106 protein-coding genes, 1 other RNA gene, 2 riboswitches and 1 other annotated feature (2 of these 110 running past the window's edge) are annotated in these 115,343 nt (G+C 39.2%); of the genes, 27 read left to right on the top strand and 80 right to left on the bottom strand.

Features of this window, described 5'->3' with window-relative positions; genetic code table 11:
• Positions 1–36 carry the 3' end of a tRNA (guanosine(37)-N1)-methyltransferase TrmD gene (gene trmD, locus ACSYTJ_RS03785; RefSeq protein WP_491719533.1) on the top strand. Its footprint begins 729 nt before the window's first position, so only the last 36 of its 765 coding nucleotides appear in the window; its start codon lies beyond the left edge, outside the window; it ends in the stop codon at positions 34–36.
• 121 nt (positions 37–157) lie between these two features.
• A complete protein-coding gene (rplS, locus tag ACSYTJ_RS03780; protein ID WP_491716296.1) occupies positions 158–517 on the top strand; it encodes a 50S ribosomal protein L19 in 360 nt (119 codons plus the stop codon).
• A gap of 56 nt (positions 518–573) precedes the next feature.
• Here rplS and ACSYTJ_RS03775 read toward each other — a convergent pair whose 3' ends face one another.
• On the bottom strand, positions 574–2,004 hold the full coding sequence (locus ACSYTJ_RS03775; RefSeq protein ID WP_491719532.1) for a C69 family dipeptidase: 1,431 nt from the start codon (positions 2,002–2,004) through the stop codon (positions 574–576).
• 167 nt (positions 2,005–2,171) lie between these two features.
• Between ACSYTJ_RS03775 and glpK the strand changes: the two genes are divergently transcribed.
• Positions 2,172–3,683, top strand: a complete 1,512-nt coding sequence (gene glpK / locus ACSYTJ_RS03770) for a glycerol kinase GlpK (RefSeq protein WP_491719531.1) — start codon at positions 2,172–2,174, stop codon at positions 3,681–3,683.
• On the opposite strand, the gene ACSYTJ_RS03765 is transcribed toward glpK, so the two are convergent.
• On the bottom strand, positions 3,676–4,494 hold the full coding sequence (locus ACSYTJ_RS03765) for a Cof-type HAD-IIB family hydrolase (RefSeq protein ID WP_491719530.1): 819 nt from the start codon (positions 4,492–4,494) through the stop codon (positions 3,676–3,678). The genes glpK and ACSYTJ_RS03765 overlap by 8 nt on opposite strands.
• An 89-nt stretch (positions 4,495–4,583) precedes the next feature.
• Here ACSYTJ_RS03765 and ACSYTJ_RS03760 point away from each other — a divergent pair, with 89 nt between their 5' ends.
• The gene (locus ACSYTJ_RS03760) at positions 4,584–5,936 is read left to right on the top strand and encodes an RsmB/NOP family class I SAM-dependent RNA methyltransferase (protein ID WP_491719529.1); all 1,353 of its coding nucleotides are present in this window, start codon (positions 4,584–4,586) and stop codon (positions 5,934–5,936) included.
• A gap of 74 nt (positions 5,937–6,010) precedes the next feature.
• Here the strand turns inward: ACSYTJ_RS03760 and fni are convergent, their stop codons facing one another.
• From fni to mvk, 4 genes are read right to left on the bottom strand one after another with little or no spacing between them, the layout of a single operon-like run.
• Positions 6,011–7,057 (bottom strand): type 2 isopentenyl-diphosphate Delta-isomerase, encoded by a 1,047-nt coding sequence (fni, locus tag ACSYTJ_RS03755; protein ID WP_491719528.1) that lies wholly within the window; start codon positions 7,055–7,057, stop codon positions 6,011–6,013.
• The gene (locus tag ACSYTJ_RS03750; protein WP_491719527.1) at positions 7,032–8,138 is read right to left on the bottom strand and encodes a phosphomevalonate kinase; all 1,107 of its coding nucleotides are present in this window, start codon (positions 8,136–8,138) and stop codon (positions 7,032–7,034) included. The genes fni and ACSYTJ_RS03750 overlap by 26 nt, the downstream gene beginning before the upstream one ends.
• A 17-nt stretch (positions 8,139–8,155) precedes the next feature.
• Entirely contained in the window at positions 8,156–9,139 is a 984-nt protein-coding gene (mvaD, locus tag ACSYTJ_RS03745; protein WP_491719526.1) for a diphosphomevalonate decarboxylase, read from the bottom strand.
• Between the two features lie 11 nt (positions 9,140–9,150).
• Positions 9,151–10,074, bottom strand: a complete 924-nt coding sequence (gene mvk / locus ACSYTJ_RS03740) for a mevalonate kinase (protein WP_491719525.1) — start codon at positions 10,072–10,074, stop codon at positions 9,151–9,153.
• 305 nt (positions 10,075–10,379) lie between these two features.
• On the opposite strand from mvk, the gene ACSYTJ_RS03735 reads away from it, so the two are divergent.
• From ACSYTJ_RS03735 to ACSYTJ_RS03720, 4 genes are all read left to right on the top strand, one after another.
• Positions 10,380–13,169, top strand: coding sequence for an exonuclease domain-containing protein (locus tag ACSYTJ_RS03735; RefSeq protein ID WP_491719524.1), 2,790 nt, complete (start codon positions 10,380–10,382; stop codon positions 13,167–13,169).
• A gap of 64 nt (positions 13,170–13,233) precedes the next feature.
• On the top strand, positions 13,234–13,734 hold the full coding sequence (locus ACSYTJ_RS03730; protein ID WP_491716286.1) for a cell wall elongation regulator TseB-like domain-containing protein: 501 nt from the start codon (positions 13,234–13,236) through the stop codon (positions 13,732–13,734).
• A 32-nt stretch (positions 13,735–13,766) separates the two neighbouring features.
• Positions 13,767–15,062: an asparagine--tRNA ligase gene (gene asnS / locus ACSYTJ_RS03725; protein ID WP_491719523.1), complete on the top strand. Its 1,296-nt coding sequence runs from the start codon at positions 13,767–13,769 to the stop codon at positions 15,060–15,062.
• Between the two features lie 69 nt (positions 15,063–15,131).
• Positions 15,132–15,869 (top strand): DnaD domain-containing protein, encoded by a 738-nt coding sequence (locus ACSYTJ_RS03720; RefSeq protein WP_491719522.1) that lies wholly within the window; start codon positions 15,132–15,134, stop codon positions 15,867–15,869.
• A 48-nt stretch (positions 15,870–15,917) separates the two neighbouring features.
• Here ACSYTJ_RS03720 and ACSYTJ_RS03715 read toward each other — a convergent pair whose 3' ends face one another.
• Together ACSYTJ_RS03715 and recU are read right to left on the bottom strand one after the other, a co-directional pair.
• Complete coding sequence (locus ACSYTJ_RS03715) at positions 15,918–18,221, bottom strand: PBP1A family penicillin-binding protein (RefSeq protein WP_491719521.1); 2,304 nt, start codon at positions 18,219–18,221, stop codon at positions 15,918–15,920.
• An 18-nt stretch (positions 18,222–18,239) separates the two neighbouring features.
• Complete coding sequence (gene recU / locus ACSYTJ_RS03710; RefSeq protein WP_491716282.1) at positions 18,240–18,839, bottom strand: Holliday junction resolvase RecU; 600 nt, start codon at positions 18,837–18,839, stop codon at positions 18,240–18,242.
• 123 nt (positions 18,840–18,962) lie between these two features.
• Between recU and ACSYTJ_RS03705 the strand changes: the two genes are divergently transcribed.
• The 5 genes from ACSYTJ_RS03705 (at position 18,963) to ACSYTJ_RS03685 (ending at position 22,718) form a co-directional block, all read left to right on the top strand.
• On the top strand, positions 18,963–19,529 hold the full coding sequence (locus ACSYTJ_RS03705) for an SLOG family protein (protein ID WP_491719520.1): 567 nt from the start codon (positions 18,963–18,965) through the stop codon (positions 19,527–19,529).
• A 58-nt stretch (positions 19,530–19,587) separates the two neighbouring features.
• Positions 19,588–19,992: a cell division regulator GpsB gene (gene gpsB / locus ACSYTJ_RS03700; RefSeq protein WP_491716280.1), complete on the top strand. Its 405-nt coding sequence runs from the start codon at positions 19,588–19,590 to the stop codon at positions 19,990–19,992.
• 16 nt (positions 19,993–20,008) lie between these two features.
• Positions 20,009–20,387, top strand: an RNA gene (gene rnpB, locus ACSYTJ_RS03695) — RNase P RNA component class B.
• A gap of 71 nt (positions 20,388–20,458) precedes the next feature.
• Positions 20,459–21,610, top strand: coding sequence for a THUMP domain-containing class I SAM-dependent RNA methyltransferase (locus ACSYTJ_RS03690; RefSeq protein WP_491719519.1), 1,152 nt, complete (start codon positions 20,459–20,461; stop codon positions 21,608–21,610).
• Complete coding sequence (locus ACSYTJ_RS03685; RefSeq protein WP_491719518.1) at positions 21,603–22,718, top strand: NAD(P)/FAD-dependent oxidoreductase; 1,116 nt, start codon at positions 21,603–21,605, stop codon at positions 22,716–22,718. Before ACSYTJ_RS03690 ends, ACSYTJ_RS03685 begins: the two co-directional genes overlap by 8 nt.
• Here ACSYTJ_RS03685 and ACSYTJ_RS03680 read toward each other — a convergent pair.
• Entirely contained in the window at positions 22,706–23,125 is a 420-nt protein-coding gene (locus ACSYTJ_RS03680; protein WP_491719517.1) for a ribonuclease HI family protein, read from the bottom strand. The two genes, ACSYTJ_RS03685 and ACSYTJ_RS03680, sit on opposite strands and share 13 nt — an antisense overlap.
• A gap of 34 nt (positions 23,126–23,159) precedes the next feature.
• On the opposite strand from ACSYTJ_RS03680, the gene ACSYTJ_RS03675 reads away from it, so the two are divergent.
• From ACSYTJ_RS03675 to ACSYTJ_RS03645, 7 genes are all read left to right on the top strand, one after another.
• Entirely contained in the window at positions 23,160–23,549 is a 390-nt protein-coding gene (locus ACSYTJ_RS03675; RefSeq protein ID WP_491719516.1) for an EbsA family protein, read from the top strand.
• 15 nt (positions 23,550–23,564) lie between these two features.
• Positions 23,565–25,226, top strand: coding sequence for a formate--tetrahydrofolate ligase (locus tag ACSYTJ_RS03670; RefSeq protein ID WP_491719515.1), 1,662 nt, complete (start codon positions 23,565–23,567; stop codon positions 25,224–25,226).
• 18 nt (positions 25,227–25,244) lie between these two features.
• Positions 25,245–25,718: a signal peptidase II gene (gene lspA / locus ACSYTJ_RS03665; RefSeq protein ID WP_491716274.1), complete on the top strand. Its 474-nt coding sequence runs from the start codon at positions 25,245–25,247 to the stop codon at positions 25,716–25,718.
• Entirely contained in the window at positions 25,718–26,617 is a 900-nt protein-coding gene (locus tag ACSYTJ_RS03660; RefSeq protein WP_491719514.1) for an RluA family pseudouridine synthase, read from the top strand. The genes lspA and ACSYTJ_RS03660 overlap by 1 nt, the downstream gene beginning before the upstream one ends.
• A 113-nt stretch (positions 26,618–26,730) precedes the next feature.
• Entirely contained in the window at positions 26,731–27,267 is a 537-nt protein-coding gene (pyrR, locus tag ACSYTJ_RS03655; RefSeq protein ID WP_491716272.1) for a bifunctional pyr operon transcriptional regulator/uracil phosphoribosyltransferase PyrR, read from the top strand.
• Positions 27,268–27,293: 26 nt separating this feature from the next.
• Positions 27,294–28,367 carry a carbamoyl phosphate synthase small subunit gene (locus tag ACSYTJ_RS03650; RefSeq protein ID WP_491719513.1) on the top strand — a complete coding sequence of 358 codons (1,074 nt, stop codon included), beginning with the start codon at positions 27,294–27,296 and terminating at the stop codon, positions 28,365–28,367.
• 7 nt (positions 28,368–28,374) lie between these two features.
• A complete protein-coding gene (locus tag ACSYTJ_RS03645; protein ID WP_491716270.1) occupies positions 28,375–30,876 on the top strand; it encodes a carbamoyl phosphate synthase preATP-grasp domain-containing protein in 2,502 nt (833 codons plus the stop codon).
• Between the two features lie 26 nt (positions 30,877–30,902).
• Here the strand turns inward: ACSYTJ_RS03645 and ACSYTJ_RS03640 are convergent, their stop codons facing one another.
• On the bottom strand, positions 30,903–32,618 hold the full coding sequence (locus ACSYTJ_RS03640; protein WP_491719512.1) for an NFACT RNA binding domain-containing protein: 1,716 nt from the start codon (positions 32,616–32,618) through the stop codon (positions 30,903–30,905).
• A gap of 107 nt (positions 32,619–32,725) precedes the next feature.
• On the opposite strand from ACSYTJ_RS03640, the gene ACSYTJ_RS03635 reads away from it, so the two are divergent.
• Positions 32,726–33,589 (top strand): DegV family protein, encoded by an 864-nt coding sequence (locus tag ACSYTJ_RS03635; protein ID WP_491719511.1) that lies wholly within the window; start codon positions 32,726–32,728, stop codon positions 33,587–33,589.
• A gap of 77 nt (positions 33,590–33,666) precedes the next feature.
• Positions 33,667–33,764, top strand: a riboswitch (THF riboswitch).
• A 35-nt stretch (positions 33,765–33,799) separates the two neighbouring features.
• Positions 33,800–34,342, top strand: a complete 543-nt coding sequence (locus ACSYTJ_RS03630; RefSeq protein WP_491719510.1) for a folate family ECF transporter S component — start codon at positions 33,800–33,802, stop codon at positions 34,340–34,342.
• A 364-nt stretch (positions 34,343–34,706) separates the two neighbouring features.
• On the opposite strand, the gene ACSYTJ_RS03625 is transcribed toward ACSYTJ_RS03630, so the two are convergent.
• From ACSYTJ_RS03625 to parE, 17 genes are all read right to left on the bottom strand, one after another.
• A complete protein-coding gene (locus tag ACSYTJ_RS03625; protein ID WP_491716266.1) occupies positions 34,707–35,930 on the bottom strand; it encodes an NRAMP family divalent metal transporter in 1,224 nt (407 codons plus the stop codon).
• A 33-nt stretch (positions 35,931–35,963) separates the two neighbouring features.
• Positions 35,964–36,713: a 5-oxoprolinase subunit PxpA gene (locus ACSYTJ_RS03620; RefSeq protein WP_491719509.1), complete on the bottom strand. Its 750-nt coding sequence runs from the start codon at positions 36,711–36,713 to the stop codon at positions 35,964–35,966.
• 17 nt (positions 36,714–36,730) lie between these two features.
• Entirely contained in the window at positions 36,731–37,537 is an 807-nt protein-coding gene (locus ACSYTJ_RS03615) for a putative hydro-lyase (protein ID WP_491716264.1), read from the bottom strand.
• Positions 37,538–37,549: 12 nt separating this feature from the next.
• Complete coding sequence (locus tag ACSYTJ_RS03610) at positions 37,550–38,917, bottom strand: acetyl-CoA carboxylase biotin carboxylase subunit (RefSeq protein WP_491719508.1); 1,368 nt, start codon at positions 38,915–38,917, stop codon at positions 37,550–37,552.
• Positions 38,892–39,317, bottom strand: coding sequence for an acetyl-CoA carboxylase biotin carboxyl carrier protein (locus ACSYTJ_RS03605; RefSeq protein WP_491719507.1), 426 nt, complete (start codon positions 39,315–39,317; stop codon positions 38,892–38,894). Before ACSYTJ_RS03605 ends, ACSYTJ_RS03610 begins: the two co-directional genes overlap by 26 nt.
• A gap of 11 nt (positions 39,318–39,328) precedes the next feature.
• Complete coding sequence (locus ACSYTJ_RS03600; RefSeq protein ID WP_491719506.1) at positions 39,329–40,342, bottom strand: 5-oxoprolinase subunit C family protein; 1,014 nt, start codon at positions 40,340–40,342, stop codon at positions 39,329–39,331.
• Entirely contained in the window at positions 40,335–41,060 is a 726-nt protein-coding gene (gene pxpB / locus ACSYTJ_RS03595) for a 5-oxoprolinase subunit PxpB (RefSeq protein ID WP_491719505.1), read from the bottom strand. The genes ACSYTJ_RS03600 and pxpB overlap by 8 nt, the downstream gene beginning before the upstream one ends.
• Before the next feature lie 308 nt (positions 41,061–41,368).
• Positions 41,369–42,139: an acetoin reductase gene (locus ACSYTJ_RS03590; protein ID WP_491719504.1), complete on the bottom strand. Its 771-nt coding sequence runs from the start codon at positions 42,137–42,139 to the stop codon at positions 41,369–41,371.
• A gap of 46 nt (positions 42,140–42,185) precedes the next feature.
• Positions 42,186–42,411 (bottom strand) — a binding site (T-box leader).
• A gap of 68 nt (positions 42,412–42,479) precedes the next feature.
• Complete coding sequence (locus tag ACSYTJ_RS03585; RefSeq protein ID WP_491719503.1) at positions 42,480–43,877, bottom strand: hypothetical protein; 1,398 nt, start codon at positions 43,875–43,877, stop codon at positions 42,480–42,482.
• Positions 43,878–44,227: 350 nt separating this feature from the next.
• Entirely contained in the window at positions 44,228–44,833 is a 606-nt protein-coding gene (locus ACSYTJ_RS03580) for a tyrosine-type recombinase/integrase (protein ID WP_491719502.1), read from the bottom strand.
• 317 nt (positions 44,834–45,150) lie between these two features.
• Positions 45,151–46,152 (bottom strand): DUF3324 domain-containing protein, encoded by a 1,002-nt coding sequence (locus tag ACSYTJ_RS03575; RefSeq protein WP_491719501.1) that lies wholly within the window; start codon positions 46,150–46,152, stop codon positions 45,151–45,153.
• 8 nt (positions 46,153–46,160) lie between these two features.
• The gene (locus ACSYTJ_RS03570; protein WP_491719500.1) at positions 46,161–46,754 is read right to left on the bottom strand and encodes a hypothetical protein; all 594 of its coding nucleotides are present in this window, start codon (positions 46,752–46,754) and stop codon (positions 46,161–46,163) included.
• A gap of 332 nt (positions 46,755–47,086) precedes the next feature.
• On the bottom strand, positions 47,087–47,605 hold the full coding sequence (gene msrA, locus ACSYTJ_RS03565) for a peptide-methionine (S)-S-oxide reductase MsrA (protein WP_491716253.1): 519 nt from the start codon (positions 47,603–47,605) through the stop codon (positions 47,087–47,089).
• 45 nt (positions 47,606–47,650) lie between these two features.
• A complete protein-coding gene (gene msrB / locus ACSYTJ_RS03560) occupies positions 47,651–48,076 on the bottom strand; it encodes a peptide-methionine (R)-S-oxide reductase MsrB (protein ID WP_491716252.1) in 426 nt (141 codons plus the stop codon).
• 182 nt (positions 48,077–48,258) lie between these two features.
• Positions 48,259–49,188 carry a manganese-dependent inorganic pyrophosphatase gene (locus ACSYTJ_RS03555; protein ID WP_491716251.1) on the bottom strand — a complete coding sequence of 310 codons (930 nt, stop codon included), beginning with the start codon at positions 49,186–49,188 and terminating at the stop codon, positions 48,259–48,261.
• A 71-nt stretch (positions 49,189–49,259) separates the two neighbouring features.
• Positions 49,260–51,656 carry a DNA topoisomerase IV subunit A gene (parC, locus tag ACSYTJ_RS03550; RefSeq protein ID WP_491720129.1) on the bottom strand — a complete coding sequence of 799 codons (2,397 nt, stop codon included), beginning with the start codon at positions 51,654–51,656 and terminating at the stop codon, positions 49,260–49,262.
• Positions 51,657–51,724: 68 nt separating this feature from the next.
• Positions 51,725–53,680, bottom strand: coding sequence for a DNA topoisomerase IV subunit B (gene parE / locus ACSYTJ_RS03545; RefSeq protein WP_491719499.1), 1,956 nt, complete (start codon positions 53,678–53,680; stop codon positions 51,725–51,727).
• A 189-nt stretch (positions 53,681–53,869) separates the two neighbouring features.
• On the opposite strand from parE, the gene plsY reads away from it, so the two are divergent.
• Complete coding sequence (plsY, locus tag ACSYTJ_RS03540) at positions 53,870–54,490, top strand: glycerol-3-phosphate 1-O-acyltransferase PlsY (protein WP_491719498.1); 621 nt, start codon at positions 53,870–53,872, stop codon at positions 54,488–54,490.
• 45 nt (positions 54,491–54,535) lie between these two features.
• Here plsY and ACSYTJ_RS03535 read toward each other — a convergent pair whose 3' ends face one another.
• The 13 genes from ACSYTJ_RS03535 to ACSYTJ_RS03475 form a co-directional block, all read right to left on the bottom strand.
• Positions 54,536–55,417, bottom strand: coding sequence for an aldose 1-epimerase family protein (locus ACSYTJ_RS03535; protein WP_491719497.1), 882 nt, complete (start codon positions 55,415–55,417; stop codon positions 54,536–54,538).
• A gap of 75 nt (positions 55,418–55,492) precedes the next feature.
• The gene (gene hslU, locus ACSYTJ_RS03530) at positions 55,493–56,911 is read right to left on the bottom strand and encodes an ATP-dependent protease ATPase subunit HslU (RefSeq protein ID WP_491719496.1); all 1,419 of its coding nucleotides are present in this window, start codon (positions 56,909–56,911) and stop codon (positions 55,493–55,495) included.
• Positions 56,912–56,944: 33 nt separating this feature from the next.
• A complete protein-coding gene (gene hslV / locus ACSYTJ_RS03525) occupies positions 56,945–57,487 on the bottom strand; it encodes an HslVU peptidase proteolytic subunit (RefSeq protein ID WP_491716246.1) in 543 nt (180 codons plus the stop codon).
• A gap of 13 nt (positions 57,488–57,500) precedes the next feature.
• Positions 57,501–58,412 carry a site-specific tyrosine recombinase/integron integrase gene (gene xerA / locus ACSYTJ_RS03520; RefSeq protein WP_491719495.1) on the bottom strand — a complete coding sequence of 304 codons (912 nt, stop codon included), beginning with the start codon at positions 58,410–58,412 and terminating at the stop codon, positions 57,501–57,503.
• Between the two features lie 81 nt (positions 58,413–58,493).
• Positions 58,494–60,599 carry a type I DNA topoisomerase gene (gene topA / locus ACSYTJ_RS03515; protein ID WP_491719494.1) on the bottom strand — a complete coding sequence of 702 codons (2,106 nt, stop codon included), beginning with the start codon at positions 60,597–60,599 and terminating at the stop codon, positions 58,494–58,496.
• An 80-nt stretch (positions 60,600–60,679) separates the two neighbouring features.
• Positions 60,680–61,546 carry a DNA-processing protein DprA gene (dprA, locus tag ACSYTJ_RS03510; protein ID WP_491716243.1) on the bottom strand — a complete coding sequence of 289 codons (867 nt, stop codon included), beginning with the start codon at positions 61,544–61,546 and terminating at the stop codon, positions 60,680–60,682.
• Between the two features lie 41 nt (positions 61,547–61,587).
• Positions 61,588–62,361, bottom strand: coding sequence for a ribonuclease HII (rnhB, locus tag ACSYTJ_RS03505; RefSeq protein WP_491719493.1), 774 nt, complete (start codon positions 62,359–62,361; stop codon positions 61,588–61,590).
• Positions 62,351–63,214: a ribosome biogenesis GTPase YlqF gene (ylqF, locus tag ACSYTJ_RS03500; RefSeq protein ID WP_491716241.1), complete on the bottom strand. Its 864-nt coding sequence runs from the start codon at positions 63,212–63,214 to the stop codon at positions 62,351–62,353. The genes rnhB and ylqF overlap by 11 nt, the downstream gene beginning before the upstream one ends.
• A 16-nt stretch (positions 63,215–63,230) precedes the next feature.
• Complete coding sequence (locus tag ACSYTJ_RS03495) at positions 63,231–63,452, bottom strand: YozE family protein (protein ID WP_491716240.1); 222 nt, start codon at positions 63,450–63,452, stop codon at positions 63,231–63,233.
• 17 nt (positions 63,453–63,469) lie between these two features.
• A complete protein-coding gene (locus ACSYTJ_RS03490; RefSeq protein WP_491719492.1) occupies positions 63,470–63,961 on the bottom strand; it encodes a dihydrofolate reductase in 492 nt (163 codons plus the stop codon).
• Positions 63,962–63,975: 14 nt separating this feature from the next.
• The gene (locus tag ACSYTJ_RS03485; RefSeq protein WP_491716238.1) at positions 63,976–64,926 is read right to left on the bottom strand and encodes a thymidylate synthase; all 951 of its coding nucleotides are present in this window, start codon (positions 64,924–64,926) and stop codon (positions 63,976–63,978) included.
• Between the two features lie 10 nt (positions 64,927–64,936).
• Positions 64,937–66,832, bottom strand: coding sequence for an ABC-F family ATP-binding cassette domain-containing protein (locus ACSYTJ_RS03480; RefSeq protein ID WP_491719491.1), 1,896 nt, complete (start codon positions 66,830–66,832; stop codon positions 64,937–64,939).
• Between the two features lie 18 nt (positions 66,833–66,850).
• Positions 66,851–68,059 carry a CCA tRNA nucleotidyltransferase gene (locus ACSYTJ_RS03475; protein ID WP_491719490.1) on the bottom strand — a complete coding sequence of 403 codons (1,209 nt, stop codon included), beginning with the start codon at positions 68,057–68,059 and terminating at the stop codon, positions 66,851–66,853.
• Positions 68,060–68,206: 147 nt separating this feature from the next.
• Here ACSYTJ_RS03475 and ACSYTJ_RS03470 point away from each other — a divergent pair, with 147 nt between their 5' ends.
• Entirely contained in the window at positions 68,207–69,034 is an 828-nt protein-coding gene (locus tag ACSYTJ_RS03470; RefSeq protein WP_491716236.1) for a phage integrase N-terminal SAM-like domain-containing protein, read from the top strand.
• Here ACSYTJ_RS03470 and ACSYTJ_RS03465 read toward each other — a convergent pair.
• The 17 genes from ACSYTJ_RS03465 to dnaE form a co-directional block, all read right to left on the bottom strand.
• Positions 69,031–70,290, bottom strand: a complete 1,260-nt coding sequence (locus ACSYTJ_RS03465; RefSeq protein ID WP_491719489.1) for a tetratricopeptide repeat protein — start codon at positions 70,288–70,290, stop codon at positions 69,031–69,033. The genes ACSYTJ_RS03470 and ACSYTJ_RS03465 overlap by 4 nt on opposite strands.
• 76 nt (positions 70,291–70,366) lie before the next feature.
• On the bottom strand, positions 70,367–70,642 hold the full coding sequence (locus tag ACSYTJ_RS03460; RefSeq protein WP_491716234.1) for an HU family DNA-binding protein: 276 nt from the start codon (positions 70,640–70,642) through the stop codon (positions 70,367–70,369).
• Between the two features lie 196 nt (positions 70,643–70,838).
• Entirely contained in the window at positions 70,839–72,149 is a 1,311-nt protein-coding gene (gene der / locus ACSYTJ_RS03455) for a ribosome biogenesis GTPase Der (RefSeq protein ID WP_491716233.1), read from the bottom strand.
• A 105-nt stretch (positions 72,150–72,254) separates the two neighbouring features.
• A complete protein-coding gene (rpsA, locus tag ACSYTJ_RS03450; protein WP_491716232.1) occupies positions 72,255–73,496 on the bottom strand; it encodes a 30S ribosomal protein S1 in 1,242 nt (413 codons plus the stop codon).
• A 68-nt stretch (positions 73,497–73,564) separates the two neighbouring features.
• The gene (cmk, locus tag ACSYTJ_RS03445; protein ID WP_491719488.1) at positions 73,565–74,248 is read right to left on the bottom strand and encodes a (d)CMP kinase; all 684 of its coding nucleotides are present in this window, start codon (positions 74,246–74,248) and stop codon (positions 73,565–73,567) included.
• 24 nt (positions 74,249–74,272) lie between these two features.
• A complete protein-coding gene (locus ACSYTJ_RS03440; RefSeq protein WP_491719487.1) occupies positions 74,273–74,851 on the bottom strand; it encodes an SAG1386/EF1546 family surface-associated protein in 579 nt (192 codons plus the stop codon).
• Positions 74,852–74,903: 52 nt separating this feature from the next.
• Entirely contained in the window at positions 74,904–76,355 is a 1,452-nt protein-coding gene (locus tag ACSYTJ_RS03435; RefSeq protein WP_491719486.1) for a RecQ family ATP-dependent DNA helicase, read from the bottom strand.
• The gene (locus tag ACSYTJ_RS03430; RefSeq protein ID WP_491719485.1) at positions 76,348–77,391 is read right to left on the bottom strand and encodes a helix-turn-helix domain-containing protein; all 1,044 of its coding nucleotides are present in this window, start codon (positions 77,389–77,391) and stop codon (positions 76,348–76,350) included. Before ACSYTJ_RS03430 ends, ACSYTJ_RS03435 begins: the two co-directional genes overlap by 8 nt.
• A 21-nt stretch (positions 77,392–77,412) precedes the next feature.
• Positions 77,413–77,988, bottom strand: a complete 576-nt coding sequence (locus ACSYTJ_RS03425) for an ECF transporter S component (protein WP_491716227.1) — start codon at positions 77,986–77,988, stop codon at positions 77,413–77,415.
• A 77-nt stretch (positions 77,989–78,065) separates the two neighbouring features.
• A riboswitch (FMN riboswitch) is annotated at positions 78,066–78,185 on the bottom strand.
• Positions 78,186–78,241: 56 nt separating this feature from the next.
• The gene (locus ACSYTJ_RS03420; RefSeq protein ID WP_491716226.1) at positions 78,242–78,970 is read right to left on the bottom strand and encodes a pseudouridine synthase; all 729 of its coding nucleotides are present in this window, start codon (positions 78,968–78,970) and stop codon (positions 78,242–78,244) included.
• A 2-nt stretch (positions 78,971–78,972) separates the two neighbouring features.
• Entirely contained in the window at positions 78,973–79,503 is a 531-nt protein-coding gene (gene scpB, locus ACSYTJ_RS03415; protein WP_491719484.1) for an SMC-Scp complex subunit ScpB, read from the bottom strand.
• 10 nt (positions 79,504–79,513) lie between these two features.
• Complete coding sequence (locus tag ACSYTJ_RS03410; protein WP_491719483.1) at positions 79,514–80,230, bottom strand: segregation and condensation protein A; 717 nt, start codon at positions 80,228–80,230, stop codon at positions 79,514–79,516.
• Positions 80,220–80,582, bottom strand: a complete 363-nt coding sequence (locus ACSYTJ_RS03405) for a hypothetical protein (protein WP_491716223.1) — start codon at positions 80,580–80,582, stop codon at positions 80,220–80,222. The genes ACSYTJ_RS03410 and ACSYTJ_RS03405 overlap by 11 nt, the downstream gene beginning before the upstream one ends.
• A 24-nt stretch (positions 80,583–80,606) precedes the next feature.
• A complete protein-coding gene (gene xerD / locus ACSYTJ_RS03400; protein ID WP_491716222.1) occupies positions 80,607–81,494 on the bottom strand; it encodes a site-specific tyrosine recombinase XerD in 888 nt (295 codons plus the stop codon).
• A 4-nt stretch (positions 81,495–81,498) separates the two neighbouring features.
• The gene (locus ACSYTJ_RS03395) at positions 81,499–82,383 is read right to left on the bottom strand and encodes a CvfB family protein (protein WP_491716221.1); all 885 of its coding nucleotides are present in this window, start codon (positions 82,381–82,383) and stop codon (positions 81,499–81,501) included.
• Between the two features lie 163 nt (positions 82,384–82,546).
• Complete coding sequence (gene pyk / locus ACSYTJ_RS03390; RefSeq protein WP_491716220.1) at positions 82,547–84,304, bottom strand: pyruvate kinase; 1,758 nt, start codon at positions 84,302–84,304, stop codon at positions 82,547–82,549.
• A 153-nt stretch (positions 84,305–84,457) separates the two neighbouring features.
• The gene (gene dnaE, locus ACSYTJ_RS03385) at positions 84,458–87,838 is read right to left on the bottom strand and encodes a DNA polymerase III subunit alpha (protein ID WP_491719482.1); all 3,381 of its coding nucleotides are present in this window, start codon (positions 87,836–87,838) and stop codon (positions 84,458–84,460) included.
• Between the two features lie 125 nt (positions 87,839–87,963).
• Here dnaE and ACSYTJ_RS03380 point away from each other — a divergent pair, with 125 nt between their 5' ends.
• Positions 87,964–88,149 (top strand): DUF2929 family protein, encoded by a 186-nt coding sequence (locus ACSYTJ_RS03380; protein ID WP_491716218.1) that lies wholly within the window; start codon positions 87,964–87,966, stop codon positions 88,147–88,149.
• A 41-nt stretch (positions 88,150–88,190) separates the two neighbouring features.
• Here ACSYTJ_RS03380 and clpB read toward each other — a convergent pair whose 3' ends face one another.
• The 15 genes from clpB to rpsU all read right to left on the bottom strand — a co-directional run bounded on the left by clpB (position 88,191) and on the right by rpsU (position 104,531).
• The gene (gene clpB, locus ACSYTJ_RS03375) at positions 88,191–90,782 is read right to left on the bottom strand and encodes an ATP-dependent chaperone ClpB (RefSeq protein WP_491720116.1); all 2,592 of its coding nucleotides are present in this window, start codon (positions 90,780–90,782) and stop codon (positions 88,191–88,193) included.
• 107 nt (positions 90,783–90,889) lie between these two features.
• A complete protein-coding gene (gene pepT, locus ACSYTJ_RS03370; RefSeq protein ID WP_491716217.1) occupies positions 90,890–92,134 on the bottom strand; it encodes a peptidase T in 1,245 nt (414 codons plus the stop codon).
• Positions 92,135–92,149: 15 nt separating this feature from the next.
• Positions 92,150–92,950, bottom strand: coding sequence for a Nif3-like dinuclear metal center hexameric protein (locus tag ACSYTJ_RS03365; RefSeq protein WP_491720115.1), 801 nt, complete (start codon positions 92,948–92,950; stop codon positions 92,150–92,152).
• Positions 92,937–93,644 carry a tRNA (adenine(22)-N(1))-methyltransferase gene (locus ACSYTJ_RS03360; protein WP_491716215.1) on the bottom strand — a complete coding sequence of 236 codons (708 nt, stop codon included), beginning with the start codon at positions 93,642–93,644 and terminating at the stop codon, positions 92,937–92,939. The genes ACSYTJ_RS03365 and ACSYTJ_RS03360 overlap by 14 nt, the downstream gene beginning before the upstream one ends.
• Before the next feature lie 99 nt (positions 93,645–93,743).
• Positions 93,744–94,850: an RNA polymerase sigma factor RpoD gene (rpoD, locus tag ACSYTJ_RS03355; protein ID WP_491716214.1), complete on the bottom strand. Its 1,107-nt coding sequence runs from the start codon at positions 94,848–94,850 to the stop codon at positions 93,744–93,746.
• Between the two features lie 17 nt (positions 94,851–94,867).
• Positions 94,868–96,721 (bottom strand): DNA primase, encoded by a 1,854-nt coding sequence (gene dnaG / locus ACSYTJ_RS03350; protein WP_491716213.1) that lies wholly within the window; start codon positions 96,719–96,721, stop codon positions 94,868–94,870.
• A 139-nt stretch (positions 96,722–96,860) separates the two neighbouring features.
• Entirely contained in the window at positions 96,861–98,939 is a 2,079-nt protein-coding gene (glyS, locus tag ACSYTJ_RS03345) for a glycine--tRNA ligase subunit beta (protein ID WP_491720114.1), read from the bottom strand.
• Between the two features lies 1 nt (position 98,940).
• Positions 98,941–99,867, bottom strand: a complete 927-nt coding sequence (gene glyQ, locus ACSYTJ_RS03340) for a glycine--tRNA ligase subunit alpha (RefSeq protein WP_491716211.1) — start codon at positions 99,865–99,867, stop codon at positions 98,941–98,943.
• 288 nt (positions 99,868–100,155) lie between these two features.
• Positions 100,156–100,917 carry a DNA repair protein RecO gene (recO, locus tag ACSYTJ_RS03335; protein ID WP_491720113.1) on the bottom strand — a complete coding sequence of 254 codons (762 nt, stop codon included), beginning with the start codon at positions 100,915–100,917 and terminating at the stop codon, positions 100,156–100,158.
• A gap of 18 nt (positions 100,918–100,935) precedes the next feature.
• Complete coding sequence (gene era / locus ACSYTJ_RS03330; protein ID WP_491716209.1) at positions 100,936–101,841, bottom strand: GTPase Era; 906 nt, start codon at positions 101,839–101,841, stop codon at positions 100,936–100,938.
• 6 nt (positions 101,842–101,847) lie between these two features.
• Positions 101,848–102,249, bottom strand: coding sequence for a diacylglycerol kinase family protein (locus ACSYTJ_RS03325; protein ID WP_491716208.1), 402 nt, complete (start codon positions 102,247–102,249; stop codon positions 101,848–101,850).
• The gene (ybeY, locus tag ACSYTJ_RS03320) at positions 102,233–102,706 is read right to left on the bottom strand and encodes an rRNA maturation RNase YbeY (RefSeq protein WP_491716207.1); all 474 of its coding nucleotides are present in this window, start codon (positions 102,704–102,706) and stop codon (positions 102,233–102,235) included. The genes ACSYTJ_RS03325 and ybeY overlap by 17 nt, the downstream gene beginning before the upstream one ends.
• A gap of 12 nt (positions 102,707–102,718) precedes the next feature.
• On the bottom strand, positions 102,719–103,696 hold the full coding sequence (locus tag ACSYTJ_RS03315) for a PhoH family protein (RefSeq protein WP_491716206.1): 978 nt from the start codon (positions 103,694–103,696) through the stop codon (positions 102,719–102,721).
• 126 nt (positions 103,697–103,822) lie between these two features.
• Complete coding sequence (locus ACSYTJ_RS03310; protein WP_491716205.1) at positions 103,823–104,266, bottom strand: GatB/YqeY domain-containing protein; 444 nt, start codon at positions 104,264–104,266, stop codon at positions 103,823–103,825.
• A 73-nt stretch (positions 104,267–104,339) separates the two neighbouring features.
• Positions 104,340–104,531 carry a 30S ribosomal protein S21 gene (rpsU, locus tag ACSYTJ_RS03305; protein WP_219054387.1) on the bottom strand — a complete coding sequence of 64 codons (192 nt, stop codon included), beginning with the start codon at positions 104,529–104,531 and terminating at the stop codon, positions 104,340–104,342.
• 167 nt (positions 104,532–104,698) lie between these two features.
• Here rpsU and ACSYTJ_RS03300 point away from each other — a divergent pair, with 167 nt between their 5' ends.
• A complete protein-coding gene (locus ACSYTJ_RS03300) occupies positions 104,699–105,517 on the top strand; it encodes a pyruvate, water dikinase regulatory protein (RefSeq protein WP_491716204.1) in 819 nt (272 codons plus the stop codon).
• 55 nt (positions 105,518–105,572) lie between these two features.
• Here ACSYTJ_RS03300 and ACSYTJ_RS03295 read toward each other — a convergent pair whose 3' ends face one another.
• From ACSYTJ_RS03295 to hisS, 7 genes are all read right to left on the bottom strand, one after another.
• A complete protein-coding gene (locus ACSYTJ_RS03295) occupies positions 105,573–106,487 on the bottom strand; it encodes a deoxyribonuclease IV (RefSeq protein ID WP_491720112.1) in 915 nt (304 codons plus the stop codon).
• Positions 106,480–107,703, bottom strand: a complete 1,224-nt coding sequence (locus ACSYTJ_RS03290) for a CDP-glycerol glycerophosphotransferase family protein (RefSeq protein ID WP_491720111.1) — start codon at positions 107,701–107,703, stop codon at positions 106,480–106,482. Before ACSYTJ_RS03290 ends, ACSYTJ_RS03295 begins: the two co-directional genes overlap by 8 nt.
• A gap of 16 nt (positions 107,704–107,719) precedes the next feature.
• Positions 107,720–108,529 (bottom strand): ABC transporter permease, encoded by an 810-nt coding sequence (locus tag ACSYTJ_RS03285; protein WP_491716201.1) that lies wholly within the window; start codon positions 108,527–108,529, stop codon positions 107,720–107,722.
• Positions 108,530–108,544: 15 nt separating this feature from the next.
• Positions 108,545–109,699: a CDP-glycerol glycerophosphotransferase family protein gene (locus ACSYTJ_RS03280; RefSeq protein WP_491716200.1), complete on the bottom strand. Its 1,155-nt coding sequence runs from the start codon at positions 109,697–109,699 to the stop codon at positions 108,545–108,547.
• Positions 109,700–109,826: 127 nt separating this feature from the next.
• On the bottom strand, positions 109,827–110,714 hold the full coding sequence (locus tag ACSYTJ_RS03275) for a YitT family protein (protein WP_491716199.1): 888 nt from the start codon (positions 110,712–110,714) through the stop codon (positions 109,827–109,829).
• Between the two features lie 111 nt (positions 110,715–110,825).
• Positions 110,826–112,622: an aspartate--tRNA ligase gene (gene aspS / locus ACSYTJ_RS03270; protein WP_491720110.1), complete on the bottom strand. Its 1,797-nt coding sequence runs from the start codon at positions 112,620–112,622 to the stop codon at positions 110,826–110,828.
• Between the two features lie 13 nt (positions 112,623–112,635).
• A complete protein-coding gene (hisS, locus tag ACSYTJ_RS03265; protein WP_491716197.1) occupies positions 112,636–113,937 on the bottom strand; it encodes a histidine--tRNA ligase in 1,302 nt (433 codons plus the stop codon).
• Positions 113,938–114,284: 347 nt separating this feature from the next.
• Here hisS and ACSYTJ_RS03260 point away from each other — a divergent pair, with 347 nt between their 5' ends.
• Positions 114,285–115,127 carry a fructosamine kinase family protein gene (locus tag ACSYTJ_RS03260; RefSeq protein ID WP_491720109.1) on the top strand — a complete coding sequence of 281 codons (843 nt, stop codon included), beginning with the start codon at positions 114,285–114,287 and terminating at the stop codon, positions 115,125–115,127.
• Here ACSYTJ_RS03260 and ACSYTJ_RS03255 read toward each other — a convergent pair.
• On the bottom strand, positions 115,113–115,343 hold the final stretch of the coding sequence (locus tag ACSYTJ_RS03255) for an HAD-IA family hydrolase (protein WP_491720108.1). Its footprint extends 408 nt past the window's final position; only the last 231 of its 639 coding nucleotides appear in the window; its start codon lies beyond the right edge, outside the window; its stop codon occupies positions 115,113–115,115. The genes ACSYTJ_RS03260 and ACSYTJ_RS03255 overlap by 15 nt on opposite strands.

The following is a 115,343-nucleotide window of genomic DNA, read 5'->3' as shown; positions in this document are numbered from 1 at the left end:
AAAATAGAAGAATATCCAGACCCAGATTATGATTAATCGCCTTTACAATCATTACGGTCTGTGATAATATTATTTTTGTTGTATTTAACACCAATTAAAACGGTATTCCGCTGTTAGAACCTTTGACATGAATGCTAGTTGAAAGGAAGATATATTTATGCGTCAAAATAGTTTAATCGAAAAGATCAATGCTGATCAATTAAAATCTGATGTACCAGATTTTCGTGCAGGGGACACTGTTCGTGTTCACGTTAAGGTTGTTGAAGGAGACCGTGAAAGAATCCAATTATTCACTGGTGTTGTAATCAAACGCCGTGGAGCAGGTATCCAAGCTACTTACACCGTTCGTAAGACTTCAAGTGGTGTGGGTGTGGAAAGAATTTTCCCACTTCACTCACCACGAGTTGAAAAGATCGAAGTGCTTAGATTAGGTCGGGTTCGTCGTGCTAAGCTTTACTACTTACGTGAACTTAGTGGTAAGTCTGCTAGAATCCCAGCAACTCGTCGCAAACGTTAATTTAAAAATTAAACAAAATAACCACCAACTCATTTTAGTTGGTGGTTATTTTTGTATTATAGATTTAAATCTTGTTTATAATTTAACGGTGAAAAATCAGTAGATGCTGAGATTAAGTGATTGTTCAATTCGCGATAAGCATCTAAAGCAAGGTTAGCAGCCTGGTTACTAATATCGGTAGCCACTGTTCTCGCTTCTAAATCAGAAAGGTTCACAGCTTGGCTATCCGCTTGATTAATTAATTGGCGATATTTAATTGAGAGCGATTCTTGGGTGGCTTGTAATAGATCGTTTAATTCTAGGTAATGTGGATCGACTAATACGCCCGCCAATTTAAATATCCAGTATGCTGATTTAGCATCATAATCTTGCGCCCCCACTAGGTATTCATCGGGGACCTTCGTAATCCCACTCATAAATGGGACGTACGTACTTTGGGCAGCAACCCCCATTGCTAACCAGTGAATGTTACCAATCGCATTTGGGAGGTTAGGTCGTAATTGAAGGATGTGCGACTCTTGCGTCTTAGCTAAACTGATTGGGCGGTAACGGGTTTTATCCTCTTTAGAGCCACTCCCAATTGGATCGAATGGGGTTTCTTGGAAATGCGAACTTAAATAGGCTTTGGCATCGTCAACCGATAACTTTTTGGCAGGTTTGCGTAACAATGGCATTGTTTGGCTTTCTGGAGATTGTTCAATTTCTGGATTAAACATCTTTTGGCCATACCAAACACGTGGGGTATTGTAGTGGGCATCGGATTGACTATGGGTACCGAAGATGTTTCTAAAATTGAATTGGCCATTTATATCTGGATTGAGGTGGTTATTATCAACAAATTGTTGAATGCCCTTTGACCACATGAAGTTTTCAGAATCAGCAAAGTTAATCGTCTGAATAGCCATTTGATTTGAGATCACTGCGTAACAATCATCTGGAATTTTAATTGCGACCCAGTGATGCCCAGAGCCTGTTTCCATATACCATGCTTCATCACTATCTGCAAATAAGATTCCATTGCTTTCACTAGTCCCATACTTTTCAACGATCGTTCCTAATCGATTAACCCCTTGGCGTGCAGTCTTCACATATGGTAAAACCACGGTAATCATTGCCTCTTCACTGATACCATCTTTTTCAAGCGGGTCATAGCCAAGGACGGTAGCGTTGGCGTAGGTACTTTCGGTCGCACTCATCGCAACGCCATATTCATTGAAACCGTCTTCTTCAAACAGTCCGTACTTATCCGTCCATTCGGGAGTGGATTCATATTGGTAACGGGTGGTTGGGAGTGGCATCTTAAAACCATTATCACCGGATTCAAATTGTTGAGGGGTGGAGAAATGCTTCCGTTCAAAAATTTTTAAATGTTTAGGCCAAGATGATTTGGCATCTTCATTGCGACCAATCATGATCGAACCATCAATACTAGCTTTTTTACCGATTAAAATACTGGTACATGCTGAATAATATGGAATTGAATTCATGCTACAAGATCCTTTCTATTTGTCAATTTCATTTGGTTAATAATTATAGCACATTTAAATTGATTCTTATTTTTTATAAATTTTAATGATTGCTCAATATCAAAGAACCGTAATGAAATCATGGTATAATATGACATATTAAAGATTTTACGAATGGAGTAATTGGATTGAAGAATCAACAATATATCATGTCGATTGATGCTGGGACCACTAGCGTACGGGCAATCATTTTTGATCACCATGGTCATATTTTACAAAAGGCCCAGCGAGAATTTAAACAGTATTTTCCAAAGCCAGGATGGGTCGAACACAATGCCAATGAAATCTGGAGTGCTGTTCAGACCGTTATCTCAGAGGCCTTGATTTCAGCGGAAATCCCGCCCTATAAAATTCAAGGGATTGGCATTACGAACCAACGCGAAACAACTGTGATTTGGGATCGGCGGACTGGCAAACCAGTTTATAATGCAATCGTTTGGCAATCAAAACAAACCAGTCAAATTGCGGATGAATTAAAAAAGGCGGGTTACACGGACTTAATTCACCAGAAAACGGGATTAGTGATCGATTCCTACTTCTCAGCTACGAAAATTAAGTGGATCTTGGATAACGTTGCAGGAGTTCGAAAACGGGCTGAAAATGGGGATTTATACTTTGGAACCATTGATACTTGGTTGCTTTGGAAATTGACCAGTGGGCATGTTCATGCAACTGATTACTCCAATGCCAGTCGGACGATGCTATTCAATATCCATGATTTAAAATGGGATTCCGAAATTTTACGGTTACTTGACATCCCATCGTCATTGCTTCCAACGGTGCAACCATCTTCACACAATTTTGGATACACCTCTAATTTCACTTTTTCGGGGGTTCAAGTACCGATTACTGGAATTGCTGGTGACCAGCAAGCCGCATTATTTGGCCAATTAGCGTTAGAACCAGGAATGGTTAAGAATACATACGGGACGGGAGCGTTCATTGTTATGAATACGGGGCTTAAGCCCACCATTTCTGATAAAGGGTTGCTAACCACGATCGCCTATGGAGTTGACGGTAAGGTCAATTACGCCCTGGAGGGAAGTATTTTTGTGGCAGGTTCTGCGATTCAGTGGTTGCGAGATGGGATGCGCATCATTCAGCATGCTTCTGAAACCGAGCAAATGGCTGAATCAGCAGCGGACAATGGAGTGTACGTGGTCCCAGCCTTTACGGGGCTAGGTGCTCCATACTGGAACCAAAATACCCGTGGCGCAGTGTTTGGACTAACGCGGGGGACAAGTCGTGAGCAGTTTGTACGGGCCACGCTTGATTCATTAGCATATCAAACTAAGGATGTCATTAATACGATGGCTGCTGATACTCAGCTGAAGCTAAAGGCGTTGCGGGTCGATGGTGGGGCTGCCAATAATGATTACCTCATGCAATTTCAAGCTGACATTTTAGATATTCCGATTCAACGGTCCTCAATTTCTGAAACCACAGCACTCGGGGTGGCATATTTAGCTGGATTATGCGTTAATTACTGGCATGATATTGATGAAATTAAGATGACTGTTGGAAAGTTCACTGCTTTTCAGCCGAAAATGAATCAGATAACTCGTGATAAATGCTATCAAGGCTGGCAACGTGCTGTTCAAGCTGCCCAGTTATTCGGGGACACACCAAGGACTAATTAAATGTTGAGGAAAGGTATCTAGCGACACCATTTTGTTCGTTACTGTATTCTGTGATAATGTCAGAAATCGACTTGACGGAATCCACCGCGTTTTTCATGGCGACCTTAGTACCAGCAGCCCTGAGTAGTGGTAAGTCGTTTACTTGATCGCCAATTGCGATAATATCACGGCTATCAATGTTAAAGCATTTAGCAAGGTGGTTGATGCCATATCCCTTATCAACGCCACTGCGTTTGATTTCAAAGATGGAAAGTGGTCCGCCCCAGTGAGCGATTTCAACTTGGTTGCCGTAGTGATCGGCAATGAATGCTTCTAATTGAGGTAACTTTGTAACATCATAATCAATTGCCATGTCAACGGGATTAACAGTGAGATTATTTTTATTCAAGATCTGATCAGCCTCAACATGATTTGGAAAGAATCCACATGAGACCTTAAAGAGTTCATCGCTTGCGGGACGACTAGCTAACATCGAATTTTGATCTTCTGCAACGATAATATTGATGCCAAGTTCGTCTTTATGGGCTAATAGATCTAAAACGATATGACGATCAACGGAGAATTCGTATTCACCACTCCAGGCATAATCAGGAACGATGCCTAAACTCCCGTTAAAGTTAATCATAGGGGTCTTAAGGTTTAATTTGCGATATGCGGGCAAGGCTAATCTTGTTGAGCGGCCAGTGACAATACTTACAATGTGGCCCATTTTAATTACTTTTTGAACGGCCTGAACGGTGGAATCAGTAACTTCTGAATTATTATTTAATGTGGTGCCATCTAAATCAAGTGCAATTAGTTTTCGGTTCATCTTTTTCATCCTATACAATTATTTTTTAAACAAATTATCACTTATTATTCATTAGTTTGTCAATTATTAAGCAAGGAGGCGTTATTGTTTTGCAATTGCCTGAACAATTTAAATTAAAATATGAAAAATTATTAGGGGATCAGGCCAAGGCTTTTTTTCAAAGCTTTGAACAACCTGTCCACCATGCATTTCGAATCAATCCGCTTAAACAACATCGGCCTAAAGAAGAGGAATTAGTTGATCCAGTTCCGTATTGTAAATGGGGCTATTATGGGAAGGTCAATGGAAAATCCGTTGACCATCAAAGCGGAGCTGTTTATAGTCAAGAACCCAGTGCAATGTATGTAGGGGAAGTGGCCGCCCCAAAGCATGGGATGAAGGTATTGGATCTTTGTGCTGCTCCTGGTGGGAAATCAACGCATTTAGCTAGTTTTTTGGACAACACTGGTTTATTGGTTTCCAACGAAATTAATTATAAACGAGCTAAGATTTTAGTGGAAAATTTAGAGCGTTTTGGGGCGCAAAATACAATGATCTTAAATGAAGACCCACAAACGTTGCGGAAGCACTTTCCTGCTTATTTCGATCAAGTTGTAGTCGATGCTCCTTGTTCTGGGGAGGGGATGTTTCATAAGGATCCAGATGCCATTAATTATTGGAATCGCGATTATCCTAGTGAATGTGCAGTTCGGCAACGTGATATTTTAACCGATGCAATTCAGATGCTTAAGCCAGGTGGTGAGTTAATTTATTCTACCTGTACCTTTGCACCAGAAGAAGATGAGCAAATTATTGCTTGGCTCCTTGCTGAATATCCATTTGAAATGGTTGCAATTAAGAAATACGATGGAATGGTCGATGCAAAACCGCAATGGGCAGATGGCAATCCAGAAATTGCAAAGGCGGTCCGACTGTTCCCACATCTCTTTAAGGGTGAAGGCCACTTTATTGCTAAGTTGCGATTGACAAGGGGGCTGAAAGAACCTAGTAAGATCAAGTATGAACGGGGCAATCTAACTGCTGAACAAAAACAACTTTGGTCCGCATTTGTGAAATCCAATATCAAGACTTTTCCCAAAACAGATTTAATTTGTTTTGGCGATCAATTGTACACGTTAAATGCTGAAACGCCTATTTTAAAGGGGTTAAAGGTAATGCGGCCAGGCTTATTATTAGGAACGTTCAAAAAGAAACGGTTTGAACCTAGCTACGCGTTGGCCCTAGCGATTCAACCGCGGGACATGCAAAAAGCGGTAGTGATTGACCATGCAAAATGGGGGGATTATGTTCACGGCGACACGATCAAGGTTGCTAATGACGCTGTTATGACTAAGGGATGGTATCAATTGATCTGTGATGATCAAGCAGTCGCATTTGGTAAGAACGTTAATGGGACGATTAAGAACTTTTTCCCCAAGGGATTACGGTTTTTGGTTAAATAGTCAATTAACGATAATTATATAAGTATGATTAAATTAAAACGAGCTACTGTCCATAATGAACAGCAGCTCGTTTTTTAGTATTTAATTTGTCGTTGGGTGATATAACTCATTAATTCTGATGAAAGTAATAATTTTTTTGATTGTAAATCGGCAATCGTGCGACACCCTAGCATTGTCATAATCGTGATTAATCCTGTTTGCCATTCTTGAATCATAGTTACCGTTTTTTCAGGACCATTTTGAATCAACTGGTGTAAAATCGCACCGGCCACGCCAACAGCATCAGCGCCCAATGCAATCGCTTTAGCGATGTCTAATGGGTTACGAATCCCACCTGAGGCAATGATGTCTACTTGATGGATGTAAGCTTGGGCTTCCAGCAGCGATTCGACAGTTGTTTGGCCCCATTCAGATAAGAATGCCAAATCTTTGTGTTTACGCCGAAAATTTTCAATTAAAGCGAAGTTAGTTCCACCGCGTCCGCTAATGTTGATGGCCCGAGCGCCGACTTGCTCAACTAGGGTCTTGATCGTTTCTTGATCCATCCCAAAGCCCACTTCCTTTATGATGATCGGCTTGCTAGCGTTTTGAACGATGTTAGTCAGTTCTGCTTGCCAGTTAAAATCACGATCGCCTTCGGGCATAATCATCTCTTGGGTGACATTAAGGTGGACTTCTAAAGCATCCGCACCGAGTAATTGGATCACTTGATTGGCATCGGCTAGTGAATGACCAGCCCCAATGTTAGCAAATACGATGCCATTTGGCATGTTCTCACGAAGCGTAGTGAAGCTAGGATGGGTCTTTTTGTCCTTAAGGGCAACACTAGCAGAACCGCTAGCCATTGCCAGATCAGTCTGATTAGCGATTTGAGCTAGTTGTTGATTCAATTTGCCGGTCTCATCGCTGCCACCAGTCATTGCCTCAATGTAAAATGGCCACTTTAGTTGGATCTGGCCATTAAAAAGGGTGGTAGCGGGATCCACTTGATCAATACCGATCTCAGGAAGACTGTGATGAATGAAACGGACTTGATCAAACCCAGCGTTGGCATTTGTTTGAAAAAATTTTTCCGCTAGTGAAACGTGTTCGTTCTTACGATGTGAATGACGGCTGATCATTAGATTCCTCCTGTCGATGATAACTAACGTGCAGGTTTAATTTATCAATATGGCAGTGTTTCCATTGCTCAATGATTTTATGAATGTCAGTTGAACGATCAATGATGGCAATGCCACAGTCCCCACCTCCAGCTCCAGATGATTTAGCAGCACCACCGAATTGCTCTACAATATTGCATAATTGCGTCAGCTTAGAAGTTTCGATCATAACCCCAGTATGGGCGGTTAATGCGGCTAATAAACTACGGTTGACTTTGATCTGTTCTTTGATCAACGCTAAATCATTATTTTGAAATCCATTGATCATTTTATCAACGCATTTATGGCTAGCTGCTAAAAAGTGTTGATAAAAATCTGATTGATCAACCTTTTGGTGGGTCACTCGGCCTAATAGGTGGGCAGTAGAAGCAGGGGTGCCAGTCCAACCAATCATGATTTCTAGATCAGCAGGGGGCATTAGGCGTTCGATACTTAAGTGTGGCCAATGCATTTTCACGACTGCTGTAATGGAATGGGTTTCTAAAACGTTCAATAGCCACTTACGATCAAATGAATGATATGCGATCCAGCCTTGATAAACGCTAGCCGCAACGTCACCTAATGAACCATTGCCTTGTACTTTTAAATGGGCAATGGCTGCGAGTTTGAAGATGGTCATCGAACTCGCATTACAATTCGCTAGTTTACAGATTGCTTTTACAACTGCGACCGTGACCGCAGCAGAGGATCCCAATCCGTATTTACGGCCATTTTGACTATTCAATGCACTATGGATAGCAAGGTGATAATCTCTAATTACATAATGATTTTGCTGTAAATATTCTTCGGTTGTTTTAATTGCGGAAGCGACGTAGCTGAACCCTTGGTCGAATTCATTAAAACGAATCGCTGGATTTGCTCGGTGCCATTTTAATTCACTAGTGGGACTTTGGTCTGACCAAGCAGAACTAATTGATTCTTGAAAATTAGCTTGCACTTCAATAAATTGATCCACCGCAATTAAAATTGCAGGGTTGCCTGGCTCAACAATTGCGTATTCGCCTGCGATATATAATTTGCCGGGTGCTTTAACGGTTATCAAAAAATCATTTCCCTTCTTTAGCGTGGGTCCTTAATAATTGTAACACCAGGACCAGGGTTACATACGACGATATCATCCGCATTAAAAATGGTTCTGAGTTTATTAATGATCAACGCTTCATCTTTAGATTGACATAGGACCTTAACGTTAGGGCCGGCGTCCATTGTAAAATAACAATCAATACCGCTCGTTCGTAACGATTGAACTAAATCGATCGCACTTAAGCTATCTGCATTGAAATAATTGAAACTAGGGTCGGCGCTAAGTGTTAAGGCGTGCATGCGCATTGCATTGGTTTCTGCGATGTGGCCGAGGGTTGCAAAATCATTATTTTGAATTGCCACTTTGATGGCTTTCAAATCACTTGCGGCCTGTTTTTTCCAGGCGGGGTAGTATGGTGAGGTCTCAACTGATGCCTTCATCCCTGTACGGCTACTGATTTTTTTGGGCTGGCGGTTCAAGACGACGGTGATCATTTTAATGTCCATGGGAGATGGTGGGTTGACGTCGATGGCATACGATGTTTCATTCGAATTGCCACCATGCCATTCTACAAAGCCGCCAAAGATGGAACGCGTTGCTGATCCAGAGCCCCTTCTTGCGATCATTGACAGCTGTTTTTTTGATAATTTGAGTCCCGCCGCATGGTAAGCAGCAGTGGCAAGGGCCGCAAATGCCGATGCTGAAGATGCCAATCCAGCTGAGTTGGGTACGTGGTTATATGATCTAACGATGGCCCGCGTATCGATTTTAGCCATGGTCCTGATTACGTCTAGGCAGGTCTTGACCTTGGCATCGACTGGTTGTTTGACATCATCGATAAAGAGTTGATCATCGGTGATCTGATTCGTAAACCAGACTCCTGTATCGGTATAGAAATGATCCAGGGTCAACGAAAGACTGCTATTTTGGGGGATGATCAACTTCTCATCGAGCTTGCCCCAGTATTTAACTAATGCAATGTTGGTATGAGCCCGTGCCCATGTGAATTGCTCCTGCATAATGTTCACTCCTAAAAAGTTTCGATCCAGGTACTAACGGCGCCCGCGTTTGATAATGCATTGGCAATTTTTAAAGCGGAGGCATGGTTATCCGATAGGGCAATAATACAACCACCTAAGCCACTCCCGGTCAATTTGGTGCCCAAAGAACCACTTGCGGTGGCGACTTGAATCAAGCGTTCGGTCTTAGGGATGTTGATGCCTAAATAATCTAGTTGAGACTGAGCTTGATTGAGTAGATGGCCCAGTTGCTTGATATCATCGTGTTGGAGGGCGATTTTTGTCTGCTCGGTCAATTGACCAAGGTTGCCGATCGCTTCTTTAGCTTTTTGATCCTGATTGACGATTTGGCGGACCGAATTAACCGCTACGTCGGTTTGACCACGAATCCCACTGTCAGCAATTACCATATACCCATTCAAGTTCATTTCGATCGAGTCTGGTTGTTGTTTATGAATGAACCAGACCGGCGATTCCGAACTCACCGTGGCGGTATCAATGCCACTAGGGTTACCGTGGGTGATGGTTTCTTCGATGTCACTTAGTTCGAACATTTCTTGTTTGTTCAACGGCGCTTCAAAGTAATTGTAGAGGCTCTTAATCAGTGCAATTGAAACGGCAGCTGATGAACCCATCCCTCTTTCAGAAGGGATTTCACTCGTGAAATTGATTTGGATGTTAACTGGTTGTTTTGCTAATTTACGACAGATCGCTTCGATCAATCGTTTGATGCCCAAAAGATTAATGGGGGCTTCTTTTAAGCTCCCCTTATAAAATTCACTATTGATTCTAATTCCGTTCGGGATCGTTTTTGTCGTTACCGTCATTGGAATGCTATCAATGGGAAAGGCGATTGCAGGGTGGCCATAGACCACACTGTGTTCACCGATCAAAATAATTTTAGCATGACTTTTTCCGATCGCTTCATTTTTCAATTTTATCGCTCGCTTTCTAAAATCAGTATTTATAGTATCATAAAATTAATTTTAATGAAGCCTAGATATTTATAGTTACTGATTTTTTAAGATTTTCAATCTTAGGGAACGTGACTTTGACTATCGTTCAAGGCATTCTGAATTAGATTGGTCTAGATTATTTAATCGCAATATCGCGATGTCTGATACGATAGTGAACGAATTTTGGGCATGCTCGAATTGGTTCTTTAAATTTAGAATAAATCTCTTAAATGTAGTATCATGATATTAGTTTAAAATTTGAGCGAATAAGATTGGTGAATTTGATGAATTCTAACACTGTATTTTCGGTGGTTGATTTAGAGACTACTGGGAATAGTACCCATGAGGACAACCGTATTATTCAATTCAGTTGTACACTCGTGCAAAATAATAAAATCATTCGAGTATATTCTACGGATGTTAATTCAGAAACAAGGGTGCCAACCAGAATTACTAAACTGACTGGAATTACTAATTCTGAAATTAAATCTGCACCTACGTTTGCGGAATTAGCGGATAAGATTTATAAATTATTGTCTGGCACTGTTTTTGTGGCCCATAACGTTAATTTTGATTTTCCATTTTTAAATCATGAATTTGAAAGAGTCGGCCACGCTAAACTTAATATTAAAGCGGTGGATACAGTAACCTTAAGTCAGATCTTGTTGCCCATGGTTCCTAGTTATCGGCTTCGCGATCTGACCAGTTACTTTAATATCGTCCATGACCATCCCCACGCTGCCAGTAGTGATGCTATTGCAACTGCGCACCTTTTTTTAGTATTGGTTGAACGGTTGCGGACCTTGCCGATTCAAACGTTAAAGTCAATTTTAGGTTTGAATTTGCAATTACCGTTGCATACTGGAAATTTAATTCAATCGATTTATCAATCACAGGTGCATAGTAAACGGGTCCTCCCTGATTATTTAATGGAAAAACATGGCCTGGTCGTCCGTAAATTTAATCGTTATCATAAGCATAATGATAACCACCAATACACATTTCCCTTTAATGCGCATCAAAAATTAGGGGAATTTGATCATCAAATCAAATTCATTCCAGAGCAAGTTAAGTTGATGAACTTAATATATGATAACTATAGTAAAAGTCCTTCTGATAATCTGTTTGTGGCAACTAACAAGGGCATCGGCAAGAAGTTTGGGTATGGGTTACCATTGACTTATATTAGTCATAACCATAACCAAAAGATCATTATCAGTTTGGGAGGCCAGGAGAGTGAAATTGACTTTATAAATAAGACGATTCCTGTGATCAAGCAGTTAGCCCCGTTTGAGGTCAGTTATTCAATTTTAAAGTCGGCTAATAATTATATTGATCTGAATCGATTCTTTGTGAACTTAAGAGTCGCCGATCAATCGACTCAATTTCAGTTCATGAAGGCCCAGTTGCTAGTATGGCTAACGATGACCACGACTGGGGATTTAAATGAGTTGATTTCGATCAAGGATTCACCGTTCGTAAATGAGATCAATCATCAAGGCATCAAGTCGATTCGACCCAGTCAACCATTTTATCGGATTGACTTTTTGCGACGAGCAAGAAACCATAATAAATACTCGAACTTAATAATAACGACCCATGACTATTTATTGCGCCATGCCAAACAGATTAGCCAGCAAAATCAAAAACCTTTGTTAGTGATCGACAATGCTTTAGAGTTGAACAATAGCGTTTTAAACGCCAATAAAGTGACACTCAACTTAAATCATATCAACGTTTTGATCAGAAAGATGCAAGGGACGATCAATAATACCCACTCATTATGCATTAATGAAATCATTGGTGATCAAAAGCAGTTCAAAAAATCACTCAAACACATTAGTAGTGACTTGAATTTAATGAACGATACGCTAGCTGCAATTCAAAAACGACTCTCAACTCGTTTTTTAGGTCGTGAATTTGTTAATGGCAATGATAATCATTTACGGGGTATCTTGGACAGTGGAAAACTACGTGATGAATATAATTTTGAAAAGCAACGTTTGAACAACATTAAAACTGCTTGGAAGGCCTGTTTTGAAAATGCGAACCGAATTATTAATGGACCGAAACGCGGGTATTCGATCGCCCAACAGTCTGTAATCGATCATTTTCAAGCCCTTGTTTTAGAAATGACTCGTGAAATTAAAAAGTATCATGATTTTTGTCACCAGCTAAGGGAACGTAGTGAGCAACTATTGATATCGGTATATGCTAATCAAGTTCACGATATTAACAATGCTTTTTTTACTGAGGAACTATTATCACCTGAAAATGACCTAGCTGAACGATTATATAAGTACTTTCCGCCAGTATTGTTAGTTGATAATTTGAGTGTTGATGAACGAATCGTTGACTTCATGTTCAAGAAGCTGGGGATGGTTGTAAGGAATAAACGGTTAATTCAAATTAATAATTCAGTGCAGCCAAATCCGATAACGATTATCGAAGACTCACCACTATTAGCTAGTAATTATGAGTACGCAAACGTTGATTACTATGTCAAGATAGTTATGAAGTTACTTACCGATGGCCCCAAGAAGAACTATCTAATATTTAGCTCGCATCAATTGTTAAGACAGGTTTACTTTGCACTAACTGAACATCACGTTAATGAACGCTTTAACGTGATGGCGGAGCAAATTAGCGGCAATCAAGCTAAGTTGATTAAAAATATTTTAAATGATGGGCAATTAACGGTGCTTGGGACAATGGAGACCTTAAAAGTTAGCCAGTTAATCGTTGAGCAGTTCGATTCGATTTTAATTGCTGATTTACCATTGATTCAAGATGATTCGCAACGGAATCATTTTATATTAAATCAAATTGCCAAGAATCATAATGATCCTTTCAATCAATTCTTGCTGCCGAATGCGGTTTTACAATTAAATCGGATGCTTGCGTTAAGCGTCCCCAATCAATTCGTTGGCATCTTAGATTCGCGTATCGTTAAGAAACCATTTGGCAAAACGATTTTAAAAAGCATTAACGGGCAATTTAAAACCACGTTGATCTCGGCTGATCACTTAATATTTACGATTGCTAATTTCTTTAAAAATTTTATTAAAAAATAAATCAATTTTATTTTGGATTTGATATAATGTTATTGTTAATGTCAATGTAAAAAGGAAGTTCGCCATGCAAAGAGAATTTTTACGCCAGCAGCACCGTCGAAAGGTCAGAAAAATTACCTATGGTGTGGTTGCGCTATTGATTATCATCTTTTGTATCCTACTTTTTCGGGCTCAAAGACCACTTAGCCGAGCGAAGGGGCAGTCAATTACGATTGCTAAAAAAGCAGGAATTCAAAATGTGGATAAGTTTTACACGTCCGAGTTGAACCGGACTTATTATACAGTTCAAGGAACTAATAACCATAATTCAAATCTTTATGTTATTATTAGCAAGGATAACGGTAGTACAACGGTTTTAAATGCTAGTCAGGGGATCAATCAAACCGATGCAATTAATCAGGTCAAATCAGCTGATAAAGTTAAAAAAATCCTGAATGCTGCACCATCGCTATTTAATAATAAACCGGTTTGGATCGTTAGTTATTTAAACCAATCTAATAAGCTATGCTATTACACTTTGAATTATTCTAATGGTCGAGCAATTCAAACGATTACAAACGTATAGATTATTAATTACAAAGGACGGAGGAGTTTTAAATGCAACAGATTAATATTATCGACGCTCAAAACCACGTTGATGAAAAAGTTAAAATTGGGGTGTGGTTAACTAATAAGCGTTCTAGTGGGAAGATCGCTTTCCTACAATTACGGGATGGAACGGCATTTTTCCAAGGGGTCGTGCTCAAGAAAAACGTTTCCGAAGAATTGTTCGAAGAAGCCAAAAAGTTAAGACAAGAAACTAGTATGTACGTAATTGGAATCATTCATAAGGATGAACGTTCTAAATTTGGTTATGAAATGGAAATCGAAGACATTGAAGTGATTTCTGAGACCGAAGATTACCCAATTACGCCTAAGGAACATGGGATTGAATTCTTGTTAGACCATCGGCACTTATGGCTTCGCTCCAAGCGCCCATTTGCGGTCCTTAGAATTAGAGACCAAGTGATTCGGGCAACTTACGAATTCTTTGGGAAGGAAGGCTTCGTAAAGTTCGATGCACCGATCTTAACTGGTAGTGCTCCTGAGGGGACGACCGAATTGTTCCACATTGATTACTTTGATACCAACGCCTATCTGTCCCAAAGTGGCCAATTGTACGAAGAAGCAGGTGCCGAAGCATTTGGGAAAGTATATTCATTTGGACCTACTTTTCGTGCTGAAAAATCAAAGACGCGGCGTCATTTGACTGAGTTTTGGATGATCGAACCCGAAATGGCGTTCATGCATCAAGAAGAAAGCTTGGATATTCAAGAACGTTATATTGCATATCTAGTTCAAAGCGTAATTGATAATTGTCAATACGAATTATCGATTTTAGATCGGGATATTGAAACGCTTAAGCGTTACACAAAGGTGCCATACCCACGGATCAGTTACGATGAAGCAGTCGAACTCCTTCAAAAGGCTGATTTTGATACTAAGTGGGGGGATGACTTCGGATCTCCAGAAGAAACTTACTTAGCTGATCATTTTGACCGCCCAGTCTTTGTCTTGAACTATCCTAAGTCGCTTAAGCCATTCTACATGAAACCACACCCAACTCGTGATGACGTAGTTATTTGTGCAGATTTATTAGCACCAGAGGGGTATGGTGAAATTATTGGAGGTTCTGAAAGAGCTACTGATTACAAGTACTTGCTTGATCGAATTAAAGCAGCTGGTTTAGATCCAAATGAATATTCATGGTATCTGGACTTAAGAAAGTATGGTAGTGTTCCTCACTCTGGTTTCGGACTGGGGTTAGAAAGAATCTTAACTTGGTTGACCCTTGAGGATCATGTTCGTGAAACGATTCCGTTCCCAAGACTATTAAACCGTCTTAAGCCATAAGCGCATAAAAATAGAAGTAGCCGCGGGGCTACTTTTTTATTTTTAAAATCGTGAGGAGGAAGATTCAAAATGGATAAATTTGCACAAAGGTTAATTATCGGTGGCCAAACTGTGATCCCTAATTACTTATTAGATAACTATAATAAATTAGGGATGGATGCCAATGAATTAATTATCTATCTTCAATTTAAGCGCTTTTTTGATCGGGGAATCAACGCCCCTGATATTGATCAAATCAGTGCTGCTACTAATATTGATAGTAAAAATATTTATCAAATCCTGCATAATTTAATTCAAAAAAAGCTAATGACAATTGAAACTAAGCAAGACCAAAACGGTAAGGATTTCGATCAGTACGATTTTGATCTATTATATGAAAAATTGGCGGAATTAAGTGCTCAGGACAACGATTATCCAGTAACTACTAGTCAGACTCCAGAATATAGTGAAAATAATGTTACCGACAGTATGACGGTGAATAGCCGTCGACACGTTTTTGCTAGTATTGAACGTGAATTCGGTCGTGATTTATCACCGATTGAATTGGAAACCATTAGTGGTTGGATCGATCAAAGCCATTATTCACCAGAACTAATTGAACTAGCGTTACGTGAAGCAGTTCTAAATCAAGTTTATAATTTAAAGTATATTGATCATATTTTGATGAATTGGGAAAAGAAAAACATTCGAACGGCAGCTGATGTTGAAAAAGAATTAAATAATTACCGTAACAAGAAAAATTCAACAAATTCAAATCATAATGATGATGGTAATTGGCCCGATATTCCAATTTTTAAAATTAAGTAGCAAAAAAGGATGCCCGATAATAAATCGAGCATCCTTTTTTAAATTGAATTAATTATTATTGCCATTGTTTTGATTCTGGTCATTATTGTTATTTGCATTTGTAGCATTGGTATTGGTATTGTCGTTACTACTGGAACTACTGCTGGATGAAGAAGAGCTACTGGATGAAGAACTACTGCTATCTTTGTTCCCATCGCTTGGCTTGCTTTCAATATCACTAGAAGCACGACCAGAAGAATTATTAGTGCTATTTGAGCTATCCTTGCTACTTGATTCACTATCGCTTTTCGAATTGGAATTGACTGAAGAAGATGCGCTGCTAGATGAATTACTATTATTCATGACCCCGTTGCTATAGCCCACAACGTAGTATTCAGTTTTACCATTTCTGCTGACTTCGCCAACATCATCTGGTTTGGTCCAATCCTCATTTGGCTTGTTTTGCGATGCATATGCCATTTGATACTTATAGATTTGTTGGGCAATTGCTGATTGTTGTTCAGTAACGTAGTGATTGGCTTCTAGCGGTTTATCGTACCCAGTCCAGATCGATAGGGAATAGTTCTTGGTATATCCAGTGAACCAAGAATCCATCGAAGAATAACTAGGAACTGAACTCAAGTAATTATCAGGGTATTGGGTCGTTCCAGTTTTACCGGCTTCATACAGACCATCAACCTTAGCAGCCGTTCCAGAACCATTTGCATCCGTCATGACTCCCTTTAGCATATCGGTAATCATAAATGCAGTGGCCGATGACATTGCTTTGGTTCCCTTGCTAGCGTAGTTATGAACCTTGCCGTTGGCTTCTACGATCTTATTAATGTAGTAAGGCTTGTAGTAAGTCCCACCGTTGGCAAATGCAGCGTATGCGGCTGCTTCTTGTTCAGAAGAAATATAGGCACCGATCCCATTTTGAAGCTGGAATTGACTCTTTTGGGTAATCCCCAATCCCTTTAAGAATTCGGTTGCTCGATCGATTCCCACTTCTTGTAAGGTCCTGATCGCAGGAATATTTCTGGATTCAACTAACGCACGCCGCATTGAGATATCACCTTCATAGCGGTCATCGAAGTCCATTAACTTAGTTGTGGTCCCAGGATAAGTGAATGGAGTATCTTGGACGGTCTGATAGGTTGGGAAGTGCAGGTATTCGATTGCTGGTCCATAATCCATTAATGGCTTCATTGTAGAACCACTTGATCGATCAGTTTGCACTGCTCGATTAAGACCGAATGAAATCTTAGTTTTACGGTTACCAAGCATTGCAACCACTTTTCCATTGTTGGAGTCCATCATTGTTGCCCCAACTTGAAATTGATTATTAGGAAATGCAATTGATTGATTATTATTTGCCAAGTTATAAAGGTACTTTTGGTTATCTAAATTAAGGTTGGTATAAATCTTTAATCCTGAATTAGTATTGTAACCCTTGGCTTTGAGTTCTTGAAGGGTCTGCTTTAGATATGCGTCAATGTATTTTTCATTAACCGATGTGACATCAGTATTATGGTGGGTCTTAGCAAGCCCATGTTTGACACTAACGGCCTTAGCCTTATCAGCATCAGATTGTGAAATTTCTTTATTACGGACCATGGCCTGTAAGACTTGGTCTCTTCTTTCCTTCGCATATTTTGGATATACGTATGGATTGTAATTAGTAGGTGATTGAGGCATCCCAGCTAACAAGGCATATTCAGGAAGGGTCAACTTGCTGAGTTTTTTACCGTAGTAGTATTCAGCAGCTGTTTGCATTCCGTAAACATTATTCCCCATGTAAACTTTGTTGATGTAGAACTCTAGAATTTGATCCTTTGAGTATTGACGATTGACCTTAATTGCTAGGTATGCTTCTTGGGCCTTTCGTTTTAAGGTCTGATCAGATGCTGCAGTTGAGAATACTGATAATTTAACTAGCTGTTGGGTTAACGTACTACCACCCTGGAGGCCTAGCGATGAATCAGTTAGGTTACCGAATGCAGCCCCTAGGATTCTGAGGGGATCGACACCGCCTTCTTTATAAAAGCGGCGGTCTTCGATAGAGACAACGGCTTCTTTTAGTTGGGTCGGAATGTTTTGTGACTTAACGTATTCACGATTTTGTGCCCCTAATCTGGAAATGACCTTCCCCGTTGAATCGTAAATTTTAGTGGAATTATCACTTGAAAGGGCATTATAGGTAATTTGAGGGGCACTCGAGGCGTAGTAGAAGAATAATCCGAACCCTAGCGTAATGATTACAACAAAAAATGCAACCAGACTAAGGATGATTTTTCTTAAAATATGGCGATTGCCATTTCGATACTTAGATCGATTCCGATTCACTCGGGATTCTTGATTATTATCTGACATGCAAAAAAACTCCTTCATTTAACCAATTATCTGATCAACAGCCGCTAGGTAGGGAATTAGTGGTTGTAGTCGATATTTAATATTGTACCCAAGTTCTTGAATTGTCAATTTTGGAATGGATTTACGCCCCCCTGTAAATTGAGCGTCCCAAAATTTAAATAAATCAGTCGCCTTGAATAAAAAGATTTCGTCTGTTTTTACGAATTTAATAATTGCAAAACAAATACCACCAAGTTGGGTGCATTTACGCATGTGTTCAACTTGGTGTTCGTGGAAATTACGTAATGGAAATGCATTTTGATTTCTGGTTTCCTTGGCATCAAAGTCAATATAGCGCCCCTTATAGATACCGTTGTAGTCAGTAGTAGAAGCTTTGCTAAAATAAGCTTCCTTGATTACCGCGGCAGTCCGCTTTTGATAATCAACTTTGACCACTTGAATGGGGGTCGGCTTTTTGTGAATTACTGCAATATCATTAGCAAGATAATATTGGTTACTCTTATTTAACTCATCTTCAAGGGTCATTCCACGATCACCGTAATTAACCGTGCTAAGTGGGTGGTTAATTTGTGGTTGGGAGCTATGGGGGGAAGTCCCGCCCGGATAGTTAATGGACATATAACCACCTTTCAATCTTTTATTTTAACAAATTAAATGTGTTAAAATATAAATAATAACTTACTTTTTTAATTATACCAATTATCGCGGTTTTTTTAAATTTTTTTTAGAAGGAGTGGTTTCTTGAAACGACTTTGGTTAACTGGTTATCGAAGCTATGAATTGGGGGTCTTTAATGATCGAGACCCGAAGTTAGCGGTCTTAAAATCAGTTTTGCATGATATAACCATTCAAGCAATTGAATCGGGATATAATTGGATTATTACAGGCGGACAAATGGGCATTGAACAATGGGAAATTGAGGTTGCTAACGATTTAAAAAAGGATTATCCCGATGAATTTCAAGTTGCAATGATGCTGCCGTTTGCCGATTTCGGTAATAAATGGAACGAACAAAATCAAATTAAACTGAATGCTTTAAAGTCAAAGGTTGATTTTACTGCAAGTGTTAGCAATCTGCCCTACCAATCTCCACAACAATTAAGAAATTATCAAGAATTTATGTTAAAGCATACAGATGGGGCGGTTATGATTTATGATGTAGATAAACAAGGCAAAGCGCAATATGATTATCAAGCGATTCATAACTACATGGGTTTTAATGACTATCAGTTAAGAATGATCGATTTTGATGATTTACAAGAAGCCGCTAATGAATATCAAGAAAATCAAAATAATAGTTTTCAATAATTTATTTTTTTGGTATAATGTTATTCGTGCTTGAGAAATTCGTGAGGTGTAATAAACGATGGAACAAATTCATTTTACTCCTAAGCAGATTTTGAATAAGGAATTTAGACAAAAGATGCGTGGGTACGACCCTAATGATGTTGATGGCTTCTTAGATGATGTAATCAAGGATTACAATTCATTTGATAAGATGAATCAACAACTGCGGGATGAAAATGACCGTTTAAAGAGCCAAGTTGACGAGCTTAATCGTCAGCTTGCGATGGGTCAAGATACCACTACAAATAATAGATCAGCTAGTAATGATAGTTTTAACGATGGTTTCCAAAACCAACAACCAAATCCAGCGCCTGCTATGAACAATGCGACGACGATCGATATTTTAAAACGAGTATCCAATCTGGAAAGACGGGTTTTTGGTACGCAAATGGGTAATGGTTCAACTGACTCCCATCGTTTCTAATTTATAACCTGGTGTAAATCCTGAGTAATCGCGGCTGGTTCGTATCAGCTGAGGAAAGTCCACTCTCGCACAGACTGCGATGTCTGTAGTGTTCGTGCTCGGCGAAAAAATAAGCCGAGGAATTACCATTCGGTAATTATGGCGGAGAAACGAGCTAAGGCTTCGGCTATGCTTTAATACTCTGTAAAGTGCCACAGTGACGAAACAATTGGAGAAATCCAATTGGTGGAACGCGGTAAACCCCTCGAGCGGGAAACCCAAACTACGGTAGGGGAGCTTCATGTACGGAAATTGAACCAAGCATGGGGGAGAAATTTTATTTCTCAGATAGATGATTACTACTCAATTAATTTTTTCCTGAAATTTTAATTGAGCACAAAACATGGCTTACAGGGATTTACACCTTCAGGAAGGGGTGAGAGTTTAACTCTCACCCCTTTTTTATATTTTTTAAAGGAGCAATAACATGCAAAAATTTAATTTAATCGCCACTTGTGCTGCTGGAATCGAAGCATTGGTTGGCAAAGAACTACGTGATTTAGGTTATGAAACACAGGTAGAGAACGGTCGGGTGCGCTTTCAAGGAACGATCAAGGATATTTTAACCACGAATGTTTGGCTAAGGACTGCCGATCGAATCAAAATTGTGGTCGGTGAATTTAAAGCGGTTACTTTTGATGAGTTATTTGAAAAAACTAAGGCACTTGATTGGGGGACGCTACTTCCGATGGATGCTGAATTTCCAATGGAAGGGCGCTCCAAAAACTCTAAACTGCATAGCGTTCCGGATGCCCAAGCAATTGCTAAAAAAGCAGTGGTTAGTAAAATGAGTGCTGTTTATCATCGGCGAACTCGGTTTCCAGAAACTGGGGCAAAGTTTCCATTGGAAGTAGTGATCAATAAGGATAAGGTCATGTTGACACTGGATACGACTGGCTCTAGTTTGTTCAAACGGGGTTATCGTGTCGAAAAGGGAATTGCACCATTAAAGGAAAACATGGCGGCAGCATTGATTATGTTGACGAACTGGAAGCCAGACATGCCGTTTTGGGATCCGATGTGTGGATCTGGAACATTACCGATTGAAGCGGCCCTGATTGCTCGAAACATTGCTCCTGGCTTTAACCGTGATTTTCAATGCGAAGAATGGGACTGGGTCCCAAACAATCTATCACAGCAGGTGCGCGATGAAGCTGATTCACATGCTGATTATGATACTGAGCTACAGATCTTTGCTTCCGATATTGATGGGAACATGGTCGAAGCTACTAAGCGTAACGCTCAAGAAGCTGGATTATTGTACGACATTCAAACGAAGCAATTGGCCGTACAAGACTTTAAAACGGACTTAATGAATGGGGTTATCGTAGCCAACCCACCATATGGGGAACGGATGAGTGATAAGGAAAGCATTATTCGGCTTTATCATCAAATGGGACAGGTATTTAAGCCGATGCAGACCTGGTCAAAATACTTTTTAACCAGTGATTTGGAATTCGAACAACACTATGGTGAAAAAGCAACTAAGAAACGGAAACTATACAACGGTTCGATTAGGACCGATTATTTCCAATACTGGGGCCATCCTGATTTTAGAAAGAACCATCAAAATGACTAAACGCAAAATTGCAATCATCGGTGGTGGAATCGTTGGTAGTACTATTGCATATTACTTAGCAACAGCGCCGAATTGGAAGGATTTAGAGGTCACCTTATTTGATGATGGAATTGGGCAGGCCACCAAAGCGGCTGCTGGGATCATTTCACCATGGCTATCAAAACGGCGCAACCAAAAGTGGTATCGTTTAGCAAGGATGGGGGCTGAGGTGGTCAATCAATTAGCAACGACCACACAGATGGATAAAGCCACTTACCAGCAAAGCGGGACGATCATTACTAGAAATACAGAGCAACGAATCGATGAGCTCTTGGCATTGGCCAAAACCAGACGTTTAGAGGCTCCGTTAATGGGGCAGTTGCGCAAACTTAAGGCTGATGAAGTTTGTCAATTGATTCCCTCGGTTGATAATCAACTCCCTGGGTTATTCGTCAGTGGCGGGGCCCGTATTGATGGGCAAAGATACACTGAGCATCTTTTAAGGATTGCACAAATGCGCAACCTTACTAGTAAAAAGCAAAAAGTTACTTTAACAAAAGAAAACAAAAAAATAAAATTAATAAAAGGAACCAATTTCGATCAAATCATTCTCTGTACGGGCGCTTGGATGAAAGAAACACTAGCAACAATCGGATTAAATTTAATGGTACGCCCCCAAAAAGGGCAATTAATTCAAATTCATTTAAATAATCCAGTAGAATTGAATAATATGCCAGTTTTAATGCCAGAGGGGGAGCGAGACTTTATCCCATTAAATCAAAGTGAAGTCATCATCGGTGCGACCCATGAAAATGACATGGGATTTGACTTATCACCTAGTCCAGAAGTGATCAGTGATCTTTTAGCAAGTGCAAAGCGCTTGATTCCAGATATTAATAAGGACAATATTGACTATGTAAAAGTCGGCACAAGGGCTTATACAGACGATTTTGCGCCTTATTTTGGATACCTACCTAATGTAGATAACTGTTTAATTGGTGGTGGCCTTGGATCATCTGGATTAACAACGGGACCAATGATCGCAAAGTTATTGGCGAAAGAAATCATTGCTCCTCAACATCCCGACTGGTCAGCATTTACAAAACCGATTGAAACCTATTTGAAGTAATGATGAAGTGCTTGTTGGGCTAACTCATGAGCTCCCATGTTTTCCGCTTCCGGAATCCATTGATTCATGACTAATTGAAAATGCGATTGTAATTTTAAAATCTCATCAACTAATGGTTGATAGTGTTTAGCATACTTTTTGGTTAAACTATCTGCTAAGATCTTACTATCGGTGTAGTAAAAAACGATGGTCTGGTTTAGCAAATTATTAGGAATATATTCAATTAATTTTTTAAATCCAACAATACAGGTTTCAAATTCGGCGGTATGATTATCATGAGCATCTGTAAGGGGGACCTTTAACTGCAATTGTTGACCAGCGTTCAAAATCAAAATCCCACCAGCACTTTTATCGTGATTAATATCGCCATGGTTCAATGTTGCTGCATCAGTATATAGCTTGTACATTTTTTTACACTCCATTCGAAGGGATCTAATTTTAATGACAACGACTAAAAGAACATTTTTTTACCAACCCAATCCATTAACTTCAACGATTTGTTGGAGTTGGACATTCGTTTTGTTGATATTAGGAATTATTTTTTGGCTCGAAGTAACCCAATTTTCATGGATTACACTCTTCTTTTTTGTTTTATTTGTTCTAATTAGCGCATTTCAAATTCTTTTCCGTAAAATTACAATTGAAGACCATCACTTTAAGGTTGGCCACGTTATGAATCCTAATTGGTTGGATATTGATATGCAAAATATTGAAAATTTGAAAATTAATAAGTTTACACTTACCTTTGATTATAACAAAAGACACTGTATTTTTATGTTACCAGCTAATTCTGTGATTGAAATCAATGGTATAATAAACGCATATAAATAAGTGGGGTGGAAAATTTTGAAAACAGACATTGAAATTTCTCAAGATAGTAAATTATTACCAATTAGCAAAATTGCTGGTCAACTAGGCTTAACTGAACAACAAATCGAGCCTTATGGGCATTATAAAGCCAAAATCACGTTACCAGTAGCTAATCAGGCTACCAAGGGTAAGTTAGTCCTAGTTACATCGATTAACCCAACCGCTGCTGGTGAGGGTAAAACGACCATGGCAGTCGGACTAGGCGATGCTTTGAGTGAATTGAACTATAAAACTGCGCTCGCACTAAGAGAACCATCATTAGGTCCCGTAATGGGCATGAAGGGTGGTGCTACTGGTGGGGGGTACTCACAGGTTATTCCAATGGAAGATATCAACCTTCATTTTACAGGTGATTTTCACGCCCTTACTGAGGCTCATGATACCCTTTCTGCATTAATCGACAATCACATTCATCACGGTAATCAATTAAATATTGATCCACGCCAAATCACTTGGAAACGGGTTTTAGATATAAATGACCGTGAACTAAGACACACGGTTATTGGCCTTGGCGGTAGAACATCTGGGGTTCCTAGGGAAGATGGTTTTGATATCACCGTTGCTAGTGAATTAATGGCCATTTTATGCCTTAGTCGCAATCTTAAGGATTTAAAGGAACGCATTAGTAATATTTTAATTGGTTATACTTATGACCGTAAGCCCGTTTACGTTCGGGATCTAAAGGTTCAAGGGGCATTAACCTTATTGTTAAAGGATGCGATTAAACCTAACCTAGTCCAAACGATTGAACACACCCCTGCCTACATCCATGGGGGGCCATTCGCAAACATCGCACATGGATGTAACAGTATCATTGCAACCCAGGCAGGACTCAATACTGCTGATTATACCGTCACTGAATCAGGATTTGGTTCTGACCTAGGGGGCGAAAAGTTTATGGATATCGTTTCACCACGGTTAGGCAAGACTCCAGATGTCGTAGTGCTCGTTGCAACAATTCGGGCATTGAAGCTGAATGGTGGCGCTGATAAGGATAACCTAGAAACTGAAGACTTGGATGCATTAGCGAAAGGTTCAGCCAATTTAGGACGCCATATTTCGGCAATGAGTCGGTATGGTAAGCAAGTCATCGTTGCAATCAATGACTTTGCCAGTGATACTGAAGCTGAAATTAACCAATTAAAGAAATACGTTGATGATAACTTTGCCGTTCCAAGCGTTACTTGTTACGAATGGGCCCAGGGTGGCAAGGGAGCTGTTGATCTAGCAAAGCTAGTTGTCACTGCTGCTGATCAAGAAAAGCCATTTAATCCGCTTTATTCCGTTGAAGATCCAATTGAAACTAAAATCAACAAAATCGTGACCGAAATTTACGGAGGTAGTGGGATCGAAATTTCCAGTAAGGCCCAAAAACAACTCAAGCAAATCGTAAAAAATGGCTGGGACAAACTCCCCGTATGTATGGCCAAGACACAATATTCACTTACTGATGACGCATCGGTTCATGGAGCACCCACTGGATTTAAAATTCATATCCGTGAATTCCAAGTTAAATTAGGGGCTGGGTTTATTGTAGCGCTAACTGGGAATGTTTTGACCATGCCTGGTTTACCTAGTCATCCCGCTGCATTGGATATGGATATCAAGGAAAACGGTGAAATTACCGGATTATTCTAGAACGAAAGGAAGTTATGAATGCCTTTTATATATATTTTTGGGCTCTTGGTGATCCTAATTGGTGCTGACCAGGGGATCAAAGCCTGGGTATCGATTTCAATGGCTCAAGGCCAAAGTGATCAATTGATTCCAGGGGTCATCGCATTGACTAATCTCCATAATCACGGTGCTGCATGGAGCATGTTACAGGGGAAAATGAACTTTTTTATTATCATTTCCATCATTGCTGGATTGGTGATGTTTTATTATCTATTCAAGCTGCATCGAAAATTTGGTTATGCGTTAACGATCACGTTCCTATTAGCTGGAACGATCGGTAACTTCATCGACCGATTGATTCACGGCTATGTAGTTGATATGTTTCAAGTTGAATTGAATTTACCATTCTTGAATTTCGTATTTAACTTTGCTGATGCATGTTTAACAATTGGGGTCATTTTATTGTTATTGATGTTATGGAAGAGTGAGCAGAAAGATCGTGCTAAACAATAATGGAATCATTTAAAATTACTAATCAATCGGGACGCATTGATAAGGTCTGCTCGGAACTAGCTCCTGAGCTCAGCCGTTCACGAGCTAAAGACTTGATCCAATCACAAAATATTATGGTAAATCAACAGCCAGTTAAGCCCAAGTATGAGGTCAAAGCGGGCGATCAAATCACTATTATGATTCCAGAACCCAAGAAGTTGGCTTTAGCTGCCGAACCAATTCCATTAGACATCGTTTACGAAGATGAGGATGTAATCGTCATTAACAAACCACAGGGGATGGTCGTGCATCCCGCTCCAGGCCATCCTGACCATACGTTGGTAAATGCACTTTTGTATCATACGCCACTTTCTAACATCAATGGGACATTGAGGCCTGGAATCGTTCATCGCATCGATAAGGACACATCTGGATTGCTCATGGTGGCCAAGAATAATATGGCGCATGAATCATTATCAAAGCAACTAAAGAATAAGACAAATCTTCGTAAGTATGTTGCGTTGGTTCATGGGGTGATCAAGGATGATAACGGAACGATCGATGCGCCGATCGGACGTGATAAAAAGGATCGTAAAAAACAGGCGATTGTCCCAAATGGTAGGCATGCTATTACGCATTACCATGTTTTAGAACGATTCGCTAATTATACGTTAGTCGAATGTCAATTGGAGACTGGTCGAACGCATCAAATTAGAGTCCATATGAAGTCGATTGGCCATCCACTAGTTGGCGATCCCCTCTATGGCCCCCGTAAAACGATTAAGGGGCATGGGCAATTCTTACATGCCCAAGTGCTAGGTTTTAAACATCCGAGAAGCGGTCAACAGTTATCATTTTCATCCCCGATTCCACCGATTTTTGAAAAAACCCTTAAGCAATTGCGTCATCAGCAGCCTTAGCATTGACAAACTGATGAAATTAAAATATTCTGATAGTATATAACCACTGAAAAAATGGTTGCTGTTCGAGTGATCGAATTAGCAGCCTTTTTTATTAAAGGAAGGAAAATATAATGGCAAAAGTAATTATCGATAAGATGGCAATGCAACGTGCCTTGACCAGAATCACATATGAAATCATTGAAAAAAATAAGGGCATCAAAGACCTCGTGATCGTAGGGATCAAGACACGGGGGATTTATCTCGCGAAGAGAATTGCCAATCGACTCCAAAAGCTAGAAAATGTGGAGGTTCCAGTTGGCGCATTGGATATTACTAAGTATCGGGATGATATTGAACATGATAGTGCTAAAGAAACCCCAACCGTTGTTGCAAGTGATGAACGCGTTTCAGTTGAAGGCAAGAACGTGATCTTAGTGGATGACGTTTTGTACACTGGACGGACGATCAAAGCAGCATTAAGTGCCATCTCAGAACTTGGTCGACCAAACAGCATTCGATTAGCAGTATTAGTTGATCGTGGACATCGTGAATTACCAATCAGAGCTGATTTCGTGGGAAAGAACATCCCTAGTGCTCAAAACGAAAAAATTCAAGTGTCAGTCCAAGAAATCGATAAACGCGATGCTGTTGAAATCGTTAATAAGTAATCCTGCAATTGGATGGGAGCAGTAAAATGACAAAACGCTATTTAATCCTAGAGGATGGCTCATCGTATCCTGGCGAAGCGTTCGGAGCTCTTGCCACCACGACTGGAGAAATCATTATTAATTCAAATATGATGGGCTATCAAGAATCCATTACTAATCCAATTTATCATAATCAAATCATCGTGTTCACCCAACCGACAATTGGTAACGTAGGAATTAATCATAAGAGTTATGAATCGATCATTACTAGTATCAAGGGGGTCATTACCCGTGAGTATTCTGATACCACTAATAATCACCAACACAAGCAATCATTGGATACGTTTTTAAAACAACATGAAATTCCAGGGATTTCTGGAATCGATACCCGTGAATTAGCCCATCACATCACTAAGCAGGGAACGATGAAGGCAAGCATTGTTGATGTTGATGATGAACATGCTTTTGACCAGCTAAATGCGACCGTATTGACTAATCAGCAGGTCTCACAAGTTGCGACCCCTAAACCGTATCCGAATCCAGGCAATGGTTTCAATATCATTGTGATCGATTTTGGACTAAAACAGGGGATTTTAAGACGCCTTGATGAACGAAAATGTAATGTGGTGGTAGTCCCTTGGAACACGTTGATTGAAATGATCTTAAGTTTAGATCCAGATGGGATCGTTATTTCCACGGGGCCTGGTAATCCGGCTGATTTACCCCAGTCAACTTTACAAATGATTCGCGAATTACAAAGCCAATTCCCATTGCTAGCAATCGGGCTCGGCCACGAGTTATTTGCATTGGCTAATCACGCAAAGGTCTACAAACTAGCCAATGAGCATCATGGTAGTAACCATCCCGTTCGAAAGATCATAACCAATCAAGTGATTTACGTTTCTCAGGCCCAGGGATATGCTGTTGACTATAAATCAATCAACAAGGATATTTTAATCACGACGTATATTGATCTTTATAACGGGACCGTCCAGGGACTTAGACATCGTGATTATCCTGCATTGTCAGTTCAATTTTCACCAGATGGTGAACCTGGCCCCACGATTGCTTCGGATATCTTCGATGAATTTCTAGAAAACATCGGTTCACAAAGGAGGTGATCACAAGTTGATCAATCAAGATATTCATAAGGTTTTAATTATTGGTGGGGGGCCATCCAAAATTGGTCAAGAAAACGAGTTAGATGCTGCTGTTTTTCAGACCATCATTAGTTTCAAACGGGTCGGCGTCAAGAGTATCGTTATCGATAATAATCCTTATTCGATCGCGACGACTGAGATTCAACCAGCCAGTGCTTTTATTGAAACGGTGGACATCGATAACGTGGTCAGTATCATTCGCAATGAACATCCCGATGCAATTTTGCCAACATTGGGGGGTTCGAACGCCATCAAAATCTGTCAAAAATTGATTGAAATGAAATTACTGGCCAAGTATTCGGTGCAACTATTAGGCCTTTCTAAGCAGGCACTGAAATTGATCGGTAACCCATTAAGATTCAGTCAGTTAATGAAGGAGATCAATGAACCGATCATTTCATCTACGATCGTCCATTCGAATACCGAAGCCTTTGATCTCGTTCGTCAAGTGGGGTTCCCCATCATTATTAAACCAGTCCTTTCTTCGATCAATAGTCGCCGAACGATTTGTACTAACTTTGATGACCTTGATATTGCATTGACCGAGTCATTCACGGATTCGACGTTGAATCGGTGTGTGATCGAAAAGAGCATTGTAGGATATAAAGAACTAAGTATCGTCGGCATCCGTGATCCCAACGGAACTAAATTAATTATTAACGGAGTCGAGGATATCGATGCCATTGGAATCCATTCAGGAGACTCAATCGCAGTTTCACCGATCCAAACGATTACCGACTCTGTTTATCAACGGATGCGTGAAGCAACGCTTAAGGTGTTAGAACAACTAGAAATCATTGGTAGCTGTGAGGTTAGTTTTGCACTGAACCCTGATAATGATAATTACTTTGTTACTAAGGTCAGCCCGAACTACAATCGGGGCTTTGCTTTAGCCACCCTTGCAACTGGGTATCCCTTAAATTACGTGTCAGCACAGTTAATGCTAGGGAATGGCTTTGCAGACATTCACCTTCCACATGAATATGCAAAATTGACCACGTTCATGGAGCCAGTAATGGATCGGATTTTAATTCGAATTCCACTTTGGCCCTATGATAGTCTGAAAAACGTTGATCAGCACTTGGATCAATCAATGAAATCGATCGGTTCAGCGGTGGGAATCGGGCGAACTGTAGAAGAGGCGATTTTAAAGGCCATGCGTAGTTCACAGTTCAATCCTAGAGATGCACTCCCCAATATGGAAGAGTTAAGTGACGATGAAATGATCAGCCAGCTGATTCATCCCAAAGCAAGTCGGATCTTAGTTTTGATCGAGGCCTTAAGGCGGAACTACCCGGTCGAAGATTTATCAGAACTGACCAAGATCGATCCCTTCTATTTTAAGCGTTTCAAAAAGCTATTGGCGGTCGAAAACCTAGTTGTTAACGAGCCGTTAACCGAGCATGCAATGCACATCGCCCATCGCAGCGGGTTCGGGGATGGGATGCTAGCCGCTGCTTGGCAAACAGATTTAGATAAGGTCAGATACCTCGGTAAGATCAATAATAGTCTGCCAACCTATAAGATGATCGAACCATCAGCAGGGGAAGAAACCCCATCGATTTATTCTTTTTACAGTAGTTTTGAGCGCGAGAACGAATCACACCAATTATCAGATCGTTCAGCATTAGTAATTGGGCGCGGTGGAAATCGGCTGGGTCCTAATTCAGCAGCCGATTACTATACTTCGGAAGTATTGATTCAAATGCATCGATTGGGATATAAAACGATCGTTATGAACAATAACCCGAACTCGGTCTCACTCAGTCCACAGTTGAGTGATAAGCAATACATTGAACCGATTCAAATCGGTGCAATCTTGAACATCGCAGAAATCGAGAAACCTAAAATCGTCGTAGTGCCAGGAAATCGGCATTACTTAGTTCGCCAACTCAAACAATACCCGAATTTAAACGTTGTGGTGTTACCGCCTGATCAAGAAACTGGGGTGACCCTTCCGCAAAAAACGAGCTTTGCTATGAATTTCTTTGTAACGAAGGAAGAAAGTCGCTTTATTAATACGGTCAAATTAGCTTCTGGTAAGAACCACGAATTAAAAGATATTTCTCACTTAGCATTCCCCTATGACATTACTATCGATGAGTTAGAACCTTTGATTGGGGATGCACGGGAGCTAATTAGTAATTCCTATTGGAAGGGCCTCGTTCAGATCTTAGTGTTGGCCGACCAGGGGCTTTTTAAAGTCGTTGGGATTAGACCGATCAGAATTATTGAAACGATATTCTTAAATCGTATTTCCAACGTTAACTGGATTAAAATGCTAATAAAATTATATACTGATAACTTAACTTCAGACGATTTGGATAAAACCTTTAGGGAACTATCATTTTTACCGTTTGCTGAAATGAATCCAACGTTTCCATTCATTGATCTTAAGATCGATCAAGCAGTGGGCTCGACCAATCAAGAAGTGGGGGCTAAGATTAGCTTTGATCCTGATGCCAAATAAAAAGAGCAGTCAAAACTGCTCTTTTTTTATTGATGATTATTAGCCCTAAGTTCTTCAACGATCTTTTGGTTAGGGGTAACGTAAAGTGTATTTTGGCCTTCATAAATGACAAACCCTGGCTTTGCACCACTAGGCTTTTTAACATGGCGAACTTGAACGTAATCGACGGGGACGTTCGCAGAATCACGGCCCTTAGAATAATAAGCAGCTAACATGGCCGCTTCAAAAAGTGTCTGATCACTAGGGGCAAAAGAACGCACGATCACATGGGAGCCATGAATTTTTTGAGTATGCAACCAAGTATCACGTTTATCAGCTGTTTTAGTGGTCAATTTATCGTTTTGTAGGTTATTTTTTCCAACTAAGATCGTTGTACCATCACTAGCTTTAAACTGTTCAGGTTGGCTAATTTGACGTTTTAATTGTTTTTTCTTGTTTTGATGTTCATGATCACGTAAATAACCACCTTGTTGTAATTCGGCTTTAATGTCGACTAAATTACTAGGTTCTGCTAATTCGATCTGAGAGACAATGCTCTCAAGGTAATCAATCTCACCATTGGTCAATTCAATTTGATGATTAACGAATTGAATCGCATTTTTCTTTTTTTGATATTGTTTAAAATACCACTGGGCATTTTGTGAAGGGGTTTTATCAGGAGCTAGTTTAATTTTTAATGGTTGATTATTATCATAAAAGTTAGGCAGCTCGATCATTTTGGCTCCGTGGTGAACTTGATTCAAGTAAGTAGTAAGAATCTCACCCTTAATTCGATAATCATCAGCAAACTTGGTTTCATCAATGGTCTTACGTAACTTTTTCAACTTAGTTCGATTCTTTTTCAGTTCATTTCTAGTTACCTTGATCAAGACCCCACCTTGTTCTCGCACCCGATCTTTTTGTGCTTTGGTCTGATAATAATCATCCAAAAGGGTGCTTAACGAGTCATATTGTTTGGTTGGTGAATCAACACCAATTGGAATGAATGGTAAAAAATCTGGTTTGGCTTTTTCGATCATGGTTGCGGTGGGGGAATTGAACTGATCGAAAAATTGGGTAAAGTGTGCGCCTAATTCGCCTGGTTGATGTAAAAAACGCGCTAATTGATTGGCTGTATCCTTGCCCAATCCTTGAAATGTTTTTTGTAATTCACTGGCTAAAACATCTTGGTTCGGAAAATCATTAACTAATTGTTTTAACATTGATTCATCATTAAATTGAAATGGGTCTAAGCGGTCTTGCTTAGGGGGATTAATGTATTCTGTCCCTGGTAAAATCGTCCGATAGCGACTCTTGTCAGGGCCGATTCGTTTAATTGCATCGATAATTCGCCGATCAGAGCCGTCAACTAAGATAACGTTACTGTGCCTAGCCATAATTTCAATGATCAAGACCATTGATTTAAGGTCACCGATTTCATTCCTAACCGTAAAGTGTAATTGCATTACTCGATCATTTTGTAATTGAGTAATCTCGGTTAGCACACTTCCACTTAGATACTTCCTAAGCGTCATATTAAAGTTAGTGGGGACTGGGGGATTTACATATGGAATATTCGTTACTTGGGCACGCGCATAGCTAGGGTTCGCTGATAGTAAAAGGGGATATGTTTTTCGATTCGAACGAATTGTAATAATGATTTCATTTGGATAGGGTTGATTGATTTTAGCAATTCGCCCCCCTTTGAGGTTATCATTGAGCTCTTTTACCATCGAGTGGGTAAAACTTCCGTCAAATGACACTTTTGATCACTTACTTTCAGTATGATTTTATAACTGTATTATAACAAAAAAGCCATTAATGTTATAATGGAAGCGTAAGTGCAAAAAATTAAAGGATTGATGAATACATGAAAATTGCAATTGTAACTGATAGTACTGCTTATTTATCTAAGGATGAGCTTGCTAAATATAATATTCATATTTTACCAATCTCAGTGATTATTGATGGTAAAACATATGATGAAGGTGTTGATATCGACACTCCAGAATTTTATCATAAATTAAAAACAGCAAAAGAGTTTCCCAGTACGGCTCAACCAGCGACCGGGCGGATTATCGAACTATATGATCAACTAGCTCAAGAAGGGTATGACGCTGTTATTAGTATTCACTTATCAAGCACCATTTCAGGACTTTATAACCAGTTAATGGCAATTGCTCCTACGATTAGTAATATTAAAGTTATTCCATATGATTCCAAAATTACAGTTAAATTAATGGGATATCTAGCAATTGCAGCATCTGAAATGGTTTCAGCTGGTAAATCATTAGAAACAATCATTAGTGAATTAGATGCCTTAAGGGCAACGATTGATGAAATCTTTGTCGTTGATGATTTAAAGAACTTAGTCAAGGGCGGTAGATTGTCAAATGCCGCGGGGATGGTTGGTAGTTTGCTTCATATAAAGCCGTTATTAACGTTCGATGATGAAAGTAATAAAATTGTTGCATTTGATAAAGTCCGTACACGTAAGCGTGCTTTAAAACGTGCTGAAGAAATTTTTGCAACTCGAACTAACCAATTAAACTATCCGATTCGGGTAATTATAATCAATGGAAACGATCCAGAAGATGGTCAAGCATGGACAGATAAAATTAAAACGATGTATCCTAATCTATCTGTAACCCAAAGCTATTTTGGCCCTGTGGTTGGCGCCCATCTAGGTAATAAATCACTAGCGTTGGCTTGGATGCGCGACTTTGATAAGTAACAGATGGGTTTGATTATCTTTATGGTTGCGTGTAAAATAAAAGATATTATAATAATTTTAAAATTATTATAAAATATTTCGGAGTAGGGATTAATGCGTCAAGTGCCATTGGAACGGAATGTGAACTTTGGACGAAAAACGATGCGTTTGCGATATTAGTCCCGCATTCGCCACAATTATAGTGGCAGCTCTATTTAGGAGATGTCTCTTTTGCATACACAAAAGAAAATTTTTGCCAAACCTAGCGCAAGTGGAATTGCGATTTTAGGATTACTAACTGCGATTAGGTTAATTTTAGGAAGTAGTTTATTTACGTTCTATTTGGTTCCCAATAAGATCCAATTTAGTTTTGCGTTCATTGCTACTTTCTTAATTGCACTGTGGTTCGGTCCGTTTTGGGCAGGGACCATCGGTGGATTTGCTGATATCTTTTTAACGATAACTTCTGGACAAATATACTTTCCAGGGTTCACGCTATCAGCAATTTTAACTGGGGTTATTTTCGGATTGTTTTTCTTTAACCGAAAACCAACGTTAAAATCGATTATTATATCACAATTAATTGTAGTATTTTTAGTCAACTTGCTTTTAAATACGTTGTGGGTGGTAATCTTGAATCACGTTCCGTTTGAAGTGATTTTTATTTCCAGGTTCATTAAGGAAATTTTCACAGTCGTAATTCAAGTTATCATTATGTATTTAATATCTAAAAACAAAACCATTATTTCTTTAGGCAATCGATTTAGAAAATAATTTAGTTATCCAGCAATCAAATTTGGTTGCTGGATTTTTAATTACCGAATGAATAGGGATTTACAATTTCAATTAATTTATATTACTTTACATAATATATATTATCTGAAGTTATATCTAAAATTGAAATATCAACAACAAATGCAGTAATTATTAAATTCAATCATTTTGATTGAAAATATAAATTTATGTGATATATTTAATTCAAAGAGAAGATATATCAATTAATCTAGATTATTACGTCCAGCTATTTAAAATTAACTGGGCGCTTTAATTTTCTAACTGAAAATAGTTGCACTTAATAATAAATAAAAAAGATCGTCTTAAGCATTCACAATCAGCTTAAGGCGATCTTTTTAGTCTCTTAGAATAGTTCTAATAATGTATCGACACTGGCATATGCCATAAAAATAACGACGAGCCATCCGGTAATTGTCAGCCATACTGGATGATGATATGTGTTTCCCATGATTTTACTTCTGCGAACTGCAATTAATAAGATGCTTAATGCAATTGGCAGCACGAAGCCGTTTAATGCTCCTACGAACACGAGTACCTTAGCGGGATTTCCGATAAAGTAGAAAATGATCGTCGAAAATACGATGAAACTAATGATAATGGCATTACGGTATTTCTTAAACAGTGCCGTTGATTTTTCACTAACTGCATAGTCCAGAAATGATGTTGATGTAAAGGTTGATCCTAGAATAGAAGACATCCCTGAAGCAAACAATAACAACCCGAAGAATTTATAACCAAAGTTCCCCGCTGCATGTAGAAAAATAGAAGCTGCGGGGTTGGCTGGGTCTAGTTTAAAGCCTTCTACGACGACGGCTAGTCCAGCTAAGAAGAGCATGATTCTAATGATTGAAGCTAATGTAATCCCTGTCAATGCCCCTTCATTAATGTATTTGATATCTTTAACACCCTTGGCACCCCCGTCTAAGAGGCGGTGGCCACCTGAGAATGAAATGTATCCACCAACGGTCCCACCGACGATGGTCACGATTGAGTAAAAGTCAACGTGGGTTGGCGTAAACGCATGGGTAGCAGCTGCTTGGAATGGAATCTTAGTTACAAATAGAATATAGATCAAAATCCCGATCTTGATAACTGCCAGGAGCTGAACCGTTCGATCCATTGCTTTCAATGCATTCTTAACGATAAAAATACAAATTGCAATTACTGCTGCGATGACGGCCCCGTTTTCTGGTGAAATCCCAAATAAAACGTTCAGCCCTAAGCCAGCACCCCCGACGTTTCCGATATTAAAGACCAGCCCGCCGACCGCAACTAATGTTGAAAGTAAGTATCCTAAGCCTGGAAAGACTTCGTTGGCTAACACCTGCGCCCGTTTGCCTGAAACAACGATGATTCGCCAAATGTTCAATTGAACGATTATATCCATGACGATACAAATTACAATTGCAAACGCAAAGTTAGCACCCAATTTCCCAGTAAAAGTCGCTGTTTGAGTTAAAAAACCAGGGCCTACGGCAGCCATTGCCATTAAGAACGCGGCCCCCATCGCAACACTTCTCATTTTTTTACTGTGGTTGTTGGTGACTGGATTCGCTTTGTTGTCCATGTTAATTCATCCCCCTATCAATTATTCGATTACTTAAACCGTCGCAATGTCGATCGAATCTGCTTTAAGCTGGGTAACTAACTGCCGTACGATTGACAATGCCTTTTGGTTATCCCCATGCACGCATATCGAATCCACCTTTAATGCAACGGTTTCCCCGGTAATGGCCGTAACGGATTGCTCTTTGATCATTTGAACGGTCCGATGCGCAATTGCGGTGGGGTCACTCAAGACGGCGTTGGGTTTAGAACGTGGCACTAAGCTCCCATCGGCTTGGTAGTTTCGGTCTGCAAAGACTTCTTGGGCTACTGGTAACCCTAATTCATTGGCTGCAGTGACTAATTGACTGTTGGCTAGGCCATATACCAATAAATTGGGATCAACGGCTTGGATGCCCTGACAAATTGCGCGGGCTAGCTCGATGTCTTTGCCGGCTGCGTTATAAAGCGCGCCATGCGGTTTCACGTGGTGCAAGCGATGCGTTTTCGTAAAACCAGCTAACGCCGCTACCTGGTAGGTCACCATGTTGGTAACCGCCTGCATGTCCATTTGCATGTACCGCCGTCCGAAGCCATTTAAATCAGGAAAACCGGGATGCGCCCCGATTCCAATCCCTGCCGCCTCGGCTAATTGCACGGTGCGTTGCATGACGTTGGGATCGCCCGCATGAAACCCGCATGCAATGTTACATGCACTGATCAACGGGATGATTTCAGCGTCATTTCCTAAATCGTATCTACCATAGCTTTCCCCTAAATCACTGTTCAAATCAATCGCAACCATTACTAACACTTCCCTTATTAATATTTTAATGTTGAATTAATGACATCGGTCACTAACATATGCCCCGGTGCGTGCGTAATCACCAGCGGCGGTTTGGTCTGCATAATCGCATTTTGTGGTGTCACTCCACATGGCCAAAAGACGGGGGTTTCCCCAGGCTTGATGGTCACTGCATCCCCATAATCCGGATTTTGTAGGTCTGTGATGCCAATTTCTTCGGGATGGCCAATTTGAATCGGCGCCCCGTGCACCTTAGGCATATTAGCGGTAACTTGAACGGCGATCGGCACTAATTCATCTTTGATCGGCCGCATGCTGACCACCATCTGCCCGTGAAACGCCCCCGCTGGTTTCAACGGGATGTTGGTGTTGAACATTGGAACGTTGACGTGCTCGCTGATATTTCGCACTTCGATCCCAGCAGCAATCAATTCGGCTTCAAATGAGAAGCTACAACCAATGATGAAGCTGACGAAGTCATCCGACCAAATATCTGCTACCGATGTAGTTTCGGCGGCTAATTGACCATCCCGATAGATCCGATACTTCGGAAAATCATTAGCTAAGTCAATATCAGTCGCAAAGTCCACTAACTTTTTACTCCCCACGTCACTGACCTCTAAAACGGGACAGGGTCTCGGGTTGCGTTGCGTGAACAATAAGAAATCATAGGCGAGTTCACGCGGTAAGATGACTAAATTGGCCTGCGTGTATCCAGTGCATAACCCGCTAGTCTGGCCAGTATATTCACCACTTCGGATTAAATGCCGTAATTCGACGGGACTTAACTTGGTTAATGCAATTTTTGTGTTGTTAATTGTCATCTGCGTTGCCTCCTACTCCTGATTAGCGAGTGTAATTTTGTTATCTAGCCAATTCACATCCGTATTGAGATTTTCAAAGTCTGCATCGGCTAAGATCTGCGCTAATAGATTCAAGTTAGTATCAATCCCAGCCACCACGGTCTCATCAATGACCGCCCGCATCTGTTTTATGACTTGGGAACGCTGATTGCCATAGACGATTATCTTGGCGATCATTGCATCGTAATATGGCGGGACCTTATATCCTTGATACAGTGCACTATCAACCCGCACCCCATAGCCACCTGGCAGGTGTAAGCCAGTGATCTGCCCAGCAGAGCGGGCCGTAACCCGACATTCCAGGGCAAAGCCCTTTTCAACAGGCCGTTGCTCTGCTAACTCGGCACCGGCGGATGCCATCAACTGCGCTTGGACCAAGTCGATTCCACTGGTCAATTCGGTGATCGGGTGTTCCACTTGGATCCGCGTGTTCATCTCCATAAAGTAGAATTGCCCTGGCCCGTTGTATAAGAACTCGATCGTGCCTAACCCGACGTAATGCAGCGGGGCGACCACTGCCTCACAGATTGAGAGCATCTTTTCACGATCAGCTGGGTTTAAGACAACGGCGGGCGCTTCTTCCATTACCTTTTGATTGTGGGATTGAATCGTACAGTCACGCTCGCCGATTGAAACCACGTGCCCAAATTGATCGGCAATGATCTGCACTTCAACATGGCGGGGATGTTTTAAGTATTGTTCAATGTACATATGCCCATCGTTAAATGATTCGATTGCTTCTTCTTGAGCGATGTTAAAGTTAGCCGCAAAGTCAGCGGCGGTCGGAATAATGCGCATCCCCTTGCCGCCACCACCAGAACTAGCTTTTAACATGACTGGATAGCCCACTAATTTGGCTTGGGCAGCCGCAACATCCACACTCGTTACCGCATTCGGGCTGCCTTTGACGATTGGCATCCCATATTGATGCATTGTCTTGCGGGCGGCTTCCTTATTGCCAAGTAGGGAAATGACTTTGGCATCCGCTCCGATGTAGGTGATGCCACTTTCAACAACGCGGCGGGCAAATTCTGGATTTTCAGATAAAAAACCATACCCTGGATGAATGGCATCCGCCTCGGTTATTTTGGCAGCTGCAATTAAGTTGGCCATGTTCAAGTAGCTCTGCTTAGCACTTTGCGGGCCAATGCAAACCCGTTCATCGGCTAGTTTTACATGCAGCGCCTTACTGTCCGCAGTTGAATAGACTGCGACCGTTTTGATCCCCAAAGCACGGCATGCCCGAATGATTCGGACCGCAATTTCACCCCGATTGGCGATCAATAACTTATGAAACGGCCACTCGGTAACGGGTTTACTTGACTTGAATAAGTGGTTCATCGTATTCCACCTCTTCTCCATCGGCCACCAATACCTTAGTGACGACTCCTGAGCGATCGGCTTTAATTGGTGTCATTACCTTCATCGCCTCGATAATCCCGATCGAATCCCCCGCCTTGATATAATCACCGACGGCTACGAATGGAGCTTCATCTGGGGACTTAGCAGCATAGAAGACGCCCACCAGTGGCGCTTTGATCACGTTGTCTGCCTGCGTTTCAGCACTAGCTGATTTTGCAGCCGGTGGCGGAGTCTGACTCACTAAGTCTGGATTCGGCTGGGCAGGATTTTTTAATTCCTGTTTTAACGTGATTTCATCGTTACCACTGCGGTAAGTGATTTCGCTTAAGCCATTGTTTTTTAAATATTGAATCAATTTCTTTACGACCTTTAAGTCCATCTAAATTCCTCCTATTGAAATAACGTCTGAATGCGTTGGGCAGCCCCTCGGTTAATTCCAATCGGGGCCTTAAACCTGAGTTGTTCGAACCGCTCAGCTAGTCTTTGGCTGCTTTCGTGTTGTTCCAAAAGCTTAGCTCGAGCATCCGCTAGTGATACTAATTGAAACTTGATCAACTGCTTGGGCTGGCTTTGCACGAACTTATGCAGGTCAGCTGAGATAATGACCCCGATTACTGGATATCCACCGGTCGTTTGGCGATCCGCTAATAAAACGATCGGTTTTCCATCTGAACTAATTTGAACCCCCCCTAAGGGCGTCGCTTCTGATAGCATATTGGCAACGCCCATTTCGATCGGATTCCCGGCCAGTCGATACCCCATCCGATCAGCATTTGGGCCAACTTGATATGAATTGTTGATGAACAATTCAGTGTCCTTTGGGTCGAACAATGCCCATTGAGGACCCTTAGTGATCCGAATGGTCAAAACTTCATCAGTGGCCGGCCATTGTGGCTTTTGAACTTTTCTGAACGCGAAGCTAGTTAAGCGTTGGGTCGTGCCAATGGGGATGCGATCACCTGACATCAATTTTCGCCCCAGGTGTCCTCCAATCCGGATTCGCGTTGTGGTAGCGCGACTCCCCATTACCAGGGGCTCTAAGACTCCCCCGGCAACTGCTAGGTATCCATAGCGACCACGTTGGACCGCCCCCACCGTTAAGACGTCGCCGCTTTTGACTTGGATCGCCTGGTCGCTATTAATTGGTTGATCGTTCAAAGTTAGCGGGAACTGGCCACCGGTAAAGGCGATGAACGTAGCGGCTTGAAATAAGTAGCGGCCACCGAGGAGACAAAATTCCAATGTGGCGGCCGTTAGCTGATTACCAACTAACAAATTGGCTAGCTTAGCTGCATCTGCATCTAACCATCCCGAAGTTGGGAACCCATCGATTTGATGGTTGAAACGGCCCAGATCTTGCACCGTTGTTTGCAAACCACCGTCTAGAACGACTAAATTATTCATTCTCGATTACCACCTTTACTGTATAAGTCCCCTGCTGATCTGCAGCTTTGATCTGTTCATATTCACGGCTGGTAATGGAAAAGAATTGCACGAAGTCACCAGCGTGAAAAAATAATTCGGGGTGCTGTTGGTCGTACAACTTTATCGGGGTCCGACCGATCAACTGCCAACCACCGGGCGCATCGACTGGATAAAAACCGGTCTGAATCCCAGCAATCCCAACGCTTCCGGCTGGAATTTTAACGCGCGGGGTGGCTAAACGTGGCATCGCGATCTTTTTATCGACGCTGGCCATGTAAGCAAACCCCGGTAAAAAGCCCATAAAATAAATTAAGTACGGTCGGTCGGTATGCAGTTTGATGACGTTTTCTGGAGTCGTAGCTGCAAAATCAGCCACTGCTTGTAAATCAGGATTATAAGGAGCTTCATAACAAACCGGAATCTGTAATATTCGCCGCGGTCCCTTTGATGCCAAGCGATCATCATTCAATAGTGGGGTTAGGCGTTCTTGTAACTGCTGATAGCTAATTTCAAGGGCATCAAATGTGATCATTAAGGTATGGTAGGCCGGAACTAATGATTGAATGGCACTGATTTGCAATTGCTCGATTGCTTTAACTAAGGTCTGAATCTGTTGGTTGATCGATTCATCAATCTGATTTGGAAAATTGATCGACAGTGCTTGATCACCAACTGGAATAATTTTAAATGGTTGCATCAAGAGCCTCCTCAATGTGAAAAAGAATAACATCGAATCATCTTTGAACTGCACAAATGATTAAATTAGTATTAATTATACTAATCATAAGATTAAAATGTCAATTCTAATCTCCTTTTAATTGTTTGATTATTCATTTTATGTATTATCAGCGTCTTTTATGCATTAAAATGACTATTTAGGGCTTACAAGATGTATATTTAAATATGTCATTTTTTGTCCCATTTATATCGATTATGATAATTGGATTAAAAAATCGACGATCCGTGATTGAACGAACCGTCGATTTGGAATTAATATTTTGTTTTTTAGAGGTAGTGCATCCCACCATCGACCATGATCGATTGGCCGGTAATGTATTCTGTCTTTGGCGATACCAACCAAGATACGACGTTGGCAACATCTGCTGGTAATGCTTCACGACCGCGGTCAATTTCGGTTAAGACGTTGGCGCGTTGCTTAGCGATTGGGATGTTCTTGATCTCAGAAGTACGCTTATCGATTGCATCCCGCATTGGGGTTCTGACCACACCTGGATTATAAGCGTTCACCGTGATATCATCTGCTGCTAATTCTTTTGCTGCGGATTGTGTTAACCCACGAATCCCAAACTTAGATGCTGAATAAGCACTTTGCAATGCGGAAGCTTCGACCCCGGCTAGCGAGGCGGCGTTTACGATTCGTCCACCATGGCCCTGCTTTAAAAATTGCTTGGCAGCGGCTTGAATGCCCCAAAAAGTACCCTTTAAGTTCACGTCGATCAATCGTTCGAACTTCTCAGGGTCTGAATCAACGATCGAATCAATGAACGCAATTCCAGCGTTGTTGACCCACACGGCTAGTTCACCGAGATCATTGACCGCATCCGCCGCTAATTGAAATACCGCTTTTCGATCAGAAACATCGACCGTATAAGCATGAGCTGAATAGCCTGCATTCTTTAGATCATTTGCGACCTTCACTGCGGATTGTGCGTTAATATCTGCAACAGCGATTGCAAACCCATCCTTTGCTAATTGGTGAGCAATTCCTTCACCAATTCCTTGTCCTGCACCAGTAATAACTGCAACTTTTGCCATTTGAATTCCTCCTTTAAATTAAAAAAAGAGCGCTAACATCCCTAATAAAAAGGACGAAAGCACTCTTTTCCGCGGTACCACCTTATTTTGATAGTTTATAAAACTACCACGCTTTAACTTCTTAACGGAAGGCTCCGAAGTTACTTCATAATTCAACTCAGTAACTTAAAGGATGCAAAGACCATCTTCAATCAAGCAAGACCAATGCTTTCCACCATCCGCATCTCTCTATAGGTCATAACTTAACTTACTCATCTTTTCTTTATTTCGAACAATATTAATTATTAACTACATTATAATCATAATATGACGTAAAGCAACTGTTTGAACTTAGCACTAATTATTTCGGCATTAGTTTGCCGCCACCAGTTAGCTTATAAGTTTGCCCATCAAGCCAGGCATTACTACTGTTGCTTTTATCATAATAAACGTTATGCCCATTTGATTTGATGTTCTTAATTGAAGTTTTACTGCCAACTAAAGCCGTTAAATAAGAGTCTTTGGTGACGTTCCAACTACTATCTGCACTTAACGTTAGCTTTGCTAAGCCACTGCTATCGGCATTATTGATACTTCCAGATAAACTAGAACCATCCCTTAAGGTCAATGCAACTGAGCTTTTGGCAGCCACTTCAACGTTTCCGTTCAAGGTCTGCTTGGTAGCGGTGAATGCTAGTTTACCGCCGTTACTATTGCTATTGCCCCACCGATCACTAGCGGCTCTAATCAATATATCAGATGCGTTCGTTAATTTAACGTTGTTCAAATTGATCTTTGCATTCGTGTTGGTGACGTAGAACAATGCTCCCGTATGCTTAGTCGTCCCCGTTGAGCCGTCAGTGACCTTAGATGTCAGTGAACCACCCTTCATTGTGAACGAGGCAGTCCCTGTTTTAGAATCACCAGACATACTTTGGTACAACATGACACCATTGTTCTTGTTGGCTGTCAAGTGGGAATCAGCAGCGTTGATATTGTTATCGCCTTCGATCACAGCAGCTTCTGCATCGCTTGCGTTTCCTTGAACGTTCTTAACGCTGATTTTACCAGTGGAGTAAATAATTGGCGAACCATCCCCAGCTGTCTTGAGGTTACCAGTGTTCAATGAAACGCTCCCGCCCCCACGATCAGTGGCTAGCGTTGCAGAATGGCTCCCCTTGGTTGAAATATTAGTGTTAGTAGCAACGATGCTCCCCTTTTGAGTGGCATCTAAGCCCCTAGATGAATCCTTTGTGGTATTGATTTTGGCGTTGTTCAATTTAATGGTCGCATTCGATCCAGTTGAGAACACCGCATTCGCACCGTTAGCAGCTGTTGTCTCGGTTAGCCCATTGACAGTGGCCGTCGCATTACTAGTAACTAGTAATCCGGCGTTTTGGCCAAAAAAATTACTGTTGTCCTCGCTAGTCGTTTCGCCTGTTTTTGCGATCACACTATTGTTGAGTGTCAAGTTCCCACCATTTTTGACTAACACAGCGGATTTATTTTTCTGATTGGTGCTAAAATCAGCATCACTTTGCGTCGTATTACTAGTGACGGTCTTGTCACCCGTGATATCAGCACTACTGGAACTTGAGGATGAGTTTTTAGAATCAGGTTTGGCACTTGGTTTATTGTTTTGGACCATGGCGGCATGGACCAACGGATCTTGAATTTTGTTGATCGGAGTGGCGGTAAATCCTAATAATGAAGCACTTAATAAAATGGAAACTAGAATGTTCTTATGATTTCTTTTCATAATAAAGACTTCCTTTGCTTTTATATTTTGCTATTAATTATCGTCACGTTCATTTCTAATTGTGACCAGATGTTGCGGTTGATAGACCCACTTAGCAGCAATTGGTACCACTAAAGCGATTGAGAGGATACTGATCAATAGTTTATTTTTAATGTTGAATTCCTTCTTTCCTCTTGAATTGACATTAGTATATTTGATTCTGGCATCATTTGGAATCACTTTTAACCGAACGCAAACAAACCTTATTCAACGTAAGGGAATGTACAATGTTTTTAGGAAATGGCTAATAAACTTAAATGAAGCTTAAAATAAAAACACCCTAGAAATCAGAGTTTCTAAGGTGTTTTTATTTAACCAAAATCGATCGTATCAAAAATACTTCTTTTTGTGATCTCATCCAATCCGAGGTAATGTAATGTCATCGCCTCACTAGAATGATTCAATGACTGCATCACCAATGCAATATTATGGTTAGTCTGCTCATAGAGTCGATATGCGCCCGTTTTACGCATGGTATGGGTACCAAGATAATCAATATCTAATAATTCTCCTGTTCGTTGCATGATCTTATAAAATTGGTTGACGGTAATATGCCGATCTGGATACATGATCGAAGGAAAGAGCCATTCAGAATTTTGATGCCGATCTCTAAGCAGCTTTTGTCGCCATTGTTGATATTGTAATAAATCATTGGCGACTGGTTTTAGATACAAACGGTTTTGCTTCCCAGTTTTTTGATCATGGATGTAACTGCTATCCTTTAAGATGCCATCTATATCGAATGCATCTGAATACTTTAATTTCATTACATCGCTACAACGGAGTAAAGTTGCTTTACCGAGTTGAAAGATCATATAGTTCCTAGGTCCGCTCTTAGCGAAGTTATGCAATAACGTATCCTCTACATCCCGTAGTGTTTGATCATCCTTGATTGGATATACTTTTTCTTCTGCCATTATAATCACCACCTGATGATTATTATATCATTATTTTTAACTAATTCATTAAAACGATGATATGTTTTTGAGATATGATTATAAAAGCTTTTATAATCACGTTTCAGTATCACTATTAGTAAATAACCGTGATATATACATAATAAGCAAAAATGCATAAGAGGCGCTCAGTGCTCAGTTTCGCTATTGCAGTCGACCAGTTAGTCGAACTGGCCTTAAATCAAAACATCCCTAATATCCCTATCTTGATTACTTGTATAATAAAAACCAACCATTAAACATCAGCTTTGAAATGTTCAATGATTGGTTTAAAATATTTAGGCTCTGTGTTTGCCAAGGTAGTAGACCCCTACCATTAATGCAGCCATCCCCAATCCACCGAATAACAGATAAATTAAGATTGGTGGATGCGATTTGGAATGGACTTGTTTTTGCGTTGCTGAAGCTATCTTTGCATCGATCGTAAAATCGTTTTGAAAGTGCCAATGGGCTTTGCCAGAAGTAATTGCTAACTGCAATTTATACTTTCCAGCGTTCAACTTTCGATTTAAAACGATCGGATAGCTCATCCGCGTTAGTGGTGCCATGTTCATGTTGGCTTGTTGCTGTTTGAATACGACTTTATTAGTGTTATTATCGACAACCTTAGCATTGATATTCATTTGGCCGAACATCGTTGGCGTTAAGTTATCGAGTTTAGCGATAACAGTTGGATAATCATAATCGATCTTTGCTGATACGCTGTGTAACCCAAGTTTAGTATTAATGATGCGGTCATTTTCATGCAACACGATCGGGATGGCATACGCGATCGTGTTTTTAAAGCTGACCCCTGATTGCTGACTTTGATGCCCACTGCTTCCTTGAGTAACGTAAAAGCCACCAGCGATCACCCCATCAAATTTCTTTTTAGGCACGGTAAGCGTGTATTGTTTAATCACCTTTTGGTGCGGGCCTAATTCGATTTCTTTAGGGCCTGTGATCAAATGATTAAAATTGACACTACCAAAATAACGGTCCTTTAAATTATTAAAGTTATATTGGATTACACCGTTATCACCAGTAACAGCGGTATTGAAATTCAGCTTTAATTTTTGCGATTGACCACTGTTGTTGGCAAAGACCAGTTTAACGTTCAAAACCTCGCCTGGCTTGACCTTTTGTTGAATGGCAGACGTATTCTTAGCATCATCGATCGCTACCGAATAGCTGAACTTATCATTGCCATCATCCGCATGCCCCGTTTGGCCAAACCCCAATAAATTCGTTGCAAAGCAAATACTAACTAACAAACAGATGCGCTTAAGCTTGGTTTTCATTATTGATCCTAGTCATTGTTGGATGCACTAGTCGCAGCCGAATTAACTGTACTTCCGTTAATGGTCCAGTTAATGGAAGCAGAGTATGATGTTGCAACAACGCTTGCGTTTTGATTCAAGTTCAAAACAGGATTCAAGTTCGTGATCGTATGGCCTTCGTTACTCCCTTGAACGACTTGAACGGTAGAATTGTCACCGATCTTAGCAGTGGCGTTTTGATTAACGGTAGCGCCATTATCGGCAGCGGTAGGTGCAAAGTTAATACTCCCGTTCAAGGAATTTTTATTAGTTCCATCAGTTAATGAACTTACGGCAACGGTAACGTTCCACCCGACTGCTCCTAACCCACGATTATCATCGGTCGCAAGGGATGCAGAGGAGGCTTTAGCAGCCGTACTACTATTAGCGATGTCAGATACGGCAACGCTTGTAAAAGTAATGTTAGATGCTGAAGCTACGAGACTGCCCGGCGTAACGGCAACGTTTGCAGACTGTTGAGTTGCTGCTGAATCAGCGTGGGCTAATAAACCAGTCGTTCCAGCAATTGCTAGGAATCCAAAAGTCGAAGATAGTAATAAATTCTTGCTTGTTTTTTTGAACATAATTGACACTTCCTTTTGATAGTGTATAACTTTAGGGACATTTATGCGTATATTGTATATAATGCATTCGTACATAAAGTTACGTTTGTTACATAAAGTATTATAGCACTATCTAAATAGGTTGGATATAAAAATATTAACGTTCTTAAATGCCATGGTGGTAGGGATGTATGGTTATTTAAATTTATTTGCATTTTTGCGAGTTGAAAAAGTTAATTGTGTCACTTAAGTGGTAGCTATTTGAAAAATTATTCGTTTTGATGAATAATTATTTATAAATAAAAAAGTACCGTTGAATTGTTCGATTCAACGGTACTTTTTCAAAGCTTTAATTATTTTTCATTCCAGTGTTGTTTCTTGAAGGCTTCACGGCCACCACTTTCTTCCATCACGTAACGGAGTGGATCCTTCTTGTAGAAGTCTTGGTGATAATCTTCAGCAGGATAAAATGGTTTGGCATCTTCAATTTGAGTCACGATCGGTTGATCGAACATCCCACTGTTTTGTAAATCTTCCTTGGATTTTTCAGCGATCTTTCTTTGTTCAGGACTGTTCACAAAGATCACTGGGCGGTAACTATCACCACGGTCTTGGAATTGTCCTGATGCATCGGTTGGATCAGTTTGATGCCAATAAATCTCCACTAACTTAGCATATGAGATTTTCTTTGGATCAAAGGTGATCTTGACAGCCTCGGTATGCCCAGTCGTATGACTACATACTTGTTCGTACGTTGGGTTGGCAACGTGACCACCTGTATAACCTGAGACCACCTTTTCAATTCCAGGAATCGTATCAAAGGGCTTTACCATACACCAAAAGCAGCCCCCAGCAAAAATTGCAGTTTCCATTCAAATCACTCTTTTCATTTTAGATTTATTCACATTTGCAAAGCATTATTTAAAGTCTTTGAGGTATTCTCCATACCCTTCTTCTTTTAATTTATCAACGGGGATGAACTTAAGCGCAGCGGAATTGATACAGTATCTGAGGCCACCGCGGTCTTTAGGTCCATCTGGAAAAACGTGCCCTAAGTGGGAGTTCGCATCCTTACTGCGCACTTCGTTTCTAACCATCCCATAGGACGTATCTAGATTTGATTTAATATTTTGATCATTAACGGGCTTCGTAAATGCAGGCCACCCACAACCAGAGTCATACTTATCCTTAGAAGTGAACAATGGTTGTCCACTAACCACGTCAACGTAAAGGCCGTCTTCATAGAAGTTATCGTACTTACCACTGAATGGGGCTTCCGTTCCCGCGTTTTGGGTAACATCGTATTGTTCTCTAGTTAATTTACTTTTATCGTATTCAGTCATTTAAAAATCCCCCCGTAAAAATTATATCTTACACTACATATTAATAGTTTAAATAATTCGAGATTAATTGCAAATGATATGCTTACAATTTTAAAGTAAGAACTGCTAGATACAAATTGACCAGCTTTCACCACCACGGGATGGTTAAAACTGGTCAACTGAATTACTATTTAGTTCAAAGATTATTCGAATGCTTCGGTTAATGGAGGAACCACTTGTTTCTTCCGTGAAACAACACCTGGCAAGTTCATTACATCGGCATCGTTTAATTTACCATTGAAGGCTTTTTCAACCGCATCCTTAGGGTCACCAGTAACGATCAATGCAGAATTACTGTCTAAGACGTTGGTAACTAATACCAAGTAAAGATCAAAACCGTTTGCTGCACTAGCCTTTTCCATGGCGGCCTTAATTTCGTCAGTCCGCTTTAGGATATCTTGGAGGTCAACAACATTAATTTGATCGATCCGCACGTTCTTGCCACCCATCGTGAATGACTTAGCGTCTTGGTCGACTAATTCATCAGCGGAACTAGCGTCAACGTTCGTTCCCGCCTTTAACATCTTGATCCCATAATCCTTGTAATCAACATCGGCAATCTTAGCCAATGCTTCCACTGCATCGCGATCTTGATCAGTGGTAGTAGGTGATTGTAATAATAGAGTATCTGAAATGATTGCTGATAGCATTAGACCAGCGATCTTTGCAGGCACTTCAACGTTGTTTTCCTTGAAGAGCTTGTAGACGATCGTACTAGTACAACCTAGTGGTTCTTCACGCATGTAAAGTGGCTTTTCAGTTTCAAAGTTACCCACCTTGTGGTGATCAACGACGTGGGTGATGGTAACATCCTTAATGTCACTGACACTTTGTTGGAATTCGTTATGGTCCACTAACATTACGGAATCGACTTCTGGCTTAGCAGCCGTGATTACCCGTGGTGCTGGTTCGTCAAAGTAATCTAAGACGAACTTCGTTTCATCATTGACTTCGCCCAATGCAACGGCTTCAACATCGTGACCTAACTTATTTTGTAGGTATGCGAATGCCTTGGCTGCGTTAACTGCATCGGTATCTGGATTTTGGTGTCCAAAAACTAATTCTTTACTCATTATTATTGCCCCAATTCTATTAGATAGTTAATATAATGACGCTTCCATTATATTTTAGCACTTTTTGGAAATTAATTTAAAGCTTTTTGAATTGAAATCGGTTCGCCTTCTGATTTAACGTCGATTACGAACGAACCGTTCGAATATCGTTCACTCATTGGGTGATCGATTGGAATCACATCATGCATCCGTCTTCTGTCGGTATAGACATGCAATGGTTGTTCTAAATCGATCGGTGCGACCGTCACAAAAGCAGCGATTGCATGTGGTTGGGACTTGAGGGCCTTTAAGATGATCACCCCGCGCCGTCCTCTTCCAGCTAATGGGATTTGATTGACAGGTAGGTTTTTATAAGCCCCCCGTTGAGTTACGATCGCCATTATGGAATCCTCAGTTGCTAATTGACAACCAGCGACTTGGTCATCGTCTTTTAGATCGATCGAGCGCACCCCAGTACTTTTAGCACCACTAAATGACACTTCACTTAGTTCATAACGTGTTGCCATCCCATTTTGACTAGCAACTACGACTTGGTGGTCGTTCAGATCGCCAGTCAGGTATTCGATCGTTAAGACTTGCGCCGCAGAATCCTTTAACTTCTCATACACACTGGCATGACTCTTATAGGTCCGCCCTGGTAACAACTTGTTAAATTCGGTTAACTTGATATATCCATCGCTAGTGGCAATCATAAAGTGACCGACTTGTTTGAGATCCTTAAAAGCAAACGTCTTGATGATCTTTTCATCATCGGCAAGCCCAATCGTCTGTGAGATGTGTTCACCCGTGTCCTTCCAACGCGTCTCTGAAATTTCAAATACGGGGCGATAGATCAAATGACCCTTATTAGTAAACATCATCAAGTGATCACGAGTGTTCAATTGTTGCATGAAGATGGGATGATCATCTGATTTCAAACCATTTTCGTTGACCTCAGAGGCCCGATAGGATCGAATACTACTACGTTTCAAATAACCATCGTCACTAACTAATACCATGACATCTTCATCAGGGACCGTTACCTTCGTGCTGATCTTAAGGTTTTCGATCTCGGCTTCCACTTCACTGAGGCGACTTGAAGCATACGCCTTCTTGATCGCACGCAACTCGTTTCTAAGCACCGTGTCTAACTTTTTAGGATCAGCTAAGATCGCCTTGAATTTATCGATTTGTTCAGCAAGAGCGGCTGCTTCTTGGTTTAATTGCGTAACGTCAGTATTCGTTAATCTGTATAGCTGTAAATTAACGATCGATTCAGCTTGGGCCTTGGTGAAGTCATATTCATGAATTAAATTTTCGCGTGCAGAAGCCTTATCATTACTTCCGCGGATCGTTTTGATCACTTCATCCAGAATTGATAACGCCTTGATCAACCCTTGCACGATTTCTTGACGATCTAAAGCCTTATCTAAATCGAATTGGGTCCGCTTTTTAACCACGAGTCGTTGAAAATTAAGGTATGAACTCAAGGCACGCTTAAGCGATAACCGTTCTGGACGCATGTTATCGATGGCGACCATGTTGAAGTTATATGAGATCTGTAAATCCGTATTCTTGAAAAGATAGTTCAAGATTCCCTTAGAATCAACATCGCGTTTCAATTCAATGGCGATTGAAAGTCCATTACGATCACTTTCATCCCGCACTTCAGCGATTCCATCGATCTTTTTAGCGATTCTGATTTCATCCATCTGCTTTACTAACTGCAGTTTGTTGACTTCGTATGGAATCTCAGTGACCCGAATCAATTGCTTGTTACCACGAAGGGATTCGATCGCCGTCTTAGAACGAACAGCAACGCGACCCTTGCCAGTTTCATATGCTTTTTTGATCTCATCGATTCCCTGGATGATGCCACCCGTTGGAAAATCGGGGCCCTTGATGTATTGCATTAGGTCCGCAAGCGTTGCATCTGGATTCTTTTGCAATGCGATTACGGCATCGATCACTTCCCCTAAGTTGTGTGGGGGGATGTCCGTTGCATAACCAGCAGAAATTCCAGTTGCACCATTAACTAATAAGTTCGGAAAACGTGCTGGGAGGACAACTGGTTCGTATTCGGTATCGTCAAAATTCAATACCCAATCAACAGTATCCTTATCAATGTCTCTGAGCATTTCACCTGCGATCTTGCTGAGCCTTGCTTCCGTGTACCGCATCGCAGCAGGTGGATCCCCATCCATGGATCCATTGTTACCATGCATTTCGATCAATGGTTCACGTAGCTTCCAGTCTTGACTCATTCTTACTAATGCTTCATAAATTGAACTATCTCCGTGGGGATGAAAGTTACCCATTACGTTCCCAACCGACTTAGCGGCCTTTCTGAACCCCTTATTATAGGTATTTCCATCTTTGTTCATGGCATAGAGGATTCTTCTTTGAACTGGCTTTAAGCCATCCCGCACGTCGGGCAACGCTCTTTCTTGAATGATCGACTTTGAATAACGACTGAATCGTTCACTCATGATGTCTTCAAGCGTTAGCCGTTCAATTGTTTGTCCGTTCTTCAATTAATTGGGCCTCCCTTGATTAACTATTTAGCAGTATTGTCTAATATACTGCCTTCTTCTTCTAGGTTGAATTGAACGTTATTTTCGATCCAATCCCGTCTAGGCGCAACTTTATCACCCATTAAGGTCGTAACTCTGCGATCTGCTAATTTAGCATCATCGATATGGACCTGAATTAACGTCCGAGAACTTGGGTCCATGGTCGTTTCCCATAACTGGTCAGCGTTCATTTCGCCGAGCCCCTTGAAACGTTGCAGGGTATATGGTTTCTTGAATTCCTTGGTCAATTTTTCCATTTCATCATTGGTCCAAGCATAGGCAGTTTTTTCCTTTTTACCGACCTTTTTTTGCACCTTGTAAAGTGGTGGTAAGGCAATGTAGACACGTCCAGCTTCGATCATTGGCCGCATGTACTTGTAAAAGAAGGTCAAAAGTAGGATTTGAATATGGGCCCCATCATCATCGGCATCGGTCATGATGATGATCTTGTCGTAGTTCGCATCTTTAATATTGAAATCAGAACCCACACCAGCGCCCACGGTATAGATCATGGTGCTGATTTCTTCGTTCTTCATAATATCAGGTAACTTAGCCCGTTCGGTGTTCAAGACTTTCCCCCGTAGTGGCAGGATTGCTTGATGCTTACGATCACGGCCCTGTTTAGCAGAACCACCAGCTGAATCCCCTTCGACTAGGAACAATTCATTCTTAGAGGCATCCTTAGATTGAGCGGGGGTCAGTTTACCGGATAGTAACCGTTCTTTTTTACGTTTTTTATTGCCACCACGACTTTCATCGCGGGCCTTTCTAGCAGCGTCGCGTGCTTGTTGGGCGCGTAATGCTTTTTGTACTAGTTGTTGGGCAAAATCACCATTTTCCATCAAAAAGTAAACTAACTTTTCGCTAATGATGCTGTCAACGATCGAACGCGCTTCTGGAGTCCCTAGCTTCCCCTTTGTCTGCCCTTCGAATTGCAATAGTTCTTCTGGTATCTTTAGTGAAATGACTGCTGAGAGCCCTTCTCGAACATCAGAGCCATCTAATTTTTTATTGCCCTTTAATAATCCTACCTTCTTGGCATATTCATTGAATGCCTTCGTCCAAGCACTCCTAAATCCAGATTCGTGGGTCCCCCCATCCTTAGTCCGCACGTTGTTCACGAACGAGAGTGTATTTTCGGTGTACCCATCGTTATATTGAGCTGCCACTTCTACCTCAATACCGTCCTTAGTCCCATTGAAATCCATCACTGGTCCCAAGGTATGCTTACCCTCATTGAGGTATTCAACGAATTCTTCGATGCCCTTTTCAAAGTGGAATTCATCGTGTTTTTGTGGATTGCTTCGTTCATCGGTCAACGTGATCTTGATGCCCCGTAATAAAAAGGCAGATTCACGCAGGCGCTCTTTTAAGATATCATAATTGAATACCGTCGTAGTAAAGATTGCAGGGTCGGGCTTAAAAGTTACCGTCGTTCCGCTGTGTTCATTGGTCTTGCCCAAATCTTCTAGCGTCCCGATTGGATGCCCACCATTTTCAAATCTTTCTTGATACTTATGCCCGTCTCGGACGATCGTGACCATTAGTTCTGTCGATAGAGCATTGACAACACTTGACCCGACCCCATGGAGCCCTCCAGATGTTTTATAGCCACCATTTTCGGAAAATTTACCACCTGCATGTAACACGGTGAGGATCACTTCAGGGGTCGGTTTACCAGAAGAGTGCATCCCAACTGGCATTCCACGCCCATGATCCACGACGGTCAAGCGATTGTCCTTATGGATCGTCACGTTAATTTCATCGCCATAACCAGCCAATGCCTCATCAACGGCATTATCAACGATTTCATAAACCAAGTGATGGAGTCCACTGCCGTTAGTGGATCCAATATACATTCCTGGTCTTTTACGGACAGCCTCTAAGCCCTCTAAGACCTGAATGGAGGAATCATCATATTCTTGTTTTGATTTAGCCATTATGAGAAAACTCCTTTATCTTTCAGAATACAGTCTATATAATAATAACTTATTTGAACAACTTTGCAAATTTATTAAAACGAACGCCCTAACGTTATATGGTATAATGTTTTAGTATGAATAATTTGTAAGTGAACGGGATGGTTAATTTGCATCATTACGATTAACCAATTTATTGGGAGGTTCATTTTGAAAGTCGCGGTATTATTAATCATAGCATACTTATTAGGTTCCATTCCGAGCGGGATTTGGATTGGAAAAACTTTTTTTAACGTTGACATTCGACAACACGGTTCCGGGAATATTGGGACTACTAACACCTTACGAGTGTTAGGACCAATTGCTGGGTCAGTCGTTTTAATTATGGATATTGCTAAGGGGTCCTTATCAGCAGCATTGCCAATAATCTTTAACATTAATTTAGGTTCGATGCACTTAACTGAATTAATTTTTGGATTGTTCGCTATCTTAGGGCATACCTTTTCGATTTTCGATCGATTTAAGGGTGGCAAGGCCGTTGCAACTAGTGCGGGGATGCTACTAACCTATAATCCAATTTTATTCGTTTTAGCAACGTTAGTATTAATTACGGTTTTATACTTGAGTAGCATGATGAGTCTTGCTAGTCTTTGCACATTTATTTTTGTCTCGATTGTGGCCATTTTGATCCACGATTCATTATTGGCAACGATTGCGATTATCCTAACTATCTTTGTCTTTTATCGTCATCGTAAAAATATCCAAAGAATCATTAACGGGAATGAAAGGTTAGTTCATTTTGGGATCAAATATAAACACAGTAACCATTAAATAATTAAAGACGCTTACCGAATCGGTGAGCGTCTTTTTTAATTTCTAGTACACCGTAATGTTGAATTGAGCATCAAAACGACCACCCGCATCAAGACGATTGATTCCCTTTTTATGAATCAATAATCCATCAGATTCGACGTCGTCAGCAATCCCCCACCATGGTTCAATACAGACGAATTGAGCATCCTTAGGATATTGAGACCATAATCCCATGTACTTCGCATCTTTGGCCTGCAATGAGACCCGATGCTCTTCTTGATTAAGAGTGTTTTGTATCATAACATCGACCGAACGGCTGTTTAGATCTAAGATTACAGCATCATTTTTAAATAATTCTCGATTAATGTTGATTGGTTGTTTTAAGTTCAATTCAGTACTATCCTTTGCAGAACTCAATGATTTTACTAGTGGAATTTGAGGATAGCTTTCACTTGGGGTAACTTTGATTTGATAATCATTGAATTGATGATCAGGAATTAATGGAACGTTAAATGCTGGATGGGCCCCAATTGAAAAGTACATCGCCCGATCAGCTGGATTCATAACGGTTAAATCAACCTTTACCGTTGTTTTATCTAATGTATATTTAACGAATAGCATAAAATCAAATGGATATATCTTTTTAGTCTCCGCATTTGATTTTAAGACCATTGTGATCGAATCATTCGTTCTGTCACTCAATTCAAATTCCATATCACGAGCAAAGCCGTGTTGCCCTAATGAATATTTTTTACCTTCATATTCATATTGATCGTTTTTGAGCCGACCAACGATTGGAAATAATACAGGGGCATGCCGTCCCCAAAAATCAGGATCAGCCTGCCAAAGATATTCAATTCCGTTATCACCCTTGATACTATTTAATTCAGCACCCTTTGAATTAACTTTAATTGTTAAGTTATCATCTGATAAAGTGAATATCATGCTATCATCCTCGTCTATAATTAGTTATAAATCAATTCTAGCAAAAAAATTAGCTTAAATCACTTAATTACATAATTAAAGAATAAATTGAGATAGATTTTGGTCCTTAGCCAAATGACCAACTTTATTTTCAACATATTGCTCAGTAATCGTAATATCACCCATTTCCATGTCTGGGCCCTCGAACAAGAGGTCTTCTAATAGTTTTTCTAAAATCGTGTGAAGCCTTCTAGCTCCAATGTTTTGAACATCACGATTAACATTATACGCAATTTCGGCAATTTTTTGAATAGATTCAATAGTAAAAGTAACTTTAATATTATCAGTTCCAATCAATGCAATGTATTGCTTAATTAGCGCATTATTAGGCTTAGTTAAGATATTGACAAAATCTTCCTTGCTAAGTGAATCTAATTCCACCCGAATTGGGAAACGTCCCTGTAATTCAGCGATTAAATCACTGGGTTTACTTTCAGCAAAAGCCCCAGAAGCAATAAATAGGATATGACTAGTGTCAACTAGCCCATATTTGGTGTTAATGTTAGATCCTTCAACGATTGGGAGAATATCTCTTTGTACCCCTTCTCTTGAAACTTCACCCTTATTTTGGGATTGGCCACCGACAATTTTATCAATTTCATCAATAAAGATAATCCCTGTGTTTTGCACTCGGTTAATGGCTTCATGGTAGAGGTCAGCATCATTAACTAATTTTTCTGATTCCTCTCTGATTAATACTTCACGTGCTTCTGAAACCTTCAAATGGGCTTTGATTTTTTGTTTTGGTAGCATACTCCCAAGGGTGTCATTTAAATCGATTCCCATTTGACCAAGCATGTTATTTTGCTTAGAAATTGATTGTTTAGGGTCGTCCATATCAATTTCAACCATGCGGTCTTCAAGTTGGCCTAATTCAAGTTCCTTTAAAATTTGAGCACGCTTTTGTTTTACTTCTTCACTAACTGGCTTTCGTTCAGGTTGTTCCATGTTGGTAGGCATTTTACCCTTTTGTAATTGGTTCAACATGTCCATCATGTTCTTCATATCTGCATTTTGATTTGCTTTTTGGTTATCATCTGGAACCATCAATTCAGCAATCCGTTCGTTGGCTCTTTGTTCAGCTTGACCAGCAACCTTGCTAAACCGTTCATCTTTAACCTGTTTAACAGCATTTTCAACTAAATCTCGTACCATCGATTCTACATCACCACCAACATAACCCACTTCAGTGAATTTAGTTGCTTCGACCTTAACGAATGGAGCATTAACGATTTTAGCTAATCGTCTAGCAATTTCAGTTTTACCGACTCCAGTAGGTCCAATCATTAAAATGTTTTTGGGTGTAATATCTTCTTGCATTGCTTTTGATAGGTGCATCCGTCGATAACGGTTCCTTAATGCAACGGCAACTGCTTTTTTAGCGTCATCTTGACCAATGATATATTCATTTAATTCTTTTACGATTTGTTTTGGGGTTTTATCAATTGCTTTCATCTTGAATCTCCTTAAAATTAGTCTAATTATAGATTATAACTCTTCTGAAATAATGTTTTGATTAGTAAAAATATCAATACTTCCTGCAATATAGATTGAGGCTTCAGCAATTTCCTTTGCACTCATATCTTTTGCATGGTGTTTCATACCTAAAGCGGCTGCTAAAGCAAAGTTACCACCAGATCCAATTGCTAAAATGTCATCGTCGGGTTCAATCACTTCACCAGAACCTGATACTAATAATAAATCCTTACTATCAGCCACGATTAATAACGCTTCTAATTTTTGAAGGGATTGATCACCACGCCACTGTTGCGCTAATTTAACGGCAGCCTGCTTTAAATTACCACTATATTCTTTAAGCTTAGCTTCAAACTTGGATTCTAGATTAAAAGCATCTGCAACGCTTCCGGCAAATCCAACAGCCACCTTACCATCATAAATTTTACGAACTTTATGAGCGGTTCCCTTCATAATTACCTTTTCACCCATCGTTACTTGGCCATCTCCAGCCATTGCAATATGCCCGTTATGTCTAACTGCACAAATCGTAGTTGCTTCAAATTTTACTGTCATTACTCATTCTCCTTTAGTCCTTCGATCGTGGGAAGAACTGATTATAATTTTTTAGTAGATTCTCTTTTGTAACATGCGTGTAAATTTGAGTTGTTGAAAGACTGCTATGTCCTAATAACTCTTGAACACTCCTAAGGTCGGCACCATTATTTAGCATATCCGTTGCGAACGTATGTCTAAACATATGCGGATAAATATTACTATTTAGTGAACTATTCTTTAAAATTACATCTAAAATATATTCAACTCCACGAGCGGTCAGTGGATTTCCATAATTGTTAATGAATAGGTTATCATGACTTTTGTTGTATTTTGCCATTAATGGATTCCTGCTTTTACGAATGTATACATTCAAAGCTTGAGCAGTTTCCTTACTAAATGGAACGTAGCGTTGCTTGCCACCCTTTCCAAACACATTCATAATCCGATTATTGAAATCAATTTTAGCAAAGGTCAGATTTACGCATTCGCTTACTCGTAGTCCAGTACTAAATAGTACTTCTAGTATAGCAACATTTCTAGGAATTAAGGCTTCATTTGTTTCATTACGAGCTGATTTAAACAATTCTTTAATCTCGTTTGGATATAAAAATTTAGGGAGCCGATTTTGTTTCTTTTTCAAATGAACATATTCAAACGGCTGGTTTTTAGTGATATCGATTTTAATTAAATAATTATAAAATGATCTTACTGCCGATATTTTTCTTAAAATTGTATTTCTTTCGTCATTTTTATGATTTAAAAAATTTAAGTAATTTTCAACATCGATTTCATTAGCTTTTAACAATGATTGATCGGCCTTACCTGCTGCAATTTTATTGAATTCATTTAAATCAGAAATATACGCGCGAATTGTTTGTTCAGAATATTGTTTTTCAAATTGTAGGTAGTTGATAAACTTTTTTATTAACTCTTTATTTTTCATTTTTTCACCTAGTTAAAGTAAAATAGTACTTTTGACGTTAATTGATAAAAAGAAAAGGCATTACCCTTTTCAGATAATCCCTTATTTTTGGACTGGTTCTTCATAATCACCATTTGGACAAACGACTTGAACCCCGCCCTTAATTTTCTTTTCGACTAAGAAATGCCCATCGCGTGGACAATTGCGGCCAACTGGTTTATCCCAAGTAACAAAATCACATTCTGGATATCTAGAACATCCATAAAAGATACGATTTTTCTTTGATTTTCTCTCAATTACTTGGCCTTGCTTACACTTCGGACAAACAACCCCAATTTCCTTTACGATCGCCTGCGTATTACGGCAATCTGGGAAGCGTGAACAAGCATAGAATTTACCATAACGGCCCATCTTAACCACCATTGGTGCGCCACAAATTTCACAATTAAAGCCTGCTGGCTCATCTTTGATCTGGACGTTTTCCATTGTCTTTTCAGCATGGTGGACTTCCTTTGAAAAGGGTTCGTAAAATTGATCAACGACATTGACCCAGTTTTGTTTAGCATCTTCAATTTCATCTAATTTAGATTCCAAATCCGCAGTGAAATCAATGTTAATAATATCAGGGAAATATTCCTCGATAATGCCATTAACAATTTCACCTAATTCGGTCGGCTCAAAGCGGCGACCAACGAACTTGACATAATAACGTTTTTGAATCGTCCCTAACGTTGGGGCATAAGTAGATGGGCGTCCAACTCCATTTTCTTCTAATGCCTTGATTAAATTAGCTTCGCTGTAACGTGCAGGTGGTTGGGTAAAATGTTGATCAGGATTCGTTTTAACTAGGTTAACAACATCCCCCTCATTTAAATCAGGAAGGTTATTGTCCTTTTCACGAGTTCCATACACCTTCAAAAAACCGGGAAACTTCAGTTTAGAACCATTAGCACGGAAATTAACCCCGTTTTGTTCTATATCAACGGTCATAGTATCCATTAAAGCAGGCGTCATTTGGCTAGCTAAGAATCGCGACCAAATCAATTGATAAAGCCTAAATTGGTCTTTATTCAAGTATTCCTTAACGCTATCTGGCGTCCGCATCACAGAAGTCGGTCTAATCGCTTCATGGGCATCTTGGGCACCCTCAGGTAATTTCCCCTTCAACGGCTTATTAGCTGCATATTCAGCTCCATAATTTTCATGAAGAAAAGTAGCGGCTTCATGTTTAGCAATTGCTGAGATTCTAGTTGAATCCGTCCGCATGTAAGTAATCAAACCTTGACTACCATCTTTACCTAAATGAATCCCTTCATACAACTGTTGAGCAGCCATCATTGTCTTACCAGTTCTAAAATTCAACTGCCTATTCGCTACTTGTTGCATCGTACTGGTCGTGAATGGCTGTTGGGGTTGGCGCTTTCTTTCACGGCGTTTGACACTAACGACTTCAAAATCAGCCTTGCTATCAAGCCTTCCTAAAACAGCTTGAACGTCATTATTATTGTGTAACTCTGTCTTTTGGCCATCTAAACCGTAAAAACTGGCATTAAATTTAGAGCGTCCCTTTTTGAACTCACTATCAATCGTCCAATATTCCTCTGGAACAAATTTTCTGATTGCTCGTTCCCGATCAATAATTAGCCACAAAGCAATCGATTGAACCCGTCCAGCACTCAAGCCCTTCTTTACTTTTTTCCATAACAATGGTGAGATGGAATAACCCACTAGACGGTCTAATACCCGTCTGGCTTGTTGAGCATCGACTAAGTTCATATCGATACTGCGGGGGTTTTTAAATGCATCTTTGACGGCATCCTTAGTAATTTCATGAAAGGCGACCCGATTATTATCATTAATATCTAATCCTAATAGATGTGATAAATGCCATGCAATCGATTCTCCTTCGCGGTCAGGGTCAGATGCTAGGTAAATTGCCTTTGCTTTTTTAGCCTCTGAGCGCAGCATCTTAATCGTATCGCCCTTTCCTCGAATCGAAATGTAATGCGGTTCGAAATTATTTTCAATATCGACCCCCATCTTACTCTTAGGCAGATCTCTAATGTGGCCCTTACTTGCAATTACTCGGTAAGTCCGTCCTAAATATTTTTCAATTGTTTTTGCTTTTGCCGGTGATTCGACGATTACTAACTTTTTCTTAACTGTTCTCTTACGTTTCGATGTAGAAGTTTTTGTTTTTATAGTCATTAAATAATCCCTCAATCAAATTATTTATTTTTATTCATTAAATCTCTCACATAATATTGCAGTTAAGGGTTTGTGTCAAATTAAAAATCTTCTAAAATATCTTCAACGGTTAAAATAGGCTTAGCCCCTTCGGCAATTAACTCGTTACAACCGACCGACAGCAAATGGCTGATCGGACCAGGAATTGCCATTACATTGCGGTTATTATGGAGGGCTAAATTAGCGGTAATCAAGCTTCCCGATTTTTTAGCAGCTTCTACGATAATAATATTTTTAATCAACCCAGCAATAATGCGATTTCGTTCAAGGAAGTGATGTTTACGGACGCTCACGCCCAATGGATATTCAGATAGCAATAGATGTTCATGTGCAATAATTGATTGTAGTTGAACATTGCTTCTGGGGTAACAATAGTCTAGTCCAGTTCCAATCACTGCAATCGTTTTCCCACCATTTTGAATCGTCATTTGATGGCACAGACCATCTACCCCGGTAGCCAAACCAGAAACCGTAACGATTTGATGCCTAACTAATTCGGGAAGTAAAATTCTAAGCGACTGAAAAGAGTAATTGGAGTTCTTGCGACTCCCAACGACCCCCAATAATTGGCAATGCGCAAGTCGGATATCCCCTTGATAAAATAAGACCATTGGTGGAAATGCAGCCTCTTTTAAATTAGGTGGATAATCATCATCCAAAATGGTCGTATACTTACACATTTGTTCGTTTAAAATAATATCTGACTCCAATTGATTACTGAAAAAATGGGCTTTAAATTCAGCCTGTGCGCTTTTTTTAATCTGTGCAATCTCAATGATATCTAAAGCAGATAATTCCATTTTTGAATTCCACTTTTTACTTTTAAGCCATTGATAGACTCGATATTCACCTCTAAAACTAATTCCACGACAGATCCTTAACTTTAGTAATAATCTTCTTGCCTGCATTTATATCAATCCCTTCATTTTAGGAAAGATACGCAATTAAATTATTTTTTGATCATTTTTTTGACTGGTGCAAAACTAATGCGATGAATCGGGGTCACGCCAAACTTTGCTAATGCTGATAAATGCTTTGCCGTTCCGTAACCAGCATTATGGTTAAAATCATATTCAGGATATTGAATCGCATATTGATCCATTAACTGATCTCGATAAATCTTTGCTAAGATACTAGCAGCAGCGATCGAAATACTCTTAGCATCCCCCTTGATTAAACGAATTTGTTCAATTGGCAGATCGATTTGCATCGCATCCACGATAATTCGATCAGGTTGAATGCTTAACTGATTGACAGCTGACTTCATTGCTAATCTCGTTGCCTCGTAGATATTAACGTCATCAATAACAGAATTATCCATAACGCCAATTCCATAAGCTAAGGCTTTTGACTTGATCAAGGGCGCCAATTTTGCACGACGATCTGGCGTTAACTGTTTAGAATCATTTACATCCACTAAGTCAAAATCATGGGGTAAAATGACCGCAGCTGATACTACTGGCCCTGCAAGGGGCCCTCTGCCGACCTCATCCACCCCAGCAATATAATTCAAGCCCCGTTGCCAAAGTGAACGTTCAATTTGGGAGCGTTGCAAAAACGCAGCCATTTGATCTGCGTTTTTTTGCAACTTGCGAATCCGTTGTTTTAAAGCGGTTTGCACGCCTTTTCGCGCATCTTTTGCAATCAACTTTAGCCGTTCATCGTCCAAAGAATCGATCTTAGCTAATCGCTGTTTGATTTCATTTACCGTTTCATTTTTCATCAGGTTCAACCAGTTCCATCGAATCAAGAGTAAACCGCCCTAATTTACCCTTTCGCGCATCTTGAATCAAACGCACTGAGGCTCGTTCATAATCGTCTTTCATCCCAATTTGCTTCGTGATCTTTAACAATAGATCAACGTTATTGCTCTCCATATCATCAGCATTCAAACGGTAGCGTTTCATTAATTCATTTGTGCGGTACTTCCTGAAGTATTCCAAAGCAAATAATGCAATATCATCACTTGCATATAAATTATCCTTAATCGCACCAGTCAATGCTAATTTATTAGCGATTGATTGATTTTGAAATTTAGGCCATAGGATCCCTGGGGTATCCAAAAGTTCCAAATCCTTACTAGAGCGAAGCCATTGTTGCCCCTTTGTGACCCCTGGTCGGTTTCCTACTTGAGCTGCCCGTTTTTTTACTAAGCGGTTCAACAAGGTCGACTTCCCAACGTTTGGTACTCCGACACAAATTGCTTTAATTGGACGCTCCTTCATTCCTCGTTTTATTTCTGAATCTAATTTAGGCCGTAAGATTTTTAGTGCCGTTTGAGTTACTAATTTATTAGCACCATTTTGTTTGGAATCCACAGCAATTGCAGTATAACCATGTGTATCAAAATATTTAATCCATTGATCAGTAAGGTTATGATCTGCTAAATCAGCCTTCGTCAAAATCAATAGGTGTGGCTTATCGACCCCAATCCTAGCTACTTCTGGATTCATTGAACTAAAGGGGGCCCTTGCATCGACTAATTCAAAAATAATATCGACTAAGTGCACATTTTCTTCAAATTGGCGAATTGCCTTTGCCATATGGCCTGGAAACCATTGAATATTTACTCCCATTTTTGCACCTCGGTTTCTAATCCCTATAATCCAAAAAGCGACTCCATGCTTCGTCGAAAATTGTCATCGATGGCAGATATGAACCATTTTCTTCTAAATACTTAGAAATTTCATCAAAATCAGCAGTATTTTTCGGAAAAGAGTGATCATGAAAAGCATTATTAGCGAACTCTGCAATCGGTTCATAACTTTTTGGATTCCGTTCGGTCATTAAATATTGATAAAAGCTTTGTCCCATTAGTAGTCATCCTCGCATTATTTCTTTTTGCGGTACGTTTCAAAACGGTATGGATATTGATTACGTTCATCAGCTGTAAAATTGGTATGCTGAATCATTTCAAATCGCGAATAATCAATGGTCGGCATCTTGGTATCACCATTAATATCTGCTTCAATTACCGTTCGGTACAATACGTCAACTTCGTTAATTAGTGCCTTAAAGATCATCGCTCCCCCAACAACATATACGTCATCATTATGTTGCGAGTAATCAGCCAAAAATGATTCAACATCATTAAATACAACCACACCATCTGGTAATTCACTTGCATGATGACTAGTTAAAACCATGTTAGTTCGGTTGGGCAAGGGGCGTCCAAATGATAAAAAGGTCTTCCGCCCTGCCAAAATTTTATGACCAGTCGTTAACGTCTTAAAATGATGCATGTCCGCTGGCATTTGCCAAGGTAATCCACCGTTTTGTCCAATCGTTCCATTCTTTGTTTCTGCCCATACAAATGCAATCATTATCATTCTCCTAATCAAACAGCTACGGGAGCTTTAATTGCTGGATAACTATCATAGTCAATCACCTTGATATCATCCATCCCATAATCAAATATACTTTTTTTAGCTGGGTTCAGCCATAATTTAGGTGCTGGTTTAGGACTTCTCGTCAATTGCTCTTTAACCTGGTCAACATGGTTAGAATAAATGTGAGCATCCCCAAGCGTATGGATAAATTCACCAGGCTCTAACCCCGTTTCTTTTGCGATCAAACATGTCAACAATGCATAACTAGCAATGTTAAATGGAACGCCTAAGAAAATATCCCCACTGCGTTGGTACAGCTGACAACTAAGTTTCCCATCGTTAACATAAAACTGAAACATTGTATGACAGGGAGGTAAGGCCATTGTAGGAATGTCTTCAGGATTCCAAGCCGATACGATCATGCGCCTTGAGTCAGGGTGCGTCTTGATCATTTCAATTACGTTTTTAATTTGATCGATTGTTTCTCCCCGACGGGTTTTCCAGTGTCGCCATTGGCTGCCGTAAACATCCCCCAAATTACCATATTTTTGAGCAAATTGATCATCTGACAATATCCGATCACAAAAAAGTTTCTTTTGTTCTTGATAATCCTGATTAAAGCGTTCATCAGATAAATGCCGCCGTCCAAAATCAGTCATGTCAGGACCATCATAGTCATCAGATTGAACATATTTAGCAAATGCCCACTCATCCCAAATATGATTATTGTGCGCTAATAAAAATTTAATATTGGTGTCACCATGCAAGAACCAAAGTAACTCGCTCTTAATCAATCCAAATGGGACCCGTTTGGTCGTCAACAGGGGAAAGCCAGCTCCTAAGTCGAAACGCATTTGGTATCCAAAGGTACTGAGCGTTCCAGTCCCAGTTCGATCACCCTTGCGATGACCATGTTCTAATACATAGCGTTCTAAGTTCAAATATGCATCTTCTAGCATTCAAATTCTCCTATTCATCAACATACTGGCTAAGATACTCCCAGCGCTGCATTTTTTCTTCTGATTCTTTTTGAACTGCATTGAGTTGCTTTTGTAGCTTTGCTAATTTTTCAAAGTTATCACTATTGTCAACCATTGCTTGTTCAATATTGGATTGTTGTTCATCTAAATCATCGATCTCAGCTTCAATTTGATCGTATTCGATTTTTTCAGCATAGGTCAACTTAACCTTCTCTTTTTTAGCTGGTTTATCTGCTGATGGCTGTTTATTATTTTTATCAGTTTGCTTATTGAGCGTCTTAGCATCCGTAACCCGTTGTGAAAGATAATCGGTAAATTGACCAAAGTGTTCTTCGATTTTACCATTGCCATCAAAGAATAAAAGTCGATTAGCGGTCTTATCTAAGAAATAACGGTCATGCGATACCGTAATCACGGTCCCACTAAAGTGTTCAATATAGTCTTCCAATACCGTCAAAGTACTTATATCTAAATCATTAGTTGGTTCGTCTAATAACAAAACATTGGGCTGTTGCATCAATAATTTTAAAAGGTATAAGCGCCGCTTTTCACCACCGGATAGCTTTCGAATCAAGGTGCCGTGCATGAACCGTGGAAATAAGAACTGTTCCAATAATTCGGTAATGCTAAGTTCATTTCCCTGATTATCAGTAACGTGTTGCCCAACATCGCTCAGGTAGTTAATAACCCGCTTATCGCCTGGAATTGGTTCGGTTTGTTGAGTATAATAGGCCATCTTAACCGTTTCACCAATCGTAACGACTCCTGAATCTAATGGGATGCGACCAGCAATTACATTTAGCAATGAAGACTTACCTGCTCCATTTTCACCACTGATCCCAATTCGCTCGTTGCCTTGTACTAACATATTAAAATCATTCAAAATCACCTTGCCGCCCAATTTCAAATCAGCATGTTCAATGTTAATGACTTTTTTACCAAGCCGTTTTTGCCCCAATGAAATATCGACATCTTGATCCAATTGTAAATGATTAATATTATCCTTAATGTCATTAAATCGATTGATTCGTGCCTGTTGTTTAGTAGAACGTGCTTTAGCGCCCTTCTTCATCCACGCTAGTTCCTGTTTGTAGAGTCGTTGTTGCTTATGTTCGGCACTTACAGCTCGATCGACCCGCGCTGCTTTTTGTTGAACATAATCTTGATAATTACCCTGATATGCATATAGCTCACCAAATGAAAGCTCCCAAATATTATTTACAACGCGGTCCAAGAAGTAACGATCATGAGTTACTAATAACAACGACCCCTTGTACTTAGCAAGATATTCTTGAAGCCATTCGATCGAATCAAAATCTAAGTGGTTGGTAGGTTCGTCCATTAACAATAAATCTGGTGATTGAATCAATACCTGGGCCAACGCAACCCGACGCTTTTGCCCTCCTGAAAGGCTAGCCACCTTTTGTTGCATGTCAGTAATTTTTAGTTGGGTCAAAATCGTTTTTACATCACTTTCGGCATTCCAAGCATCTTCTTCATTCATTTTAGCTTCCGCATCTAAATATTGCTTTTGGACCTTAGGATCTTCGGGATTAAATGAATAACGATCCAAAACTTCTTCATAGTGACGGATCGTTTCAAAGACCGCCTGGGTCCCACTAAAAACTGCATCCAAAACCGTTAGATCATCATCTAATTCCGGATGTTGTCTTAAATACCCAATTGTATAGGATTTAGAAGTAATGATCGTTCCACTAGAATCAGTATCAACTCCTGATAATACGTTCAATAAAGAAGTTTTACCACTTCCGTTCGTTCCAATTAAACCAATTCGATCATGTTCGTTAATGATAAAATCAAGCGACTTAAAAAGGGTCTTTTCGCCATATGTTTTAGTTAGGTTTTCTGCTCTTAGCGTTTGCATTCAATAAACACCCCTTCATTAATTTTTTAAAAGTAATCGTGCATGCTCTAACAACGTTGGACCATCATTTGGTAATTCACCATTGATCACCGATGTTTGGAGTTGTTTTAAAAGCTTCCCTAATGCTGGGCCAGGTTTCACGACCCCTGCTTTAATTAATTGACCGCCGTTAATTGCTAGTTCATGGACATCTTTAATTGGTAGTTCATCAAAGCGATAAAATAACTCAGTTGCATCCACTGGGGTTCCAAAGGCACGAACAACAACGACCACGTCCATTAACAATGTGCGTCCCGTATGAAATAAAGCCATCGCATCTAGTTGATTCCTTTGAATTGCATTTGTCGCCATGACAATTTTTTGGGTCGCTTCAATCACTTGGTTCGAAGCCTTCCACTTTTTTAAGATTGCACTAATTTGTGAGTGGTTTAATTTAAATGCAACCCCCAATAGTCCCCAAACTTGATTCTCGTTCGAAAGCTTAAAGGGCGGTAATTCGATTATTCGTTTGAAAGCTGGTAAGTATTCGTTAAATACAGGAACATAGTCGATCATTTTCGTATTAACCATGTCACTTAATCCTAGTTGTGGCTTGTAACCCATCATCATCTTGACGAATTCAGTATAAATACGCTCAATTGCAATTTTTGAAAGCAAGTAACTATGCTTTGTAATTGCCTGCATCGTCCCATGATCAATACTAAAGTCTAGCTTACTGGCAAAGCGGACTGCTCGCATCATTCTCAGGGCATCTTCGTTAAAACGCGTGTTAGCATCCCCAACTGCCCGAATCAAATGATTCTTCAAGTCAGTTAAACCATTGAACAAATCAATCACCGTTCCATCTTCCTTCATTGCAAGTGCATTGATTGTAAAATCACGTCGCTTTAGATCTTCGGATAACGAGCGGATGAAGGTAACTTTATCGGGTCTTCGATAATCTTGATAGCCAGATTCTGTCCGAAAGGTGGTTACTTCGTATCCATTTCCATGGTCCAATACCATCACAGTACCATGCTCAATGCCTGTATCAACGGTCCGTTTAAATAGGGCCTTGATTTCAGCTGGATAAGCACTGGAAGCAATATCGACATCGTGAATTGGTAACCCTAAAATAGTATCACGAACGCTCCCTCCAACAAAATAGGCTTCATATCCTGCAGCTTCGATCGTCTGTAAAATCGGTCTTGCTTTTTCAAATTCATGCGGTAAGTTTTGAATCTTCATTTTTACGCCCCATTCTAAATTACTACTATTAATGTTACCAAATTTCATCAGTTATTTGTTAGCAATTTGGTTGATTTTGGATTTAATTATGGTATTATTTATTTAAGGTAAGTTAATGTAAAAATGTACAAGTGAGGAGGACCCTTCATGACCGTTAATAATTACCCCTACCAAAATAATTTTGAAACATACTTACATCAAATTCCACTAGCCCAGATTACGATCGATGAATACTCATCGACTTTAATCGACCTATTCGAATACCTGTCTAATTTTAACCATGGGTACCAAAAAGATCATCGGGTTAGTCAACTATTCGATCGTGATATTCAACAGTATATGAACATGTTATTGACTGAAAGAAATATTACTAACACGACCTACAATAAAGTTCTATCGCACTTAAATATCTATTTTAAGTACCTCTTTACGCAAGAACTCACCCAAAAATTACCGACACTAAACCTAAAGGGAAAGGAACGCAAGACGCCTGCATCAGTTTCAGTTAAGTGGCTAAAAGAACTGCCTAATATCATTGCAGATGACAGCATCCATATCTACACTCGTTTAGTATTATTACTGATCAGTAAGGGTTATAACTTAAAAGAGTTCCTGCAACCTAATTTTTACCGTGAATTTGAACAAATCAAATGGCAACCTAACGAACAACAGTTCATTGATAAATTTAATAATTTTATTCAACCAATCCAATTGCGCCAATCCAGTCCTGATATTTTTTTAAAACAGCGTTTTGCTGGGGACCCCCACATTACACTTCAGGGAATTCATAAGTATTTAAAACCAGATGAACAAAAAATTGGGATGCAATTAAAGCCATCCCAATTGTTCCAAAGTTATGTTGTTGATTATATTTTAAAGCATCCTAGATTATCAGATCCCGACTTGTCAGAAAAGCTACGACTAGACATGGTCTCGATCCTATACTATCGCAAGTTGATTCATAATTTAGACTAATGATATTCATTCAATATTTGATCCATTTCATCATCAGTGGGTTCTAATTCTAAATATTTTTTCAAGAGCGGCAACATCGTATCGTTTTTACCAATTGAACGATAGAATAATGCTGCTTCCTTTAAAAAGTCAGGGTTATCAGAAAACGATTTAGCGGCCAGTTCATAAAAATTAGTTGCTTGAGCAAACTCGTCTATTTCAGAATACGAAGTTGCCAAATTCCATGCTAATTGAGGATCAATAGCATGGGTTTCTAAATACTGTTTTAAAAACGAAATATTGGCTTCATATTCTTCTTCTTGAACTAATAGGTTTGATAATTTGATCGTGAGATTCAAATCATCTGGGGCAATCTCATGACCACGACGATAATAATGCTCAGCTTGCTCGATTTCACCTAATTTCAGGGCTAAATCACCCGTCTTAGTCCACAGTGATTCATTATACTCATCGACTCCTAAACCTTCTTGAAAGACCTTTAAAGCATCTTTTTCTTTATGCATTTTTTCCAATGCTTCTCCTAAGTATGGATAAAGCGTCTGATAATCATGGTCACTATCACGAAGGTCCTCAAAGATTGCTACTGCTTTGCGGTAATCTTTCAGCTGCAAATAGGTAAAGGCGGTTTCAAATTTAACATCTGAGGTCATATTAATTAACTTGATCTGTTTTAAATAGCCAATTGCATGCCCAAACCTACCCGCATTGGCATATGCCAATCCAATTCGTTCCACTAAGTTCACAGAAGATAGTTCAGTAATCCCCTTTTTAATTAAATGCAAATAAAGGGGGATTGCCTTATCGAACTCGCGAGTTGAAAAGTATAGTTCGGCTAATGCAAAATTAATTATGTCCTCATCAGGAGCGATTTGTTTAGCCATCAATAATTTTTGCTTACTGACCTCAAATAAGCCTTGGGTCTGATATAAATCTGCTGCGATCATTAGTGATTGCACATAGCTATCCGAATTGGGATTAATTTCACTTAAGTATGAAAGAGCTAGGTCATTTTGATCTTCGCTAATTGCAATTTCTGCTAAGTTAGCGCGTAATTCATCAGCATCGGGGTATTTGTTTAGCAGTTGATGATAAATTTGCTTAGCTTGACTCAAAAAACCGAGTGAGTATAATTCCTCTGCTAATGAGAATAACAGGTCATCATCGTCTTTTTTTAAAGCTAACTGGAATTGTTCATCAAACTCATCTAACTTGCCAGCTTCTAAAAAATCCAATGCCTTTTGTGAGTAGCTATTCATGTTGCTTCCTCCTAAAATGATTCAATAAAAAAAGCCAGTCCGACATTCGTCGCACTGGCTTTTTTAAAAAATACAATTATTTAACTGCATCCTTTAAAGCCTTACCTGGTTTGAAAGCTGGAACCTTGCTTGCAGGAATTTGAATTTCTGCACCAGTTTGTGGGTTACGACCCTTACGAGCTGCACGTTCACGAACTTCAAAGTTACCAAAACCGATCAATTGAACTTTTTCACCATCTGATAGGTGGCTTTCAATTGAGTTGAATACTGCATCTACAGCTGCAGTAGCATCCTTTTTAGTTAAACCAGTCTTTTCTGCGACATCGCTAACTAATTCTGCCTTGTTTGCCATTGAGATTCACCTCCTAAATAATTAGGAACTTTTTGATCAGTACCATGATACTGAACTTAATCATTATACCATGAAAACGACCCAAAGTTCTAGGCACACCAAGGGGCACCTTTACTTTATCCAAAATATCACAAACCAATCTTAAGTGCAATCATTTTATACATATAAATACTGGCTTTACGCCCATTATTCAGTTTTACTTTCGATGGCGACTCAAAATCTTGATCGGAGTCCCCGTAAAATCAAAATGAGCCCGAATTTGGTTCTCTAAATATCTTTGGTATGAAAAATGCATCAACTCTGGATCATTGACAAAAACAACAATGGTCGGTGGTGCAACTGCTACTTGAGTAGCATAATAAATCCGTAACCGCCGCGATTTGACCGTCGGGGTTGGAGTCATTGCAATTGCATCAGAAATAACCTGGTTCAAAGCAGAAGAACTAATTCGCTGTTTATGATTAGTATTAACCTTTTCAATCAAAGCAGGGATTTGGTTCAATCGCTGATGGGTCAATGCTGACACAAAAATAATGGGTGCGTAGCTAAGGTATCGAAATTCAGTTCTGAATGCAATTTCAAAATCGTGTTGACTATGGGTGTTCTTCTTGATCGTATCCCACTTATTAACAACTACTATGATTGCTCGACCAGCATCATGGGCATATCCAGCAATCCGTTTGTCTTGCTCCCGAATCCCCTCTTCTGCATTGATCACCATTAAAACAACATCGCTATCATCAATTGCTTTCATTGCCCGCATTACACTATAGCGTTCAGTATTTTCATACACCTTACCACGTTTACGCAATCCAGCTGTATCAACCATCGTAAATAGCTGATCTTGATATTCAAAAGTGGTGTTGATCGCATCACGAGTAGTCCCTGCAACGTCTGAAACAATCACCCGATTTTCTCCTAAAATAGAGTTGACTAGCGATGATTTCCCAACGTTAGGCCGACCAATCAAACTAAAGCGAATTGAATCGATATCTTCCGTATCGCTTTCTGATGGGAAGTGTTTAGCCACTTCATCTAATAAATCACCTAAGCCAATTCCATGGGCGCCAGAAATAGCGTATGGTTCACCAAACCCTAGTGAATAAAAATCATAGATATTCATCCGTAGTTCTTGATTATCGACCTTGTTGACTGCTAATACGACTGGTTTTTTAGAACGGTATAAAATTTTTGCAACCCGTTCATCAGCACTAGTGACCCCTTCTTTACCATTGACCATAAATATAATTACGTCAGCTTCGTCAATCGCCACTTCAGCTTGTGCGGTAATTTGCTTTAGGAATGGTTCGTCACCAATATCGATTCCACCGGTATCAATAATATTAAAGTATTGATTTAACCATTCTGCATGGGCATAAATTCGATCCCTAGTAACACCAGGGGTATCTTCAACGATTGAGATCCGATCCCCAGCAATTCGATTAAAAATGGTTGATTTCCCGACGTTCGGTCGGCCCACAATTGCTACTGTTGGTTGTTGTGCCATATTTTAAGCCTCCTTTGAGCTAATCATTATAAACAAAAAATTATCCTTCAAATAAATTGAAGGATAATTTTAATAATATTGTCATGAAATATTATCTGGTACTAATTATTTATCGTCTTCATCTTTGTTTAAAGCCTTACCAACGATATCACCTAAAGTGAAACCACTTTCTTCTTCTGGTGCATCCTTGATAGAATTATCATTAACTGGCTTTCTGCTTGGACGACGCTTGTTACCTTCACCTTCAGCATGTTCAGGTTCTGGTTCAAGAGCACGCATTGACAATGCAAGACGGTGGTTTTCTGGTTGAACGTCTAAGACCTTAACTTCAACCTTTTGGCCAACCTTCAAAACATCACCTGGAGTAGCAACGTGCTTGTGTGAAATTTGTGAAATGTGAACTAACCCTTCAACACCTGGGAATACTTCAACAAATGCACCGAATTCAACTAAGCGCTTAACAGTTCCTTCAAGTACACTGCCCTTTGGAGCCTTGCTTTCGATATCATCCCATGGTTGTGGTTGAGTTTGCTTGATTGAAAGTGCAATTCTGTTCCGATCTTCATCAACAGAAAGAACCTTCACCTTAACTTCTTCACCGACCTTAAGAACATCGCTTGGCTTTGCAACACGTTCGTATGAAATTTCAGAAACGTGAACAAGTCCATCGATGCCACCTAAGTCAACAAAGGCACCAAAATCAGTTAAACGAGCAACTTTACCTTCAACAACTTCACCAACGGTAAGCTTATCCATAACTTTTTCGCGGGCTTCTTTTCTTTCCGCTTCAACAATTTCACGGTGAGAAAGAATCAAACGGTTTTCAGCTGGAATAACTTCAACTACTTTACATTCGAATTCTTGACCCTTAAATTGGTTCAATTTTTCAACAAAGTGATCAGTAATCATTGAGGCAGGAATAAAGCCACGAACGCCATCTGCGTCAACAACTAAACCACCACGAACAACTCGGCTAACGGTAACGTTAACAGTTTCGCCCTTGTCAGCTTTTTCCTTGATTTCATCCCAAACCTTGAGACTTTCCAATTTCTTGATTGATAATAAGTAACTTCCGCCTTCCTTATCATCACCAATTTTAGAAATTACAACTACCTTAACCTTGTCTCCAACTTTAAATTCATCTTTAACATTTTCGATTGGTTTTGCAGAAAGTTCGCGACGTGGGATAACCCCTTCAACACCAGAGTTTTCGATTCCGACAAAAACTTGACCGCTTTCGTCAATATCTAAAACTTCACCATTAACAACGTCTCCAACTTTTACTTCTTGTACGCTATTCAAAGCGTTTAATAAATCCTTATTTGTATTTTCGTTAGTTTCACTCATAAAAATACTTCCTCCTTGCGACAACAACTAACTGTAGTTTAACCTAATTTATAAATAATTGCTAGTAATTAGTTATTATTCAACATATTTTTCATTAATTTACTAATTTCAGCTACCACATCTTGAATCGACATGCTAGTGGTATTAATTTCAATTGCATCGGCAGCCTTTACTAAGGGCGATACTTTCCGATGTGAATCCTTATAGTCACGGGTCTCAATTTCAGCCTCTAGCTCTTTTAAAGGGGTGTGAATTCCCTTTTCAGCATTGTCCTTAAACCTTCGTTCAGCACGTTCGGCCACACTCGCAACTAAAAATATTTTTAAATCTGCGTCCGGTAATACCGTGGTTCCGATATCACGGCCATCCATCACAACCCCACCGTTACTAGCGATATTACGTTGCTGATCGACTAAGTTTTTACGAACGCCAGGTAAAGCAGCTACTGTGGAAACAGAATTAGTAACCTTTTCAGAACGAATTTCATTGGTCACATCTTGATGGTCTAAAAAAACAATTTGCTGTGGATGCCCTGGTTTAAAATCAATTGTTGTGTCGTTTAAAACCGCTACGATCTTAGGTTCATCATCTAATGCAATCCCCTCTTGAATGACCTTCAATGTAATCGATCGATACATCGCCCCGGTATCGCAGTAAACATATCCAAATTGTTTAGCAATCAACTTAGCAACGGTGCTTTTACCAGCAGAAGCTGGTCCATCAATTGCAACTTGTAACTTTTTTATACTCAAAGTAAATCAATTCCCCAATCAATATTATTTAACCCGTAGCTTTTGGCCAGGATGAATTTGCGAAGCACTACTCAATCCGTTCAGCTCCAAAAGTTGCTGTTCAGAAATTCCAGCATTGGTAGCAACCCGATATAACCCTTGACCTGCTTGAACAGTCACATAATCACCACTAGCGCTACTATTTGATGAACTACTACTATCAGTTTTGCTACTTTGTTTGGATTTAGACTCAGAAGATTGTTTTGCCCTTTCAAGGCTACTAGATTTAGCACTTTCAGAACTTGCTTTTTCAGTCCTTGTACTAGCTTTTTTAGAGCTATTTTCCTTTGTAGCGCTTTTTTCCTTGCTAGTACTTACTGATTGAACCTTAGTGCTTGCAATACTGGAACTGCTACTGTCAGTTCCACCTGTACTCTTCATGACCCCAAAAAGCAATGCAAATGCCATAATTAAAACAATTGCACTAATTAAAATAATTGAGATTAAACTATTACTTTTGTTTTGCTTGCGCAATTTCGTTCTTGATAGGTTCCCTTCATCATCCGTTGCATCATCGAACGTTTGGTTCCAGGGTTCCTTATCATTTTGGTTTTTATCCTTCATAGCGACCTCCTCTAAAATAATCATTTATTATTGTAACATTTACTTATTGATTTTAATCATCATTTTTAAATAATTTTTCGATAATCAATCGCCAATCCAAATCATTAGCTTTCTTCCCGTTTGATGAAGTTCTTTTAAGCCCTAATTCAGCAATCGGATTTTGTGGTGCTAAGTAGTCACAACATTTTCGACTGTGAGGGGGCGCGATCTGATTAAAATAATTTAGTAAAAATTGACGTCGACAACCATCGAAAGTAACATAACGCATCAATGCATTCAAATTATTTTTTTGTTGTTTATACCTAGCGCTAAAGATGTTATTCACCAAATTCCGTGAATACCCATGCTGCCAATAAAAACTAAGTATTCGCACCTGTTCATCATTTGGTGCCAGATTGATAATGCGTTGCGGATCGTTAAAAAATGAATTGATCGTTTGTTGGTTCGGAATATTATTATCTATAAAACTTGCTGGAAGTGACTCATCCCCATTTTGATACAATAAGATCGCAATGCTTTGTTTGTTATCACGACCAGCTCGCCCAATTTCTTGCATATAGGACTCCAAATCGACGGGTAAGTGATAATGAATCACAAACCGAACGTTATTTTTGTCAACTCCCATCCCAAACGCACTAGTCGCACAGATTACATCTAATTGATCATTCATAAACTGATGCTGAATTTTAAATCGCTCTTCGTCTAACAGCCCAGAATGATAAGCAGCCACCCTTAAATTACACTCATGATTTAACTTTAATGCAACTTGATTAGCTAACTTGCGGCTTAAGAAATAGATTATCCCAGGTGGTTGAATTTGATTAACCATTGATACTAAAGCCGCAATTTTATCATCCGCATTTAAAACCCTCCGAACTGATAGGTAAATATTAGGACGGTCGACCGATTCAATAACCCGATGGACCGAATCCATCAACCCTAATTTATTTATAATATCAGCTTGAATTTCCTTAGAAGCAGTTGCAGTGAGCATTAACGTAAGGGGATGCCCCCAGCCATTTAAAATCGTCTTTAAGTTCAAATATTCAGGACGAAAATCAGGTCCCCACTGTGATAAACAATGGGCTTCATCGATCACAACCAATCCAGGATGAATGTTTTTCATAAAGTGCATTACTTCTGGTTGCGAGATTGTTTCTGGTGAAACATAGATATATTGATATTGATTTAAATGATTCAATGCGAACTGTTTTTGTTGCCAATCCAGCGTGGAATTTAGTGCCACTACTTTTTTGATGCCTAAATATTTTAGACGATCAGCTTGATCTTGCATCAATGATAATAACGGAGAAATAATTATGATCGGCTGGGGATTCAATAATCCAAACATTTGATAGATCAGTGTCTTACCCGCCCCCGTTGGTAAAACGGCTAATGTGTTTTGATGGTCGAGCAATGCCATTAAGACTTCCGATTGCCCCGGTCTAAAATCATCAAAACCGAAGTGATCCTTTAGGATTTGTTTCAACTGCGTTTTATCCATTCAAATGCCCCCTTAATATTTGATATAGTCGAAAATAAAAATAATCAAGGGTCGGATCCTGTTTTTTTATATCATTAAACTGCCATTGATCTATGTTGCCATGATAAGTAGCTTCTAATCTTTGCCATGTCAATTCATTAAAAAGTTTTTTGAACAGCTCACTTGTCTGCGGTTCCAAAATTGCGACTTCCAATAAGTGCTCCTTAACTGTCGAAGCCTTAATGTGTCTTATTTGAGCAATTTGATCAAAACTATTTCCTGATAGCAACATTTGGTAAGTACTTTTAGCACTATTACTTACTAAGGAACGCTTATCCTCACCTAATAAAAGATACGGAGCTTGGTAGCGGTCACTATTTTTAATCAAAAATTCAATTAGTTCGTTAAATAATTGAAGTTCATTAATCCAAACGACCCCTGGATTTAAATTCAGATCATTTGCTTGTTGAAAAATGGTCATCCCAATTATGGAATGACCATTTAAAATTTTAGCAAATTGCCATGCACGCTGATCTGATAGTTGTGATAAAAAATTAATAAGCGCCTTTGAAAAATTTTTCACTAAATCACGATCTTTGAAATAGTTAAACCAACGTTTGATAAACTGATCATCATAGTGCCCAATCAACATTGGATAATACTGATTATTATGATAGCTATATTCTGAAACAACTTGGGTCGCTAACAAAAAACGTCGCCGAAATCGATTTAAATCAAACCGCAAATTCATTTTTAAGCCCGCTTGGGAATTATAATTTGCAAAATGATTATGTACCCAGGCTACCCCAGCTTCCGTTAATAAGTAATGCTTATCATCCGGTTGCTTGACTAGCCCAGCATTAATTAATTTTTGTAATTCACTAAGTGTGTATTGTGAATCAACCTTTGGCAGACATCCCATAAAATCATTAATTCCATAACGCATCCCCCAAAACAAAATCGAAACCGTTCTCCTTTGAATCAAAGTATTTTCAATCACTTTAATTCGCCGCGGCTGATCAGCAGATAGGAAAAACATTATTAAATCACGATTCATACAGAACATCCCTTCATTTTATTATTGTTTATGTGAATCGATCCACTTAGCAAGCCGATCTTTTACTAACATGAATAATCCACCAATCACGATCCCCTTGATCAAATTAAATGGAATCACTTGAACTAAAATGTACTTAGCCATGTCAGGAATCTTAAAACCAACTAGACTAGCGTAAAGTGGGGTAATTACCAACCAATTCAATACCGATAATACTACCACTAGACTAATTGTTTCAATTCCAACCGTTGCTAGTTTGTTAACTAAGCGATCGCGGTTCTTAAATAACTTTTGGGCCCCTACGATCGATAATAAAATAACGATCGAAGCGGTCAGTGACGCAATGATCCCAATCAAACTGGCAATCGATGCCCCACCAGTTATCCAATACAAGAGCGACTTAATTACCGCAATAATGATGCCCCCAGCTGGTCCAAATAACATCGTCCCAATCAAAATCGGAATATCACCAAAATCAAGCTTGAAGAATGCAAACATTGGAATGGTCGGAAAAATCATCAAAATATACGACAACGCCGCCAATAATGACATCTGCACTAACTGAACAACACTAAAACGCTTACTACTTGTTTCCATAAAAAAAAGCCCCTTTAATAGGCCATCTTCACAGGATTTAAAATCCAAAAAGAACCGTTTCAAAACGGCACTTAAAAAGCAATCTTCTTTATACCAGACTATACTGTCGGCTTTGGAATTTAACCAAATCAACTATCAAAAGATAGGTAGCGGGCTATACCGCCGGTTGGGAATTACACCCTGCCCTGAAGATAAACCAAAATTTTATTTACGAGACTATTTTACATAATTTAAAACCCAAAAGTCAAATATATTACTTTTCGGTCATTTCAAAAAGTCGATCCACTTCGACCTTCTTAAGGGCTCGATATTCACCTGGCTTTAAGTTGCCAAGGGTCAAAAAGCCGTATTGAACCCGACTCAACTTCTTGACTGGATTCCCAATTGCTGCAAACATTTTTTTAACTTCGTGGTTGCGTCCCTCATGAATCGTCAATTGAATGACCGCATTCTTAACCTGGTATCCATTTACTGCTTCTAAGACCTTAGTCTTAGCTGGAGCAGTCTTTTTACCATCAATCATGACCCCTAAACGAAGCTTCTTTAACCCTTCATTAGTGGGCATCCCAGTTACCTTTGCAACATAAACCTTATTAATTTCATATTTGGGGTGGGTCAAACGATTATCTAAATCACCATCATTGGTCATCAACAATAACCCAGCAGTATCATAATCGAGCCGTCCAACTGGATAGATTCGTTCACTAACTTCCGGGAAATAATCCATAACCGTTTTGCGATTTTTTTCATCACTAACCGTTGAAACAACTTGGCGTGGCTTATATAGCAAATAATAAACTGGTTGTTCACGACTAATTGGAACTTCATCTACTTGAACTTCATCACTATTTTTAACCTTAGTTCCTAATTCAGTTACAACCTTACCATTTACTTTGACCCGACCAGCTTTAATGATTTCTTCAGATTTACGTCTTGACGCAATCCCTGCCTTAGCCATTACTTTTTGCAATCGTTCTGCCATTTTTAATCTCCTTTTAAATCAGTATCCAAATCCATTGGGGGGAGTTTATCTAGACTGTCCAACCCAAATAAATTTAAAAATAAAACAGTAGTTCTATATAGTGGCGGTCCTCCAGGAACATCTTTTTTGCCAGCCACCTCAACTAATCCCTGTTTTAATAATTTTTGGATAATTGCTGAACTGTTAACCCCTCTAATATCATCAACTTCAACCCTAGTGATCGGTTGATTATAGGCAATAATCGTTAATCCCTCTAAGCTAGCTTGGGTCAGCCCCGTTCGATCACTATCACCATAAAATCGTTTTAAATCATCATTGAGAGCCGCTTTAGTCGTAATTTGGTATTTTTGATCAAAATGAATTACTTGTAACCCACAATCAGAGTCACTTTGATACTTAAAGGTCAATTGTTCGATCAACTGCTGAACTTCCGTGCGATCGATCGACAGGTACTTACTAAGTTGAGCTACTGAAATTCCTGTATCACCCGTTACATAAATCAAAGCCTCCACGCGCGCTAATTTACTGCTCATTCACATCACCTCACCGTTTGGAAATTTTAGATTGATGGTTCAATTGAAAGACCTTCACCTGGTGTTGTTTAATCAGTTCCAAAATTGCTAAAAACGTTGTAATTAAAGCCTCTAAATTCGACTGGTGTTTAAAAACCCAGTCTAAATCCAAGGCCTCGTGATTAGTTAAACTATCGTTAACCCATTGAATTTGTTCTTCAACAGAGTATTGCCATTCACTAACTTCAACGATTGCATCTTCAGCATCAAAGTGATTACTGATGACCCTTTGAAATGCATTTTTCAAAATTTGCAGATCAAGTGGATCATGCGTTTCAATTAACCCATTAACGTAATTAGGGACGACCTCTGCGCGAGAATGCAGCTTGGCACGATCATTGTAGCGATGCTTTAAGTCACCAGCACGTTGCTTATAAGCTTGATAGACGATCAATTGATTGACCAAATCATCCCTGGGATCATCTTCTGATTGTAAATCACTATTTATCGGCAGTAACATTTTAGACTTAATCGCCATCAAATTTGAAGCCATTACAAAATACTCACTAACTAAATCAATATTAAATCCCTTCATTTGATTTAAATATTCAACGTATTGGGCCGTAATAGATTCAATTTGAATATCGTAAATACTCATCTTAGATTGCTTAATAAGGTGCAATAATAGTTCTAATGGTCCATCAAACTCATTCACATGGATCGCAAATTGCTCTTGATCATTGTTCATCTCTAGCCTGCTCCCAAGCTTCACAAATTTTTGCAGTATCCAATGATCCAACGATTTTTTTATCTAAATAAATTTTTTCAAGTTCATTTAACATCTTAAAGCAATTATCCATTGTAAATAACTCTGGAACCAATACGATTCTTCTCACTAACACATTTTGTTTTTTATCTTCGACCCCTAACAGGCCCGACCAATTATCATTTTGGTCCTTCCATAAATAAAAATTACGATCATCTGAATCATCATACCATTCGATTTCTTCAGAAATCCGTTCCATTTTATTCATATTTGGAGCGAGTGATAGGAGATCATAAACAATTTTTTGATAATCATCTTTGTACTTCAATAACATTTTAAATAAATCCTCTTTATTAAATTACTTTCTGGGGTGATATTTTTCATAAACTTCACTAAGGTGACTATGAGAAATATGGGTATAGAACTGCGTCGTTGAAATATCTGAATGCCCCAGCAACTCTTGGATGATTCGTAAATCAGCCCCGTTTTCTAAAATATGAGTTGCAAAAGAATGGCGAAGGGTATGCGGGGTCACATTCTTTTTAATATCTGTTTGGGCAACGTATTGTTTAATCTTTTGCCAGATGCTTTGCCGACTGAGCCCGCCACCGCGTGCGTTCAAAAACAAGTAATTCGAAGCTTGCTTGCCCAATAGTTGGGGCCGACTAGTCTGTAAATATCGTTGAATCCACTCGATCGCAACGGTTCCAATCGGAATAATGCGTTCTTTATCTCCCTTTCCGAGGGTTTGAATCAATTGCATATCCAAATGAAGATCCGCTAACTTTAGCCCCACCAATTCACTGACCCGCAAACCAGTAGCATACATTACTTCTAAGATCGTCCGATCACGAATTCCATATTTATTCGTGGTATCAGGCTGTTGTAACAATTGATTGATTTCCATCTCGGTTAAAACATCGGGAAGGTGATAATCAGGCTTAGGCATATCTATTTTTAACATTGGATTAACATCGACGTAGTGAAACTGCATTAAAAATTGATAAAACTCACGCATTGCGGAAATAAAGCGGGTCACAGAACTTTTAGCTTTCCCCAATTTTTGTAAATGAGCAATGTATTCCAAAATCACATTTTGGTCTACAGACCGCCAATCCAAAATATTGTGTTGCCTTAAAAAAGCAACCAATTCTACAATATCTTGTTTATAACTATTAATAGTGTTGTTCGCCAACCCACGTTCAACTAACATGTATCTTACATACTCACTCACTAGCTGATCCATTAGATCACTCCACGTCTTTATTGATACCTAATTCTGTTAACTTCAAGTATTGTTCATCTTCAGTTACTAGCCGTTGCTTTAATAGCGACCCAATCGCACGTTTGAACTGTCCCTTACTAATGCCAAAAAATTGCTTGATTGCTTTAGGATCACTCTTATCAGTATAAGGCAACTGCCCATCCTCATTACGCTTTAAAACAGCAAAGATCATTGCAGCGTCACCACTGATGGCTTCATAAGCACGCGGCTTCAATGATAAGTTCAAAGAGCCATCAGGATGAACACCAATTACGCGTCCTGATACATGTTGGCCCAATCTGGGTTCGACTTCTCGTTCATTCGGATGAACAAAACCAAGATGATAGTCATCAGTAATTACTTTAGTCCCAGCTAGCTTATCACGATAAACCGTTGCCTTTACGTTTTTATTCATCATCTTATTACTTGCTGGCTTAGCGATTGCGTTAAATATCTCTTCATCAGCTAATTGCCCCCAAATTCGACCCTTTTTATCCACTTTTAAGGCAATCATCAAATGATCACCAACGCTGGGCCAGATAGAACGAATCGTCGGTAAATCGTCTAACGAAACGGCAACATCCTTATTGGATAATCCAATATTAACGAAAATCCCTAAGTCATGCTTAAAACCGACCACTTCTCCAAACGCATAATGATCAATTTGCGTCTTCGGGACCGTTCTGGTAATTTGCATTTTATGGGATTCGTTTTCATAGGTAAACCCCTTAAAATTACTCCCCAGTTTAAGTGGTTTGTTAATTTCTTGTTTATCTAATTGAAAAGTGGCTCCTTCAATTTGAACAAAATAAAATTTGTCGTTTTCATCAGTTACTTTCCCAGAAGCAACCCTTCCAATAATTTGATTCATAGCGAACCTCACTTCTTTTTTACGTTATCTAACAGATTATACACTCTTTAAATAATCATTTCACTCTAATTTAATTATAGCTTTTTGCACCCTAAATGGTCAAAAGAAACAAAAAAGTCCGCTCCATTCGGAACGGACTTTTTAAATTCAGATTAATTAATTATTAAATTGAGCTTGAAGCACCATGGTAAACGATACCACGACGAGCATCAACAGTAATTAATTCACCATCGGAAATCTTTTCAGTAGCATTTCCAGCACCAACGATAACAGGAATTCCCATTGAGATTCCTACAACCGCAGCGTGTGAAGTTAATCCACCGTTTTCAACGATGATTGCACTAGCCTTGTTAATAGCTGGCATGTAATCTTTGTTAGTGTTCTTAGCAACTAAGACACCACCATCAGTAGCCTTGCTATTTGCTTCATCAGCATTGTTAGCAACAAAAGCCTTACCGATAACAGTCTTGTCACCAACACCTTGACCTTGGGTTAACTTAGATCCGATTAATTGAACCTTCATTAAGTTAGTAGTACCACGATCACCAACTGGAACTCCAGCAGTGATTAAGATCAAGTCGCCTTCCTTAGCTAAACCAGTTTCAACAGCCTTGTTAGCTGCTAAGTCGAACATTGCATCAGTACTTGATGGTTGTTCAACTACGATTGGGTGAACACCCCAGTTAACAGTTAAACCACGACGAGTACGGTCATCGAAAGTTAATGCAAGAATGTTAGCATCTGGGTGGTACTTGGAAATCATGCGAGCAGTGTAACCAGTAGAAGTAGTGGCAACAACAGTCTTGATACCAAGATCCTTAACCATTTGAGCAACGGTGTGACCTAAGGCTTCAGTAACGTCACCGTTCTTAAAGTCTGGGCGCTTACGACCGTATAGGTTAAATACGTTTTCAGCCTTAACGTTGATCTTGCTCATTGCTTGAACAGACTTAACTGGGTAGTCACCATTAGCACTTTCACCTGAAAGCATAGTAGCATCAGTACCATCCCAAACAGCGTTAGCAACATCAGAAACTTCAGCCCGTGATGGACGTGGGTTTTCTTGCATGGAGTCTAACATTTGAGTAGCAGTGATAACTGGCTTACCCATTTCGTTACATCTGTCAATTAAGTGCTTTTGAACCAAAGGAACGTTTTCAAATGGAATTTCAACGGCCATGTCACCACGAGCGATCATTAAACCATCTGAAACCTTCATGATATCTTCAAAGTTGTCGATACCTTCTTGTGATTCAATCTTAGGGAAGATTTGAACATCTTCCATGTTTTCTTCTTCGAGTAACTTACGGATGTCAAGAACATCTTCAGGCTTACGAACAAATGAAGCAGCAATGAAGTTAATTCCGTGTTGACAACCAAAACGAATGTCACTAGTATCCTTGTCAGTAATACCAGGTAAGTTGATTGATACACCAGGTGCGTCAACGGTCTTACGTGAACCTAACACAGCATTGTTTTGTGCAGTAACAACTAATTCTTTATTAGCTGCATCCTTTTCATCAACAACAGCATCTAAGATACCATCATCAAATAAAACGTGTCCACCTTCGTGAACATCATCAAATAAACCAGGGTAAGTAACAGCGATCTTATCCTTAGTCCCTTCAATAGAAGCATCCATTGAGATTCTAAATTGATCACCTGTATGGAAGTCAAGCTTGCCACCTTGTTGAACAGTGGTACGGATTTCAGCACCCTTAGTATCAAGCATGATTCCCATTGTCTTTCCAGTTTGCTTTTCAGCTTCGTGCACGATGTTCATCCGACCTAAATGTTCTTCGTGGTCACCATGTGAAAAGTTAAAACGGAAAACGTTAGCTCCGGCCTTCATCAACTTAATAATAGTATCAAGATCAGTACTAGCTGGACCTAATGTACTTACGATTTTAGTCTTCTTCATAAGTTAAACTCTCTCCTTTGATTTTGCGCAAATTAACTAACTAATCAAAAACTAGTGAACTAATTTCCACATATTGGATTACACAAGTATTGTATCACTTTTAATGATTTATGTCTGCTTTTAACTTTGTTTTTTATTGGCTTTACATTATTTTTAACGTTTTTGGTAGACTACGTTTTGGTTTCCCAATAAATTTCGAAGATGCGACTGAATTACACCGTCATCACTAAGTGAAAACTGTGGATTTAATAACTGCCGTTTATTTTGTTCTGCCCAATATAGCACCACTCGATATGGACCAGGATTTGATTTAATCAGTTGATTCAACTGATTCAAAGTGTTCATTTGATTATTCTCAGAATTAATTCTTAAAAAACAAATTCCAGCTGGTTTATTATTATTAGGTCGATGGTTTAAGTCGCTTTGCACATTTGCAGCTGATTGAATTTGATTTGCGATCAACTGTAGTTGCTCACCATTGCGCAAGTCAACTCGTCCATTAATCAATAGTACCCGTTGTGCCACGAGATGTGCTTTAACCTGCCTATAGACCTTAGGGAACACCACGATATCCACTTCACCAATTGGATCACTACCGTTAACAAAGGCCATTGGATCGCCTTTTTTCGTCCGAATCGTCCTCACTTGGTTAACGAACACCAATATATTGACCGATTGATTAATATATTGGGGCAGGTCATTTACATGCTTGGTTTGGAATTGATTACTAACCGCTGCGAACTGTTCAGTTGGAAAACTTGATAAATAGACACCCAAATATTTTTGTTCATTCTCCAAGAGCTCTCCCATTGAAAACTCATCGCGATGTTTCATGATCGGTGCAAGCGTGTCCAACAGGTTAGTACTACCTCCACTTAGTTTTAAGTACTGAATAAATTCATTTAAAGAAGCAATTAATTCAGAACGATTCAAGTTAAAACAGTCTAATGCCCCTGCATAAATCAGCGGTTCAATTAGGGCTGGTTTCAAAAACTTGCTGTCTAAACGGGATAAGAAATTATGAAGGTTCGTAAAGATGCCACCCTGTTCGCGATTTGAAACAATATTAGTAATTAAATCACTACGTACGGTTCTCACCGCTGCCAACCCAAAAACAATCTTGCCATCTTGTAAACTGAACTCCCGATTACTAAGGTTGATATTTGGTGCTAGGATTTCAATTTGATGACTTTTGGCCTCAAGTAAAAACGTCCTGGTCTTTGCTTTGTTTCCCATTTCAGCATTAAAAATCGTCGTAAAAAACTGTAATGGATAATGCACCTTAAGGTAAGCTAACTGAAACGCCATCTTACTATAGGCGACCGCATGCGATTTATTAAAACCATAACTAGCGAAACGATCAATATAGTCGAACGTAATGTTTGCAACTTCTGGTGTAAAACCCCGTTGCTTAGCACCAGATATAAATTTGACCCGCATCGAATCCATTACGGACTGTTTCTTTTTACTCATCGCACGCCTTAAAACATCTGATTGACCAAGGGTAAAGCCCCCCATCACGGAAGCGACCTGCATTACTTGCTCTTGATAAACAATAATTCCATACGTCGGCCCTAAAATCGGCGCCAATGCACGATCAGGGTAAGCAACTGGTTTTTTGCCATTTTTACGTGCCACAAATTCATTAATATTTTGCATTGGTCCAGGCCGATATAATGCATTGACGACGGCAACTAGGTTAAAATCAGTTGGTTTAACCTGCCTCAAAACATTTTTAATCCCACTGGATTCAAATTGAAAAATACCATTTGTATCACCATTTTGAAACAGTTGCAGTGTTTTAGCATCGTTAATATTAATTTGATGAATATCAAAATTAGGATCTGTCGTTCGATGGATCAAGTCGATGATCGATGCCAAAAACGATAGATTCCGCAATCCAAGAAAATCAATTTTCAATAACCCAACTTCTTCAGCATAGTTCTTTGAATATTGAGTCATTAAAATATTATTTTTTCCGTTCTGCAGGGGCGTAGTGTTCACCAAAGGTTGATTACTTAAGATGACCCCAGCCGCATGGGTTGAAAAATGACGAGGCAATCCCTCTAATTTTAAAGCTGTTTCATAAATCAAGCGGTTCAAAGAACTCGTATTCACAATATTTCTTAATCCTTGTGATTTCTCATAGGCACTTCGTAAGCTAATATGAACTTCACTTGGAATTGCCTTACTCCATTGGCTCGCATGGTCGTTGCTAACACCAAAAGTCCGATTGATGTCTTTTAAAACTTGCTTCGCACCAAAAGTATCGAACGTAATGATCTGAGCGACTCGATCGTTACCATACTTATCATGAACATAGTTAAGGATCTCATCTCGACGGTCATCCGGAATGTCCAAATCGATATCAGGCATTTGGGCCCGTTCTTCATTTAAAAACCGTTCAAATAATAAATCATACTGAATTGGATCTACATCGGTAATTGAAAGTACATAAGATACCAACGAACCCGCTGCAGATCCTCGACCTGGTCCAGTAGTAATGCCAACTGAATGGGCATAATTAATTACATCCCAAACGATCAAAAAATAATCAGCAAACCCCATTCTAATAATGACTGATAACTCATGGTCTAGTCTTTGTTGATAGTCTTTAAAGCGCTCTTTATCAATATGCCCTGCATCAAATCGACTCTTGAGCCCTGATTGACAAAGAAGTTCAAGATATTGTTTAGATGATTGCCCCTCTGGGGTCGGAAAGGTTGGTAATTGGGTGGGCTTTTTTTCAATTTTAACTTCACAGTGATCAGCAATTAATTGGGTCTGCTCCATTTCAGATTCTAAGCCCCTTAGATGATACTCCCGTTCAACCATTTCAAGTGGTTTTAACCAATTTTTACCGGTTTGATTCTGCTTGGCAGGTGAAAAGTTAACGCTGTTGCTATCTCCAATCGCACCGAGTACTTGTTTTGCAAAGTAATCCTCAGAGTCAATATATTCAACTGGGTCGATTCCAACTAAATTAAGGTGATATTGAGCACCAACGGATCTAATTTGGCTAACTATTTCTGATGGTAAAGTGGAGGTGATTGCTAATTTTAAATTGTTCAAATCAACGTATTGACGCCAGATATTAATTTCATTTGCCACCGCATCATTATTCCCCAGTAAATTAATTAACTCACCATTATTGGGTAAAATAACAAACAAATCTTTCAAAAAAGCCCCAATTTGATTAACTGAAATCAAGTTATTGGTCTTTGCCGTTTGAATCAACGTTGATATCCGCATTAGGTTTTGATAACCGTTTTGATTTTGAGCTAACAGCGTCACCGGAAATGAATTTAGCGGTTGCACAATTCCCGCAAGCGAAACGTTCATCCCGATGATCGCCTTCATCTCGGCATTGCGACATGCATTATAAAATTCAACCGCCCCATACATCACATTATTATCGGTAAGTGCTAACGTTCGATAACCCCGTTGTTTAGCAACGTTAACCAAACGATCAATTGAAATCGTACTTTTTAATAAACTATAGCTACTGACTACTTGAAGTGGTACAAATCCCATGGCAAACATCCTTTCTCTTCAATTATCTTAATTGGGAACGGGCAAGTTTTCAACAAATAGCATTGGTTTTAAATTGTTTTTTTCTTAAATTGTGATAGAATGCTAGTTAATGCGAGGTGGATAATATGCGTTCTTTAATTGCAAATCTTACTGTTATTTTCTGGGCATTCATTTTTGGGGATGTCCTAGGATACATTAATTCAGCATTATCAGGCGTTACTGTTAACTACGTTGGTGTTGGAATCGTTGCTGCCGTAGTAGCTATAATTGCCGTTAATGGAATTAATTTACTATCAGATAAAAAAATTTAATAAAATAAAAGCTGCTGACTAAATGGTCAGCAGCTTTTATTTTATTCTGCAGTTGACTTAAAACTAAGTTGGTTATCAGCTAAGTCAATTTGCACCTTGCTATTCGGCTTAATTTGGTTTCCGATAATTTGTTTAGCAAGGGGAGTTTCAACATTATTTGTAATAAATCTTTGTAATGGGCGTGCACCATACTGTGGTTCATAGCCTTGCTTTGCAATCCATTGCTTTGCATTTTGGGTAATCGATAGTTGAATCGATTGTTCAGCTAATCGTTTAGATAATCCGTTAACGATTTTCACAACAATTTGTTCGACATCGTTTAAAGAAAGTGGCGTAAACATGATTTCAGCATCAATACGATTCAAGAATTCAGGTCTAAACCGACTCTTCAATAGTGATTGAACTTGTTGTTTAGCATCAGCATTAATATGACCATCCTTATCAGTTCCACTTAATAAAATATCGGATCCCAGATTAGAAGTCATGATCAAGATGGTGTTTTTAAAGTCAACGGTCCGCCCTTGACTATCAGTTAACCGACCATCATCTAAGACCTGTAATAAGATATTAAATACATCTGGATGAGCTTTTTCAATCTCATCAAACAATACGATCGTATATGGATTTCTCCTAACCGCTTCGGTTAGTTGGCCTCCTTCTTCATAACCTACATATCCAGGAGCAGCACCGACCAGTCTAGAAACTGATTCCTTTTCCATGTATTCAGACATATCAATTCTGACCATATGGTCTTCGGAATCAAAAAGGTCTTCAGCAAGCGCCTTAGCTAATTCAGTTTTACCGACCCCAGTTGGTCCTAAAAATAGAAATGAACCCAATGGCTTGCTTGGGTCTTGTAACCCTGCTCTTGAACGAATGACCGCATCTGCGACCGCGTTTACAGCTGCATCTTGGCCAATCACCCGCTTGTGTAAATTATCAGCTAAGTGTAACAGCTTTTCACGTTCACCCTGCACCAATTTATTAACTGGAATGCCAGTTTGGCGACTAACAACATCCGCAATTTCATTACTAGTAACTGACTCTTCGACCAACCAGTCCTTAGAATGATCTTCGGATTCCATTTGATTAAGTTCCGATTCCAATTGCGGGATTTTACCATTCTTTAGTTCGGCACTTTTACTATAATCATAATTGCTTTCAGCTTGTTTTAACTCATTTCGAGCTTGATCTAATTGCCGTTTCTTTTCACCCAGCTTATTAATCGAGTCTTTTTCACGTTGCCAACGTGCGTTCAATCCATTCACTCGTTCACGAGTATTTTCAAGCTGGGGCTTTAATTCAGCAAGTCGCTTTTTAGAGGCCTCATCAGTTTCATTTTTAAGGGCAGCTAATTCGACTTCTTCTCGCATTAACTGACGATTAGATTGATCTAATTCAGTTGGGCTCGAATTCATTTCGACCTCAATTTTTGATGAAGCTTCATCAACTAGATCGATCGCCTTATCAGGTAAAAAGCGATCCGTAATGTAGCGATCTGAGAGTTTAGCAGCAGCAACTAGTGCATTATCATGGATGCGAACACCATGGTGAATTTCAAGACGTTCCTTAATTCCACGAAGAATGGTGATGGTATCATCCACGCTAGGCTCTTTAACTAATACGCGTTGAAAACGCCGTTCAAGCGCCTTATCCTTCTCCATGTATTGACGGTATTCATCTAGGGTGGTAGCACCAATTAAATGTAATTCACCACGTGCGAGCATTGGCTTTAAGATGTTTCCAGCATCCATACTTCCCTCGGACTTTCCAGCCCCCACAATGTTATGAATTTCATCAATGAACATGATGATTTGACCCTCTGATTTTTTGACCTCTTTTAAGACTGCTTTGAGCCGTTCTTCAAATTGGCCTCTATATTTAGCCCCAGCAATTAAAGAACTCATATCAAGCTCAAAAACCGTCTTATTTTTAAGGTTTTCGGGAACATCGTTCACTGCGATTCGTTTAGCTAATCCTTCTACGATTGCTGTTTTACCTACCCCAGGATCTCCAATTAGAATCGGATTGTTCTTAGTCATTCTGGAAAGGATTCTGATAACATCTAGAATTTCTCCATCCCGACCAATAACAGGACCTAATTTACCAGCTCTCGCTTCGGCAACTAAATCTACTCCGTATTTCTTTAACGCTTGAAAATTATCTTCTTGATCCTTAGACGTCACTTTTTCGCCTCCCCGAATTTTTTCAACTTCATTTCTAACCTTTTGTTCGGTAATGGAATGTTGCTTTAAATAATCAGATAGCTTTTCTCCATTTATCTGCATCAAAGCAATCGTTAAAGTATCAATTGCAACGTATTCATCACCTAGTTCAGTTTTAACTTGGTCGGCTTTTTGCAATAAATCATATAACTCACTACTTAGTCCTTGACCATATTTAACGTCACCCTCAACGGTCGCAATTTGATCAATTTCTGAATCGATTTCTTGTTCCAGTTGCTTAACATCCAACCCTAAATCGGCATAAATTTGCCGTCCTAATTCACCAGGTTGAATTAAAAATTTAAATAATTGGGGAATCCCAATCTGTTGTTGTTTTCTAGTAATTGTAATTTTTTGTGCTTGTGCCAAAGCTTGTGAAACTGCTTCAGTTAAATTATCTGGATTCAAAATATCACTCATTTCCATACTAAAATAATTATGAACTCATCTAGAGTTCATAATTATCATATCAGAATTAATTTTAAATTTGAAATAATTTGACCAATTTTGACCAATTATTGTTTAGCAACTAATGATGCAATTTCCAAGATCACATCGACAGCGCGTTCCATTGTTTGCTCAGAAATATACTCAAATCTACCATGCATATTTTCGCCACCCGCAAAAAGATTCGGGGTCGGTAATCCCATAAAGGAAATCTTAGAACCATCAGTCCCCCCACGGACAGGAAAGATCAATGGTTTAATATCTTGATTTTCCATTGCTTTTTTAGCAATGTCCACTGCTGTCATGTCGTTCTTTAAAACATCAGCCATATTATAATATTGATCCTTAACAACCGCTTTTACTCGTGGCGTGTCAAATCGTTCATTAATATTAGCAGCAATCTGTTCAAATAAATGCTTGCGTTGTTCAAAACGATCATGATCATGATCACGAATAATGTAATCTAACCTTGCGGAATCAGGCGTCCCACTCATTTTAAGAAGGAAGAAAAAGCCTTCACGACCATCAGTTAATTCTGGTCGATCATGTTTTGGGAGGGCATCTTGAAACTCGATCCCTAATAATAATGCATTCACCATTACCCCCTTAGCTTCACCTGGGTGTACATCGGTTCCAGAAATTGATACGGAACCAGTCGCAGCATTAAATGTTTCATATTGCAAGTCGCCTAATTGACCACCATCAACTGTATACGCAATTTCAGCTCCAAAGTCATCAACATCAAAGTGATCAGCTCCAGTCCCAATTTCTTCATCTGGACCAAATGCCACCTCGATCTCACCGTGCTTAATTTCTGGATGGGCAATCAAGTATTCCATGGCAGTCATAATTTCACTAACCCCTGATTTATCATCTGCCCCTAACAATGTATTACCATCAGTAGTAATTAGTGTTTGGCCTGCATACTTTTTTAAACTGGAAAAAACAGCTGGGTCTAAAGTGTATTTTCCTTCTGGATCAAGCTTGATTACTGAATGGCCATCATAGTTCGCTACAATTTGAGGCTTAACATTTTCCGAATTAAAATCAGCAGTATCAACATGTGAGATAAAGCCGACCTTAGTCGTTGGGTAATCAAGATTGGATGGCAATGTTGCAAAAACATAGCTACTTTTTGAATTCGTTCTGACGTTGCTCAACCCAATTGTGACTAATTCTTGCTTGATTTGGTTCAAAAAGTCGACTTGCCGTTGGGTTGAAGGTGAAGTAGTCGAATTTTCATCGGAACGAGTGTTAATCTGAACGTATCTTAAAAAACGAGGGATTAATGAATGGTACTGATTTTCTGTCATTATATTCTCCTTAAATTAAATAAAAGTATATGGATCTGTATTCACTTGCGATTGAATTACATCAACTTCCCAGTTATTTTGAGCAGCCCAATCTTCAAACAGTGCTGCTAATTTCGGAATGCAGATTTTTTCAATATTATGCCCTGGATCAACTACGCTCAGTCCAGAAGATAGCATGTCATGGCCTGTATGATAGTAAACATCCCCAGTAACATAAACATCTGCGCCTTTATCCAACGCATTTAAATAAAATTTACCACCGTCACCACCAAGGATTGCAACCCTTTGAATCATTTTATCTGGGTGGTTAGATACTAATCGCAGTCCGCTAATATCAAAAATTTGTTTACAACGTTTCGCAAAATCAATCACCCGCATCGGATTGGCTAAATTACCAATTCGTCCCATGCTGAACTGATTCGACGGGGTGCCGAGTTCAACTAATCCAATCGTTTCATTTAAACCGATCGCCGTTGCTAGCCAATCGTTCATCCCGCCTTTGGCATCATCTAAATTAGTGTGAGCCGCATAAACTGTGATATCATGCTTAATAATTTGTGCATACATTTCATTTTGGGGATTTGTAAGGTCTAAGTTCTTAGCAGGCCGAAACATTACGGGATGGTGTGCAAATATAAAATCAACATCGTGGGCGATGGCTTCTGCCACTACTTCAGGCCTTACATCTAGCGTTGTCATTACCCTTTTCACCGGCCGATTTAAATCACCAATCTGTAATCCAATTGGATCATGAGCAACCGCAATGCTCTGAGGAGCAAACTGTTCAAATCGTCTTACTAAATCAATTCCGCGCATCTTTTAAAACCTCCTGGATTTCATTAATTTCAACTTTTAATCGTTCAATCCGATCCAATGGCGGCACCTTTGCTAATTGCATTTGTTGAAGTGCCCGTTGTAAGCGCATGATTTTATCCCGCCATTTTTCAGTAAATGCTTCATTTTGCATGTTGATCAAAAAGGGGCCAAACATTAACTCCCTCGGTGTGTAATCAATTTTTTTTACAGCCTTGACCGCATTAATAATTTCATAGATGTGATGATCTTCCTTTAATATGTTCTCATGAACGATTTGGTATTGATTATCGGCCAACCACTTGCGCACATCAATTGCATCAACATTAGGCTGTAAAATTAATTCAGGAAAATTAACTAATTTAGCCTTCCCTTGTTCTAAAATTTTAGCAATCAACGAACCGCCCATCCCAGCAATCGTAATCGTATCAATTTGATCAGAATCTTTAATTGCTGCGAGCCCATCCGCCAATCGGGGCATAATCACATTACTTAACCCCGCAATTTTAATTTCATGTTCAGCATTACTTAATGGCCCCATTGCAACTTCACCAGCAATTCCAAATGATATTTTTCCCGCCTTTGCTAGGTAAATTGGTAAATACCCATGATCGGAGCCAATATCAGCTAATCGACTCCCGTTTTTTACATACTGTGCAACGTTCATTAACCGTTGCGATAAATTATTTCCGTCCAAAATGATTACCCCGTTACAATTATTTAATATTTAAATTATAGCAAAATAAACAATAAAATAAAAAAGAAGAACCAAAATGGCCTTCTTTTCGTATTTATATTATAAGAAATCTTTTAGTTGCTTACTTCTAGATGGATGTCTTAGCTTTCGAAGGGCTTTAGCTTCGATTTGACGAATTCTTTCCCTAGTAACACCAAAGACTTTACCGACTTCTTCTAGGGTTCTAGTTCGGCCATCATCTAATCCAAACCGTAATCTTAAAACGTTTTCTTCCCGATCAGTAAGGGTGTCCAAAACGCCCTCTAGTTGTTCCTTTAGTAGTTCATAGGCTGCATGATCAGCGGGACTAGTGGCATCTTGATCCTTAATGAAGTCCCCTAAATGAGAGTCATCTTCTTCACCGATTGGCGTTTCAAGCGAAACTGGTTCTTGCGAAATTTTCAAGATTCCACGAACCTTGGAAGTTGGCATATCCATTTCAGCACCAATCTCTTCAGGGGTTGGTTCTCTGCCAAGGTCTTGGAGTAATTGTCTTTGAATTCGAATTAACTTATTAATCGTTTCCACCATGTGGACTGGAATTCTAATTGTCCGAGCTTGATCAGCAATCGCACGGGTAATTGCTTGTCTAATCCACCATGTTGCATAGGTGGAAAACTTAAATCCCTTACGGTAATCAAATTTTTCAACTGCCTTCATTAGCCCCATGTTTCCTTCTTGAATCAAATCAAGAAATTGCATGCCACGACCAACGTAACGCTTAGCAATCGAGACCACCAATCGAAGGTTAGCTTCAGCTAATTCTTGCTTAGCTTCTTCGTCACCGTCTTCGATCCGCTTTGCTAGTTGAATTTCTTGTTCACCCTTTAAGAGGGGTACTCGACCAATTTCCTTCAAGTACATCCTAACGGGATCATTAATCTTAACACCAGTGGGTGCAGATGCACTATTGCTTAGTTCTTTTTTAGTAACATCCTTTGCTGCTTTTAACGCTCTAGGATCTGGATCCCCATTTTTATCAACAACACTAATTCCTACATCTTCAATTTTTTCTAGTAGCTTATTTGAAGATGCCTCGGTTAATTTAAATGGAACGATGATCGTATCATTTAATTCATCGTAGGTAATATGTCCTACTTTCTTATACTTTCTAACTAATGATTTTAATGATTCTTTGTATTCTTCTGTCTTTTTACTATCAGCCATTTAAAAAGCCCCCTAAATTAAGATTGATCATTACCAAATTGTTTTTGGCGTTGTTGTTCAAGTTCAATTAGTTCAACACCAAGTTTGATTTGTTCTTGAACATTCCCTGTTCTTGTCGATTCAAGTAGTTGTTCTTGCTTGGCTTTAATCTGATTTTTAAGTGGTGCTTCATGCATGATTATATTAACATAATCCTCAATTTCACCATCAAAACTTTGCTCAGAAATAGGCAAAGATTCTAAGTGCATTACAATTCGTTTTAAGTCAGCTTCTTTGATCATATTAACAAACTCAACATAGTTATAACTAATATGCTTATTAAAGTAATCTTCAGCTAACATATATAAAGTTTGATACGACTCCGTAGCAAAGCAAAATCCCTTGATTCCTGATATCCGCAACCAAATATCATGATCATGAAGCATGCGAAAAAGCAAAAATTGTTCAGCACTTTCGATTTTGGATAGCTTTGGTTGGGGAGGCTGCTCTGGAATCATTGATAATTGATTATCATCAATTTGTTGATGATGTTGACGATTGTACCGCTTTTGGTGTTGTTGATTTTTAATAACACCATCTAATTGATCGACCAATGCCTGTTTATCCACATTAAATTCACTCACTAGTTGATTAATATAAACATCGCGACCAACTGGCGTATCGACAGTAGCAATTACCGATAGCGCATCATTTAAATACGCCACTCGGTTTTCATCACGACTTAAATCACGATGCATTCTCAAAAAACGCAATTTAAAGGTCACTGGGCTTTCCCGAGCAGCCTTGATCGCATTTCTAAATTGCTCATCACCATTTTGTTTCCGATACTCATCGGGATCAACGCCATCAGGCATTTGAATAACTCCCAATTTCAAACGGGAGTTAGATAAAGCATCAATCGCTCGGTTAATTGCCTTTTGCCCAGGAGCATCCCCATCGTAACAAACGTATAAATGATCAGTGATCCGCTCAATTTGATGAATTTGCTGTTCCGTAAAACTAGTCCCCATAGATGCAATTCCATTTTTAACTCCCGCTTGAAAGGCAGAGATAACATCCATGAACCCTTCGAACAAAATTACATCCTTTGCAATCCTAACAGTTGATCTAGCTTTATCTAAGTTAAATAAAACATCACGCTTACTAAAGATTTTGGTTTCAGGACTGTTCAAGTATTTAGCTTGACTAGCTTCCTTATCTAACACCCGCCCAGAAAAGGCGATCGTCTTACCAGATTGATTCCGAATTGGATACATTACTCGGCTAAAGAAACGATCATTAAGCGTTCCATCATCACGCTCGATAAATAACCCTGAATGCAAGATTAATTTTTGATCAACCTTTTTTTGCTTCAAAAAAGCAGACAAAACGTTTTTTTGCGGGGCAAAGCCCAAATTAAACTCATTAATCGTTTCATCAGTTAATCCACGCTCATGAAGATAGCGTAACGCATGTTGGCCCGCTTTAGTACTGATTAAGATGTAATGATAAAGATCAGCGACTTGATCATAAACATCAATCAACTGCTTTTGGAAATCATCTACTTGATTTGCCCCGCCCGCATTATTTTTATAATAATCAGGAATTTCAATATTCTGCATATTAGCTACTTCAATTACAGCCTCTGGAAAGGAAATATTTTTTATTTCCATTAAAAATGTAAAAACATTTCCGCCACGCCCGCAACTAAAACATTTGAAGCTTTGCCTATCTTCAGAAACTGAAAAAGATGGCGTCCGTTCATCATGAAATGGGCAACGTGCCCAAAGATTTTGCCCAGATTTTTTTAATTGAACATATTGACTTACCACGTCAGCAATATTAACGCTATTTTTTACGTTATCAATCACTTCTTTTGGGATCTTTACCATATTAATCACCCCATTTAAAATCAATATAAGTTTTAAAAGTCGCACCCTCCGTAAATAAAGATGCGACTTTTAATCCGATACAATAAACACTTATGTTTATACTATCATATTTAATTTTAAAACCAAAGCATATTGCTATTTATTTTACAATTAGTTGATCAACGGCGCTGAACCAATTAATTAAATTAGAAATCAATACCATTTGCTTCAAATGATTGTTCTTAACTGCTTCATCCTTATCCATGACCATCGTTTGTTCAAAGTAATCATCAATTGGAGCCGCTAAACTAGCTAATTGTTCATAAGCAGCCAATGGCTTTTGTTCAAAGAAGTGATCCTTAATCTTATTTACAACATCAAAAAGGGCGCTTTCAGAATCATTACTGAATAACTTCGGATCAATTGAAATTTCCTCATCACTAAAGCTAGCCTTAGCAGAGATTTTAACGACCCGACCAAGTGCTTCTACAATTTGCTTAAAGTGTTCACCCTTGGATTTTTCAGCAAGCACCTTAGCACTATCAAGCATGTAGATTACGTCATTATTAGTAGCATTCACAACGGCATCAATGATGTCATGACGGTAATCTTGTGATTGAAGTAAATTAATGGTCCGATCCTTAATAAAGTCAACAACCGCATTGATCTGAGCATTTTGATCGAGGTCCGGTGCCTTATCAGCTCTTTGTTCGTCAATAATGAATGATTCCATTGAGTCTGCTAGTGGTAGTGACCAGCCAAATTCGTTCAAGATTCTTACGATCCCGATTGCTTGTCTCCGCAATGCATATGGGTCATTTGAACCAGATGGAATCATCCCAGCAGCAAAGAACGTCATAATACTATCGAACTTATCAGCTAGTGCTAATGCCGCCCCCACTGCAGTTTGTGGAAGGGCCCCGTTCGAAGAAATTGGCATGTAGTGTTCTCTAATCGCAGTTGCAACTGCAGGCTTTTCACCCTTAAGCAATGCGTACTTTTCACCCATTACCCCTTGTAGTTCAGAGAATTCACCAACCATTTCGGTCACTAGGTCAAACTTGTAGATTTGGGCTGCTCGCTTGGCATAAGCAGTTTGTTCGTCACTCAACCCAACCGATTTAGCAATTTGGGCAACGATAATTGCCACTCTTTCCATCTTTTCGTACATCGTAGAAATCTTATCATGGAAACTAACCCGCTTAAGACGGTCAACAAAAAATTCAATCGAATGTTTTTGATCTTCTTGGTAGAAGAACATCGCATCTTCAAGCCGCGCCGTCAATACCTTTTCATTTCCACTGATCACGTTTTGAATGTCAACATCGTTTCCGTTCCGCACGGCAACGAAGTGTGGTAGCAATTTACCAGCGTTATCGACAACGTAGAAGAACCGTTGGTTATCACGCATTGAAGTAATTAAGACTTCATCTGGGATGGTCAGATACTTTCGGTCAAAGTTCCCAGCGAATGTCGTTGGCCATTCAACCAAGTTATTAACCTCTTCTAGTAGGGATGGGCTGACCTTAACGTCCCAATCCTTGTCTGCAGCAAGGGCTTTAATTTGATCTTGAATCTTAGCCTTCCGCTTAGCAGCATCAACGATCACAAATTCCTTTTCAAGGGCTGCCTCGTAATCAGTAGCATTTGCTAATTCGACATCATGGCCTAAGAACCGATGCCCACGACTAGTCCGTCCAGCTGCAACGTCTAAGATTGAGAATGGGACGATTTCGCTGTCCAGAATGGAAACTAACCACCGAATTGGACGAATGTATTCTAAATTATAAACGTTCCACTTCATCCGCGTTGGAAAAGTCATGCTCGTGATAACGGATTTGATTGCGGGCAAAATTTCAGCAACTGGCTTTCCAGCAATGTGCTTTTCAATGAATACATATTCAGTACCCTTGATTTCCTTGAATTCAATATCATCAGGATTAGCCCCTTGCCCCTTGGAAAAACCGATCGCAGCCTTCGTCCAATTACCATCAGCATCTTGGGCAATTTTTTTAGCAGGACCCTTTACGGATTCATCAATATCAGTTTGCTTATCTGCTAAGCCCGTAATTTCGAGCGTTAAGCGACGGGGAGTAGAAAATGGTTTAATTTGATCATAACTTAATCGTTGTTCTGCTAAAAAGTCGCTAGTCCGTTTTACCAATTGTTTAATGCTAGGCGTAACGACATGGGCAGGCATTTCTTCTAGTCCAATTTCTAATAAATAAGTGTGTGCCATCTTATTTGTCCTCCTTGTCATCTTTTAATAGTTCTTGTCGTTTCTTTTCGTCCTTGATCAATGGGAAACCAAGTTTACGGCGTTCTTCAATGAATGCTTTGGCAACGGAACGCGCCATTTTTCTAATTCTAGAGAGATACCCAGCCCGTTCAGTAACGGAAACCGCCCCGCGAGCATCCAAAAGGTTGAAGGTATGGCTACACTTCAAAATGTAATCATAGGCAGGATGCACCAAGCCATTGGCAATTTGTTTATGGGCTTCTTCTTCGTAGGTATTAAATAAGTTCAATAACATTTCTTGGTTGCTTTCTTCAAAGCTATATTTGGAGTGTTCAAATTCTGGTTCCTTGAAAATATCACCATACTTAACGCCATAACCCCATTCCAATTCAAAGACGTTGTTCACATCTTGGATGTATGAAGCTAATCTTTCAAGCCCGTAAGTAATTTCAGCGGCAACTGGATCCATTTCTTGACCCCCAACCACTTGGAAGTAAGTAAATTGGGTTACTTCCATTCCGTCGAGCCAGATTTCCCAACCAACACCGGCACATCCCATGGATGGGTTTTCCCAGTTATCTTCAACGAATCGAATATCATGTTCGACGGGGTTGATACCGAGTTCCTTTAAACTATCTAAGTATAATTCTTGAATATTTTCAGGAGATGGCTTCATTAATACTTGAAATTGGTGGTGTTGGTATAATCGGTTTGGATTTTCACCATACCGTCCATCAGCTGGTCTTCTAGATGGTTCAACGTATGCAGCATTCCATGGTTCTGGTCCAATTGCCCGTAAGAAAGTGTATGGACTCATGGTCCCAGCACCTTTTTCGGTATCATATGCCTGCATTAATAAACAACCTTGGTTGGACCAATATTGCTGAAGCTTTAAAATAATTTCTTGCATTGACAATTTCTTAGTCATTGAATACTCCTCCTATATAAAAATAAAAATGGCATAAAAAAAGCCTATGTAAATAACAGTTCGTTATTTACATAGGGACGATTTGTTCGCGGTTCCACCCTACTTCTAATCAATGTCGATTAGCTGCTTGATATTCGCTCAGTTCCAAAAGCGCCAAATTATGATCATCCATGACTAGCTCTCACTAACCCTAGTCTCACTGTAACGGAATTAACCATAACCCTCTTTTTTCATCACCGATATATATTTAACTTTATAATAATTTACAACTATTAAAAAGTCAATCTTTTAGAACCCACTTCGAATCATTTCATCTAAAAATTTCTTACTCTTTAATTTAATGCCGACCGTATCTTCATAAATACTATCTAATAATCTTCTTAACTCGTCCTTAATGGGCTGCTTAATTTCGATTGATTTGACTTGATTTAAATCAACGGTGGCAAATTGGCTTAACAAATAAATGGCTTGCCTAGATAAGCCAAAGCGTCTAGGATCCAAATGCCAGTGTTGCTGACATAGCAAACCATTATAAGCAGCTGAATAATCCAATGGTAAATCATTCCGATGACAAAGTACGCAGTCTTTTAACCATGGCTGTACTCCAAATAATTCAAGCAATTGAATTTCAATAATATTGGTAACAATTGCGGGATCAATTTTCATGTTAATTAAACTTAAGGCATGAAACAACTGGTTAAACCAGTAATGATTTACATCCCCCTCTGGCAATGCGGTATCAATCAAATTCATATTATAAGTAGCATAAGCATTTAAAACAATATCGCTACTAATTTGATTATAGTGGTGTGTTTTTAATGGCTCCTTGATGTATGATAAGCCGTTCTCTGAAATTGTGCCTTGATAACGACCATAAGTAAACGGTAAAATATCCGCACTCATTTTAAACCCCTGTTTCCGACCCCTTCGAATTAGAAACATTTTTAAGCCATACTCATAAGTAAAAAATTTAACCAGCATATCATTTTCGCGATAATTCTTACGATAAAGTAATATCCCGTTAAACACGACATTCTTTTTAGTTGGCACTCGCCTCACACCCTATAATTAATAATCCTTCTTTTTATATCCTAATTCCTTTAGAACAGAGCTTTTATCGCGCCAGCCTGGTTGAATCTTAACCCATAATTCCAAATAAACTTTACTTCCCAATAGATCTTCGATATCTTTACGGGCAAGGGTCCCAATTTTTTTCAGCATTGAGCCCTTTTTACCAATTACAATTCCCTTTTGGCTATCATGATCTAAAATGATCGAAGCTTGAATCGTAACCTTGCCATCTTCATTTGCCCTAATTTTTTCAACATCAATTGCAACTGAATATGGAATTTCTTGCCGTGTTAATTGAAAAATTTTCTCACGAATCAATTCAGCAACGATAAATCTTTCAGGATGATCAGTAACTTGATCAGCAGGATAATATTGTGGTCCCTGGGGAAGCTTTTGGGTTAAATCTGTTAATAATTCATCAACGTTATTCCCCTGTAAAGCAGAAATTGGAAACACCCCTGCCCAATCTAAAGCCCGTTTATAAGTATCCATTATCGGTAGTAAATCATTAGGATTTACCCTATCAATCTTATTAATCACTAAATAGATAGGTTTTTTAACATCTTTTAAGCGATTAATAATAAAATTATCACCTGCACCGCGTTTTTCAACAGCACTGACCATGAATAAAACAGCATCAATATCCTTTAAGGCGGACATTGCAGAATCTTCCATAAAGCTTCCTAATTGACTCTTAGGCTTTTGAACCCCAGGAGTATCCAAAAATACGATTTGTGAATCCGCAGTCGTGTAAACACCCTGAATTTTATTTCTAGTTGTTTGGGCCTTATCACTCATGATTGCAATTTTTTGCCCAATTACTCGATTTAAAAAAGTTGACTTACCAACATTCGGGCGGCCAACGATTGCAACGAATCCTGATTTAAAGTTAGGATTATCCATTTATAATTACCTCCATGGCATTATTTTAATTACTAACGGCATTAAAATCATTATTCCAATTATCATTGCTAATATCGTAGTTAATAACACTCCACCAGCAGCAATATCTTTTGCTTCCTTCGCTAATTGATGGTAGTGATCGCCCACTAATAAATCAATAATCCGCTCCACGATTGAATTGACTGTCTCGGCGATCAATACTGTAAAAATTGCTAAAAACAGCCATAGGTAATCATTTAAAGAAGCCCTTAAAAGTCTGGCAACTATTAGAACCAAACCCGCACTTATTAAATGAACCCTAAAATTACGCTCAGCAATTACCAATACCTTTAGACCAGCTAACGCATGAAACAAAGATTGATAAAAATGGTGGTTTTTGCCAACTTGTTTACTATCTTTTAAGCCCATATGAATCCATAATCTTTCTTTGTAGTGGAAACATTACCGCTTCGTCTTCTGGCTGCATATGATCGTATCCATTCAAGTGTAAAAATCCATGCACCACTAAAAAGCCTAGTTCACGATCATAGGAATGTTCCAAAAATTCGGCTTGTTCCGCTACTTTATCGACTGAAACAAAGATATCGCCAAGATTTTCAGGAATTTCAGCAGCCATCTCGGGACTCATCTTGATTGTCTCATCACCATCTTCAATCGCAAAACTAATTACATCAGTCGCCCGATCTACACCCCGATAGTCACGATTAATTTCCCTAATCCGATCGTTGTTAACCAAGGTAACTGACATTTCAGTATCTTCACGAAGCTTTAAATATTTGCCCGCATATTCTAAAACATCTTTAATTAATTGAATGTCTTTATCCTTAGCACCATCTTTGGTATCATCATAAATTTCTAAATCCATCTATCCAGTCCTCTATTTATTATTGGTATTGTCAAAACTTTCATATGCGTTAATAATTCTTGCAACTACAGGGTGTCTAACAACATCATCAGCAGAAAAAGCAACGAATCTAATGCTCTTTACGTTCTGTAATATTTTTTGGGCTTCCACTAATCCACTAGTGGTGTGTCTAGGTAAATCAATTTGTGAAATATCACCATTAACAATCATTTTAGATTCGAAGCCGAGCCGCGTCAAAAACATCTTCATTTGTGCACTGGTTGTATTTTGAGCTTCATCTAAAATAACAAATGAATTATCGAGGGTCCGACCACGCATGTATGCAAGGGGAGCTACTTCAATGATTCCCTTTTCAAGCATTCGATTAGTATGCTCAGCCCCTAAAATTGAATACAGAGCATCGTAAATAGGCCTTAAGTATGGGTCCACTTTTTCTTTTAAGTCCCCAGGTAAGAATCCTAAACTCTCCCCAGCTTCAACAGCTGGACGCGTCAAAACAATTTTTTCAACGGTCCCCTTCTTTAGGGCAGCCACAGCCATCACAACTGCTAAGTATGTCTTCCCCGTTCCAGCTGGACCAATCCCAAACGTAACGTCATTTCTCTGAACCGATTGGACATATTGTCTTTGGCCAAAATTCTTAATGCGAACTGGATTGCCTTTAATATCCTTAATCAACACTTGATTATAAAGATCCTTAAAGTACTCTAACGTGCCATTATTAGCCATTTTCATTGCGCTAACAAAATCGCTATCATTTAATCCAATCCCACCATGAATTAAATCAACCATGTTTTTTAAAATTGCTAATGTATTTCTTACTTTTTCGGAATCTCCAGAAACTTTAATTTTAGTCCCAAAAGCATTAATGGAGACATCCATTCCCTCTTCTAATAAAGTGACAAATTTATTTTGTGATCCTAATAATGCAGGTTCATCGTCTAAATTACTTAAAACGAAACTATCAGTTATAACATTATTGTCAATCAAATTATAAACTCCCTTATGTTACGATTTAATAACCAAATATTAGCATAAAAAATGCAATTAAAAAAGAAGATACCCCTGAAGTATGTACAATAGAGCAATATTTATCACTCTATTAATTTTAATTAATTATTGTAGTAATTCTTTTACGGCTTTGTTAACTAATGAACCATCGGCCTTACCCTTTACCTTTGGCATTACAGCGCCCATTACCTTACCAAAATCACCCTTGCCAGTCGCACCAACAGCTGCGATAGTGTCCTTAACAACTTGGTTGATTTCGTCTTCTGACATTTGTTCTGGAACGTACTTATCCAAAACCTTTAGTTGTGATTCTTGTTCAGCAACGAGGTCATCACGATTACCCTTTTTAAATTCTTCGATTGATTCCTTACGTTGTTTATATTCTTTCATTACAACGGCAGTTTCTTCATCTGAATTTAGATCATGACCTAACTTAACCTTTTCATTAGTTAAAGCAGACTTTAATAATCTAATTACACCGAGGCTTTCCTTATCGTGAGCCTTCATTGCATTCTTTAAGTCAGTAGTTAATTCATCATTCAAACTCATATTTTTCATCCCTTTGATTAATATATTTAAGCAATAAAAAACGTTCCTGAAACAACAGGAACGTTTTTATAGATTAGAAGCTACGACGCTTTTTGCTATTGCGTTTTCTTGCTGCTTCGGATTTTAATTTACGTTTTACGCTAGGTTTTTCGTAGAATTCACGCTTACGGTATTCACGCAATGTACCACTCTTTGAAACGGTACGCTTGAAACGACGAAGAGCATCATCAAGAGATTCGTTTTTACGAACGACTGTTTTTGACATATGAAAATCCCTCCCTCCGAGCTCAAAATACAACTACTTACTATCATGAAATCATTTCCTAATGTAGCAGTTCTTAATAATTATACCTAACTATTAATTTACAGTCAATAACTCTGAAAAAAAAGATAAATATGCTAGAATAAATTTATATTAATAGGAGGTTTCCAATGAAAAAAATAAACGTTTTTATCATCTCAGATTCAAGCGGTGAAACTGCTTTTTCAGTTGCTAGAATCACCGTTTCGCAATTTCCAGATGTAGAGGTTAACTACCAAAGATTCCCATTTATCCAGACTAAATCTATTTTAGCAGGAATTCTTAAAATGGCTTTAGAAAACAATGCCGTTATTTTTCATACACTAGTTAACAATGAACTTAGTGGAATGATTAGAACTTTTTCAGCTGAAAATGACCTGTTTAATTCCGATTGCTTACAAAATTCTTTAAACGTCATTAGTGCTAAAACAGGTGATACTCCCGTACGAGTGCCTGGACTAGTCCACGATTTAAATGATAAATATTTCGATCGAATTGCCGCTATGGAATTTGCGGTTGCTAACGATGATGGTAAAAACCCTAGTGACCTAACCAAGGCCGACATAGTAATTTTAGGAGTATCAAGAACTTCTAAGACCCCGCTCTCCCTTTACTTAGCAAATAAAAATTTAAAGGTCGCTAACGTCCCCATCGCACCGAACACACAACTGCCTAAAGAAATTTGGGAAGTGGATCCCAATCGCATTTTTGGACTGACCAATACCCCGAAGGCCCTTAAAAAAATTCGGCGAGCAAGAATGATTGCATACGGACTGAATCCTGACACTCCATATTCTGATCCTGAAAATATCAAGGCAGAACTTCAATATGCTAAGGATTTATACCAAAAGCTGGGCTGTTTAATTATTAACGTTTTTAATAAATCGATTGAAGAGACCGCTACTATTATCATGGAGAGCCTCAACCTAGATACTAATAATCGACATTAATGCTTCTTAGTTATCAATAAAAGTCGCAAATCAACATTGATTTGCGACTTTTACTTTAAAATGGCTTCTGATTTAAAATATCATCCACTAAATTGGAATCAAACTTATGTTCAGTAAGCATTTTAACTTCATATCCATGGGGGGAGAACTTTTGGGTCCCATCTTCTGACTTAACCATTGGCGTTTCCATAATTTTAGGAACGTTAGTTAATTGTGGATGGTGAGCAATATAATCAAGGGCATCAAAGCCAATCGTACCAATACCAATCACCTCATGACGATCCTTGTGACTACCCATTTCATTCTTAGAGTCATTCAAATGAACCACTTTTAGTCGGTCTATTCCAATCACCTTATCAAACTGGTTTAAAACTCCATCAAAATCATTTTTAACATCATATCCAGCATCGTTAGTATGACAAGTATCAAATGTGACTGATAATTTTTCATTTAATTGAACCCCGTCAATAATTTGGGCAAGTTCTTCAAATGTCCGACCAACTTCGGTTCCCTTACCGGCCATTGTTTCAAGGGCAATTTGAGCCTTTTGATCGGGTTCGATTACTTCATTTAATCCCTTAATGATATTTTGAATTCCAACTTCTGCTCCCGCACCAACATGTGAGCCCGGATGTAAAACAATTTGTTCAGCACCAATTGCTTCTGAACGCTTAATTTCTTGCTTCAAAAATTGAATCGCAAATTCAAAATTATGCATCTTAGCGGTGTTAGCTAGGTTAATAATATATGGTGCATGAACCACATCCGAAACAATCCCATGTGATTGCATATATTGCTTCCCCTCATCAGCCTTTAACTCACTGATTGGTTTTCTTTTAGTGTTTTGGGGAGCCCCGGTATATACCATGAAAGTATTTTCCCCATAACCAAATGCTTCCTCAGCGGAACCCAAAAACATTTTTGGACTCTTCATACTAACGTGTGAACCAATTAAAAATTGATCATTCATAAATTTCGCCCCTTATTATTTTTACAACTTTTTCAGCAGAATCTGCTGATTCCCAGCTACAAAATTTTTTCCTAAACGCTTTCATTTTATCATACTCATTTTTAAACGTACCGCATTCTGCATACTGTTGCAACCGAGTAAAAAATTGATCTTGATCAGTAACTAACGGCCCTGGCAATTCAATTTGGTAATCAAAATAAAAACCGCGCAGTTGATCTCGATAGTGTTTTAAATCATAACTATAAAATAACATTGGTCTATTTAAGTTCGCAAAATCAAACATTACCGAAGAATAATCCGTAATCAATAAATCAGTCATTAAGTAGATTGAACTAATATCCGAATCTGCTAAAATCCTAACGCGATCCTCAAACCCCTTAATATTAATATGGTCCTTAACTAAATAATGGGGGCGAATAACCAAAATAGTATTTTGATCAACGGTTGCAAAAAAGCGTTTTAGATCAAACGGTAACTCAAATTTATACTGCCCCCGAGCGATGTATTGATCATCACGCCAAGTTGGGGCATAGGTGATTACATGAGCATTAGCATCACCAATCAAAGTCTTTTTCAATTCGTTGATTACGGTTTGCTTATTATCATAGTATAAAACGTCATTACGGGGATAACCGATATCTAAAAAGTGGTTCTTAAATTGAAATGCCCGCTTAAAAATATCTTTAGAATATTGATTCGGTGCAATCAGATAATCCCAACGCTTCGTTTCTGCAACAAAACGCTGGTGATACTTTTTAGTGTTTGTTCCAGGCATCTCAACATTATCAATATCCACCCCCAACTTTTTAAGTGGCGTCCCGTGCCAAGTTTGGATGTAGATCGTGTGTTTATTTTTGCGCCACCAGGCAGGCATTCTGGAGTTAAAAACCCAAAACTCAGCCCGTGCCATATACCAGATCCACTTTGGCATAAAGCGTTTCAGTAGTTTTATCTCTGGATATTGAGCATGCAATTCATCATATTTGGCTGGTTTTACGGCAAAAAAGGCCGTCTGAATTAAGCTAGGGTCGTCTCTAATCAACTGTTGATAAATCGCAGCTGGATTATCATTAATATCGCGACCATTAAAGCTATCAAAAATAACAACGCCTTTTTTGATCGGCAAACAAATAAACCCATCGTTAATAACGATGAGTCCATAACGAATCACGACCTTAACCATTTTAATCATTTTGTTGATGAATGAATTAAGCATCTGATTCCTCCTATAATTAAATTAAGTCAACGAAGTGGGATCTAAACTTGTAGTGGAGATGGGAACCAACTAATAAGAAGAAGGCCACGAACAACCAAAAAATAATCGTTAAAGTAGAGTGTTGCCAAAACCATGCTTCTGAAAACATTGATTCCCTAAAGCCATTAACAATGTAAAAGAATGGGTTCAATTGTAATACCCTTACGAAGGCTGGTGGGAAAGCGTTAGTTTGGAAATTAAATAACACTCCAGACATGTAAAATAACATTCTCATTACGGATTGAAGTAAAATTCGATAATCACGAACCAAAATCGAAACGGTCGAATTAAAGATTCCAAAAGCAACTAACCACATAATCATTGCAAAGAAATAGTAAATCCATTGGAACCAATAGATATTAGGGGTAATTCCACCCTTAAAGAAACCGATTACGATAGAAAAAACTAACATCGTCCAAAATGAACTTAAATTACTAATGATCTTAATTGAGGGCAGGATACTAACGGGAAACTTCATTTTAGAAACCATTCCTACTTGTTGGTAAATGCTTTTAGAGGCATCTAAGGTCACACTGTTCATAAAGAACCAGGGGGTGATTCCAATTACCATCCAAGAAAGGTAATCCACGCCCTCAGAAGCTCCCTTCTTAAGACCAATTCCAAAAACCATCCAATAAATAGCAATTTGAATCAATGGATAGAGATATTCCCATACTAGTCCCAAATAATGACTTTGGTAGTCAGACTTATCTTGATAACGTGAAATTCTAAACATAATTCCAATATTACCAAGCTGTTCCTTAATTAACGTTCCAACTTCTTTCAAAACGTTGACACTTCCTTATCTATTTTCAATATATCTTTCTAAAACACGCTTAGTTGCAAATCCATCATTATAAGTATTCCAGTGTTGATTAAACTTAGTAAAATCGGTCTTACGATTTTGTTTAATGGCAATTGCTAAGTCAGCTGATGTTAAAATTGGTTCATTCGGTAACCAGTTCAAAAGATCTGGTTGGAGGCCCGGGTTTTGTTTATATTCTTCTAAGTCAAACATAAAGAATAACATCGAATGGGCATTCGGTAATAAACTATAATCAAATGCCACCGATGAATAATCAGTAACTAAGGTATCGGTGACCGATAATAAATCGGTCGTCGAAAGTTGATTATAAAAATGAATTCTATTATTTCCCGAGCGATTATTGGTATCTGCAAACAATTTTTCCGTAGCCCTCAAGAGTGGATGCAGCCTAACTACGACCTCTGCTTGGGGGTCAGCAGTGATTGCCTCTGCTAAATCTTGTGGTGGATTAAATGCAACTCCGTCTCGATAGGTAGGTGCATATAAAATGACTCGCTTACCCCTTAACTCTGGTGCTACAGAATAAACGCGGCTTTGTGCTTGTTCTTGCCAATCTGATTTAAACAACCGATCTGATCGAGGGTAGCCAAGCATTTTCATCCGTTCAAATGGGACTCGATAACTGGCTTCGAATACCCTCCCCATCGTCTGAGAGGCAACAACGTATTCATCAAATTGATTATAAACCTCTTGAAACCTTTTCTTATCAGACTTACTACGACGACTTGTTTTAGGATCTTCCCAACCAAATTGTTTAATTGCTCCATTCGCATGCCACAATTGAATGATTTTCATCTTAGGTGAATGAATCAATCCGCCTAAGAACGGATAGTAATTATCACAAAAGATCAACTTAGCACCCATAATTATAGGAAGTAAGCGAAAAACAAAAGATAAACCATTCCGAAATGGATAGGTATCGATTCCAAAAGCCTCCAAGTCGGTTGCACCAGCTTCATTATCAGGTGCATAAAAAACGATCAACGTCTGATCACTAGGCAACTCCGATGCCATTCGCTTAATTAATCGCAGGTTATTATCAAAGCTCATTATGTAAATAACATTGTTCTTCTTTTTAAAATAAAAACATAATGAAACTAATCGAATTAACCATAAATACAATACTTTCAACACAAGGTCACCGTCATTCCCTTAAAAATAAAAAGCGCAAGACAATACAATTGGATATTATAACATAATTAAATTTAACAAACATTAAAATTTACGGAAATTATGGGCTTAATCAAATTGACTGAATTTATTTTATTTTAGGTTCCCAGAAACGACCGATAATCTTTACAATTGGCGAAATGGTTGTAAATGCATCGGAATCAGACTCATCGACCGCCTCTTCAAATTCATTCATTTCATAACGCGAAATAACGGTAAATAAAACTGTCTTTTGGTCATGGTTATATGCTCCTTCAGCTCCATGAACAATCGTAATTCCACGACGTAAATGATTTTGCACACTATCTGTAACGCTCTTAGGCCGTTCCGTTACGATCATAACCTGCAGTAGTTGCTGTCTAGTATAGGTTAAATCAATCATTTTCGCATTAATCACTAAACCAATTGCGGAGTAAAAAGCATATGGCCATCCATATGCTAATCCTGCTGCAATCACAATGAAAACATTAAAAAGGATATTAACATTCCCAATCGTTCTTCCCGTTTTTCTGCGAATTACGATCCCTAAGATATCAAGTCCACCGGTCGAAATCCCGTTTTTAAGGGATAGTCCCGTTCCAAAACCATTTACGATCCCCCCGAAAATCGCACAAATAATTGGATCGTTGGTCAAATATACTGGATGCAAGGTTTTAATCATAAAACTGGCTAAAAAAACGGCAATCACGGTAAAAATCGTAAATTGATGGCCAATTTGTTTCCAAGCTAAAATAAATGTTGGAATATTAAGTAAAAATAAACCAACTGCAGTAGGAATCGTAATTGGCAGGTAGCGACTAGAAAGCGTGTCGATCAATTGTGAAATCCCCGTATATCCGGATGAATAAATATGTCCTGGTGTCCAGAAGAAATTCATGGCTACAGAGACTGTTATTGCATAAAAAAAAGCCATGGATGCCTTCGCTAAAAATTGATGCCTTTCAAACATTAGTCTTACATCATCAGTTCCTAACATTTTTTAATGTTCCCCCTTAATAAAAAAACATGCAATAAGTATAACACCAAAAATTTATTTTAAAGCAACAAAAAAGGAAGAATCAGTCGATTCTTCCTTTTTAATATTTAGTTATTCTCGATTGCCACCGTCTTCATGTTCGGTAACTTCGATTCCTAAGTCTAATAGTTGTTTAGGAGCAACTTCTGCAGGAGCACCAGTCAATGGTTCCACTGCTTTAGAATTCTTAGGGAATGCAATCACGTCACGAATATTACCACGTTGAGCTAGTAATCTAGTGAAACGATCTAGCCCAATTGCTAACCCACCATGAGGTGGAAAACCGTATTCAAGGGCATCTAAGAAGTAGCCGAACCGTGCTTGAGCTCGTTCCTTACTAAAGCCTAATGCAGCCAACATTTTTTCTTGTAAATCACGGTTATGAATCCGAATCGAACCCCCACCTAATTCAAGTCCGTTTAAGATGATATCATAACTTTGGGCATGGGCCTTATGAGGATCTTCACCCTCGTTCAAGTAGTGTTCATCACCTTCATTTGGCATCGTGAATGGGTGGTGAGCAGGGACCCAGCGACTAATTCCTTCATCGTATTCGAACAATGGCCAATCAACGACCCATAAGTAGTCAAAGACATCCTTTGGAATCATGTTTTGTTCTTCGGCAATTGCAGTTCTCAAGTAGCCTAAGGTATCAGCAACCACCTTGCTGCGATCAGCAGCGAACAATAATAGATCACCAGCCTTGGCATCAGTAGCAGCTAGGATTTGCTTATAAACCGCTTCATCCTTAAAGAATTTAGCAATTGGACCACTAAAGCCATCATCAGTTACCTTTAACCAAGCTAAACCTTGAGCGCCAAAACGTTTAACATAGTCAGTGTATTTGTCGATGTCTTTTCTAGAGTAAGCATCAGCACCGCCTGGAACGGCAATTGCCTTCACTTGATCACCATTTTTAACAACGTTTGCAAAGACCTTAAATTCTGAATCCTTCATAACATCAGAAAGATCCTTTAGTTCCATTCCAAAACGAACGTCTGGTTGGTCAGTCCCAAAACGATCCATTGATTCTTGCCAAGTGATCCGCTTGAACGGTGTCTTCACATCGATGTCTAAAGTATCCTTCATTACCTTTTTGATCAAACCTTCAGTGGTAGCTTGAATTTCTTCTACTGATTGGAATGAAGTTTCCATATCGATTTGGGTAAATTCTGGTTGACGATCACCACGTAAGTCTTCATCACGGAAACAACGAGCGATTTGGTAATACTTGTCCATCCCAGCCCCCATCAATAATTGTTTGAACAATTGTGGTGATTGAGGAAGCGCATAGAATGCGCCCTTGTGGACCCGTGAAGGAACCAAGTAATCACGAGCTCCTTCAGGCGTTGAAATCGTAAGATCTGGCGTTTCAATATTCAAGAATCCTTGACTATCAAAATAGCTGTGTACGGATTGTAAAATCCGATTCCGCACTAACATCCCCTTTAACATCTCGGGTCTTCTCAAATCAAGATAACGGTACTTCAATTTCAATTCTTCTGAAACGTTAATGTCATCTTGAATGTAAAATGGTGGGGTCTTAGCCTTGTTAAAGAGGGTCACTGATTGAACTTCGACTTCAACCTTTCCAGTCTTCATATCTGGGTTAATTTCGTTTTCAGAACGGGCAACAACAGTTCCTTCAACTTGAATTACGTATTCACTTCTTAAGTCTTCGGCAACTGCAAGTGCTTCTTTACTGTTGTCTTCACTAAACACTAGTTGAACGATTCCTTCGCGATCCCTTAAATCGATAAAGATTAATTTACCAAGGTCCCGTCGTTTTTGTACCCAACCGTCTAATACTACTTTTTGGCCTAATAAATCTTCATTCACTAGCCCAGCATAAGTTGTTCTATCTTTCATTTTATCCACCATCCTATAAATATTGTGGTCCGAAGTTATCATCAACTACCGAACCGAAACTATTTTGCACATCTTGAACTGGTAAATTCAGTTCATGACCAGTCGCCATCTGTTTAACTTTAACCGTATGATTAAGGATTTCTTGTTCACCAATCGTGATTGTAAACTTAGCCCCTAACTTATCAGCAGTCTTGAATTGGCCCTTTGGTTTACGATCCAAGTAGTCTCTTTCAGCCGTATAACCATTTTTCCGCAGGGATTGAACTAATTGGAGCGTAACTAAATCAGATTCGGCCCCGATACCAACTACGTATGCATCCAATGGACTTAATTCAGGGAATTGAACGCCCCTTGATTCCATCAGTAGCAATAGTCTTTCAACTCCTAAACCGAACCCAATTCCAGAAACTTCTGGGCCCCCTAGTTCTTCGACCAATCCATTGTAGCGACCACCAGCACAGATCGTCGTATAACCACTTCCCAACGCTTTAGAATTAACCATAATTTCAAAAATGGTGTGGTTATAATAATCTAGTCCCCGAACAATATCCGTATCAACGACATAGTCAATGTGTAACCCGTCTAATAATCTCTTAACGTGTTCGAAATGTTCATTAGCATCAGCAGTTAGGTAATCTGTGATCCGTGGGGCATTCGCTACGATTTTTTGATCATTAGCATCCTTACTATCTAAGACCCGCAATGGATTTTTGTGAAGCCGTGTTTGCGAATCGCTACTAAGTTCATCGAAGTGTGGTTCCAAATAGTCGATCAACGCTTTCCGATAAGCATCACGACTCTCCTTATCACCTAACGTATTAATCGCTACCCTTACATCTTCAATGCCATAGTTTTGTAATAGATTAACTGCCATTGCGATCACTTCTGCATCTAAACTGGGAGAATCACTCCCAAATGCTTCGACTCCGATTTGATGAAATTCACGTTGTCGACCCGATTGAGGTCTTTCATAACGAAACATTGGTCCCATGTAAAATACTTTGACTGGCTTTTGATATTCAGGACCATATAGCTTGTTCTCGATAAACGCTCTGACTACTCCAGCGGTTCCTTCTGGACGCAAAGCAATGTGACGATCACCCTTATCATCAAAATCATACATTTCCTTAGTAACAATATCTGAAGTATCTCCTGAAGTTCTAGAAAATACTTCGTAATTTTCAAACATTGGCGTTCTGATTTCACGATAGCGATAATCATTAAATAACGAGCGTGCTGTATCTTCAATAAACTGCCATTTATATGATTCCCCAGGTAAAATGTCCGCAGTTCCTTTTGGTTTTTGGTATCTCATACGGAGTCCTCCTACATAAATAAATTAGGCCAATAAAAAAGCCCCTGTCAAAAATAAATTGACAAGGGCGCAAAGAGCGCGGTACCACCTTTTTTATTGCTAATAGATAACGTCTATGCAACGAATAGCCATAAGCTATTAACCTCAAAAGTGTCCTTCAATTTCAATAAACGTACCATTACACCAAATTGATACTCTCTAAGCATTATTGAAACATACTCTTCTTTTTCTGCGGTCTAATTTTTAATTCAAGTTAAGATTAATCGAATTAAACTAAAAAGTCAAGGTAATTCACCTTCAAATTCAAATCATCTATAATAAAATTAAACTTTTAGGGAGGTCATTATATGTATAAATTAACTCCAGATTGGCTCGCTCAATTACCAATTAAAAACATTACTGATTATCGACCAGTCAGTGGTGGTGATATCAATGAATCATATCAAATTTCAAATGGCCATGACCAATACTTCATGAAGGTCCAACCTAACCGTGGTAAAAATTTTTTCACCCACGAAGTTGAGGGATTAAAGCTACTAAGCCAAGCTGCAAACGTGCCCACCGTTGTTAACTATGGTGAAATCAACGGGGATGGTTTTTTAATTCTGAACTGGATCAATGAAAGTAGTGGTAGTCAATACGAACTCGGTCAAATGGTCGCCAATGTTCACCAGATTCACGCTGAACAATTCGGCTTAGATCATAATTTTACGGCTGGTAAAATCCCCAAAAATAATAAATGGCAACAAAATTGGCAAACCTTTTACGTTGAACAACGATTAAAACCATTAGAAATGCTTGCTAAACAAAAGGGCCGCTGGGATCACAGTAGGGAACAACACTTAGCTAAAATGATCGAACAGATTAACGACTACTTCTCTACAAATAAAACAACACCCAGTCTATTACACGGTGACTTTTGGGCTGGTAACTTTACGTTCGTAAATAACAAACCATACTTGATCGACCCAGATGTTTTCTTTGGCGATCGCGAGTTCGACATTGGCGTTAGTACCGTCTTTGGTGGGTTCAATCAGGATTTTTATGATGGCTATAATTCTATTTATCCACTAAAAAAAGGCGTTGAAAAACGCCTTCCTTGGTATCGCTGTTATTATTTAATGGTTCACTTAGTATTATTTGGAGAAACCTACGGACCCGCAGTAGACAAAGTATTAGAGTCGTTCTAATGTCGGCTTTAATTCCGTCAGTTGTGAAACCCGTTGTTCTGGATTTCCTGTAGCGGTAATAATTCCATCGGGATCAAATAAAAAGCCATCAATATTGGCATTATGCGCAGCCTCAATATCTAGTTTTCGATCTCCAATCATTGCCGCATGGCTGCGATCAACAGCATGTTTATCAATTAAATAATTTAAAGAGGTTGGGTCAGGTTTCCTTGGAAA

The organism is Nicoliella sp. ESL1113, assembly GCF_058509245.1.
Note: the sequence above shows the minus strand (reverse complement) of the source record. Positions and strands in the feature narration are given on the sequence as shown.

Excerpts from the sequence above, each read along its gene's own strand:
- ACSYTJ_RS03585 (WP_491719503.1), bottom strand. The coding sequence starts at position 43,877 with ATGAAAAGAAATCATAAGAACATTCTAGTTTCCATTTTATTAAGTGCT.
- rplS (WP_491716296.1), top strand. The coding sequence starts at position 158 with ATGCGTCAAAATAGTTTAATCGAAAAGATCAATGCTGATCAATTAAAA.
- ACSYTJ_RS03600 (WP_491719506.1), bottom strand. The coding sequence starts at position 40,342 with ATGAATAATTTAGTCGTTCTAGACGGTGGTTTGCAAACAACGGTGCAA.
- mvaD (WP_491719526.1), bottom strand. The coding sequence starts at position 9,139 with ATGCAGGAGCAATTCACATGGGCACGGGCTCATACCAACATTGCATTA.
- pepT (WP_491716217.1), bottom strand. The coding sequence starts at position 92,134 with ATGACAGAAAATCAGTACCATTCATTAATCCCTCGTTTTTTAAGATAC.
- dnaE (WP_491719482.1), bottom strand. The coding sequence starts at position 87,838 with ATGGGATTTGTACCACTTCAAGTAGTCAGTAGCTATAGTTTATTAAAA.
- topA (WP_491719494.1), bottom strand. The coding sequence starts at position 60,599 with ATGACTATAAAAACAAAAACTTCTACATCGAAACGTAAGAGAACAGTT.
- ACSYTJ_RS03395 (WP_491716221.1), bottom strand. The coding sequence starts at position 82,383 with ATGAATCAAATTATTGGAAGGGTTGCTTCTGGGAAAGTAACTGATGAA.
- ACSYTJ_RS03465 (WP_491719489.1), bottom strand. The coding sequence starts at position 70,290 with ATGAATAGCTACTCACAAAAGGCATTGGATTTTTTAGAAGCTGGCAAG.
- ACSYTJ_RS03440 (WP_491719487.1), bottom strand. The coding sequence starts at position 74,851 with ATGAAGGATAAAAACCAAAATGATAAGGAACCCTGGAACCAAACGTTC.
- rpsU (WP_219054387.1), bottom strand. The coding sequence starts at position 104,531 with ATGTCAAAAACAGTCGTTCGTAAAAACGAATCTCTTGATGATGCTCTT.
- scpB (WP_491719484.1), bottom strand. The coding sequence starts at position 79,503 with ATGAGCAGTAAATTAGCGCGCGTGGAGGCTTTGATTTATGTAACGGGT.
- lspA (WP_491716274.1), top strand. The coding sequence starts at position 25,245 with ATGCCTTTTATATATATTTTTGGGCTCTTGGTGATCCTAATTGGTGCT.
- ACSYTJ_RS03580 (WP_491719502.1), bottom strand. The coding sequence starts at position 44,833 with ATGGCAGAAGAAAAAGTATATCCAATCAAGGATGATCAAACACTACGG.
- ACSYTJ_RS03435 (WP_491719486.1), bottom strand. The coding sequence starts at position 76,355 with ATGGATAAAACGCAGTTGAAACAAATCCTAAAGGATCACTTCGGTTTT.
- hslU (WP_491719496.1), bottom strand. The coding sequence starts at position 56,911 with ATGAAAGCAATTGATAAAACCCCAAAACAAATCGTAAAAGAATTAAAT.
- ACSYTJ_RS03485 (WP_491716238.1), bottom strand. The coding sequence starts at position 64,926 with ATGCTAGAAGATGCATATTTGAACTTAGAACGCTATGTATTAGAACAT.
- msrA (WP_491716253.1), bottom strand. The coding sequence starts at position 47,605 with ATGGAAACTGCAATTTTTGCTGGGGGCTGCTTTTGGTGTATGGTAAAG.
- ACSYTJ_RS03410 (WP_491719483.1), bottom strand. The coding sequence starts at position 80,230 with ATGAACAATGATCAAGAGCAATTTGCGATCCATGTGAATGAGTTTGAT.
- der (WP_491716233.1), bottom strand. The coding sequence starts at position 72,149 with ATGGCACAACAACCAACAGTAGCAATTGTGGGCCGACCGAACGTCGGG.
- ACSYTJ_RS03765 (WP_491719530.1), bottom strand. The coding sequence starts at position 4,494 with ATGAACCGAAAACTAATTGCACTTGATTTAGATGGCACCACATTAAAT.
- ACSYTJ_RS03495 (WP_491716240.1), bottom strand. The coding sequence starts at position 63,452 with ATGGGACAAAGCTTTTATCAATATTTAATGACCGAACGGAATCCAAAA.
- ACSYTJ_RS03405 (WP_491716223.1), bottom strand. The coding sequence starts at position 80,582 with ATGTTATTGAAGTACAAAGATGATTATCAAAAAATTGTTTATGATCTC.
- ACSYTJ_RS03730 (WP_491716286.1), top strand. The coding sequence starts at position 13,234 with ATGCAAAGAGAATTTTTACGCCAGCAGCACCGTCGAAAGGTCAGAAAA.
- rpoD (WP_491716214.1), bottom strand. The coding sequence starts at position 94,850 with ATGGCTGATAGTAAAAAGACAGAAGAATACAAAGAATCATTAAAATCA.
- parE (WP_491719499.1), bottom strand. The coding sequence starts at position 53,680 with ATGGCTAAATCAAAACAAGAATATGATGATTCCTCCATTCAGGTCTTA.
- ACSYTJ_RS03300 (WP_491716204.1), top strand. The coding sequence starts at position 104,699 with ATGAAAAAAATAAACGTTTTTATCATCTCAGATTCAAGCGGTGAAACT.
- ACSYTJ_RS03675 (WP_491719516.1), top strand. The coding sequence starts at position 23,160 with ATGACAACGACTAAAAGAACATTTTTTTACCAACCCAATCCATTAACT.
- glyQ (WP_491716211.1), bottom strand. The coding sequence starts at position 99,867 with ATGACTAAGAAATTGTCAATGCAAGAAATTATTTTAAAGCTTCAGCAA.
- ybeY (WP_491716207.1), bottom strand. The coding sequence starts at position 102,706 with ATGGATTTAGAAATTTATGATGATACCAAAGATGGTGCTAAGGATAAA.
- ACSYTJ_RS03460 (WP_491716234.1), bottom strand. The coding sequence starts at position 70,642 with ATGGCAAACAAGGCAGAATTAGTTAGCGATGTCGCAGAAAAGACTGGT.
- ACSYTJ_RS03365 (WP_491720115.1), bottom strand. The coding sequence starts at position 92,950 with ATGCGCGGAATTGATTTAGTAAGACGATTTGAACAGTTTGCTCCTCAG.
- ACSYTJ_RS03575 (WP_491719501.1), bottom strand. The coding sequence starts at position 46,152 with ATGAAAACCAAGCTTAAGCGCATCTGTTTGTTAGTTAGTATTTGCTTT.
- ACSYTJ_RS03715 (WP_491719521.1), bottom strand. The coding sequence starts at position 18,221 with ATGTCAGATAATAATCAAGAATCCCGAGTGAATCGGAATCGATCTAAG.
- ACSYTJ_RS03570 (WP_491719500.1), bottom strand. The coding sequence starts at position 46,754 with ATGTTCAAAAAAACAAGCAAGAATTTATTACTATCTTCGACTTTTGGA.
- ACSYTJ_RS03310 (WP_491716205.1), bottom strand. The coding sequence starts at position 104,266 with ATGAGTTTGAATGATGAATTAACTACTGACTTAAAGAATGCAATGAAG.
- ACSYTJ_RS03470 (WP_491716236.1), top strand. The coding sequence starts at position 68,207 with ATGACCGTTAATAATTACCCCTACCAAAATAATTTTGAAACATACTTA.
- era (WP_491716209.1), bottom strand. The coding sequence starts at position 101,841 with ATGGATAATCCTAACTTTAAATCAGGATTCGTTGCAATCGTTGGCCGC.
- pyk (WP_491716220.1), bottom strand. The coding sequence starts at position 84,304 with ATGAAGAAGACTAAAATCGTAAGTACATTAGGTCCAGCTAGTACTGAT.
- ACSYTJ_RS03635 (WP_491719511.1), top strand. The coding sequence starts at position 32,726 with ATGAAAATTGCAATTGTAACTGATAGTACTGCTTATTTATCTAAGGAT.
- hslV (WP_491716246.1), bottom strand. The coding sequence starts at position 57,487 with ATGACAGTAAAATTTGAAGCAACTACGATTTGTGCAGTTAGACATAAC.
- asnS (WP_491719523.1), top strand. The coding sequence starts at position 13,767 with ATGCAACAGATTAATATTATCGACGCTCAAAACCACGTTGATGAAAAA.
- ACSYTJ_RS03690 (WP_491719519.1), top strand. The coding sequence starts at position 20,459 with ATGCAAAAATTTAATTTAATCGCCACTTGTGCTGCTGGAATCGAAGCA.
- gpsB (WP_491716280.1), top strand. The coding sequence starts at position 19,588 with ATGGAACAAATTCATTTTACTCCTAAGCAGATTTTGAATAAGGAATTT.
- ACSYTJ_RS03775 (WP_491719532.1), bottom strand. The coding sequence starts at position 2,004 with ATGAATTCAATTCCATATTATTCAGCATGTACCAGTATTTTAATCGGT.
- ACSYTJ_RS03720 (WP_491719522.1), top strand. The coding sequence starts at position 15,132 with ATGGATAAATTTGCACAAAGGTTAATTATCGGTGGCCAAACTGTGATC.
- dprA (WP_491716243.1), bottom strand. The coding sequence starts at position 61,546 with ATGCAGGCAAGAAGATTATTACTAAAGTTAAGGATCTGTCGTGGAATT.
- ACSYTJ_RS03275 (WP_491716199.1), bottom strand. The coding sequence starts at position 110,714 with ATGTTAGGAACTGATGATGTAAGACTAATGTTTGAAAGGCATCAATTT.
- ACSYTJ_RS03680 (WP_491719517.1), bottom strand. The coding sequence starts at position 23,125 with ATGTACAAGCTATATACTGATGCAGCAACATTGAACCATGGCGATATT.
- ACSYTJ_RS03420 (WP_491716226.1), bottom strand. The coding sequence starts at position 78,970 with ATGGCAGAACGATTGCAAAAAGTAATGGCTAAGGCAGGGATTGCGTCA.
- ACSYTJ_RS03650 (WP_491719513.1), top strand. The coding sequence starts at position 27,294 with ATGACAAAACGCTATTTAATCCTAGAGGATGGCTCATCGTATCCTGGC.
- ACSYTJ_RS03430 (WP_491719485.1), bottom strand. The coding sequence starts at position 77,391 with ATGAATCGTGATTTAATAATGTTTTTCCTATCTGCTGATCAGCCGCGG.
- dnaG (WP_491716213.1), bottom strand. The coding sequence starts at position 96,721 with ATGGTAAAGATCCCAAAAGAAGTGATTGATAACGTAAAAAATAGCGTT.
- parC (WP_491720129.1), bottom strand. The coding sequence starts at position 51,656 with ATGAGTGAACGATTCAGTCGTTATTCAAAGTCGATCATTCAAGAAAGA.
- ACSYTJ_RS03620 (WP_491719509.1), bottom strand. The coding sequence starts at position 36,713 with ATGGTTGCGATTGATTTGAACAGTGATTTAGGGGAAAGCTATGGTAGA.
- ACSYTJ_RS03475 (WP_491719490.1), bottom strand. The coding sequence starts at position 68,059 with ATGAAGATTCAAAACTTACCGCATGAATTTGAAAAAGCAAGACCGATT.
- ACSYTJ_RS03615 (WP_491716264.1), bottom strand. The coding sequence starts at position 37,537 with ATGACAATTAACAACACAAAAATTGCATTAACCAAGTTAAGTCCCGTC.
- msrB (WP_491716252.1), bottom strand. The coding sequence starts at position 48,076 with ATGACTGAATACGATAAAAGTAAATTAACTAGAGAACAATACGATGTT.
- xerA (WP_491719495.1), bottom strand. The coding sequence starts at position 58,412 with ATGAAAAATAAAGAGTTAATAAAAAAGTTTATCAACTACCTACAATTT.
- ACSYTJ_RS03590 (WP_491719504.1), bottom strand. The coding sequence starts at position 42,139 with ATGGCAAAAGTTGCAGTTATTACTGGTGCAGGACAAGGAATTGGTGAA.
- glyS (WP_491720114.1), bottom strand. The coding sequence starts at position 98,939 with ATGGCACACACTTATTTATTAGAAATTGGACTAGAAGAAATGCCTGCC.
- aspS (WP_491720110.1), bottom strand. The coding sequence starts at position 112,622 with ATGAAAGATAGAACAACTTATGCTGGGCTAGTGAATGAAGATTTATTA.
- recU (WP_491716282.1), bottom strand. The coding sequence starts at position 18,839 with ATGTCCATTAACTATCCGGGCGGGACTTCCCCCCATAGCTCCCAACCA.
- ACSYTJ_RS03535 (WP_491719497.1), bottom strand. The coding sequence starts at position 55,417 with ATGATATTCACTTTATCAGATGATAACTTAACAATTAAAGTTAATTCA.
- ACSYTJ_RS03625 (WP_491716266.1), bottom strand. The coding sequence starts at position 35,930 with ATGGACAACAAAGCGAATCCAGTCACCAACAACCACAGTAAAAAAATG.
- ACSYTJ_RS03660 (WP_491719514.1), top strand. The coding sequence starts at position 25,718 with ATGGAATCATTTAAAATTACTAATCAATCGGGACGCATTGATAAGGTC.
- ACSYTJ_RS03260 (WP_491720109.1), top strand. The coding sequence starts at position 114,285 with ATGTATAAATTAACTCCAGATTGGCTCGCTCAATTACCAATTAAAAAC.
- fni (WP_491719528.1), bottom strand. The coding sequence starts at position 7,057 with ATGATCAGCCGTCATTCACATCGTAAGAACGAACACGTTTCACTAGCG.
- ACSYTJ_RS03425 (WP_491716227.1), bottom strand. The coding sequence starts at position 77,988 with ATGGAAACAAGTAGTAAGCGTTTTAGTGTTGTTCAGTTAGTGCAGATG.
- rnhB (WP_491719493.1), bottom strand. The coding sequence starts at position 62,361 with ATGAAAAATGAAACGGTAAATGAAATCAAACAGCGATTAGCTAAGATC.
- ACSYTJ_RS03605 (WP_491719507.1), bottom strand. The coding sequence starts at position 39,317 with ATGGACTTAAAGGTCGTAAAGAAATTGATTCAATATTTAAAAAACAAT.
- ACSYTJ_RS03490 (WP_491719492.1), bottom strand. The coding sequence starts at position 63,961 with ATGATTGCATTTGTATGGGCAGAAACAAAGAATGGAACGATTGGACAA.
- ACSYTJ_RS03735 (WP_491719524.1), top strand. The coding sequence starts at position 10,380 with ATGAATTCTAACACTGTATTTTCGGTGGTTGATTTAGAGACTACTGGG.
- hisS (WP_491716197.1), bottom strand. The coding sequence starts at position 113,937 with ATGAGATACCAAAAACCAAAAGGAACTGCGGACATTTTACCTGGGGAA.
- ACSYTJ_RS03380 (WP_491716218.1), top strand. The coding sequence starts at position 87,964 with ATGCGTTCTTTAATTGCAAATCTTACTGTTATTTTCTGGGCATTCATT.
- ACSYTJ_RS03295 (WP_491720112.1), bottom strand. The coding sequence starts at position 106,487 with ATGAATGATCAATTTTTAATTGGTTCACACGTTAGTATGAAGAGTCCA.
- ACSYTJ_RS03480 (WP_491719491.1), bottom strand. The coding sequence starts at position 66,832 with ATGCAAACGCTAAGAGCAGAAAACCTAACTAAAACATATGGCGAAAAG.
- xerD (WP_491716222.1), bottom strand. The coding sequence starts at position 81,494 with ATGGATCAGCTAGTGAGTGAGTATGTAAGATACATGTTAGTTGAACGT.
- pxpB (WP_491719505.1), bottom strand. The coding sequence starts at position 41,060 with ATGCAACCATTTAAAATTATTCCAGTTGGTGATCAAGCACTGTCGATC.
- ACSYTJ_RS03325 (WP_491716208.1), bottom strand. The coding sequence starts at position 102,249 with ATGGGCTTAAAAGATAGTAAACAAGTTGGCAAAAACCACCATTTTTAT.
- ACSYTJ_RS03685 (WP_491719518.1), top strand. The coding sequence starts at position 21,603 with ATGACTAAACGCAAAATTGCAATCATCGGTGGTGGAATCGTTGGTAGT.
- ylqF (WP_491716241.1), bottom strand. The coding sequence starts at position 63,214 with ATGGGAGTAAATATTCAATGGTTTCCAGGCCATATGGCAAAGGCAATT.
- ACSYTJ_RS03610 (WP_491719508.1), bottom strand. The coding sequence starts at position 38,917 with ATGAACCACTTATTCAAGTCAAGTAAACCCGTTACCGAGTGGCCGTTT.
- rpsA (WP_491716232.1), bottom strand. The coding sequence starts at position 73,496 with ATGAGTGAAACTAACGAAAATACAAATAAGGATTTATTAAACGCTTTG.
- pyrR (WP_491716272.1), top strand. The coding sequence starts at position 26,731 with ATGGCAAAAGTAATTATCGATAAGATGGCAATGCAACGTGCCTTGACC.
- ACSYTJ_RS03290 (WP_491720111.1), bottom strand. The coding sequence starts at position 107,703 with ATGCTTAATTCATTCATCAACAAAATGATTAAAATGGTTAAGGTCGTG.
- ACSYTJ_RS03555 (WP_491716251.1), bottom strand. The coding sequence starts at position 49,188 with ATGAGTAAAGAATTAGTTTTTGGACACCAAAATCCAGATACCGATGCA.